At 57.2% G+C, this 98,592-nt stretch carries 98 protein-coding genes and 3 tRNA genes (1 of these 101 only partly in view); 60 read left to right on the top strand and 41 right to left on the bottom strand.

What is annotated here, in order from left to right:
- Positions 1 to 11: 11 nt before the first annotated feature.
- Together M2416_RS06870 and dkgB are read left to right on the top strand one after the other, a co-directional pair.
- Positions 12 to 88, top strand: a tRNA-Asp gene (locus M2416_RS06870).
- A 162-nt stretch (positions 89 to 250) separates the two neighbouring features.
- Entirely contained in the window at positions 251 to 1,054 is an 804-nt protein-coding gene (gene dkgB, locus M2416_RS06865; RefSeq protein WP_259222844.1) for a 2,5-didehydrogluconate reductase DkgB, read from the top strand.
- A 34-nt stretch (positions 1,055 to 1,088) separates the two neighbouring features.
- Here dkgB and yafC read toward each other — a convergent pair whose 3' ends face one another.
- Positions 1,089 to 1,991: a DNA-binding transcriptional regulator YafC gene (gene yafC, locus M2416_RS06860; RefSeq protein WP_041144158.1), complete on the bottom strand. Its 903-nt coding sequence runs from the start codon at positions 1,989 to 1,991 to the stop codon at positions 1,089 to 1,091.
- Between the two features lie 104 nt (positions 1,992 to 2,095).
- On the opposite strand from yafC, the gene M2416_RS06855 reads away from it, so the two are divergent.
- From M2416_RS06855 to M2416_RS06845, 3 genes are all read left to right on the top strand, one after another.
- Entirely contained in the window at positions 2,096 to 3,283 is a 1,188-nt protein-coding gene (locus M2416_RS06855; protein WP_041144159.1) for an MFS transporter, read from the top strand.
- Between the two features lie 103 nt (positions 3,284 to 3,386).
- Positions 3,387 to 4,184 (top strand): endonuclease/exonuclease/phosphatase family protein, encoded by a 798-nt coding sequence (locus tag M2416_RS06850; RefSeq protein ID WP_115194019.1) that lies wholly within the window; start codon positions 3,387 to 3,389, stop codon positions 4,182 to 4,184.
- Between the two features lie 84 nt (positions 4,185 to 4,268).
- Positions 4,269 to 5,039 (top strand): class I SAM-dependent methyltransferase, encoded by a 771-nt coding sequence (locus M2416_RS06845; protein ID WP_076948101.1) that lies wholly within the window; start codon positions 4,269 to 4,271, stop codon positions 5,037 to 5,039.
- A gap of 43 nt (positions 5,040 to 5,082) precedes the next feature.
- Here the strand turns inward: M2416_RS06845 and mltD are convergent, their stop codons facing one another.
- Both mltD and gloB read right to left on the bottom strand, forming a co-directional pair.
- A complete protein-coding gene (mltD, locus tag M2416_RS06840) occupies positions 5,083 to 6,450 on the bottom strand; it encodes a murein transglycosylase D (protein WP_259222843.1) in 1,368 nt (455 codons plus the stop codon).
- Positions 6,451 to 6,521: 71 nt separating this feature from the next.
- Positions 6,522 to 7,277 carry a hydroxyacylglutathione hydrolase gene (gene gloB / locus M2416_RS06835; RefSeq protein ID WP_076948103.1) on the bottom strand — a complete coding sequence of 252 codons (756 nt, stop codon included), beginning with the start codon at positions 7,275 to 7,277 and terminating at the stop codon, positions 6,522 to 6,524.
- A 33-nt stretch (positions 7,278 to 7,310) separates the two neighbouring features.
- Here gloB and M2416_RS06830 point away from each other — a divergent pair, with 33 nt between their 5' ends.
- Positions 7,311 to 8,033, top strand: a complete 723-nt coding sequence (locus M2416_RS06830; protein ID WP_041144164.1) for a class I SAM-dependent methyltransferase — start codon at positions 7,311 to 7,313, stop codon at positions 8,031 to 8,033.
- On the opposite strand, the gene rnhA is transcribed toward M2416_RS06830, so the two are convergent.
- Entirely contained in the window at positions 8,030 to 8,608 is a 579-nt protein-coding gene (gene rnhA, locus M2416_RS06825; protein ID WP_165973098.1) for a ribonuclease HI, read from the bottom strand. The two genes, M2416_RS06830 and rnhA, sit on opposite strands and share 4 nt — an antisense overlap.
- Here rnhA and dnaQ point away from each other — a divergent pair.
- Together dnaQ and M2416_RS06815 are read left to right on the top strand one after the other, a co-directional pair.
- Positions 8,562 to 9,293, top strand: a complete 732-nt coding sequence (dnaQ, locus tag M2416_RS06820) for a DNA polymerase III subunit epsilon (protein ID WP_195709810.1) — start codon at positions 8,562 to 8,564, stop codon at positions 9,291 to 9,293. The two genes, rnhA and dnaQ, sit on opposite strands and share 47 nt — an antisense overlap.
- 134 nt (positions 9,294 to 9,427) lie before the next feature.
- Positions 9,428 to 9,504: transfer RNA gene (locus tag M2416_RS06815), tRNA-Asp, on the top strand.
- Positions 9,505 to 9,567: 63 nt separating this feature from the next.
- Here M2416_RS06815 and M2416_RS06810 read toward each other — a convergent pair.
- From M2416_RS06810 to fadE, 5 genes are all read right to left on the bottom strand, one after another.
- Entirely contained in the window at positions 9,568 to 9,993 is a 426-nt protein-coding gene (locus tag M2416_RS06810; protein ID WP_123550935.1) for an ion channel, read from the bottom strand.
- A gap of 1 nt (position 9,994) precedes the next feature.
- Positions 9,995 to 10,270, bottom strand: coding sequence for a hypothetical protein (locus tag M2416_RS06805; protein WP_259222840.1), 276 nt, complete (start codon positions 10,268 to 10,270; stop codon positions 9,995 to 9,997).
- Entirely contained in the window at positions 10,260 to 11,372 is a 1,113-nt protein-coding gene (locus M2416_RS06800; RefSeq protein ID WP_259222839.1) for an AI-2E family transporter, read from the bottom strand. The genes M2416_RS06805 and M2416_RS06800 overlap by 11 nt, the downstream gene beginning before the upstream one ends.
- A 354-nt stretch (positions 11,373 to 11,726) precedes the next feature.
- Positions 11,727 to 12,497 (bottom strand): amidohydrolase, encoded by a 771-nt coding sequence (locus M2416_RS06795; protein WP_259222881.1) that lies wholly within the window; start codon positions 12,495 to 12,497, stop codon positions 11,727 to 11,729.
- Between the two features lie 220 nt (positions 12,498 to 12,717).
- The gene (gene fadE / locus M2416_RS06790; protein ID WP_259222838.1) at positions 12,718 to 15,162 is read right to left on the bottom strand and encodes an acyl-CoA dehydrogenase FadE; all 2,445 of its coding nucleotides are present in this window, start codon (positions 15,160 to 15,162) and stop codon (positions 12,718 to 12,720) included.
- 238 nt (positions 15,163 to 15,400) lie between these two features.
- On the opposite strand from fadE, the gene lpcA reads away from it, so the two are divergent.
- Both lpcA and M2416_RS06780 read left to right on the top strand, forming a co-directional pair.
- Complete coding sequence (gene lpcA / locus M2416_RS06785) at positions 15,401 to 15,982, top strand: D-sedoheptulose 7-phosphate isomerase (protein WP_004133848.1); 582 nt, start codon at positions 15,401 to 15,403, stop codon at positions 15,980 to 15,982.
- A gap of 151 nt (positions 15,983 to 16,133) precedes the next feature.
- Positions 16,134 to 16,901: a class II glutamine amidotransferase gene (locus tag M2416_RS06780; protein ID WP_041144170.1), complete on the top strand. Its 768-nt coding sequence runs from the start codon at positions 16,134 to 16,136 to the stop codon at positions 16,899 to 16,901.
- Here the strand turns inward: M2416_RS06780 and dpaA are convergent.
- The gene (gene dpaA / locus M2416_RS06775; RefSeq protein ID WP_041144171.1) at positions 16,872 to 17,612 is read right to left on the bottom strand and encodes a peptidoglycan meso-diaminopimelic acid protein amidase; all 741 of its coding nucleotides are present in this window, start codon (positions 17,610 to 17,612) and stop codon (positions 16,872 to 16,874) included. The two genes, M2416_RS06780 and dpaA, sit on opposite strands and share 30 nt — an antisense overlap.
- Before the next feature lie 412 nt (positions 17,613 to 18,024).
- On the opposite strand from dpaA, the gene M2416_RS06770 reads away from it, so the two are divergent.
- The 9 genes from M2416_RS06770 to M2416_RS06730 all read left to right on the top strand — a co-directional run bounded on the left by M2416_RS06770 (position 18,025) and on the right by M2416_RS06730 (position 25,725).
- A complete protein-coding gene (locus M2416_RS06770; protein ID WP_041144172.1) occupies positions 18,025 to 19,368 on the top strand; it encodes a Na(+)-translocating NADH-quinone reductase subunit A in 1,344 nt (447 codons plus the stop codon).
- A gap of 3 nt (positions 19,369 to 19,371) precedes the next feature.
- Entirely contained in the window at positions 19,372 to 20,610 is a 1,239-nt protein-coding gene (locus M2416_RS06765) for an NADH:ubiquinone reductase (Na(+)-transporting) subunit B (RefSeq protein ID WP_259222835.1), read from the top strand.
- The gene (locus M2416_RS06760; protein WP_259222833.1) at positions 20,603 to 21,397 is read left to right on the top strand and encodes a Na(+)-translocating NADH-quinone reductase subunit C; all 795 of its coding nucleotides are present in this window, start codon (positions 20,603 to 20,605) and stop codon (positions 21,395 to 21,397) included. The genes M2416_RS06765 and M2416_RS06760 overlap by 8 nt, the downstream gene beginning before the upstream one ends.
- On the top strand, positions 21,390 to 22,028 hold the full coding sequence (locus M2416_RS06755; protein ID WP_041144175.1) for an NADH:ubiquinone reductase (Na(+)-transporting) subunit D: 639 nt from the start codon (positions 21,390 to 21,392) through the stop codon (positions 22,026 to 22,028). The genes M2416_RS06760 and M2416_RS06755 overlap by 8 nt, the downstream gene beginning before the upstream one ends.
- Positions 22,029 to 22,031: 3 nt before the next feature.
- Complete coding sequence (nqrE, locus tag M2416_RS06750) at positions 22,032 to 22,631, top strand: NADH:ubiquinone reductase (Na(+)-transporting) subunit E (RefSeq protein WP_041144176.1); 600 nt, start codon at positions 22,032 to 22,034, stop codon at positions 22,629 to 22,631.
- Positions 22,632 to 22,642: 11 nt separating this feature from the next.
- Positions 22,643 to 23,866, top strand: a complete 1,224-nt coding sequence (gene nqrF, locus M2416_RS06745) for an NADH:ubiquinone reductase (Na(+)-transporting) subunit F (RefSeq protein WP_259222832.1) — start codon at positions 22,643 to 22,645, stop codon at positions 23,864 to 23,866.
- A 2-nt stretch (positions 23,867 to 23,868) separates the two neighbouring features.
- Entirely contained in the window at positions 23,869 to 24,084 is a 216-nt protein-coding gene (gene nqrM / locus M2416_RS06740) for a (Na+)-NQR maturation NqrM (protein ID WP_041147525.1), read from the top strand.
- Positions 24,085 to 24,220: 136 nt separating this feature from the next.
- Positions 24,221 to 25,276 carry a DNA polymerase IV gene (dinB, locus tag M2416_RS06735; protein WP_123550940.1) on the top strand — a complete coding sequence of 352 codons (1,056 nt, stop codon included), beginning with the start codon at positions 24,221 to 24,223 and terminating at the stop codon, positions 25,274 to 25,276.
- A gap of 5 nt (positions 25,277 to 25,281) precedes the next feature.
- Entirely contained in the window at positions 25,282 to 25,725 is a 444-nt protein-coding gene (locus tag M2416_RS06730) for a GNAT family N-acetyltransferase (RefSeq protein ID WP_259222880.1), read from the top strand.
- 92 nt (positions 25,726 to 25,817) lie between these two features.
- On the opposite strand, the gene pepD is transcribed toward M2416_RS06730, so the two are convergent.
- Positions 25,818 to 27,275: a cytosol nonspecific dipeptidase gene (gene pepD / locus M2416_RS06725; RefSeq protein ID WP_076948110.1), complete on the bottom strand. Its 1,458-nt coding sequence runs from the start codon at positions 27,273 to 27,275 to the stop codon at positions 25,818 to 25,820.
- Positions 27,276 to 27,532: 257 nt separating this feature from the next.
- Here pepD and gpt point away from each other — a divergent pair, with 257 nt between their 5' ends.
- The 6 genes from gpt (at position 27,533) to M2416_RS06695 (ending at position 34,265) form a co-directional block, all read left to right on the top strand.
- Positions 27,533 to 27,991: a xanthine phosphoribosyltransferase gene (gene gpt / locus M2416_RS06720; protein ID WP_041144180.1), complete on the top strand. Its 459-nt coding sequence runs from the start codon at positions 27,533 to 27,535 to the stop codon at positions 27,989 to 27,991.
- Between the two features lie 106 nt (positions 27,992 to 28,097).
- Positions 28,098 to 29,342 carry an esterase FrsA gene (gene frsA, locus M2416_RS06715; RefSeq protein ID WP_259222828.1) on the top strand — a complete coding sequence of 415 codons (1,245 nt, stop codon included), beginning with the start codon at positions 28,098 to 28,100 and terminating at the stop codon, positions 29,340 to 29,342.
- A gap of 57 nt (positions 29,343 to 29,399) precedes the next feature.
- Positions 29,400 to 29,798, top strand: a complete 399-nt coding sequence (gene crl, locus M2416_RS06710) for a sigma factor-binding protein Crl (RefSeq protein ID WP_041144182.1) — start codon at positions 29,400 to 29,402, stop codon at positions 29,796 to 29,798.
- Positions 29,799 to 30,412: 614 nt separating this feature from the next.
- Complete coding sequence (locus M2416_RS06705; protein WP_259222826.1) at positions 30,413 to 32,698, top strand: FdhF/YdeP family oxidoreductase; 2,286 nt, start codon at positions 30,413 to 30,415, stop codon at positions 32,696 to 32,698.
- 454 nt (positions 32,699 to 33,152) lie between these two features.
- Positions 33,153 to 33,707: a type I-F CRISPR-associated endoribonuclease Cas6/Csy4 gene (cas6f, locus tag M2416_RS06700; protein WP_259222825.1), complete on the top strand. Its 555-nt coding sequence runs from the start codon at positions 33,153 to 33,155 to the stop codon at positions 33,705 to 33,707.
- A gap of 255 nt (positions 33,708 to 33,962) precedes the next feature.
- Positions 33,963 to 34,265, top strand: coding sequence for a hypothetical protein (locus M2416_RS06695; RefSeq protein WP_227503271.1), 303 nt, complete (start codon positions 33,963 to 33,965; stop codon positions 34,263 to 34,265).
- A 19-nt stretch (positions 34,266 to 34,284) separates the two neighbouring features.
- Here M2416_RS06695 and csiR read toward each other — a convergent pair whose 3' ends face one another.
- From csiR to glaH, 4 genes are all read right to left on the bottom strand, one after another.
- On the bottom strand, positions 34,285 to 34,977 hold the full coding sequence (csiR, locus tag M2416_RS06690) for a DNA-binding transcriptional regulator CsiR (RefSeq protein WP_259222824.1): 693 nt from the start codon (positions 34,975 to 34,977) through the stop codon (positions 34,285 to 34,287).
- A gap of 89 nt (positions 34,978 to 35,066) precedes the next feature.
- Entirely contained in the window at positions 35,067 to 36,515 is a 1,449-nt protein-coding gene (gene gabD / locus M2416_RS06685; RefSeq protein WP_041144186.1) for an NADP-dependent succinate-semialdehyde dehydrogenase, read from the bottom strand.
- 22 nt (positions 36,516 to 36,537) lie between these two features.
- On the bottom strand, positions 36,538 to 37,806 hold the full coding sequence (gene lhgO / locus M2416_RS06680) for an L-2-hydroxyglutarate oxidase (protein ID WP_076948115.1): 1,269 nt from the start codon (positions 37,804 to 37,806) through the stop codon (positions 36,538 to 36,540).
- A gap of 27 nt (positions 37,807 to 37,833) precedes the next feature.
- A complete protein-coding gene (glaH, locus tag M2416_RS06675; protein ID WP_259222820.1) occupies positions 37,834 to 38,811 on the bottom strand; it encodes a glutarate dioxygenase GlaH in 978 nt (325 codons plus the stop codon).
- 273 nt (positions 38,812 to 39,084) lie between these two features.
- On the opposite strand from glaH, the gene M2416_RS06670 reads away from it, so the two are divergent.
- The 5 genes from M2416_RS06670 (at position 39,085) to M2416_RS06650 (ending at position 44,235) form a co-directional block, all read left to right on the top strand.
- Positions 39,085 to 39,417 (top strand): nuclear transport factor 2 family protein, encoded by a 333-nt coding sequence (locus M2416_RS06670; RefSeq protein WP_041144189.1) that lies wholly within the window; start codon positions 39,085 to 39,087, stop codon positions 39,415 to 39,417.
- A gap of 422 nt (positions 39,418 to 39,839) precedes the next feature.
- On the top strand, positions 39,840 to 40,883 hold the full coding sequence (locus M2416_RS06665; RefSeq protein WP_259222819.1) for a TRAP transporter substrate-binding protein: 1,044 nt from the start codon (positions 39,840 to 39,842) through the stop codon (positions 40,881 to 40,883).
- 74 nt (positions 40,884 to 40,957) lie between these two features.
- Positions 40,958 to 42,832, top strand: coding sequence for a TRAP transporter large permease (locus M2416_RS06660; RefSeq protein WP_041144191.1), 1,875 nt, complete (start codon positions 40,958 to 40,960; stop codon positions 42,830 to 42,832).
- A 172-nt stretch (positions 42,833 to 43,004) separates the two neighbouring features.
- Entirely contained in the window at positions 43,005 to 43,769 is a 765-nt protein-coding gene (locus tag M2416_RS06655; protein WP_259222818.1) for an SDR family NAD(P)-dependent oxidoreductase, read from the top strand.
- A gap of 46 nt (positions 43,770 to 43,815) precedes the next feature.
- Positions 43,816 to 44,235 (top strand): RbsD/FucU family protein, encoded by a 420-nt coding sequence (locus M2416_RS06650; RefSeq protein WP_045854116.1) that lies wholly within the window; start codon positions 43,816 to 43,818, stop codon positions 44,233 to 44,235.
- 54 nt (positions 44,236 to 44,289) lie between these two features.
- On the opposite strand, the gene M2416_RS06645 is transcribed toward M2416_RS06650, so the two are convergent.
- Positions 44,290 to 45,357: a LacI family DNA-binding transcriptional regulator gene (locus tag M2416_RS06645; RefSeq protein WP_374761783.1), complete on the bottom strand. Its 1,068-nt coding sequence runs from the start codon at positions 45,355 to 45,357 to the stop codon at positions 44,290 to 44,292.
- A 173-nt stretch (positions 45,358 to 45,530) separates the two neighbouring features.
- Positions 45,531 to 46,286, bottom strand: coding sequence for a helix-turn-helix domain-containing protein (locus M2416_RS06640; RefSeq protein WP_259222816.1), 756 nt, complete (start codon positions 46,284 to 46,286; stop codon positions 45,531 to 45,533).
- A gap of 109 nt (positions 46,287 to 46,395) precedes the next feature.
- Here M2416_RS06640 and M2416_RS06635 point away from each other — a divergent pair, with 109 nt between their 5' ends.
- The 4 genes from M2416_RS06635 to M2416_RS06620 all read left to right on the top strand — a co-directional run bounded on the left by M2416_RS06635 (position 46,396) and on the right by M2416_RS06620 (position 49,035).
- Positions 46,396 to 46,788 (top strand): nuclear transport factor 2 family protein, encoded by a 393-nt coding sequence (locus M2416_RS06635; RefSeq protein WP_259222814.1) that lies wholly within the window; start codon positions 46,396 to 46,398, stop codon positions 46,786 to 46,788.
- An 82-nt stretch (positions 46,789 to 46,870) separates the two neighbouring features.
- Entirely contained in the window at positions 46,871 to 47,257 is a 387-nt protein-coding gene (locus tag M2416_RS06630; protein ID WP_259222813.1) for a VOC family protein, read from the top strand.
- A 126-nt stretch (positions 47,258 to 47,383) separates the two neighbouring features.
- Complete coding sequence (locus tag M2416_RS06625) at positions 47,384 to 47,719, top strand: DUF1294 domain-containing protein (RefSeq protein ID WP_076944582.1); 336 nt, start codon at positions 47,384 to 47,386, stop codon at positions 47,717 to 47,719.
- Positions 47,720 to 47,832: 113 nt separating this feature from the next.
- Positions 47,833 to 49,035, top strand: a complete 1,203-nt coding sequence (locus tag M2416_RS06620) for a multidrug effflux MFS transporter (protein ID WP_259222811.1) — start codon at positions 47,833 to 47,835, stop codon at positions 49,033 to 49,035.
- 166 nt (positions 49,036 to 49,201) lie between these two features.
- Here M2416_RS06620 and M2416_RS06615 read toward each other — a convergent pair whose 3' ends face one another.
- Complete coding sequence (locus M2416_RS06615) at positions 49,202 to 50,251, bottom strand: alpha/beta hydrolase (protein ID WP_259222807.1); 1,050 nt, start codon at positions 50,249 to 50,251, stop codon at positions 49,202 to 49,204.
- A 252-nt stretch (positions 50,252 to 50,503) separates the two neighbouring features.
- On the opposite strand from M2416_RS06615, the gene M2416_RS06610 reads away from it, so the two are divergent.
- The 7 genes from M2416_RS06610 to M2416_RS06580 all read left to right on the top strand — a co-directional run bounded on the left by M2416_RS06610 (position 50,504) and on the right by M2416_RS06580 (position 56,813).
- Positions 50,504 to 51,670 (top strand): aldo/keto reductase, encoded by a 1,167-nt coding sequence (locus M2416_RS06610; protein WP_259222805.1) that lies wholly within the window; start codon positions 50,504 to 50,506, stop codon positions 51,668 to 51,670.
- A gap of 14 nt (positions 51,671 to 51,684) precedes the next feature.
- Positions 51,685 to 52,365: a heavy metal response regulator transcription factor gene (locus M2416_RS06605; RefSeq protein WP_076944585.1), complete on the top strand. Its 681-nt coding sequence runs from the start codon at positions 51,685 to 51,687 to the stop codon at positions 52,363 to 52,365.
- Between the two features lie 15 nt (positions 52,366 to 52,380).
- Entirely contained in the window at positions 52,381 to 53,847 is a 1,467-nt protein-coding gene (locus M2416_RS06600; protein WP_259222801.1) for a heavy metal sensor histidine kinase, read from the top strand.
- 62 nt (positions 53,848 to 53,909) lie between these two features.
- Positions 53,910 to 54,389: a (R)-mandelonitrile lyase gene (locus M2416_RS06595; RefSeq protein WP_076944587.1), complete on the top strand. Its 480-nt coding sequence runs from the start codon at positions 53,910 to 53,912 to the stop codon at positions 54,387 to 54,389.
- Positions 54,367 to 55,128: a carboxymuconolactone decarboxylase family protein gene (locus M2416_RS06590; RefSeq protein WP_076944588.1), complete on the top strand. Its 762-nt coding sequence runs from the start codon at positions 54,367 to 54,369 to the stop codon at positions 55,126 to 55,128. Before M2416_RS06595 ends, M2416_RS06590 begins: the two co-directional genes overlap by 23 nt.
- An 11-nt stretch (positions 55,129 to 55,139) precedes the next feature.
- Positions 55,140 to 55,724: a flavodoxin gene (locus M2416_RS06585; protein ID WP_076944589.1), complete on the top strand. Its 585-nt coding sequence runs from the start codon at positions 55,140 to 55,142 to the stop codon at positions 55,722 to 55,724.
- Positions 55,725 to 55,748: 24 nt separating this feature from the next.
- Positions 55,749 to 56,813 (top strand): alpha/beta hydrolase, encoded by a 1,065-nt coding sequence (locus M2416_RS06580; protein WP_259222797.1) that lies wholly within the window; start codon positions 55,749 to 55,751, stop codon positions 56,811 to 56,813.
- Positions 56,814 to 57,013: 200 nt separating this feature from the next.
- Here the strand turns inward: M2416_RS06580 and M2416_RS06575 are convergent, their stop codons facing one another.
- Positions 57,014 to 58,189: an MFS transporter gene (locus M2416_RS06575; RefSeq protein ID WP_076944591.1), complete on the bottom strand. Its 1,176-nt coding sequence runs from the start codon at positions 58,187 to 58,189 to the stop codon at positions 57,014 to 57,016.
- 84 nt (positions 58,190 to 58,273) lie between these two features.
- On the opposite strand from M2416_RS06575, the gene M2416_RS06570 reads away from it, so the two are divergent.
- Positions 58,274 to 58,774 (top strand): Lrp/AsnC family transcriptional regulator, encoded by a 501-nt coding sequence (locus M2416_RS06570; protein WP_136391735.1) that lies wholly within the window; start codon positions 58,274 to 58,276, stop codon positions 58,772 to 58,774.
- A 162-nt stretch (positions 58,775 to 58,936) separates the two neighbouring features.
- Here M2416_RS06570 and M2416_RS06565 read toward each other — a convergent pair whose 3' ends face one another.
- From M2416_RS06565 to M2416_RS06555, 3 genes are all read right to left on the bottom strand, one after another.
- Positions 58,937 to 59,509, bottom strand: coding sequence for a TetR/AcrR family transcriptional regulator (locus tag M2416_RS06565; protein ID WP_076944593.1), 573 nt, complete (start codon positions 59,507 to 59,509; stop codon positions 58,937 to 58,939).
- A gap of 96 nt (positions 59,510 to 59,605) precedes the next feature.
- The gene (locus M2416_RS06560) at positions 59,606 to 60,469 is read right to left on the bottom strand and encodes an arginase family protein (RefSeq protein WP_076944594.1); all 864 of its coding nucleotides are present in this window, start codon (positions 60,467 to 60,469) and stop codon (positions 59,606 to 59,608) included.
- A gap of 243 nt (positions 60,470 to 60,712) precedes the next feature.
- Positions 60,713 to 61,450, bottom strand: coding sequence for an SDR family oxidoreductase (locus M2416_RS06555; RefSeq protein ID WP_076944595.1), 738 nt, complete (start codon positions 61,448 to 61,450; stop codon positions 60,713 to 60,715).
- 576 nt (positions 61,451 to 62,026) lie between these two features.
- Here M2416_RS06555 and M2416_RS06550 point away from each other — a divergent pair.
- From M2416_RS06550 to M2416_RS06540, 3 genes are all read left to right on the top strand, one after another.
- Complete coding sequence (locus M2416_RS06550) at positions 62,027 to 62,818, top strand: MBL fold metallo-hydrolase (RefSeq protein WP_259222788.1); 792 nt, start codon at positions 62,027 to 62,029, stop codon at positions 62,816 to 62,818.
- A gap of 183 nt (positions 62,819 to 63,001) precedes the next feature.
- Complete coding sequence (locus tag M2416_RS06545; protein WP_076944598.1) at positions 63,002 to 63,853, top strand: aldo/keto reductase; 852 nt, start codon at positions 63,002 to 63,004, stop codon at positions 63,851 to 63,853.
- A 26-nt stretch (positions 63,854 to 63,879) separates the two neighbouring features.
- Positions 63,880 to 64,869, top strand: coding sequence for an aldo/keto reductase (locus M2416_RS06540; RefSeq protein WP_076944599.1), 990 nt, complete (start codon positions 63,880 to 63,882; stop codon positions 64,867 to 64,869).
- 34 nt (positions 64,870 to 64,903) lie between these two features.
- Here the strand turns inward: M2416_RS06540 and M2416_RS06535 are convergent, their stop codons facing one another.
- On the bottom strand, positions 64,904 to 65,797 hold the full coding sequence (locus M2416_RS06535) for a LysR family transcriptional regulator (protein ID WP_076944600.1): 894 nt from the start codon (positions 65,795 to 65,797) through the stop codon (positions 64,904 to 64,906).
- A gap of 148 nt (positions 65,798 to 65,945) precedes the next feature.
- On the opposite strand from M2416_RS06535, the gene M2416_RS06530 reads away from it, so the two are divergent.
- From M2416_RS06530 to M2416_RS06520, 3 genes are all read left to right on the top strand, one after another.
- Positions 65,946 to 66,731, top strand: coding sequence for an SDR family oxidoreductase (locus M2416_RS06530; protein WP_259222785.1), 786 nt, complete (start codon positions 65,946 to 65,948; stop codon positions 66,729 to 66,731).
- Positions 66,732 to 66,865: 134 nt separating this feature from the next.
- Positions 66,866 to 67,117, top strand: coding sequence for a YdgH/BhsA/McbA family protein (locus tag M2416_RS06525; RefSeq protein WP_133601392.1), 252 nt, complete (start codon positions 66,866 to 66,868; stop codon positions 67,115 to 67,117).
- 62 nt (positions 67,118 to 67,179) lie between these two features.
- Positions 67,180 to 67,518 (top strand): helix-turn-helix domain-containing protein, encoded by a 339-nt coding sequence (locus tag M2416_RS06520; RefSeq protein ID WP_076944603.1) that lies wholly within the window; start codon positions 67,180 to 67,182, stop codon positions 67,516 to 67,518.
- Positions 67,519 to 67,869: 351 nt separating this feature from the next.
- Here M2416_RS06520 and M2416_RS06515 read toward each other — a convergent pair whose 3' ends face one another.
- A complete protein-coding gene (locus tag M2416_RS06515) occupies positions 67,870 to 68,337 on the bottom strand; it encodes a DUF2846 domain-containing protein (protein ID WP_123706703.1) in 468 nt (155 codons plus the stop codon).
- Positions 68,338 to 68,605: 268 nt separating this feature from the next.
- Between M2416_RS06515 and M2416_RS06510 the strand changes: the two genes are divergently transcribed.
- Positions 68,606 to 68,824 (top strand): DUF7661 family protein, encoded by a 219-nt coding sequence (locus M2416_RS06510; protein WP_045855402.1) that lies wholly within the window; start codon positions 68,606 to 68,608, stop codon positions 68,822 to 68,824.
- A 411-nt stretch (positions 68,825 to 69,235) separates the two neighbouring features.
- Positions 69,236 to 70,156, top strand: coding sequence for a pentapeptide repeat-containing protein (locus M2416_RS06505; protein WP_259222780.1), 921 nt, complete (start codon positions 69,236 to 69,238; stop codon positions 70,154 to 70,156).
- 424 nt (positions 70,157 to 70,580) lie between these two features.
- Here M2416_RS06505 and M2416_RS06500 read toward each other — a convergent pair.
- The 3 genes from M2416_RS06500 to proB all read right to left on the bottom strand — a co-directional run bounded on the left by M2416_RS06500 (position 70,581) and on the right by proB (position 73,136).
- Positions 70,581 to 70,653: transfer RNA gene (locus M2416_RS06500), tRNA-Thr, on the bottom strand.
- Positions 70,654 to 70,768: 115 nt separating this feature from the next.
- Positions 70,769 to 72,022, bottom strand: a complete 1,254-nt coding sequence (gene proA / locus M2416_RS06495) for a glutamate-5-semialdehyde dehydrogenase (RefSeq protein ID WP_259222779.1) — start codon at positions 72,020 to 72,022, stop codon at positions 70,769 to 70,771.
- A 10-nt stretch (positions 72,023 to 72,032) separates the two neighbouring features.
- Positions 72,033 to 73,136, bottom strand: coding sequence for a glutamate 5-kinase (gene proB, locus M2416_RS06490; RefSeq protein WP_041144214.1), 1,104 nt, complete (start codon positions 73,134 to 73,136; stop codon positions 72,033 to 72,035).
- Between the two features lie 288 nt (positions 73,137 to 73,424).
- Here proB and phoE point away from each other — a divergent pair, with 288 nt between their 5' ends.
- Positions 73,425 to 74,477 carry a phosphoporin PhoE gene (gene phoE, locus M2416_RS06485; RefSeq protein WP_076944607.1) on the top strand — a complete coding sequence of 351 codons (1,053 nt, stop codon included), beginning with the start codon at positions 73,425 to 73,427 and terminating at the stop codon, positions 74,475 to 74,477.
- A gap of 87 nt (positions 74,478 to 74,564) precedes the next feature.
- Here the strand turns inward: phoE and M2416_RS06480 are convergent, their stop codons facing one another.
- Entirely contained in the window at positions 74,565 to 75,128 is a 564-nt protein-coding gene (locus M2416_RS06480; protein WP_041144216.1) for a C40 family peptidase, read from the bottom strand.
- Positions 75,129 to 75,455: 327 nt separating this feature from the next.
- Between M2416_RS06480 and M2416_RS06475 the strand changes: the two genes are divergently transcribed.
- The gene (locus M2416_RS06475; RefSeq protein ID WP_076944608.1) at positions 75,456 to 76,400 is read left to right on the top strand and encodes a LysR family transcriptional regulator; all 945 of its coding nucleotides are present in this window, start codon (positions 75,456 to 75,458) and stop codon (positions 76,398 to 76,400) included.
- Here M2416_RS06475 and M2416_RS06470 read toward each other — a convergent pair.
- On the bottom strand, positions 76,397 to 77,464 hold the full coding sequence (locus tag M2416_RS06470) for an ABC transporter substrate-binding protein (RefSeq protein WP_076944609.1): 1,068 nt from the start codon (positions 77,462 to 77,464) through the stop codon (positions 76,397 to 76,399). The genes M2416_RS06475 and M2416_RS06470 overlap by 4 nt on opposite strands.
- Positions 77,465 to 77,687: 223 nt before the next feature.
- On the opposite strand from M2416_RS06470, the gene M2416_RS06465 reads away from it, so the two are divergent.
- The 4 genes from M2416_RS06465 (at position 77,688) to M2416_RS06450 (ending at position 82,641) form a co-directional block, all read left to right on the top strand.
- Entirely contained in the window at positions 77,688 to 79,256 is a 1,569-nt protein-coding gene (locus M2416_RS06465; RefSeq protein ID WP_076944610.1) for an ABC transporter permease, read from the top strand.
- The gene (locus M2416_RS06460) at positions 79,253 to 80,011 is read left to right on the top strand and encodes an ABC transporter ATP-binding protein (RefSeq protein WP_259222774.1); all 759 of its coding nucleotides are present in this window, start codon (positions 79,253 to 79,255) and stop codon (positions 80,009 to 80,011) included. The genes M2416_RS06465 and M2416_RS06460 overlap by 4 nt, the downstream gene beginning before the upstream one ends.
- 11 nt (positions 80,012 to 80,022) lie before the next feature.
- Positions 80,023 to 81,813: an aryl-sulfate sulfotransferase gene (locus M2416_RS06455; protein ID WP_259222773.1), complete on the top strand. Its 1,791-nt coding sequence runs from the start codon at positions 80,023 to 80,025 to the stop codon at positions 81,811 to 81,813.
- Positions 81,814 to 81,978: 165 nt separating this feature from the next.
- Positions 81,979 to 82,641, top strand: a complete 663-nt coding sequence (locus M2416_RS06450) for an HAD family hydrolase (RefSeq protein ID WP_259222770.1) — start codon at positions 81,979 to 81,981, stop codon at positions 82,639 to 82,641.
- Between the two features lie 46 nt (positions 82,642 to 82,687).
- Here M2416_RS06450 and phnE (M2416_RS06445) read toward each other — a convergent pair whose 3' ends face one another.
- The 8 genes from phnE (M2416_RS06445) to M2416_RS06410 form a co-directional block, all read right to left on the bottom strand.
- The gene (phnE, locus tag M2416_RS06445; RefSeq protein ID WP_259222768.1) at positions 82,688 to 83,566 is read right to left on the bottom strand and encodes a phosphonate ABC transporter, permease protein PhnE; all 879 of its coding nucleotides are present in this window, start codon (positions 83,564 to 83,566) and stop codon (positions 82,688 to 82,690) included.
- A complete protein-coding gene (phnE, locus tag M2416_RS06440; RefSeq protein ID WP_259222766.1) occupies positions 83,563 to 84,435 on the bottom strand; it encodes a phosphonate ABC transporter, permease protein PhnE in 873 nt (290 codons plus the stop codon). The genes phnE (M2416_RS06445) and phnE (M2416_RS06440) overlap by 4 nt, the downstream gene beginning before the upstream one ends.
- Before the next feature lie 68 nt (positions 84,436 to 84,503).
- The gene (gene phnD, locus M2416_RS06435; protein WP_041144225.1) at positions 84,504 to 85,445 is read right to left on the bottom strand and encodes a phosphonate ABC transporter substrate-binding protein; all 942 of its coding nucleotides are present in this window, start codon (positions 85,443 to 85,445) and stop codon (positions 84,504 to 84,506) included.
- A gap of 23 nt (positions 85,446 to 85,468) precedes the next feature.
- On the bottom strand, positions 85,469 to 86,311 hold the full coding sequence (gene phnC, locus M2416_RS06430) for a phosphonate ABC transporter ATP-binding protein (protein ID WP_041144226.1): 843 nt from the start codon (positions 86,309 to 86,311) through the stop codon (positions 85,469 to 85,471).
- Positions 86,312 to 86,490: 179 nt separating this feature from the next.
- Positions 86,491 to 87,186, bottom strand: a complete 696-nt coding sequence (locus tag M2416_RS06425; protein WP_076944614.1) for an amino acid ABC transporter permease — start codon at positions 87,184 to 87,186, stop codon at positions 86,491 to 86,493.
- Positions 87,176 to 87,928 (bottom strand): amino acid ABC transporter permease, encoded by a 753-nt coding sequence (locus tag M2416_RS06420; RefSeq protein WP_041144228.1) that lies wholly within the window; start codon positions 87,926 to 87,928, stop codon positions 87,176 to 87,178. Before M2416_RS06420 ends, M2416_RS06425 begins: the two co-directional genes overlap by 11 nt.
- The gene (locus M2416_RS06415) at positions 87,925 to 88,743 is read right to left on the bottom strand and encodes an amino acid ABC transporter ATP-binding protein (protein ID WP_195709777.1); all 819 of its coding nucleotides are present in this window, start codon (positions 88,741 to 88,743) and stop codon (positions 87,925 to 87,927) included. The genes M2416_RS06420 and M2416_RS06415 overlap by 4 nt, the downstream gene beginning before the upstream one ends.
- A 1-nt stretch (position 88,744) precedes the next feature.
- On the bottom strand, positions 88,745 to 89,554 hold the full coding sequence (locus tag M2416_RS06410; RefSeq protein WP_157349052.1) for an ABC transporter substrate-binding protein: 810 nt from the start codon (positions 89,552 to 89,554) through the stop codon (positions 88,745 to 88,747).
- Positions 89,555 to 89,827: 273 nt separating this feature from the next.
- Between M2416_RS06410 and M2416_RS06405 the strand changes: the two genes are divergently transcribed.
- Positions 89,828 to 90,004, top strand: a complete 177-nt coding sequence (locus tag M2416_RS06405; RefSeq protein ID WP_041144231.1) for a hypothetical protein — start codon at positions 89,828 to 89,830, stop codon at positions 90,002 to 90,004.
- Between the two features lie 106 nt (positions 90,005 to 90,110).
- On the opposite strand, the gene eutC is transcribed toward M2416_RS06405, so the two are convergent.
- From eutC to M2416_RS06385, 4 genes are all read right to left on the bottom strand, one after another.
- Positions 90,111 to 90,890 carry an ethanolamine ammonia-lyase subunit EutC gene (gene eutC, locus M2416_RS06400; protein ID WP_259222758.1) on the bottom strand — a complete coding sequence of 260 codons (780 nt, stop codon included), beginning with the start codon at positions 90,888 to 90,890 and terminating at the stop codon, positions 90,111 to 90,113.
- A gap of 11 nt (positions 90,891 to 90,901) precedes the next feature.
- On the bottom strand, positions 90,902 to 92,275 hold the full coding sequence (locus M2416_RS06395) for an ethanolamine ammonia-lyase subunit EutB (RefSeq protein WP_259222756.1): 1,374 nt from the start codon (positions 92,273 to 92,275) through the stop codon (positions 90,902 to 90,904).
- Between the two features lie 9 nt (positions 92,276 to 92,284).
- A complete protein-coding gene (gene eat, locus M2416_RS06390) occupies positions 92,285 to 93,664 on the bottom strand; it encodes an ethanolamine permease (RefSeq protein WP_178994188.1) in 1,380 nt (459 codons plus the stop codon).
- Positions 93,665 to 94,034: 370 nt separating this feature from the next.
- Positions 94,035 to 95,417, bottom strand: a complete 1,383-nt coding sequence (locus M2416_RS06385; RefSeq protein WP_259222751.1) for a glycoside hydrolase family 28 protein — start codon at positions 95,415 to 95,417, stop codon at positions 94,035 to 94,037.
- 236 nt (positions 95,418 to 95,653) lie between these two features.
- Here M2416_RS06385 and mmuP point away from each other — a divergent pair, with 236 nt between their 5' ends.
- From mmuP to tauA, 3 genes are all read left to right on the top strand, one after another.
- Positions 95,654 to 97,060 (top strand): S-methylmethionine permease, encoded by a 1,407-nt coding sequence (gene mmuP / locus M2416_RS06380; RefSeq protein WP_076944621.1) that lies wholly within the window; start codon positions 95,654 to 95,656, stop codon positions 97,058 to 97,060.
- Positions 97,047 to 97,979: a homocysteine S-methyltransferase gene (mmuM, locus tag M2416_RS06375; protein WP_259222749.1), complete on the top strand. Its 933-nt coding sequence runs from the start codon at positions 97,047 to 97,049 to the stop codon at positions 97,977 to 97,979. The genes mmuP and mmuM overlap by 14 nt, the downstream gene beginning before the upstream one ends.
- A gap of 223 nt (positions 97,980 to 98,202) precedes the next feature.
- On the top strand, positions 98,203 to 98,592 hold the 5' portion of the coding sequence (gene tauA, locus M2416_RS06370) for a taurine ABC transporter substrate-binding protein (protein ID WP_123706720.1). 573 nt of this gene lie beyond the right edge of the window; the window shows 390 of its 963 coding nt (coding positions 1-390); its start codon is at positions 98,203 to 98,205; the stop codon falls past the right edge of the window.

The raw sequence follows: 98,592 nt of genomic DNA, 5'->3' as shown, positions 1-98,592 counted from the left end.
AGAAATTCGGTGGAGCGGTAGTTCAGTCGGTTAGAATACCTGCCTGTCACGCAGGGGGTCGCGGGTTCGAGTCCCGTCCGTTCCGCCACTTATTAAAAGCCCTGAGCATTTGCTCAGGGCTTTTTCTTTTTCCGTCGTACTATTGTTGCTGTTTTAGCAAAAATCCTCTGCATTTATCGATCTTTTTCCCCTCCATCGCATCAGCCATAATGTTCTCAATGAGTTAACACTAAGTAAAAAAGAGGAATTTATGGCAATCCCTGCATTTGGTCTTGGAACCTTCCGTCTGAAAGATGATGTGGTTATCGCATCGGTAAAAACGGCGCTGGAACTGGGCTACCGTACGATTGATACCGCTCAGATCTATGATAACGAAGCGGCAGTTGGCCAGGCCATTGCCGAAAGCGGCGTGGCGCGTGATGAGCTGTTTATCACCACCAAGATCTGGATCGAAAACCTGAGCAAAGACGCGCTTATTACCAGCCTGAGAGAGAGCCTGAAAAAGCTGCGTACTGATTATGTCGATCTGACGCTGATCCACTGGCCTTCGCCGGTCGATGCCGTCGCCGTTGAAGAGTTTATGCCGGCGCTGCTGGAAGCTAAAGAGCTGGGGCTTACCCGCCAGATCGGGATTTCAAACTTCACGATTCCGCTGATGGAACGCGCAATTGCTGCCGTCGGCGCGGAAAACATTGCGACCAATCAGATTGAGCTATCCCCCTACCTGCAGAATCGCAAGACTGTGGATTGGGCGACAGCGCACGGTATCCATATCACGTCGTACATGACGTTGGCATATGGTAAGGCACTGAAAGATGAAGTTATTTCAGGTATTGCCGCGAAGCACAGCGCAACGCCTGCACAGGTGATACTGGCCTGGGCTTTGGGAGAAGGCTACGCGGTGATCCCGTCTTCAACTAAACGTGAAAATCTGGCGAGCAACCTGAAAGCTCAGGATCTGCAGCTGGATGAGGAAGATCGTGCCGCGATCGCCGCGCTGGATTGCAACGATCGTCTGGTTAGCCCGGAAGGTCTTGCCCCCGAGTGGGATTAAAATAACCCACCCTCTGTAGCCCTTATTTAACCCTCTACAGCTCCTTCGGGAGCTGTTTTACGTGCTCGCTGAGAAAATCAATAAATGCCCTGATCCGGGTGCTGACCGCTCTGTCGCTGTAGTAAACGGCGCTAAAGGGCATTTCTACCGGTAGCCGCTTGTCGGCAAGAAGCTCGACAAACTCCCCGCTCGCAATCTCCTGATTCACCATATAATCCGATAAACAGGCGATGCCGTTACCGGCCAGGCACAGCTGCTTGATGGTTTCCCCACTATTGGAGGATATCTCGCAGCTGACTTCCAGCAGCTGACCATCGCAGCAGGAAACTGGCCAGGTATTTAGTGAAAGGGGTTCAGTAAAACCCAGGCACTGATGATCTTTAAGGCTGGCTACATCCTGCGGCGTGCCGTGGCGGGAGAGGTAGTCAGGTGAGGCGATGATTTTGCGGTAGCTGTTAAACAGCGGCCGGGCGCGCAGGCTGGAATCCGTCAACGTACCCGCGCGGATCGCAACATCAACCTTACGCTCAATCAGGTTGATGAAAGTTTCCGACGACACCAGCGCAAGGGTCATTTCTGGATAGCGCTCGCGAAAAGGCTTCACCAGCGGCATCAGAAAGTGGAGCATCACCGGGGTGGCGGCATCTACCCGCAGCAATCCTCTTGGCGTCGTCCGCGTTTCCAGAAGCTCATTTTCCGCCGCGGCCATCTCCTGAAGCACCACCTGCATACGGCGAAAGTAGCGTTCTCCCTCCTCGGTCAGGCTTAGCTGGCGAGTTGTTCGGTTAAGCAGGCTGACGCTAAGCTTTGATTCCAGCTTTTTTACCGCCCGGCTGACGGCGGAGTTTGCCTGTCCCAGCTGTTCCGCCGCCCGGCTAAAGCTTCCGCTTTCCACCACGGCGACAAAGATGGCAATCTCTTCTGATGTTGCTCTCATTATTGCACCTGTAGCAAAATTCTATTGATACTTTGATAGTTTTTGTTATTTAAGCATCCCTGCATACTACGTGTCATCTTAATCCTGATGCTACGGAGTAAATTATGCCACTGGCGCTACTTGCCTTAACTATCGGTGCCTTTGCGATTGGCACCACCGAGTTTGTGATTGTCGGCCTGGTGCCGACGATCGCAGAACAGCTGGCCATCTCACTGCCTTCAGCGGGTCTGTTGGTTTCTATCTACGCACTGGGCGTCGCGATCGGCGCCCCGGTGCTGACGGCGCTGACCGGCCGCATGCCGCGCAAGCAGCTGCTGCTGGCGCTAATGGTGCTGTTCACTGCCGGAAACCTGCTCGCCTGGCAGGCGCCGGGTTATGAAACGCTGATTTTCGCCCGCCTGCTTACCGGCCTTGCGCACGGCGTGTTCTTCTCGATTGGTTCTACCATTGCGACCAGCCTGGTGCCTAAAGAGAAGGCCGCGTCGGCGATTGCCATCATGTTTGGCGGTCTGACCGTGGCGCTGGTCACCGGGGTGCCTATCGGTACCTTTATCGGCCAGCATTTCGGCTGGCGTGAAACCTTCCTTGCGGTTTCCATCCTTGGCGTGATTGCGCTGGTGAGCAGCCTGATTCTGGTGCCGAACAATATTCCGGGTCGGGCCAGCGCCAGCCTGCGCGATCAGATGCAGGTGTTAACCCATCCGCGCTTGCTGATCATCTATGCCATTACCGCCCTGGGATATGGCGGCGTCTTCACGGCGTTTACCTTCCTCGCGCCAATGATGCAGGACCTTGCCGGTTTCAGTCCGTCTGCGGTGAGCTGGATTTTACTGGGCTACGGTGTTTCAGTGGCGTTGGGTAACGTCTGGGGCGGCAGGCTGGCCGACAGGCACGGAGCGGTAGCCGCACTGAAGATTATCTTTGCTGCGCTGGTTGTGCTGCTGCTGGTGTTCCAGCTGACGGCCAGTATCCAGTATGCCGCGCTGGCAACGGTGCTAGTGATGGGAATCTTTGCCTTCGGCAACGTGCCGGGCCTGCAGGTCTATGTCGTACAGAAAGCGGAACAGTACACGCCCGGCGCCGTCGACGTTGCCTCCGGCCTTAACATTGCCGCTTTTAACGTCGGTATCGCTTTAGGCTCTATTATTGGCGGACAAACCGTAGAGCGCTATGGCCTGGCCGAGACGCCGTGGATTGGCGCGGTAATTGTGTTGGCTGCGCTGCTGCTGGTCATACTGAGCGGTCGCCTGGATAAATCTCGCCCGGCAAAGGCGGTTTCCGTCGAAGGATAAAGGTTTCTCGCGAATTGCATTGAAAGTGCATACGAAAATCCCTATAACAGAATAACCGGCCGCAGTCAGGCCGGTTTCATGTTATCGAGGTTTGATGCCTAAATTGCGAAAGAATACTTATGCTATGCGCTATGTCGCCGGACAGCCTGCGGAGAGAATTTTGCCTCCGGGGTCGTTTGCAAGCCTTAGCCATGGTTTCCCGCCTGGCGTCCCTTTAAGCAGCGATGAGAAGATCCGCGTGCTGGTGTGGAATATCTTTAAACAGCAGCGGGCCGAGTGGAAGTCGGTGCTGAATAATTTCGGGAAAGATGCCCATCTGGTGCTGTTACAAGAGGCGCAAACGACGCCAGAGCTGGTCAGATTCGCCACGACCAACTATCTGGCCGCCGATCAGGTTCCCGCACTCGTTCTGCCTCAGCACCCCTCTGGCGTCATGACGCTGGCTTCGACTCATCCGGTCTACTGCTGCCCTCTGCGCGAACGCGAACCCATTTTGCGCCTGGCTAAATCGGCGCTTGTGACCGTCTACCCGCTGCCGGATATGCGTTTGCTGATGGTGGTGAACATCCATGCGGTTAACTTCAGCCTTGGGGTTGATGTCTACAGCAAGCAGCTGCTACCTATCGGCGACCAGATAGCGCACCACAGCGGCCCGGTTATTATGGCCGGCGACTTTAATGCCTGGAGCCGACCGCGCATGAATGCGCTCTATCGCTTTGCCCGCGAAATGTCGCTGCGCGAGGTTCGTTTTTCCGACGATCAGCGCCGCCGCACGTTTGGTCGCCCGCTCGATTTTGTGTTCTACCGGGGATTAAGCGTGCACGATGCCTCCGTGCTGGTCACCCGCGCCTCCGATCACAACCCGCTACTCGTCGAATTCAGTCCCGGCAAGCCTGATTAATTAAGGTACGTCAGGCCTGCCATGGGGCGGGCCTGCGCAAGCAAGGTGCTGCCTTTATTATTCAAACAACCGAAGGACAACACAATGACAACAAGCTCTCACCATGACAACGTCGAAAAGCAGTTTGGCTCACAGGCCAGCGCTTACCTGACCAGCGCCGTACACGCATCGGGACGCGATCTGCAGCGGCTGGCCGAGCGGCTGGGTGATTTCCCCGCTGCGCAGGTTCTCGATATGGGCTGCGGCGCCGGGCATGCCAGCTTTGCTGCGGCCGGGCAGGTGGCAGGGGTAACGGCATATGATTTATCCAGCCAGATGCTGGACGTTGTGGCGCAGGCCGCCCAGGATAAAGGTTTTTCCAATATAAGGACCCAGCAGGGCTATGCGGAAACACTGCCCTTTGCGGCGGACAGCTTTGACGTGGTGATTAGCCGCTATTCTGCCCATCACTGGCATGATGTTGGCCAGGCGCTGCGCGAGGTCAAACGCGTTCTCAAGCCGGGTGGGGTGCTGATTATTATGGACGTCATGTCACCGGGACATCCGGTTCGTGACGTGTGGCTGCAAACGGTTGAAGCGCTGCGCGATACCTCTCACGTTCGCAACTATTCCAGCGGAGAGTGGCTGGCGCTGGCGAACGATGCCGGGCTGGTCACGAATAGTTTATTGACCGACCGCCTGCCGCTGGAGTTCAGCTCATGGGTGGCACGTATGCGTACGCCGGAGGCGCTGGCAGCAGCGATTCGCCTCTATCAGGATAGCGCCTCGGCAGAGGTAAAAGCCTACTTTGCCTTACAGGACGACGGCTCCTTTACCAGCGATACCATCATGTTTGAAGCGCATAAAGCGGTATAAAAGAAAAGGCACCGGGAGACGGTGCCTTTTTTTATCAGGTATATCAGGAATCCGGCCGGCCGCTATTTTTTACAAACAGCGTGAGCTGATCGCCCGGCTTCAGGTCATCGGTGCCGTTGTTCCAGCGCATCACATCACGAATATTCACGCCATGTCGTTTTGCGATGCTCGACAGCGAGTCGCCTTTGCGTACGCGATAGGTGATGCTATCGCTGTTGTTCGCAAGACGCGTCGCGCTGCTACCGGCGCCAACTACCAGTTCCTGGCCCGCTTTCAGCCCGGATCCGCGCAGATTATTCCACTGCTGCAAATCTTTCGTCGATACGCCGAGACGTGAGGCGATCCCGGAAATGGTATCGCCTGAACGAACCTTATAGCTGCGGCTGGTCAACGGCGCGTTGGCCGCGAGCTGCGTTGGCTGTACGGCAGCAATGTCGCCAGAGGCCAGAGACTCACGCAGCTGAGCGGCATGTTTCTGTGGCACCATCACGTACTTCGGCCCGTTCGCGCCCAGGGTTGATCCCTTTACTCCGGCGTTGAATGTCTTCAGCTTGCCGACGGGCATTCCTGCCATATCGGCCAGTTGGCTAATATCAACCGGACTATCGAGGCGAACTCGCGCCAGCGCACGGCTTTCGTCTGCCGTCGGCAGCTTCACGCCATAGCGCTTGCTGTTTTTGAGAATATCGCTCAAAGCCAGCATCTTAGGTACGTAAATCCTGGTTTCCTGTGGTAATGAAAGCGACCAAAAATCAGTGGGCTTGCCGCGTGATTTATTCGCTTTCATTGCCTTCAGTACCCGGCCTTCACCGCTGTTATAAGCTGCGACGGTCAACAGCCAGTCGCCGTCAAACATCTTATTCAGACGCTGCATCATGTTCAGCGCCGCCGTAGTAGAGGCGACAACGTCACGACGCGCATCGTAGCTGCGGGTCTGCTTCAAACCATAATTGCGCCCGGTGCTCGGAATGATCTGCCAAATGCCTGCGGCATTGGCGCCAGACGTTGCATGCGGGTTAAAAGCGCTCTCCACTATGGGTAGTAATACCAGTTCCATTGGCATGTTACGTTTCTTAACTTGCCCGGCTATCCAGTACATATACGGCTCTGCCCGTAAAGTTACATCGTGGAGATAGCTCTTATTACGTAAGTACTTCTGTTTCTGTTCGCGAATCCGGGTATTTTCCGGAATTCCCATCTTTAGCTCGTCGCCTATGGAAGTCCACAGATCCTGGTCTTGCGCGTAGAAGGTTCCATCATCTAACCAGCGCGCTTGACTTGTGAACTTACCTGCTTCCCCTTGACCAGCTGCAGAAAGGCTCTGTGCGTGCTGTTGAACGTTGCCATCGTGATTAGACGATTGGCACCCCGCCAGCAGGACAGAGACGAGTAAAATCGCTCGTGCCTTCATGTGTGTGTCAATAGTTGCTTAAAAGACGAGCAAGAATAACGGTGAAGTTCGCGAATGACAAGAGTTAAATGTCAGAAGTCATCTTTCTTTGACCTTAACCACGCGAATCGCTGTGCAGAGTGTTGCAAATTTGTTTCTTTGGATATTTCTTTAATTAAATCATCATCATCCGTGCGTAAAAATAAATTTATACGGCGCTCATTTTTGAGAATTACCGGTAGTGTCATTTGGTTTTTTGCACGTAACTCATTAACTTTATGGTAGTAATCATTTATAGCCATATCCTGTGGCAGGATACTCAGAGCAAACTTCATATTTGCTAAAGTATACTCGTGTGCGCAACATACCAGCGTATCGTCTGGGAGCGCCGCTATTTTCTTAAATGATTGATACATCTGCTCCGCCGTCCCTTCGAAGAGTCTGCCACAGCCGCCGGAAAACATTGTATCGCCACAAAATAGATAAGGTTCACTGTAGAAACAGATGTGTCCTAAAGTGTGACCTGGCGTAGAGAAAATAGAAAATTCGTGGCCTAAAACAACGACCCGATCGCCGTCGGCAACGAGACGCGTCGTTCCCTTATCCTGGGTTTCTGCCGGTCCGTAAACCACGATGTCGGGGAATTTTTCGCACAGTTGTTTCACGCCGCCAACGTGATCGTGGTGGTGGTGGGTGAGAAAAATGGCCTCCGGCTGCCAGCCGTGCTCCGCGATAGCGGCCAGCACGGGCGCCGCTTCGCCAGGATCGACGATCAAACAGCGGCCGTTATCCGCGCTAAGAACCCAGATGTAGTTGTCCTGAAATGCAGGAATGCTGATAAGATTCATTTATTACCCCTAAAAGCGTAGCGGAAGGTTGCGATGAAGCCGGCAAGGATATCTCAGATAGTCACAGCGCCAGAGCATTGGTCCAGTATGCCCTGGGGCGAATACTATCGCGAATCGCTGGAGCGGCAGATGAAACCGTGGCTGGCTAAGCTATATGGCTTTCATTTACTTAAGATTGGCAATCTGAGCGCGGAAATCAATACCGAATCCTGCGCTATCTCGCATCAGGTGAACGTTTCGCTTCAGGGCACGCCGATTCAGGTTCAGGCCGATCCCCTCCATCTGCCTTTTGCCGAAAAGTCGGTTGACGCCTGCCTGCTGGCGCATACCTTGCCCTGGTGTAGCGATCCCCACCGCCTGCTGCGCGAAGCCGACAGGGTGCTGATTGATGACGGCTGGATAATTATGACCGGGTTTAACCCCGTGAGCCTGATGGGCCTGCGCAAGCTGATGCCGGTATTGCGTAAAACGGTGCCGTACAGCAGTCGGATGTTTACGCTAACGCGCCAGCTGGACTGGCTGGCGCTGCTCAATTTTGAGGTGCTGCACTACGGCCGTTATCAGGTGCTGCCCTGGTCCCGACACGGCGGCAAGATGCTCAGTACCCACCTGCCGGCGCTGGGCTGCCTGCAGCTGATTGTTGCCCGCAAGCGCACGATCCCGCTCACGCTCAATCCGCTGAAGTCGGGAAAAGCGAAGACCCGGCTGCGTCAGACGGTAGGGGCCACGCGACAGTCGCGAAACGGGCAGAACTAACGTTCCGGCTGGTAACCGACATCGTCCTGGGTAGGGCTGGAGGCGGCAGCGCGAGCCAGCTCGTCGCAGCGTTCGTTTTCCGGATGACCGGCGTGTCCTTTGACCCACTCCCACTTAATCTGGTGCTGACCAAGCGCGATGTCCAGGCGCTGCCACAGATCCACATTTTTGACCGGCTTTTTATCCGCCGTTTTCCAGCCGCGCTTTTTCCAGTTGTGGATCCACTGGGTGATCCCCTGACGCACGTACTGACTGTCGGTGCTAAGGACGACTTCACACTGCTCTTTCAGCGCTTCCAGCGCAACGATGGCCGCCATCATCTCCATGCGGTTGTTGGTCGTGAGGTTATAGCCTTCGCTAAAGATTTTTTCCTTCCCGCGATAGCGTAAAATAGCGCCGTAGCCGCCGGGTCCTGGATTTCCCAGGCATGAACCGTCGGTGAAAATTTCTACCTGTTTAAGCATCTCTGGTAGACTTCCTGTAATTGACATCGATATGTAAACGGCAAGTCTGACATAAATGACTGATATGAGCACTGCAATTACGCGACAGATTGTTCTCGATACTGAAACCACTGGTATGAACCAGCTCGGTGCGCATTACGAAGGACATAAAATCATCGAGATTGGTGCGGTGGAGGTGATCAACCGCCGCCTCACCGGGAATAACTTCCACGTTTATCTCAAGCCGGACCGGCTGGTGGACCCTGAAGCCTTTGGCGTTCACGGGATTGCCGATGAGTTTCTGATGGATAAGCCGGTGTTTGCTGAGGTCGCCGATGAGTTTATGGACTATATCCGCGGGGCGGAATTGGTCATCCATAACGCATCGTTCGATATCGGCTTTATGGACTATGAGTTCGCCAAGCTCAAGCGCGATATTCCCAAAACCAATACCTTCTGCAAGGTCACCGATAGCCTGGCGCTGGCGCGGAAAATGTTCCCCGGCAAGCGTAACAGCCTCGATGCGCTGTGCTCACGTTATGAAATAGATAACAGCAAGCGAACGCTGCACGGGGCGTTGCTCGATGCCCAGATTCTGGCCGATGTCTATCTGATGATGACCGGCGGCCAGACGACGCTGGCATTTTCGACGGAAGGCGAAGGGCAGATGCAGGCAGGAGAGATGGGAATACAGCGCGTTGTTCGGGCGGCCAGCAGGCTGCGCGTCGTTTACGCCTCTGATGACGAGCTGTTAAACCATGAATCGCGGCTCGATTTGGTGCAAAAGAAAGGCGGAAGCTGCCTGTGGCGGAGCTGATACGCCGTAATACGCTGTAAAAATAGGCGGGTGGGCGATTTTTACAGCAAATGGTTCAAAAGTGAAGAAAAAGCGTTGACGGAGTTAGCGGTAATCCGTAATATTCGCCTCGTTCCCAAGGGAACAGTGAAAGTGGAGCGGTAGTTCAGTCGGTTAGAATACCTGCCTGTCACGCAGGGGGTCGCGGGTTCGAGTCCCGTCCGTTCCGCCACTATTCAGAAAGCCTGAATCAGTAATGATTCAGGCTTTCGTCGTTTTAGCGACGCCATCTTATTCATTTCATATATTTCAATTGCTTGCGGATATGATGCTGCAAAACAGCCAGCATGCATGCCCCGGAGAGGCCAATCATCAGCGCGCCGTTGACCGCTTCCAGCGGGCCGAGAAGCTTCCACCTGGCGCTCATCACGATATCGCCATAGCCTAAGGTGGCGAAATTAACGCCCGAATGGTAAACCGCATCCAGCAGTACGCGAAACTCTCCCAGCCACAAGAAAAGCCCGGCCCACAGCAGAATCTGCAGCAGGTTCCCCATCAGGATAATCATGATGGTGCCAAAAAGCGCCAGCACGCCGGCAGTAAAGCCTTCTTTACTGCGAAACCGTCTGATGTAAAAGCGGATACACCACACTGAAACAATCGACTGCAGAAGCATATTGCACAGGATAATCGGCACTCCCGCCAGCAGCGGTAGCAGCATGTTAGCCTCCGGGAGAGGGTTCTGTCGAAGTGGGAGAGAGGATGCGCCAGCGTTCAAAGATGGCGATCCAGGCCCAGCCGTACAGCGCGATGGCGATGAATAACGCGCAGCGCATCGCGACGGCGATCCACACGTCTTTGCCGGAGGCGCTGTCCAGATGGCTGGACCAAACAGGATCGGGCCGGTTATCCAGGCGTTGCTTCAGAAAGCGGGAGAGTAGCGGCTGGCAGGCGCTGCCGATCGGCAGAAAGCGCTCGGCTCTCCCCTCATTGCGCATCTTTGGCGCCTGGGCTGGCGTGGGCCTGGCCCTCGTCGACCCAGGTCATAAAAATACGATAACCGATGGAAAGCAGGGTTGCCCCGATAAACATCCCAAGAATGCCGCTGGTCGCCATGCCGCCTAATGCGCCCAGCAGGACTACCGGCATCGGCGCGTCAACGCCGCGCCCGAGCATCAGCGGCTTAAGGACGTTATCGGCCATGCCGGCCACGATCAGCACAATAGAGTAGAGGACGTTCATTCCGGTGCCGTGGTCGCCGATACTCCACATCAGCGCGATTGCCGGGGCGGTCACCAGAATGACGGGGATTTGGGCGATCCCGAGGATCAGCGCCAGGATAAAGAAGATCCCGACCGCCGGGATCCCGGCGATAATCATGATGATGCCGACCAGCAGCGCCTGAATAAGCGCAACGCCGATAACGCCCTGCGCGACGGCGCGAATGGTGCTGGTACAGATCCGGGTTAAGGTCAGGCCTTTCTTCTCATCGGTGATACGAATCGCAATCCGCCTCGCGCTGTTGGCGCCAGCGCTACCCCAGGCCATCATAATGCCCGCAACGATGAAGGAGAGGATAAAGCCGATGAGTCCGCCGCCCATGCTGGCCAGAATGCCCAGCACCTGCCTGGCGATTTCACCGAGCTGGGTGCGGTAGCTGTTTATCAGCCCGGGTAAATCCATCGACGCTTTTAGCCATAGGGCGCTGATCTTCTCCCCGACGACGGGGATCGTGGCGATATGGGCTGACGGTGGGGGAATGGCGAAGCTGCGGCCGCTCATCTTATCAATCAGCGCGCTGACGCTCTCTCCCAGAGAGCTTATCATTAGCACCGTCGGCGCCACGATCAGCAGAATGCCAAGCAACACCAGTATTGTGGAGGCCCAGCCCTGTTTTCCGCCGAGCCGGGCGGCAAAATATTGATGGAGCGGATAGAGCGTGACCGCCAGAATAACGGCCCAGAGCATCATATTCAGGAACGGAGAAAATACGGTATAGCAGAAGGAGGCTAATGCCAGGATAAGCCCAAACCGAATGAACATATCCATAAAACGGGCAACCAGTCTTTTTTCAACAATAAGCAGATTATCATTTTCCATGATGGTTTGTTCTCGCTGAGGATGCGCACGCAACCGCTCCGGCCAGTTTTACAAACCAGGCCAGTATTTGAGATGGAATCGTTTAAAAGTTGCTGAAAGTTATTTGAAAACCGTTCTCGTTATTGTTGAATTTTATCCATTTTATTAGTGTAGAACAGAAAATAATCCTGCCAGAAAAATATTATTTATCCTCAGGGAAGGCCTCTGCACGGGAATGCCCTGGGGCTTAGGGCGAAATAAATAATAAAGGAAAACAAGATGCTGGTGGGGGCGTAAATTTATTGCCCGCGTATTCAGCAGCGTCGTGCTAACGAGGCGGAAGAGCGTCCCCCTCGATGACGAGGGGGCGGGGAATTAATTCAGGCTAAACGGATCGGCATCCTGCCAGGCGGGGAATTTTTCGCGATACTCGTTGAGGGTGGTGAGCGACAGCTCCGCATCGAGTCGCGTGGCCTGATGCGGCTCTGCCGTTGCCAGAATCTCTCCCTGCGGGCTGATAATGCGGCTGTCGCCCCGATAGTGGTGGCCATTACCGTCGGTACCGACTCGATTACAGCCGGCGACGTAGGCCTGGTTTTCAATGGCCCGGGCGACCAGCAGCGACTGCCAGTGCAGCGAGCGCGGCGCCGGCCAGTTGGCCACGTACAGCGCTAAATCGTAATCGTTATGGTTGCGTGACCACACCGGGAAGCGCAGGTCGTAGCAAACCAGCGGCAGGATCCGCCAGCCGCGCCACTCGAAAACGACCCGCTCGTTGCCGGCCGTATAATGATGATGCTCTTCGGCCATCCGGAACAGGTGTCGCTTGTCATAAAAATGGGTTTTACCGCCGGGCTCCACCAGCAGGAAGCGGTTAACCGGGCCGCGTTCGGTTTGTAGCGCCGCGCTACCCGCGATAAGGGCATTGGTCTGCAGCGCTTTCTCCCGCATCCAGTCAATGACCTCTCCCTGCGGCAGCGACTGCTGAGCGGCTTCCATCGCGAAGCCGGTGGTGAACATTTCAGGCAAAACAATCAGGTCGCGCCCGCTGACGCCTTCCAGCTGGCGATCGAAATGGCGCAGGTTGGCGGGACCGTCCATCCACACCAGCGGTTGTTGCAGTAGCGTAATTTTCAGGCCAGGCACGGTGGTCAACTCCATTATCATTAGGCTGTTATAGTCACTTTAACACCATATCAGTCTCTGGATAGTCAGCGGAATATTTTGTTAAAAAAATGCTAATGCTGGAAACGATTTGTGCGCAGCCAGAGGGCAGAGGGGGCAGAGAGAGTAGAGGGAGCAAAGCGGGGCAAAAAAGAGGCGGAGGAAAACCCCCGCCCCGATCGTGATGTGGCTATTTTATTATTCAGGCGGCTTCAATCTTGCGGACCTTCTCCGGCAGCTTTACCGGCCGGGTGGCCAGCTCATCCGGGGCGAAGTCATCAACGTTGATGCTGCGTAGGCGGCTGGTCTCCGCTCGGGTAAGCACGGTGGCTTCTTCCTGATTGATTAACCCTTTCGCCAGCGCATTGCGGGCCAGCTCATCAAGACGCGTAAACGGCAGATTTTTGCCCAGCTCCTTACAGATACGCTGATGAATCGGGTCGGCAGCCATGACGTCCAGCAGCGCTTCTTCCAGCAGACCTACCGGGTTGTGCTCGCTCGGGGTCAGGTACTGGCCGCGGCCAATGCGCGAACGCGTTGCGCTCGGGATCTGCAGGATTTTGGCGACCTTATGGTCCAGCTTATCGGACGGCGCGTCGTAGTGGCGGCCGGTCGGGAAGATGGCAACGCGCATGACGCCGGCGACAAAGCGGTTCGGGAAGTTTTTCAGCAGGTCGTCGATGGCCTGCTCTGCCTGATACAGCGCATCCTGAACGCCCCAGTGAACCAGCGGCAGGTCGGCTTCGTTACGCCCCTCATCGTCATAGCGTTTCAGTACCGCAGAGGCGAGGTACAGCTGGCTTAAAACGTCGCCCAGTCGTGCGGAAATACGCTCCCGACGCTTCAGGCTGCCGCCCAGCACCGCCATTGAGACGTCGGACAGCAGCGCCAGGTTCGCGCTCAGGCGGTTCATATGCTGGTAGTAACGGCGGGTCGCGTCGCGGGTTGGCGTGCTGCTGGTCAGCCCGCGGGTCAGGCCCAGCCAGAAGCTACGGACCTTATTGCTGCCGACGTGACCGATGTGTTTGAACAGCAGTTTGTCGAAAGCGTCAACGTCGTTGTTCTGCGCGGCGGCCATTTCGTCCAGCACGTACGGATGACAGCGAATTGCGCCCTGACCGAAGATCATCATGCTGCGGGTCAGAATGTTGGCGCCTTCGACGGTGATGGCGATCGGCGCCCCTTGATAGGCGCGGGCGAGGAAGTTGCCTTCGCCCAGCATGATGCCTTTCCCGCCGGTGATATCCATTGCGTCGATGATTGAACGCTGGCCGCGGTGGGTGCAATGATATTTCACGATTGCTGACAGAACCGCCGGCTTCTCGCCCAGCATGATGCCGTAGGTAATCAGCGACGCGGCGGCGTCCATCACGTAGGCGTTACCCGCAATACGCGCCAGCGGCTCTTCGATGCCTTCCATTTTACCGATGGAGATCTTGAACTGGCGGCGAATATGGGCGTAGGCGCCGGTGGCCATCGCCACGGACTTCAGGCCGCCGGTAGCGTTTGACGGCAGGGTGATCCCGCGACCGACGGAGAGGCACTCCACCAGCATCCGCCAGCCCTGGCCGGCCATCGTTGGGCCGCCGATGATGTAGTCGATTGGGACAAAGATATCTTTACCCTGGGTCGGCCCGTTCTGGAACGGTACGTTAAGCGGGAAGTGGCGGCGGCCAATTTCAACCCCAGGCGTTGAGGTTGGGATCAGCGCGCAGGTGATGCCCAGCTCCTCTTCTCCTCCCAGCAGGCGATCGGGGTCGGAGAGTTTAAACGCCAGCCCCAGTACGGTGGCGATGGGCGCCAGGGTAATGTAGCGCTTGTTCCAGGTCAGGCGCATGCCCAGAACCTGTTCGCCCTGCCACTCGCCCATGCACACTACGCCGGTATCCGGAATGGCGCCGGCGTCGGAGCCCGCTTCCGGGCTGGTCAGCGCAAAGCAGGGGATCTCCTGACCACGCGCGAGGCGCGGCAGATAGTGATTTTTCTGTTCATCGGTGCCGTAATGCTGCAGCAACTCGCCCGGGCCTAAAGAGTTAGGTACGCCCACGGTAATCGCCAGGATACCGGAAACGCCGGACATTTTTTGCAGCACGCGGGACTGAGCGTAGGCGGAGAACTCCAGACCGCCGTACTCTTTCTTAATGATCATCGCAAAGAAGCGATGCTCTTTCAGATAGGCCCACAGCTGCGGAGGCAGGTCGGCCATTTCGTGGGTAATTTCAAAATCGTTCGCCATGCGGCAGGCTTCTTCCACCGGGCCGTCGATAAACGCCTGCTCTTCAGCAGTCAGGCGCGGCTGCGGATAGTTATGCAGCTTCTGCCAGTCCGGGTTACCGCGAAACAGATCGCCTTCCCACCAGGTAGTACCCGCATCGATAGCCTCTTTTTCCGTCCGCGACATCGGCGGCATCACCTTGCGGAATGCGCGGAACGCGGGCGCTGAAAAAATAGATTTACGCATCGGCGCAAAGTTAAACTGCAGCAGGACGATCGCTAACGGCAGCAGCAGCCAGATATTCCACAGCCCGGCCACGCTAAGCGCGGCGGTCCAGGCGAGCAAAATCGCGCTGCTGAGCAGGAGATTGATTCGGTGATAGAAGAGCGCACCGAGTAGAACAACGGTTGCAACAATACTCAAAATCATCATAACGAAATGCTCCCTGTCTTGTAGGAGGTCTGACCACTTGTGATGATATGGTTGTAGTGGATGTAATTTGTTTTAGCAATGTGTTTACAAAATAATTACAACCTTGCTCACATTGTTGTACGTAAATGCGGCACGTAAAAGCAAAACCTCAGGGGATTACCGCGCCTGCTGCTTCTCGCTTTAGCGGCTATCCGGTACACTGCCAGGGTTATTCCACCAATACTGAAGGATTATCCTCATGTACCAGGATCTTATTCGTAACGAACTGAACGAAGCAGCGGAAACGCTGGCTAACTTTCTGCAGGACGAAGCCAATATTCACGCGATCCAGCGTGCCGCGGTGCTGCTGGCAGATAGCTTTAAGGCGGGCGGTAAAGTCCTTTCCTGCGGTAACGGCGGTTCCCACTGCGATGCGATGCATTTCGCCGAAGAGCTGACCGGGCGCTATCGTGAAAACCGTCCGGGCTACCCGGCCATTGCGATTTCAGACGTCAGCCACCTTTCCTGCGTCAGCAATGATTTTGGCTATGAGTACGTTTTCTCCCGCTACGTTGAGTCGGTTGGCCGCACCGGTGACGTGCTGCTGGGGATTTCTACCTCCGGTAACTCAGGTAACGTTATCAAAGCGATCGAGGCCGCCCGCGCGCAGGGGATGAAGGTGATCACCCTGACCGGTAAAGACGGCGGTAAAATGGCCGGCTCCGCCGATGTTGAAATTCGCGTGCCGCATTTCGGCTATGCCGACCGTATTCAGGAAATTCACATTAAAGTGATTCATATTCTGATTATGCTGATCGAAAAAGAGATGGTTAAAGCTTAACAGGCCGTATTGCTGGCGGTGTTGAACCCCGGGCAGCGCTCAATCTCCTTGCGTACCTAAGGTACGATCCGGTTTTTGCGCGCTGGCCGCGTTCAGGCTGGCTGACGTAGTAACGCCTTTGGTATTTAAGCCGTGTGGTATGAGGTGAGATATGTGCGAACTGCTCGGGATGAGCGCGAATGTGCCAACAGATATTTGCTTTAGCTTTACCGGGCTGGTTCAGCGCGGTGGCGGCACCGGGCCGCATAAAGACGGCTGGGGCATCACCTTCTATGAAGGCAAAGGCTGTCGCACCTTCAAAGATCCGCAGCCCAGCTTTCAATCGCCCATCGCTAAGCTGGTGCAGGACTATCCCATCAAATCCTGCTCGGTCATCGCCCATATTCGCCAGGCTAATCGCGGCATCGTGGCGCTGGAAAATACGCATCCCTTTACCCGCGAACTGTGGGGACGCAACTGGACCTACGCCCATAACGGCCAGCTGGAAGGATATGAGACTCTCGATACGGGAAATCTTCATCCGGTCGGCGAAACCGACAGCGAAAAGGCCTTCTGCTGGCTGCTGCACCGTCTGACCGAGCGCTATCCCCGCACCCCTGACTCGATGCCTGAAGTCTTCAGCTATATCGCTGAGCTGGCGGGCGAGCTGCGGGAGAAGGGGGTCTTTAACATGCTGCTCTCCGACGGGCGTTACGTGATGGCGTACTGCTCGACGAACCTGTACTGGATTACGCGGCGGGCGCCGTTTGGCGTAGCGACGCTGCTGGATCAGGATGTGGAAATCGACTTTCAACGCGAGACCACACCGAACGATGTGGTCTCCGTTATCGCCACTCAGCCGCTAACCGGCAATGAGACCTGGAATAAGATCATGCCGGGCGAGTGGGCGTTATTTTGCCTGGGGGACCGTGTAGTTTGACGCCAGCTGCGGCTGAATAACTTCATGGCTAAGCGGCTTGCTGACCACGTAGCGGCCGTCCGTTACCGAGATAACCGGTGGCTTGTGGGTTTGCTGGAAATAGTCGTAGCCTGGCTTCAGCTGTTTCCAGAAGTCCGCGTAGTAGGAGTACTTGTGGCGCTCCATGTTGGCGTTGGTCATACGGAAAGGATAAATGCTGACCTGCACGTTTGACTGGCCAAACACCAGCGCGCCGGTCACGAACTGGAAAATTTCATCAATGCCGGTATCGGTCATGGCATAGCAGCCGACAGAGACGCAGGCACCGTGGATCATCAGGTATTTACCTTCATAGCCATGCGCGCGATCGTAGGCGTTTGGGAAGCCGATATTAATGGCTTTATAGAAGCGGCTGTCCGGTTTTAGCTGGCTACGCGCAACGTTGTAAAATCCTTCCGGACTCTTGAAATCGCCCTGACGCTGCTTGGGTCCTAGCCCGCCGGAGTAGTTACAGATCCGGTAGCTGTCGAGAAGTTGCCAGGTTTCGCCCATTTTGACGTAAAGATCGAGCGTTCGCTCCTCTTTAAAGATCTCAATATAGACCGGCGAACCCATCAATTGCTGTTTGTATTCTTTGCTAACCGGCGTCGTCGAGCTGTTATTGCTGAGAAGCCCAGCAAATGAAACGCACGGCAACAGAAGCATCGCAATAAATAATGCGATTTTGCGCATACTGCTTGTTCCTTGATAAAACAAAAACCACATTGCCAGGACGGCAAGAGAGACCCAAAATCAGAGTTTTCTGGATTTAGAGCGCTCACATTAGCATCACGGCAATTTTTCGCAAGCGCGGCGTATCGCGTTTACAATTTAGTTGTCCTTTATAACGAATCCAGCGGCAAAGCGCAGTCAGAACTTTGCGCAATAGCTCGCATTTTAGAGCCGCGTAACGGGGTTTACCTACAGCAACCGCTCACAAAATGTTACACTTGTGGTGCTTAGTCACCAGGGTAAGAAAGGATGCTTCTCCCCCGTCTTGCGAATGAGCAGGACCTTCGCTTTTCCTTTCTTTCTCTGACTTTCCATCAATGTTGCTGGCCGCGGCCTTAAGCCGGGGTTTAGATTACGGACACCTGCTAACGATATGATTAAAATAAAAAAAGGGCTTGATTTGCCCATAGCTGGCATGCCAATACAGCAGACGACTTCTCAGATTGCAGTCAAACGCGTTGCGCTGTTGGGCGAGGAGTACGTCGGTATGCGCCCCTCAATGGCGGTTCAGGAAGGCGACCGGGTGCAGAAAGGCCAGCCGCTGTTCGAAGATAAAAAGAACCCTGGCGTCCATTTTACCGCGCCTGCGAGCGGGGTTATCAGTGCGGTTCACCGCGGGGAACGCCGGGTACTGCAGTCGGTGGTGATTGATGTCGAGGGCAGCGACGCGGTGCAGTTTCCCCGCTATGCGCCGGACGAGCTTGCCGGACTGTCGCGTGAGGTCGTACAGCGTCAGCTGCTGGCCTCCGGCCAGTGGACGGCGCTGCGCACCCGGCCTTTCAGCAAAACGCCGGCGCCGGGCAGCGTGCCGGCGGCGATTTTCGTCACCGCAATTGATACCAACCCGCTGGCCGCCGATCCTCAGCCCATTATCCTCGCCCAGCGCGAGGCCTTTGACGCCGGTCTTACGCTGCTGACCAGCCTCACCGACGGCAAAATCCACGTCTGCCAGGCCAGCGGCGGTAAGCTGGGCGGCCATCGTTCAGGGCAGATTACCTTTAACCAGTTCGCAGGCCCGCATCCGGCGGGGCTGGCGGGAACCCACATCCACTTCCTCGAACCGGTGAGCCTGACAAAACAGGTCTGGCACCTGAACTATCAGGAGGTTATCGCCATCGGGCGGCTGTTCCTTGACGGGGAGCTCTACAGCGAGCGCGTTATTGCGCTTGGCGGCCCGCAGGTCAAGGCGCCGCGGCTGGTGCAAACCTGCTGCGGCGCCAGCCTGGATGAGCTGCTGGCGGACGGGCTCGCGGACGGCGAAAACCGGGTGATTTCCGGCTCGGTGCTGAGCGGCACCCACGCCTTTGGCCCGCGTGCTTTTCTCGGCCGTTTCCACCTGCAGGTGAGCGTGGTTAAAGAGGGGCGCGACAAAGAGCTGTTTGGCTGGGTGATGCCGGGGAAAGATAAATTCTCCATCACCCGAACCACCGTAGGGCACTTCCTGAAGCATAAGCTTTTCAACTTTTCGACCGATACCCACGGCGGCGAGCGGGCGATGGTGCCGATTGGCAACTACGAAAGAGTGATGCCGCTGGACATTCTCCCCACCGTACTGCTGCGCGATCTGCTGGCGGGCGATAGCGAAAGCGCGCAGGCGCTGGGCTGTCTGGAGCTGGATGAGGAAGATCTCGCGCTGTGCACCTACGTGTGCCCCGGCAAATATGAATATGGGCCGGCGCTGCGCAGCGTGCTAACCCAGATTGAGCAGGAAGGATAGGTCATGGGCTTAAAGCAGCTGTTTGACAAAATTGAGCCGCACTTCACGCACGGCGGCAGGCTGGAAAAATACTACCCGCTGTTCGAAGCGACGGCGACGCTATTTTACACTCCCGGTCAGGTGACGCGGGGAGCCGCTCACGTGCGTGATGCCATCGATCTGAAGCGAATGATGATCCTGGTGTGGCTCGCCGTGTTCCCGGCGATGTTCTGGGGCATGTATAACGTTGGCCTGCAAACGCTCCCGGCGCTGCACAAGCTGTATGGCGCAGAGCAGCTGCAGCAGATTATTGCCAGCGACTGGCACTACGGCCTTGCGCAGTGGCTGGGGGTAAGCTTCGCCGCGGATGCGGGCTGGATAAGCATGATGACCCTCGGCGCGGTGTACTTCCTGCCAATCTATATCACCGTATTTATCGTCGGGGGGTTCTGGGAGGTGCTCTTTGCCATCGTGCGCAAGCATGAAATCAACGAGGGCTTTTTCGTCACCTCAATTCTTTTCGCGCTGATTGTCCCACCCACGCTGCCGCTGTGGCAGGCCGCGCTGGGCATCTCTTTCGGCGTGGTTATCGCCAAAGAGATTTTTGGCGGCACCGGGCGTAACTTCCTTAACCCGGCGCTGGCAGGGCGCGCGTTCCTGTTCTTTGCCTACCCGGCGCAGATTTCTGGCGACCTGGTATGGACCGCCGCGGACGGCTTTTCCGGCGCGACGCCGCTCTCCCAGTGGGCGAGCGGCGGCGGTGAAGCGCTGGTAAACGTGGCCAGCGGCCAGCCGGTGAGCTGGCTGGACGCCTTCCTCGGCAACATTCCCGGCTCGATTGGCGAGGTCTCAACGCTGATGATCCTGATCGGCGGGGCGATTCTTATCTTCAGCCGCGTAGCCTCCTGGCGCATCGTTGCCGGGGTGGCGATCGGCATGGTGGCGACCGCGACGCTGTTTAACTTTATCGGCTCGGACACCAACCCGCTGTTCGCCATGCCGTGGTACTGGCATCTGGTGCTCGGCGGCTTTGCCTTCGGCATGATGTTTATGGCGACGGACCCGGTATCCGCCTCGTTTACCGATAAGGGCAAATGGAGCTATGGCCTGCTTATCGGCGTGATGTGCGTGCTGATCCGCGTGGTCAACCCGGCCTATCCGGAAGGGATGATGCTGGCCATTCTCTTTTCCAACCTTTTTGCGCCGCTGTTCGATTACCTGGTGGTGCAGGCCAATATTAAGCGGAGGAAGTCGCGTGGCTGAGAATAAAGGTAACGATAGCATTGGCAAAACGCTGCTGGTGGTGCTGGTGCTGTGCCTGGTCTGCTCTATCGTGGTTGCCGGCTCCGCCGTGGGCCTGAAGTCTCGGCAGCAGGAGCAGCGTGAGCTGGATAAACAGCGCAATATCCTCGCCGTATCCGGGCTGATGACGCCGAGGATGAGCGCCGATGAGGTGGAGAGCGTTTTTGCCGCCCGTATCTCCCCGCGGCTGGTGGATTTAGCCAGCGGCGAGCTGCTGGATAAGGACCCGGCTAAATTTAACCAGGCGCAGGCGCTGAAAGATCCTGAGCAAAGCATCTCGCTGGAGGTCAGCCAGGACCCGGCGGGCATCAAGCATCGGAGCAATATTGTCGAAATTTATCTGGTGCGCGATGAGCAGCAGCAGATTCAGGAAGTGATCCTGCCGATTTACGGCAACGGTCTGTGGTCGATGATGTACGCCTTCGTGGCACTGGGTACCGATGGCCGTACCATTAAGGGCCTGACGTATTACGATCACGGCGAAACGCCGGGGCTGGGCGGTGAGGTGGAAAACCCCAACTGGCGCCAGCAGTTTATCGGCAAGCAGGTGCTTGATGATAGCGGCCATCCGGCGCTGAAGGTGGTGAAGGGCGGGGCGCACCCGGGAAATATCCATGCCGTCGACGGCCTGTCCGGGGCGACGCTGACCTCCAACGGCGTGCAGCATAGCTTTGATTTCTGGATGGGCGAGCTGGGCTTCGGCCCGTTTCTGAAAAGAGTGCGTGATGGAGAGCTGAATAATGGCTGAAGCAGGCGATACGAAAGAGATGAAGCGCGTGCTGGTGGGGCCGCTGCTGGCTAATAACCCCATTACGCTGCAGGTGCTGGGAGTCTGCTCGGCGCTGGCGGTGACCACTAAGCTGGAAACCGCGCTGGTGATGACCGTCGCGGTCACGCTGGTGACGGCCTTCTCCAGCATGTTTATCTCGATGATCCGCCACCATATTCCCAACAGCGTGCGCATTATCGTGCAGATGACGATCGTCGCCTCGCTGGTGATCGTGGTGGACCAGCTGCTGCGCGCCTTTGCCTATGAGACCTCCAGACAATTGTCGGTATTCGTCGGGCTTATCATCACCAACTGCATCGTGATGGGACGAGCGGAAGGATTCGCCATGAAGTCACCGCCGCTGGCCAGCTTTATCGACGGCATTGGTAACGGTCTGGGCTATGGCGCCATTCTGATTATCGTCGGCTTTCTGCGCGAGCTTATCGGCAGCGGCAAGCTGTTTGGGATGACCGTCCTTGAGACCGTGCAAAACGGCGGCTGGTATCAGCCAAACGGCCTGTTCCTGCTGGCGCCGAGCGCGTTCTTCATTATCGGTTTGCTGATTTGGGCGCTGCGCAGCTGGAAGCCGGAACAGCAGGAAAAGGAGTAAACGATGACGGCTCACTATATCAGTCTGTTTGTCCGCGCCGTATTCGTAGAAAACATGGCGCTGGCCTTCTTCCTCGGGATGTGTACCTTCCTTGCGGTCTCGAAAAAGGTCTCTACCGCCTTTGGTCTTGGCCTGACGGTCACCATCGTGCTTGGTCTGGCGGTACCGATCAATAACCTGATCTATAACCTGGTGCTGCGCGACGGGGCGCTGGCGGAGGGCGTTGATTTAAGCTTCCTCAACTTTATTACCTTCATTGGGGTTATCGCCGCCTTGGTGCAGATCCTCGAGATGATCCTCGATAAGTATTTCCCGGCGCTGCATCACGCGCTGGGGATCTTCCTGCCGCTGATTGCCGTGCACTGCGCGATTTTTGGCGGCGTCTCCTTCATGGTGCAGCGTGACTACAACTTCACGGAGTCCATTGTCTACGGCTTCGGTTCCGGCATCGGCTGGACGCTGGCGATTGTCGCCCTGGCGGGCATCCGGGAAAGAATGAAATATGCCAACGTGCCCGCGGGTCTGCGCGGGTTAGGGATCACCTTTATTACCACGGGACTGATGGCGCTGGGCTTTATGTCATTCTCCGGTGTGCAGCTATAAGGGCGGAAAGTATGGAAATTATTCTTGGCGTCGTGATGTTCACCCTGATCGTGCTGGTGCTCTCGGGGCTGATCCTCGCCGCGCGTTCAAAGCTGGTTAACGCCGGTGACGTGGTCATTGAAATTAACAACGAGGCGGACAGGCAAATACGCACCCCTGCCGGCGATAAGCTGCTTAACACTCTCTCCAACAACGGCATTTTCGTCTCTTCCGCCTGCGGCGGCGGCGGCTCGTGCGGCCAGTGCCGGGTGACGATAAAAGAGGGCGGCGGCGATATCCTGCCGACCGAGCTTTCCCATATCTCCCGGCGCGAGGCGAAAGAGGGCTGCCGTCTGGCCTGCCAGGTGGCGGTAAAGCAGGACATGAAGATCGAACTGCCGGAAGAGATCTTCGGCGTGAAGAAATGGGAGTGCGAGGTCATCTCCAATGATAACAAAGCGACGTTTATCAAAGAGCTGAAGCTGCGCGTGCCGGAGGGCGAAGTCGTGCCGTTCCGCGCCGGCGGGTATATCCAGATCGAGTGCCCGTCGCATAAGGTCGCCTACGCCGATTTTGACGTGCCGGACGAGTACCGCGCCGACTGGGATAAGTTTAACCTGTTCCGCTACGTCTCCGAGGTAAAAGAGCCGACCCTGCGCGCCTACTCGATGGCTAACTACCCGGACGAGAAGGGCATCATCATGCTCAACGTGCGTATTGCCACGCCGCCGCCGAAGGTACCGGACGCGCCGCCGGGCATTATGTCGTCCTATATCTGGTCGCTAAAGGCCGGCGACAGGGTGACCATCTCCGGGCCGTTTGGCGAGTTCTTTGCCAAAGATACCGACGCTGAAATGGTCTTTATCGGCGGCGGGGCCGGCATGGCGCCGATGCGTTCGCATATTTTCGATCAGCTCAAGCGGCTGCACAGCGGGCGTAAAATCAGCTTCTGGTACGGCGCGCGCTCGCTGCGCGAAATGTTCTACGACGATGAATTCGAACAGCTGGCGCGGGAAAATCCTAACTTTACCTTCCACGTGGCGCTGTCCGATCCGCTGCCGGAAGATAGCTGGGATGGTCACACCGGCTTCATCCACAATGTGCTATATGAGAACTATCTGCGCGATCACCCGGCGCCGGAGGACTGCGAGTTTTACATGTGCGGGCCGCCGGTGATGAACGCCGCGGTGATTAAAATGCTCAAGGATCTCGGCGTCGAGGATGACAATATCATGCTGGATGATTTTGGAGGCTGATGATGTGGACTCTGTTTTTCGCCACCTTTGTGATTTTCGCCCTGGTGATTCTGGGGATGTCGTTGGGGTATCTGGTGAAGCGCAAAAGCCTGCAGGGAAGCTGCGGCGGGATCGCCTCGCTGGGTCTGGAAAAGGTCTGCGACTGCCCGGAGCCGTGCGATGCGCGCAAAAAACGCCTGGCACGAGAAGCGCAGCGTAAGCAGGAGCGGATCCTGTAACCTCTCCCCGCCTGTCTCATAACCCCGGCCGCGCTCAGCGACGCCGGGGTTTGTCCTCAGCGCATTTTGGCTTCCCTCTCTTCTCATTGCGCAGAATTATGCTGTATACTTGTCCAGTGGTCAGTGAGGGCTAGCTATGCGCAAAATCATCCATGTTGATATGGACTGCTTCTTTGCCGCGGTTGAAATGCGGGATAACCCGGCGTTGCGGGATATTCCCATCGCCATCGGCGGCAGCCGGGTTCAGCGGGGCGTCATCAGTACCGCCAACTATCCGGCGCGTAAGTTTGGCGTGCGTAGCGCCATGCCAACGGCGATGGCGCTTAAGCTTTGCCCGCACCTGACGCTGCTGCCGGGGCGCTTTGACGCTTACAAAGAGGCATCGGCCCATATCCGGGAAATCTTTTCACGCTACACCTCGCTGATTGAACCCCTCTCGCTTGATGAGGCCTATCTTGACGTCACCGACAGCGTCCACTGCCAGGGCTCGGCGACGCTGATGGCCGAAGAGATCCGCCAGACCATTCACCATGAGCTGCAGCTGACCGCTTCCGCCGGTATCGCCCCGGTGAAGTTTCTCGCCAAAATCGCTTCCGATCTCAATAAACCCAACGGCCAGTTTGTGATTGCGCCGCACCAGGTTGCCGAGTTCGTCAGAACCCTGCCGCTGGCGAAAATACCCGGCGTGGGGAAAGTCTCCGCGGCTAAGCTGGAAAATATGGGGCTGCGCACCTGCGAAGATGTGCAGAAAAGCGATCTGGCGATGCTGCTCAAGCGCTTCGGCAAATTTGGTCGGATCCTGTGGGAGAGAAGCCAGGGCATCGACGAGCGGGAAATCAACAATACGCGACAGCGTAAATCGGTGGGCGTCGAGCGTACGCTGGTGGAGGATATTCACCAGTGGGGCGACTGTGAGGCGATTATCGAGAGCCTCTACCAGGAGCTGGAGCGGCGGCTGCTCAAGGTTAAACCGGATCTGCTGATTGCCCGCCAGGGGGTAAAGCTCAAGTTTAATGATTTTCAGCTCACCACCCAGGAGCACGTCTGGCCGCGCCTGAGTAAAGATGATTTGCTCGCCACGGCCTACAAAGCCTGGCATGAACGGCGCGGCGGCCGCGGGGTGCGGCTGGTGGGGCTGCACGTTACGTTACTCGATCCCCAGCTGGAGCGGCAGCTGGTTCTGGGACTATAGCTATGCTGCAGATAAGAGATTACCAGGATGACGATTTTTCCGCGCTGTGCGCCATCTTCCTGCGCGCGATTCGGCAGACCGCCAGCCGCGACTATTCGCCACGGCAAATTGCCGCCTGGGCGCAGGTTGATGAGGCGCGCTGGCGGCAAAAAATGCGCGACTCGCGGGTGCTGGTGGCGGTGATTGACCGGCAGCCGGTCGGCTTTATTAGCGCCATCGGCAGCGATATCGATCTCCTGTTTGTCGCGCCCGAGCGCGCCCGTCAGGGAATTGCCGGGGCGTTGCTCGCAGAGCTATTCAGGCAAATTCCGCAGGGGACGCTGACGGTTGAGGCCAGCATCACGGCCAGGGCCTGCTTTGCGCGTCATGGCTTCACGGTCGTTGAAGAGCAGCGGGTGGTCGCGCGGGGAGAGACGTTTATTAACTATCGCATGGAGAAGGTGAGGTAGGGAGCGGCTTGTGGCCGGTGTAGATTCGCGGGCGACGAGGCCGCCGCCCGCATCCGGGAGAACCCGGAGAGATCAAACCTGCGGCTGGCCGCTTATTTTGCCGGAATGGCTTTCAGCAGTTCAGTCAGCAGGGTCCAGTACTGGCCAACGCTCTCGATATGAACCTGTTCGTCCGGAGAGTGTGGTCCGGTAATGGTCGGCCCAATGGAAACCATATCCATATCCGGGTACGGCTTCTTGAACAGACCGCACTCCAGACCGGCGTGAATAATCTGGATATTCGGCGTTTTGTTAAACAGACGCTGGTAGGTTTCGCGGACCAGATGCATAACCGGTGAGTTTGCATCCGGCTGCCAGCCTGGGTAAGCGCCTTTGGCTTCGGTTTTAGCGCCCGCCAGTTTGCCTAACGAATCCAGCATGCTGACGACGTAGTCTTTACCGCTGTCGATCAGGGAACGGATCAGGCAGTGAATTTCGACGTTATCATCGGTCATGGTCACCACGCCGACGTTGAGGGAGGTCTCTACCACGCCCTTCGCCACGTCGGAGTTACGGATCACGCCGTTCGGCATGGCGTTCAGCAGACGAACGAAGCCGTCGCGAGACTGCGCCGTCAGCGCGGCTTTATCCGTCGTAACGGCATCCAGCAGCAGGACCAGATTCTTCTCTTTGGCCGCCAGCTCGTTTTTAAGGATCTCCTGGTAGGTATTGACCAGGGCCGCCAGGGCGTCCGTCTTGTCAGCGGCTACCGCAACGGTGGCGAAGGCTTCACGCGGAATGGCGTTACGCAGGGTGCCGCCGTTGAAATCAACCAGGCGCAGGTCCAGCTCGGCGGCGTGACCGGCGAGGAAGCGGGCCAGCAGCTTGTTGGCATTCCCCAGGCCGACGTGGATTTCACCGCCGGAGTGGCCGCCTTTCAGCCCTTTTAACGTCAGCTTAAAGCTCTGGAAACCGGCCGGAATCGCTTCGCGCGCCAGCGGCAGGTTGGAGGTGAAGTCGATACCACCGGCGCAACCCATGTAGATTTCGCCTTCTTCTTCCGAGTCGGTATTAATCAGGATATCGGCCTGTAGCCAGTTTGCCTGCAGGCCAAACGCGCCGTCCATCCCGGCTTCTTCAGTCATGGTCAGCAGCACTTCCAGCGGGCCGTGTTCAACGGCGTCGTCAGCCAATACCGCCAGAGCGGAAGCCATACCGATGCCGTTATCGGCGCCCAGGGTTGTGCCGCGGGCCTTGATCCACTCGCCGTCGATGTACGGCTGAATCGGATCTTTAGTAAAGTCGTGCACGGTGTCGTTGTTTTTCTGCGGCACCATATCGAGGTGCGCCTGCAGCACGACCGGTTTACGGTTTTCCATCCCGGCGGTAGCGGCTTTACGAATCAGAATGTTGCCAACCTGGTCGCGTTCTGCGTGTAAGCCTTTTTCTTTTGCCCAGTCCATGATGTGTTCAGCGAGTTGTTCTTCGTGATAGGACGGATGGGGAATGGAGCAGATTTTGGCAAAAATATCCCACAGCGGCTGCGGGGATAATTGAGACAGTTCAGACACGATGAGTCTCCTTACGATCGCCTGCAAAATTCTTTTGCAGGTCGAGGGTTAGCAATAGAATACACGTCAAGCGAGGGCTTGCGCGGTGGGGTTGAGAATACCACTTTCCACGCGCACGGGTAGTGGAAACAACGCAAAAAGCGTCGCCAGGGCCGCTTAATACTGGTTTTTAGCGCTTCAGATCTCTATAATCTCGCGCAACCATTTTCCCCCTCGAACATCATTTAAGCCGTATAACACAGGCTGGGACACTTCACATGAGCGAAAAATACGTCGTCACCTGGGACATGTTGCAGATTCACGCCCGCAAACTGGCAAGTCGCCTGATGCCTTCTGAACAATGGAAAGGCATTATTGCCGTTAGCCGCGGTGGTCTGGTACCGGGCGCGCTGCTGGCGCGTGAGCTGGGTATTCGTCATGTTGATACCGTTTGCATTTCTAGCTATGACCACGATAACCAGCGTGAGCTGACCGTCCTTAAGCGTGCTGAAGGTGATGGTGAAGGGTTCATCGTTATTGATGACCTGGTCGATACCGGCGGCACCGCGGTAGCCATTCGCGAAATGTATCCAAAAGCACACTTCGTCACTATTTTCGCTAAGCCGGCCGGTCGTCCGCTGGTTGACGATTATGTTGTTGATATTCCTCAGGAAACCTGGATTGAACAGCCGTGGGATATGGGCGTGGTCTTCGTGCCGCCTATCTCAGGTCGTTAATTTTCAAGGCAAGTGCTATTTACCACGCCCGGTTTTGCCGGGCGTGGTTTTTTTTGCCTGTTAGCAGGTTACAATAGCAGGAGTGGCAACACGATGGAGACTGCACATGTCACAGGCTAACCTTAGCGAAACGCTGTTTAAACCTCGATTCAAACACCCAGAAACGTCGACGCTGGTGCGCCGGTTTGCGTCCGGTTCGCAGCAGCCGATCCACTCCGCGCTTGATGGTAGCAACGTCGATCGTTGGTATCGTCTGATCAATCGCCTGATGTGGATCCGTCGCGGCGTGACGCCGCAGGAGATCCTCGACGTGCAGGCGCGCATCGTCATGAGCGATGCGGAGCGCACCAACCCTGAGCTGTACGACACCGTCGTGGGGTATCGCGGCGGCAACTGGATTTTCGAATGGGCTAAACAGGCCATGATTTGGCAGCAAATGGCGGGTCAGGAAACGGACCTTGAGCTCAGTGGGCGCCACTGGCTGCACGCCTCCAACCTCTACAGCATTGCCGCCTATCCGCACATTAAAGGCGATGAGCTTGCCGATCAGGCGCAGGCGCTGGCCAACCGGGCCTATGAAGAGGCCGCTCAGCGTCTGCCGGGCGAGCTACGCGAGATCGAATTCCCGATACCCGGCGGCGCGCCGGTCAGCGGGTTTTTACATCTGCCAAAAGGTGAGGGCCCGTTCCCGACGATCATGATGTGCGGCGGCCTGGACTCGCTGCAGACCGATTACTACAGCCTGTATGAGGACTATTTTGCCCCGCTGGGGATAGCGATGCTGACCCTCGATCTGCCTTCCATCGGCTTTTCATCGAAATGGACGCTGACCCAGGACACCAGCCTGCTGCACCAGCACGCGCTGCGGCATCTGGAAAACGTTCCGTGGGTCGACCATACCCGGGTCGCGGCGTTCGGCTTCCGCTTTGGTGCCAATATTGCCGTCCGGCTCGGCTATCTTGAGTCACAGCGCCTGAAGGCCGTTGCCTGTCTGGGGCCGGTGGTGCACAGCCTGCTGGTCGATCCTCTGCACCAGGGGCGCGTCCCTGAAATGTATCTTGACGTGCTGGCGTCGCGCCTGGGCATGCACGACGCCTCTGACGAAGCGCTGCGCATTGAGCTGAACCGCTACTCGTTAAAAACCCAGGGGCTTCTGGGGCGCCGCTGCCCGACGCCGATGTTCTCCGGCTACTGGAAAAACGATCCTTTCAGCCCGGAAGAGGAGTCGCGTTTAATTACCTCGTCATCTGCCGATGGCAAGCTGCTCGAGATCCCATCGAAGCCGATTTATCGCAGTTTTGATCACGCATTGCGACAGATTAGCCGGTGGATCAATCATAGATTTGGTTAATATATTGCTAAATTTTATTGATTTGGTAAAACAGTTGCATCACTAAAGGAGATCGCAATGACGTTACCGAGTGGACACCTGAAGAGTAAGCTGATTAAGAAATTCACGGCTCTTGGCCCCTATATCCGCGAAGAGCAGTGTGAAGACAACCGCTTCTTTTTCGATTGCCTGGCAGTTTGCGTCAACGTTAAACCGGCGCCGGAAAAACGAGAGTTTTGGGGTTGGTGGATGGAGATGGAAGCACAGGCATCGCGCTTCACGTACAGCTATCAGTTTGGTTTGTTCGATAAAGAAGGGGTATGGCAGTCGGTGGATATCGACGATCCTGAAGTTAGCGAACGGCTTGAAAAAACGCTCCGTGATTTCCACACCAGAGCCAACGCGCTGCTGGCAACGTTCAGCCTCAAGCTTGAACCGGCTGATGACTTTAGCGAGCCGGTCAGGCTGAGAGCCTGATGCCCCGTCCGTAGACTCAATCGAGCGGAAATGTCCATGCCCTACGGCGTGGACATTTTTTTACGTAGAAATGTTTTTACTAATTGTAAATCCTGCCGGCCTGCTTTATCACCCTGTTTTAATAACCCGGATTAAAGTGGGTAGATATTTATTGCGCCTGGAAAATAACCGTCCGCGAATCAGTTTATTAAACCTCAGAGAATATTCTGCTCTTTCTGCAGGTTTATTTTTGGATGCATATCGGCTGTTGCTTTTTAACCTGTCGCGACATCATGGGCGGGCAACAAGGTCCTGTCCGGCGAATGTGCGGGCGGTTTTTTTACTCATTATTCTCGATGTAACCTGACCCGTTAAGGGTAGTCTTAGCAGAAAATAAATAGATATCCTGCTGTTATGAAAGGGTAAAGTTCATTTAATCCTGCTCGCAGAGGCGTAACCGTCCTGGCAGGCCTGATGTCCATCTCGCCATTAGCACCCGCGGAACTTTATTCCGCCGCCAGCGAAATACTTCTTTCTTATTATTTTCTGTTAACGCCGTACCCCTTGATAGGAATCAGCGCGACGGAGCGCCTGTGTTAATAAAGCAGCATTGAAAATATAACTGATACGATCTGATGACTGATACTACCCGTGGATTAAACGAATACCAGGGCGCCGCCGGAGGATGGGGAGCCGTTAAGGCCTGCACCGCGCACGTGCTGGGACAAAAAACGCCGGTACGCGACACCATCGCGCTGTTTAAAATGAATCAGGTGAAGGGGTTTGATTGCCCCGGCTGCGCGTGGCCCGATCCGCAGCACCGCTCGATGATGGAGCTGTGCGAAAACGGCGTCAAGGCCGTCTCCTGGGAAACCACCGGCAAAAAAGCCTCGCCGGCGTTCTTTGCCCGCCATACGCTGAACGAGCTTTGGCAGCAAAGCGACTTTGAGCTGGAAAACAGCGGCCGGCTCACTCATCCGATGAAATACGACATTATCAGCGATACCTATCAGCCCATCGCGTGGGAGGAGGCGTTTGCCGAAATTGGCGACATCATGCGCGGGTTCTCCCCTGATGAGATGGAGTTTTACACCTCCGGGCGCACCTCAAATGAAGCGGCGTTTCTCTATCAGCTCTACGCGCGCGAATACGGCAGCAACAACTTCCCCGACTGCTCCAATATGTGCCACAGCCCGACCGGCACCGGGCTGGGCTCCTCAATCGGGATCGGCAAGGGCACCGTCGAGCTGAGCGATTTTGACGCCGCGGATCTGGTGATATGCGTTGGGCATAACCCGGGTACTAACCATCCGCGGATGCTGACGACCCTGCGCGAAGTGGCGAAGCGCGGGGCGAAGATTATCTCCGTAAACCCGCTGCGCGAGCGCGGCCTGGAGCGGTTTAGCTTCCCCCAGTCGCCGAGCGACATGCTTATGGGCGGGCACACGGATCTCTCCAGCGATTACTTCCAGATCCGCGTCGGAGGCGACGCGTGGTTTTTCCGCGGCGCCATGAAAGCGCTGCTGGAGATGGATGCTCAGCGTCGCTCCCTGCAACAGGCGCCGGTTATTGATAGCGAATTTATCGCCTCGCAAACCTCGGGATACCGGGCGTTATTTGACGACCTGAGCGGCCTCGACTGGGCGGATATTGAGCGCGGGGCGGGCGTTGAGCGCAGCGCTATCGAATATTTTGCCGATATTTATAGCAGCCACCGACGGGTTATCATCAGCTATGGTCTGGGCATTACGCAGCATCGTAACGGCACCCAGAACGTCCAGCAGCTGATCAATCTGCTGCTGATGCGCGGCAACATGGGGCGTGAAGGCGCCGGTATTTGTCCGCTACGCGGTCATTCTAACGTCCAGGGTGACAGGACGGTGGGAATAAACGAAGCGCCGGATGAAGCGTTTAACCTGCGGCTGGAAAACTATTTCGGTATCAGGGTACCGCGGGCGCACGGACGATCCTCCATCGAAAGCATTAAGGCCATCGAAAGCCGGGTCTCTCGCGGGCTCATCTGCATGGGCGGCAACCTCGCCGTGGCGATGCCCGACCCGCTGCGAACCTTCCCGGCGATGCGCCGCCTGGATCTGCAGGTCCACGTTGCGACTAAGCTCAACCGCTCTCACCTGCTGGCGGGCAAAAACAGCTATCTGTTCCCGACCTTAGGGCGCACCGAGCGCGATATGCAACGCGCGGGCGTGCAGTCCGTCACCGTTGAGGACTCGATGAGCATGGTGCATGCCTCAACCGGCTCGCTGAAGCCGGCCTCGCCCTGGCTGCTGTCTGAGCCCGCCATTGTGGCGGGCCTGGCGCGCGCCACGCTACCGCGCAGCCCGGTCGCCTGGGAGAAGCTGGTGGCGGACTATCGACTGATTCGCGAGGCGATTGAAGCCGTCATCCCCGAGTTCCATCAGTTCAACGAGCGCATCGCCGCCCCCGGCGGGTTCCGCCTCGATAACCCGGCCTCGCGCGGCGAATACCGCACGGCTTCGGGCAAGGCGACCTTCCACGTTTGCGATGCCGAGGCGCTGGATAGCGCGGGTATGCCGTCAGACTGCCTGGTGCTGACAACTATTCGCAGCCACGACCAGTACAATACGACGATTTACGGGATGGACGACCGCTACCGCGGCGTTACCGGACGCCGTGACGTCATTTTCCTCAGCCGTCAGGAAGCGCAAAAGCGCCAGCTGACGCAGGGAGATGTGGTCAATATTGTGGCCCTGGATGATGAGGGCAATGCCTGTGAAGAGAGGATGATGCGCAGCCAGACGGTTTATATTGTCCCGATGGCCGCGTCGTCCGTCGCCGCCTATCTGCCGGAGGCCAACATTTTACTGTCGCTGGACTCGGTTGATAAACAGAGCCTGACGCCGGCCTATAAAAGCGCCCCGGTGCGTATCTATAAGTCCTGAGACGCCGCAAAGCGGGGATAGTGCAATGCTATCCTCGTCACGTCAGTCCGGTCGGTCACTTTTGCGCGCGCAGGCGCAACCCATCATAATCAGCTCTACCCTCCAGGCCAGGCCGGGCTTTATCTTGCCGCAGTCAAAGGGTAAGGGCCTACAGGGCAATGTCCAGGCCATCGGGATAAATATAAAGCGAGGGATCGCGCACAATAAATAGCCCGTCAATCAATAGCCTGTTATTCACATCATGTAATAGTCACCCCGGCGAAATAATAACGCTCACGTGACTATTATTTCGCTGCGCCATTTTATTGATTTTACGCGATGAAATTAGCCAGGTTAAACCCCGCTGCAACCGCCACGCGGTTATTTCCTTACCTTTTGCTAATTTGATTTGTATCAACGGCATTACTTTTTGTATGGGTAAGGATGGCGGCAATGTATTAAGGAGAAATAGCCGATGGATTATTATATTGAAATTAAACTTATTCCACGTCAATCACGCTCTCTGCCGTCCCTCCTTTCCGCGCTGTTTGAAAAACTATTCGTTGCGCTAAGCGCCCACAGGCATGGGGATATTGGCTTAAGCCTGCCGGCATTTAAGCAAACGCCGGGGAGTGTGATTAGGCTGCATGGGCAGCGGTACGGGCTGGAAAATCTCAGGCTTCGGGTATTACTTAATGATTTATCACATTATATCTGGATTGGTCCGGCGACGCCGGTACCCGATAACGTCCAGTATCGTCATTACCGGCGCGTGCAGCTTAAAACGCCGCACCAGCGCATGAAGCGCTATATGAAGCGCCGCGGTGCTATCTCGGCCGACGCGCCGACCGGGCACAGGCGTCAGGTCGCGACGCCGACATCCGATTTGCCCTATATCTGGATAAAGAATCAGGCCCTGGGTCGAAGCTTCCGCATGTTTATTGCCGCAGGCGACTTAAGCGATACGCCAACGGAGGGCACGTTTAACCATTATGGGCTGAGCTCCACCGCGACGGTCCCCTTCTTTTGAAGAGTCCGGCGGTGGGGCGCCATCGCCGAAATTTTCCGCTCCGCTCATTGCCTTTCGGCTATTCGCGCGATTAAGACCAGGATAATTCCTGGAATCCAGGTCCGCCTGGCGAATGTGGCCGCCGGGAATGCCTGATGGAGCGATACGTGATACCGTTAGAAAAATAGCCCCTTAAATTATAAGATCTTCATGAAATTCATATTGCTAACAAGCCTGATAGGCTTATTTCTCTCACCAGCATGGGCCGGCACCGCAGTGAAACTATCCTGCTCGCTGCGGCAAAGCGTGACCATCTCGCGCTTCCACTACAAGCTCTCCACCATGAAGTGGGGGGATCATTTCCAGGTCGCCTCGGGCATGAAGCAGGCGCAGACGAAAAGCCACGTGCCTTTTCGCATCACCAGCTTTCAAAACGGCGACGATCTGGTCTTTTTCCCCGATAGTAACGAGTACTTTTTCTTCTACTCCGGCATGGCGACCCCCGATCGATGCGTCGTTCAGGAGACCTACACCTACCCGATTACGCAGCTGCCTTTCTATAAGAAACCGGCCAAATAAGCCCTCCGGCAGCGCCTCGTCAGGAGGCTTTGTGCTGAAGTTTTCCCGCCATTGCCCGTTGAATGACCGGAATAGGCGTCAGCAGATGCTGGCGCATCAGCTCATCGGCAAGCGGGGCGTCGCGCGCCAGAATCGCCTCGGTTAGCCTTCGATGCTGGCGCTGCTTATCTTCCAGCATGGCAACCGACAGCACGGTCGTGCGCAGCCAGATAAAACGGTAGCGCGCGGCGAGGTCGAAAAGGCGTTCGCGCATTTGCAGCAGATACTGTGAACCGCAGCCGGCAACGATGGCGGAATGGAACGCCTGATGACGCCTGTCCCACTCGTCCAGCAGCTGCTCGCTGGCATCGCTGGACTCCAGCTTATTGAGCAGATGCGCCCTCGCGAGCAGCTCGGCCTCCCACTCGTCGTCGCCGCGCTCAATGGCGAGACGCACCAGCATCGCCTCCATATTAGCCCTGGCGTCGAAGATATCGAGCAGCTCCTGCTGCGACATCGAGGCGACCCGATAGCCTTTTTGATTAACCACGGTGACCAGGCGCTCGGCAATCAGCCGGGAGAGCGCTTCGCGCAGCGGCCCGACGCCAAGCGCATAGCGCGCGGTTAACAGGCTCATACGCAGCTTCTCATCGGGCTGATACAGGCCGCGAATGATGTCGCTTTTGAGCCAGCGGTATCCGTCGATGGCCGTCGGCTGGGAGGTGGCGGTCATGGGCTTACTCCTGAGCGGCTATCCCGGCCTTTTTGCGCCGGGACGGGCGTATTAGGGTTGTATTGACGGCATCAACGTCGGGCGTAACCCTACAGACCAATGCACATATATTTGATCTCTAAGTAATCGTCGATGCCATACTTCGAGCCCTCGCGGCCGAGCCCTGAGGCTTTGACGCCGCCAAAAGGCGCCACCTCATTGGAGATGAGGCCGGTGTTGATCCCGACAATCCCGTACTCCAGCGCCTCGCCAACGCGGAAGACGCGGCTCAGATCGCGGGCATAGAAATAGGCCGCGAGGCCGAATTCGGTATCGTTAGCCTGACGGATAACGTCCGCCTCATCTTTAAAGCGGAACAGCGGGGCCAGCGGGCCGAAGGTCTCCTCTTTGGCAACCTTAGCGCTATCGGGAACGTCCAGCAGGATCGTCGGCTGGAAGAAGTTACCGCCCAGCTCGTGCACCTTGCCGCCGGTCATGATGCGCGCGCCTTTGGCGAGGGCATCGGCAATATGCTCCTGCACCTTGGCGACCGCTTTGTCATCAATCAGCGGCCCGGTGGTGACGCCGCTTTGCAGGCCATCGCCGAGCCGCAGCTTTTCCACCGCCTGCTGCAGCTTTTCGGCAAAGCGGTCGTAAACGCCCTCCTGCACGTACAGGCGATTGGCGCAAACGCAGGTCTGTCCGGCGTTGCGGAACTTGGAGGCCAGCGCGCCTTCAACCGCTTTATCGAGATCGGCATCGTCGAACACGATAAACGGCGCGTTGCCGCCGAGCTCGAGGGAGACTTTCTTAATATCCTGCGCGCACTGCGCCATCAGCTGACGGCCAATCTCCGTCGATCCGGTAAACGACAGCTTGCGCACCAGCGGGTTGCTGGTCAGCGCGTTGCCGACCGCGCCGGCGGATCCGGTCACCACGCTGAAAACGCCGTCGGGGATCCCGGCGCGCTGCGCCAGCTCGGCCAGCGCGAGGGCGGAGAAGGGGGTCTGGCTGGCGGGCTTGAGCACCATGGTGCAGCCAGCGGCCAGCGCCGGGCCGGCCTTGCGGGTGATCATGGCGGCAGGGAAGTTCCACGGCGTGATGGCGGCGGTGACGCCAATCGGCTGCTTGATAACGATCAGGCGCTTATCCGCCTGATGGCCGGGAATGGTGTCGCCGTAGACGCGCTTACCTTCTTCGGCAAACCATTCGATAAACGAGGCGGCGTAGCCGATTTCGCCCTTAGCTTCCGCCAGCGGTTTCCCCTGCTCAAGGGTCATTAAGCGGGCGAGGTCGTCCTGGTTCGCCATGATAAGATCGAACCAGCGGCGCAGGATCGCGGCCCGCTCTTTAGCCGTTAGCGCCCGCCAGGCTGGGAGCGCGCGGTTGGCGGCATCAATGGCCTCGTGGGTCTCTTCGGCGCCCATTTTCGGCACGCTGCCCAGCCGCTGGTCGTTGGCCGGGTTGGTGACCGTAATCACCTCCCCGCTGAGGGCATCGCGCCACTGACCGTCGATAAATGCCTGCTGGCGAAACAAAGTTGGGTCGTTGAGTTGCATGATAGTGTCCTGTTTCAAGCGTTTAACGGGTGTATTCGGCAAGCACGGAGTCGGCGCTACGGGCGGCGCGCAGGCTGCGGCCGGGGTTGTGCTGGCGGGCGAGCAGCGCCTGTACTTTGCCGACGATATGCGCCCCGATGGGCAGAGCCGATGTGGCCGCCGGGGAGGGCGCATTGCAGGTATGAATGGAGCGCGCGGTGGTGACGAACAGAAAATCGTCGATCAGCCTGCCGTGCGGAGAAACCGCCTGTGCGCGAACGCCCGCAGGCCACGGCTGGAGATCCTGCAGCGCGAGGCTCGGGCAGTACTTTTGTACCAGCCGCAAATAGCCGCCTTTGCACAGGGAGTTTTTCATTTCGCCTAAGCCCGATCGCAGGTTGCCCTGCAGCACGCGGCGAATAGCGGGCGAACCGAGGATTTCCAGCGTATCGGAGAGTGAAAAATCGCGTTTGCGATAGCCTTCACGCTTCAGGGCGAGCACCGCATTCGGGCCCACGGTCACGCTGCCGTCAATCATGCGGGTGAGGTGGACCCCGAGAAACGGCATTGCCGGGTCGGGTATCGGGTAGATCAGATGATTCACTATCTGGTTATGCTGAGGCGCCAGGCGGAAATACTCCCCACGAAACGGGCAGACAATAAAACCGGGATCGACGCCGAGCATTTTGACCACCCTGTCGGCCATCAGGCCGCTACAGCTCACTAACGTGGCGGCTTCAAACTCCTGTCCCTGTTTAGTGTAGACGACCACGCCGGCGGCGTGCTCTTTCAGGGCGCTAACCTCGGCGGCGTAGACAATTTCCCCGCCGCCGGCGACGAAGGTTTTCGCCATCGCTTCGGTAACTTCGCGATAGCTGACAATCCCGCTGGCGGGGACAAAAATGGCGCCGGTGCCGGTAATATTCGGTTCCCGCTCGCGCAGCGCCTCCGTGCTAAGCCATTCACGCTGCAGGCCGTTGGCCGCGGTGCGATCCCACAGCGCCCGCATCCGCGCCATCTCCAGCGGCGAGGTGGCGACCAGCATTTTTCCGCAGACGTCATAGCGGATGCCGTGCCGCTGGCAAAAGGCTTTGGTCGCCCGATTGCCGGCAAGGCAGAACTGCGCTTTGAGGCTCCCCGGAGTGTAGTAGACTCCGGCATGAATCACGCCGCTATTGCGGCCGGTCTGATGACAGGCCGGCGCGGACTCTTTCTCCAGCAGCGCAATTCTGGCGTCCGGGTAGACCTCCCGCAGCTGCATGGCGGTCGACATGCCGATAATGCCGCCGCCAATAATCACAAAATCATACATCCACGCGGTTCCTTCGACTGATAGCGCTTACTGATGGGGCCGGCAGCGGTGGTCGGCATCGCTGATGTAGCCGCGCTGGCGCATCAGCTCCCGGCGCAGATCCGGATGTGCGGTAAAGCGGTCGCGGCCGTGCAGCCAGAACAGATTGTTAATCAACAGCAGTTTGCCCACCGGCACCGGAACGGAGAGGATGTTCTGGCTGTTTTCCAGGGCATCGGACAGGTCGCTTAGCCAGATGCCTTCGGCAAAATCTTTTGGCTGCACGAACTGATCGATATAGCGCATCACCGGGCGGCCCTGGCGGTCGACGTCGAATACCGGGTGGAAGACGTCGTGGCTGACGTTTTTGCTCGGCGGCGCGGCCCAGCGCATCGGGCGACGGGCCAGCGGATGGCTGAAATAGCGCTCCAGATGCTCCCAGTCGTCAAGATGCAGCAGCAGGGAGTTACCGCCCTGCATATGCTGCTCGTCGATTTTCATCATCAGCACGTAGTCGGTGATCTCTTCGACGTAGGTTCCGTCGTTATGCAGCTCCATGACGCGATGCGGCTGTCGCAGGTAGCTGTCTGAACTATCGACGTTAGTCACCACAAAGCGGGCGTAGTATTGGCCGCTCATGGCGTCGTAGTTGGAGCGGCCAATCAGATGGGCAACCGCCGTTGCCAGCTTTACCATCTCATCGGCCTGGGCCACGCTATCGATTCCTTCCGCGCCGATCAGCAGCGCCCCCTGACGGCGATCCAGCAGGGTGTCGTACAGCAGCGGCTGCAGCTGGCCGGCGCAGAGATCGTCGAGGACCTTCGCAATTTTAAAGCGCAGGAAGGATTTATATTCCAGCGCCTGCACCGGCCACTGCGCGGCCTGCTGCATAAACAGGCGGGCAGCCTGCGCGGAAAAGGTGAGCTCCAGCAGCCGCGGCGAGTGGGCCGAGGGGGAGATGGTGAACCCGCCGTCGCTGCGGGCACTATCGTCGGGATGAGGTTTTACGGCAGTGAACGTATTCATCAGAATCGATCCTCGCGGTAGGGTCTGGCGCGGCGCTATTAATTTCGTCGCCATAACTTAAAAATATCTACATTTTTAAAAGGTGCGCATTTATTGCGCGGATTGTTTATTTTTTGTGATCCGGGGCGTTAAAAGAGAGCCGTTTGTGCAGCGGGGTCATTGGACGTGAAGAAGAGCGCTGGCGGGTATAAGTGACAAAAATAGGGGTTGGTATTTGAATAAAAATTCAGTTATTGTGCATTTATAATTACTTATAGTGGAAAGGAAAGCGTCATGGAATGCCCGGTGGAGAAGCAGTTTAAGGCCTACAACGCCCACGATATTAATCAATTTATTGCCTGCTTTTCCGAAGATTTCAAAGCGTACCGCATGCCAGCGGAAAGCCCCACGATGATCGGCATTCCGGCGTTAAGGGAGTTTTACGTCAACCAGCGTTTTAACGTTGCTGAACTGCGGGCGGAGCTTATTTTCCGTACCGTTCTCGGCAATAAGGTTTTCGACCACGAGCTGATTTACGGACTCTCCGCGGAGCCGATTGAGAGTATGGCAGTTTTTGAGGTTGAGAATCAGCTTATTAAGACCGCATGGTTCTATTTTGCCGCCTGACGCTGCTCGCCGGGGAGGAGAGCGCCCCTCTGCCAGGCGCGCTATTTTCTCCAGCGAATAGCCGCCGGTGCGGTGGGGCCAAACGCTCTGCCGCTGGCGCCGGGCCGTCGCGGCGCCACACACACTCTCTCTCCTTTCCTCCCCTCCCTCTCTGCGCTAAACAGTGACTAAACAGCCACGACCTGCTTTTCACTGTGTAACGCCCGGGCGCAAATTAGCGATGTCCGCCACAAAAATCACATCTCATCCGCCAGGATCCCGTTAAGCACCTTGCTTTTAGCCAGGGCGCCGGATAGTTTCTGTAACGTTACACTAAAACGTTACAGTAGACGCGTGAAGCTACTTTTTTGTTTAACTCCCCCGCCGATTCAGCAAGGCCTGAGAGGGTGACATCTATCTCAACGGGACGTGAAAGGATAACGATGATGAAAATGAAACCGTTTTGTTCAGTAAGTCGTATTTTTGCCGTTGCATGTTTAGGCACGGCCCTGTTAGCCGGCGGCGCCGTGACCTCTTTGGCCCACGCGGCGCTTAATTTTCGGGTCTACTCTTCGCTGCCCGCGGATGAATCATCGGCCCACTACATCTGGTTCAGCCGCTTTCAGGAAAACCTGAATAACAATGAAAAACTGAAAGGGCAGATCAAGCTGAACTATTTTCCCAACGGCATGCTGGGGAAAGAGGCGGACGCCACCCAGCAGGTACGCATTGGCGCAATCAATATGATGATCTCCGGGACCTCCATTTGGGCCACGCTGGTCCCTGAAATTGGCGTCCTGGATCTCGGCTACTTATTTAAAGATTACGCGCAGGTCGGCAAAACACTCGACGGCAAAGCGGGTGAAAAGCTGGCGGCTTTAATGATGAATAAGGCTAACGTGATGGTGCTGGGTTACGGCTATAACCTCGGCGCGCGCAATATTTACACCAAGAAGGTTATTGAAAAACCTGAAGATTTAAAAAATCTCAAAATCCGCGTTTTGCCGGTGCCCAACTTTATCGCCACCCTGAACCATATGGGGGCGGTGGCGATTCCGATGCCGGGAGGAGAAGTCTATTCGAGCCTGCAGATGGGGGTGATTGACGGCGTAGAGCACGACGCCCCGACGATCTACTCGAGCAAATATTATGAAATTGTCAAAAATGGCACTCTGACCCGCCATAGCTACAACCCGCTGATGATCGCCATGAACAAGAAAAGCTTCGAGCAGATCCCGGCGGAGCTGCGCGGCGAGGTGCTGGCCGCGGCAAAAGAGGCGACCGACTACGAACGCCTGCAGGCCGGTAAAAAAGAGCAGGAGGCCATTAAGAACCTCGAGGCGAAGGGCGTAACCTTCCGCGAAACCGATCGCCGCTATTTCTATCAGCAGGTGCAGCCGGTTTGGCAGGCGTTCCTTGGCCAGTACCCGGATATGAAACCTATCGTTGATGAGATTACCGCCGCGGTGCCGGAGAGCCAGCAGTAGCGGGGAGCGTCGGCTCGCCCGCCCTTCGCGGCGAGCCTGTGATGATATCCATGACCTTACACAGAGAGTTCAAGATGGCTGATATCTCTATTAAAGCAAAGGATGAGTGCGTCGCGCTGGCGCTACTCGGCAGGCTAAGTCGATTTTTGACGACCCTGACCGCCTGGGCCGGGGCGCTGGTGCTGTTTATCAACGTGCTGGTGGTTTTCGCCTCCGTTATCTGGCGCTATGCGCTGCACTCCCCGATTCACTGGGCGGAAGAGGTGGCGCGGGCGCTGATGATTGCGCTGGTCTTTTTTGGCGTCGCCACGTCGACGGCAAGAGGGGGGCATATCGGCGTCGATTTGTTCCTGCGCTTTCTGCCGCAGCACGTCCGGCCGTACGTGGTGCACGCCAGCCGCTGGATCCTGTTTCTGGTTTCCGTCGGGCTGGTCGTCTCCAGCTATGACCTGGTTCAGGCCGCGCGGGTGCAGACCACCGAAACCGGTTTACCGCAGGTCATCTACGTGATCCCGGTGCTGATTGGCTCGCTGGTGATGATGGTCGCCGCGCTGGAGCTTGCCTTACGTGAACGCGCCAGGGTCGTGCTGCTCAGCGGCGCCGGGATCCTCGCGCTCGCCGCGCTTGGCTACGTCAAGCTGTCGCTGATGGCCGACCCGGCCAGCGCGGCGGCGGGGCTGATGCTTATCTGCTTCGTCCTCGGTATTCTTGCCGGCGTGCCGATCGCCTTCACCCTCGGCATGTCGGCGATGGTGTTCTTTATCTGCGATCCGTCGCTGCCGTTTGTCTTTTTCTCCCAGCAGGTTGCGGCCGGGGTCGATCACTTTGTCCTGCTGGCGATCCCCTTCTTCCTGCTCGCCGGCGCGGCGATGGAGATCAACGGCATGTCCACGCGCCTCGTGGAGCTTATCGTGCGGGGAATGGGGCGCTTTCGCGGCGGTTTAAACATGACCACCGTCCTGTCGATGGCTTTCTTCTCGGGTATTTCAGGCTCCAAGCTGGCGGACGTCGCCGCGGTGGGCGGCGTGCTGATGCCGGCGGTACGGCGGGCGAAGCAGGACGGAGAGGAGGCGGCCGGCGTTTTCGCCGCCTCGGCGGTGATGGCCGAAACCATTCCACCGTGCGTAAACCTGATCGTGATGGGCTTTGTGGCCAATATCTCGATCGGGGCGCTGTTTATTGCCGGCCTGGTGCCCGCGGCCTGTCTGCTGGTGCTGCTGATGATTGCCGCCAACCGCTTTGGCGGCAAAATTAACGTCAGCGAGGCCTATCCCGTACTGCGCCCGCGCGCTCAGCTCTATCTTGGCGCCGCCGTTGGGCTGGTGATGATCTTTATGATCGGCCGCGGCGTGATGATGGGGATCGCCACCTCGACCGAGATCTCCGCCTTCGCAGTGATCTACGCCATCGTGGTCGGCCGGCTGGCTTTTCGCGAGCTGACGTTTAAGGCCACGGTGAAGATGTTTATTGATATCGCCGCGATGTCCGGCGTGCTGCTGTTTATCGTCGCCTGCGCCACCAGCCTCTCCTATGCGCTGACCATACAGATGATCCCGCAGCAGATCGCCGGGCTGCTGGTCGGTATTGGCGTTGAGCAGGGGGCCTGGCTGTTCCTGCTGCTCACCATCGTGATTTTGATTATCTTTGGCGCGGTGCTGGAAGGCGCGCCGGCCCTGATTATCTTTGCCCCGATTCTGGTGCCGATTGCCGTGCAGCTTGGATTCAATCCGCTGCATTTCGGCATCATCATGATTCTGGCAATGGGCTTTGGGCTATTTTCACCGCCCATTGGGCTGGGCTTATATACCACCTGTGCCATCTGCGGCGTGGAGATGAAGCACGTGATCCGGCCGATGGCAAAATACCTGGCGGTGGTTCTGGTCGGCATCATTATCGTGGCGATGGTGCCGCCGTTAACCACCTGGCTGCCGGGGCTGGCGGGTTACTAAGCGTTGCGTTAATCGAGTACCAGGCGGCGGCGCCGTTGCTATGCCGCCGAAATAATTGTCCGGAAGCTGAAATTTACTATGTCAGGGGGCAGGGGCGTCCACGTTCCAAAATTGCCCGAGGCGATAAATATTATTTTCTGGTGGCGTTGAGTCTGAATAACAGGAGTCTGAAATGGGATTGTTAACGGCAAAAAAAGTATTTATTACCGGTGCTGAACAGGGTATTGGAAAAGAGACCGCAAGAAAATTAATTGAGGCGGGATGCGATATTTATATTCACTATTTCAGCGGCGAAGAGGGGCCCAAAGAGCTGATGGCGATTGCCGAACAAAAAGGGCGCAAAGCGGCCTGCGGCCGTGCCGATTTGACCGATGAGGCGGACGCCGCCCGCTGCGTGGCGGAGGCGGCAGAGTTTTTAGGCGGTATCGATATTTTGATCAACAACGTCGGCGGCATCATCGGGCGCAAGTGGCTCGGCGAGATTGACGCCCACTTCTGGCGTACCGTTATTGACGTCAATATGACCACCATGCTCAACGTGACCCAGCAGGCGCTGCCGTGGCTGAAGAGCGCCGCGGACGGCGCCAGCATCGTCAATCTGGCCTCGCTGGCCGGACGCTCCGGCGGGCACTCGGGCTCGCTGGTCTACTCCACGACGAAAGGCGCGGTGCTGACGTGGACGCGATCGCTTGCCGCCGAGCTGGGGGAGTTTGGCATTCGGGTCAACGCGGTCGCTCCGGGACTGATTCTGGGAACGCGTTTCCATAACCAGCACACCACCCAGGAATCGGCCGATCGCACGGTCCAGGAGATCCCGCTGGGCCGGGCGGGCACGCCGGAGGATGTCGCGAGAGCCATCTGTTTCCTTGCCTCCGAGTTCGATGGCTTTATTTCCGGGGCAACAATTGACATAAACGGCGGTATTTACCGGGCATAGCGGAAAGCCGGGCGGTTAACGCCGCCCGTATTAAGAGAGCGTATTGATGATTAAGTCCGATATTATCCATCCTGATTTACTCCAGGCGCTGGCGCTGTGCGGGCATAAGGCCAATATTCTTATTGCCGATGCTAATTATTCTATTTTGACCAACAGCGCAGCGCAGGCGCGGATTGTGTACCTGAACTTTTCTCCCGGCTTAATTGGCAGCGTGACGATCCTGCAAAAAATCCTTGGCTATATTAGCGTTGAAAAAGCGACGCTGATGGCCAGCCCGCCCGAGTTTGATAATACTATCGCGCGCGAATATCGCCAGGTTCTGACGCCGGCGACCGAGCTTGAATATATTGAGCGCAACGCCTTTTACGCACAGGCCAAATCGTCGGATACGCTGTTGGCCATCGCGTCTGGCGAAACCCGACGCTTTGCCAATATTCTGCTCACCGTCGGGCCGACGCTGGTATGAAAAAAGAGAAGCGCCCCGGGCGCTTCTCTTTTATCGCAGCGGAACGCGCCTGCCTCAGGACGCGGGCGCCTCGCGTACCGATTGCCGACGGACCAGCGCGGGAGGGAACAGAAACTCTGCTGGCGAAAGCGTCGGGTTCTCTATCCGCTCAATTAACCGCTCGACCATCACCTCCGCCATCTCTGCCAGCGGCGGCATGATGGAGGTCAGACCGGGATAAACCAGCCCGGAGAGCGGGATATTATCAATGCCAATAATCGAGATCTCCCCCGGGACGCTGATCCCGGCCTCGTGCAGGCCGGCCATCAGCCCAATGCCCAGCGCATCGTTAATGGCGACCACCCCGTCAGGACGCTGCGACTGCTGGCAGATCTTTTTCGCCAGCGAGCGGCCCAGCTCGGTCATTTCGGTGTCGCCGTAGGCTGCCATAGTTTTCTCTTCGACAATCATCCCTTCGTAAAAAAGGCCGTGGCGGCGCACCGCGCTAAGAAAGCCTTCAATTTTGTGCGCCCGACTGGAGGTCATGCCGGCGACTGTGGTGAAGATCAGGCGCCGACATCCGCGGGCGATAAGATGCTCGGCGGCCATGCGGCCTGCTTCGATGTTATCCATAGAGACGCTGTCGAGCGCCAGGCCGCCGGATTCAGCCCCGGTGGGCATCCGGCTGTCATAGTTGACCATCATCATGCCCTGCGCGGCGGCCTGGGCAAAATGCGGCTTTTCAATGTCGCAGGCGGCGACGATGATCCCGCGCACGCCGTGGGCAAACATATCGGCAATAAAGGCCTCTTCTTCTTCAATCTGCCGATAGGTATTGCCGATCAGCACCCGATAGCAGCGCTTTTTCGCCGCCAGATCCACTTCGCGCACCAGCGAGGCAAAGCTGGGGTTAACGATTGAGGGCACCAGCAGGCCGATCATTTTTGCCTGCCCCGTTTTTAGCTGCTGGGCGACGCGATTCGGCAGGTAGTTCAGCGCCTGCATGCTGTGCTGGATGCGCGCCAGGGTTTCAACGCGCATCTGATCGGTGCGTCCGTTAAGCACGTTGGATACGGTACTCACCGAAACGCCGGCGTGCTTTGCGACATCACGAATGTTTGCCATACATCTCCTTTGCAGCAATTTGTGAATGGCAGAGTCTTCGTCGCCTTCAGCATCGCTTTTTTGATGGGATTCATAAACTACAACGGTTTAGTGTAACGTTACAGTTAGCGCTGTCAATGGCGTAATACCGCCGCTAAACCTGGGCGTTAGCCGGCTTTTTCGCGGCACTATCCCGCCGGGACGATCGAGCGCTAGCCGCCGGCGAGGGGGGATTTAGCGCTGGCGAGCTGAAGCTGGCCGGGCGTGCGGCCAAAGCGTTCGCGAAATACCTCGATAAAGGCGCTGACGTTGGCGTAGCCGCTGCGCGCGGCGACCTCAGCGATCGGCTCCCCTGCCAGCACCCACTGGAGCGACGTGACCACCTTCGCCTGCTGTCGCCACTGGCAAAAGCTCAGGCCGGTTTGTTCGCGGAACAGGCGGCTGAGAGAGCGAACGCTGAGGCCCCAGCGCTGGGCCAGCTGCGTCTGGGTCAGCGGGCTGTCCGGATGGGCGAGCAGCCGGTCGGCAACGTTACGCGCGCGGCGATCGGTCGGCAAAAGCAGCTGCAGCGGAAGCTCGACCGCATTGGCGATTTCAGCCGCCAGCAGTGACAGCAGGCTGGGCGAGTAATCTGCGGGAAAGCCCGGCCGGGGACCGGCGCACAGGCGCGCCAGCAGAGCCTGAATGAAGCTATCGGCACCGTAGATCCCGGGCGTTGGCGGCAGCCCCGCGCCGGTCGATGCGTGAAGGTAGAGGCTTGTCCCGCTGAGCTGGCCCGGCACTTGAGCCCTGTGGCGAAGGCCGGCGGGAAACCATCCCACGGAGCCCGGCGTGACCGTCCACTGCGCCTGGTCGGTCTCAACGACCATGATGCCGGTTGTAAGCCAGTAGAGCTGACCGCCGTCATGCTCGTGCCACTCGGTGACGTGGCCTCGCTGATAATCAAAGGTTTCGATGCGCATCATCATGGCTGATTGGCCGTATATCATGTCCGAATACGGCTATCGTACCACGGGCGCGATCTTCTAACCTTCATTCAACCCGCTACCGCGCGACATACACTCACTAAGGAATCAAATGAGCCAGGAAACCCAGACCGTTATCGACGCCCTGCGCGAAATCATTACCAACCCTCAGCATGAGGAGGATAAGATTGCCCGCTATTTCTCCCCTGACTATCAGCAGCAGGTGGACGGCAAGCGCCTTGACTACCAGGGCTTCGTCGGGCATATGGCGTTACTTAAAACGCTGACGACCACAATGAGCCTCTCGGTTTTGGCCATTGCCGGCGATGGGAATACGGTGTTCACTCATCACCATGTCAAAGTGGATAAAAAGAGCGGCCAGCGGAGCGAAATTGCGGTGATGGCGCGTTTTACCCTGGCATCCGGGCGCATCCTGCGCTGCGATGAGCTTACTCACCTTCTCACTGGTGAGCGGGAGGATCGCGATTTAGGCAGCCGCGCTTAGCGCGCCGCCAGCGCGGAGGCTACGCGGCGATAGGCCAGAGCGGCGTTTTCATATTGCGTTTTGAATGAAGAGAATATTTATCATGAAGCCTGAAATTGACTACGTATTTCATCATTTTGGCATACCTCTGCAGGACGGGGAGCAGAAGGGCGCGTTCAGCGAGAAGGCCGGGATGTATACCTGCGACAATCCGGGAAAGTTTCGCGTCCAGTGGCACCGCTTTACGCCGGACTCTCCGCTGCATACCCTGCTGAAAACGGTCCCGCACGTGGCATTTAAGGTTGATGACCTGGCTGCCGCCATACGCGGAGAGGAGGTCATTCTGGGGCCGTACGAGCCCGTTGATGACTATTTTGTGGCGGTGATTAACGACAGCGGCGTGCCGATAGAGCTTATTCAAACCACGCTCTCTGACGAAGAACTGTGGAGCAGGGCGCGCTCGGGTCAAGGAAGCCTGTACCGCAAGTAAAGGTCGCGCGCCAGGTAATTAACCGCAGATCGAAAGTCACGCGTCGAACGTTGCGCCTTACCGCTTCTGAGCAGGAAGGGGTATAGTGGCCCTCCTGTTTCGGCTTATAAATGTTACCCCTCGCCAATGAACCTCAATCGCTTTTGCTATCTTCTTCTCGGCTTAGCGGCCCTGAGCTGCTTATTTCTTCCTCACGCTTTGGCAACGTGGTTCTTACTTGTTAACGCGCTGACGCTAGCGATTTATGGCGTCGATAAAATGGCGGCCCGCAGGGCCTGGCGCAGAGTCCCGGAAATGACGTTGCTTATTTTTGGGCTGGCGGGCGGATGGCCGGGGGCGATAATGGGCCAGCAGCTCTTTCGCCATAAGACGCAAAAGCAGCCCTTTCGGCGTCATTTTTTTATCAGCGTAATATTGAACGTTGGGGCCATGGCGGTGATATATCGCGACTTTCTGTTCTGAGGCAGCGAAGCATTCATGAATGCTGCTCATAATGCCTATCCTCCTGCCTGCCATTATCCGCAGGCACAAACCGGTTAACATGCGTCTATCTCATTATATCCAGACGGATCATCATGCTTAGTCCACAGGCACGAACGCAGCCAGCACCGGCTAAAAAAACCACGCTTACCTTTGTACTTATTCTCAGCGCACTCATGGCGGTCACGTCCTTATCAACCGATATCTATCTCCCCGCCATGCCCGTTATGGCGCAAGATTTACGGGGCGATGCGGAGCTGACTATCACCGGTTTTCTCATTGGCTTTTGCATTGCTCAGCTGATTTGGGGTCCGATTAGCGATCGCTACGGACGGCGGCTGCCTCTGTTCATCGGCATGGTGCTGTTTGTTATCGGTTCGGTGGGCTGTGCGCTATCAACGGATATCGTGCAAATCGTCTTCTGGCGCGTTTTCCAGGCTTTAGGCGCCTGTACGGGCCCGATGCTGGCGCGGGCGATGATTCGCGATCTCTTTAGCCGGACCCGGGCGGCGCAGATGCTGTCGACCCTGATGATCATCATGGCCATCGCGCCGATTGCCGGCCCCCTGATCGGCGGGCAAATGATTAACGTCACCTCGTGGCACGCCATTTTCTGGCTGCTGGCGGCGATCGGAATCGTCATGCTGATTTCGTTATTCTGGCTGCCGGAAACGCTGGCTGAAAACAAGCGTTCGCAGGCCTCGGTATCCAGCGCCTTTCGTAACTATTACGCGTTACTGACTAACGGCCAATACATGCGTTTTACGCTGTGCCTGACGTTCTACTACGTCGCCGCCTATGCCTTTATCACCGGCTCCCCGTTCGTATACATCACCTACTTCGGCGTTGACCCTCAGCATTACGGGTGGCTATTTGCGGTGAACATTGTTGGGCTGATGGCGGTGAGCATGGTCAACCGCCGCCTGGTTCACCGCTATCCGCTGGAAGCGTTACTTAAGATTGCGGTATTCGTCGCGACCCTTGCCGCACTCGTTCTGGCCGTCGCGAGCGGGCTGGGCGTCGGAGGGATTAGCGCGATTGCCGGCACCGTATTCGTCTTCTTCTCCATGAACGGCATCATCGCTGCCACGTCGACGGCGTGCGCGCTGGATGCGGTGCCGAACGTTGCCGGCTCAGCATCGGCGCTGATGGGGGCGCTGCAGTACGGCAGCGGCATCATCTCTTCGCTACTGCTGGCGCTGTTCAGCGACGGCACGCCGTGGACAATGGGCTGGATTATTGCGGCGTTTACCGTCGCCAGCGCCGTGATGGCGCTGACCATTCAGATAAAAAAATAGCCTTCAGGTTACGTCTCTCGTTGGGGTTTATGAATTTGATTCATAGCGCCTATTTAAGGGGCGTAATTATCTTTTACCCTGACTTCGCTAATCTTGGATTCATCACTCGAATAAATATGAGCCCCGGCCAGCCCGTCAGGATGGCCGGGATAACCGCGGCGGCGAATTAAATATTCTTATCGAAGAAGACGTCGAGCTTTTGCATCGCCTGGTCAACGTAGCGGGGCACCCAGTAGGTTTCGATATGGGTCGCGCCGTCGATCAGGAACAGCTCTTTATTGCTGGTGCCGGTGGCTTTAGCGAACGCATCTTCCGTCATATACAACGTATCCGCTTTTGTACCGGCAATCATGAGCAGTGGTTTATTGATGAGATTGATATGGTCCGTCACGTCAAAGTTCATCAAATCCAGCAGGCTGCTGGTGGTGTATTTAAACGTTGAGTTCGGGTGCGCGTGGGTTTTCCAGTAGTACTCATAGCCTTGACGATATAAGGCGAAGGGTAATTTAGCGATCTGCTCATCGGTTAGATTTGCATCGCCGGAGTAAAGAATTTCACCTCCGGCGGCTTCCTGAGCACGCGCGTCAGAAGCCTGCTGCAGCCGCTGCTGGATAGTATCCTGCTGTGAATTCTGTAAGCCATTGCGGCGCACCAGCCCTGAGTTAAACATGCTGATGGTGGCAATCGATTTGAATCGTTTATCCGTTTCTGCCGCCACAAGTGAATACCCGCCGCCTCCGCAGATGCCAAGCAGGCCGAGGCGTGAAGTATCAACCCCCGGGTACTGGCTAATGTAGTCAGCCATACCGTGAACGTCCTCTATGCGGTTAGCGGGTTTATCCACGCTGCGGGGCATACCTCCGCTGCCTCCCTGCCAGGCGGCATCGGCGGTAATCGTAATGTAGCCGTGCTCGGCGAGACGCTGGGCGTACAGCCCGGCAACCTGCTCTTTTACGCCACCGTTAGGGTGGGCAACCACCACCGCAGGGTATTTTTTCGCGGGATCGTAGTTGGCCGGGGTGTAGACGTTCGCGGCAATCTGGATGCCGTGCAGATCGTATTTCACCGGGTGGATGTTGACCTTGCCTTTGACGTTCTCGGTGATGGCGCCGTCATAGACGAGAGTAAACGGATTTTTTTTGTAATCAGCCGCATGGGCTGAGGTGATTCCGGCCATTGCCGTAAACAGCATGGCGCTTAGCAGCGTGAATTTCATGGTATCTCCCAACGAGTGACGACCTGTCGATGCAGGTCCGCAATAGTAAATATGCAGGCTCAGGTTAGGGAGTAAGGGCTGTCAGCATCGTGACGGGTCAATAACATTTTTGTCAGGAAGCCGCGGTCCGACAGGCAATCGTTTCTGACGGCGCTGTCAGGCAAGCGTCAGCCTTATGTTGGCAATCAGGCGGCAGAATGTCCGCAGGTTACGCGAGGCCCACGTTCAATTAGCGCAGAAAAGGAGTGTACCATGAAAAGTCAAAACAACCCGGCGATGCCGGGACGACGTAAGCTTTTAGCGGCCGGGGCCGGTATCGCCGCGGCGTCACTGATCCCGCGCGCGTCGGCTGCCGGGAAATCCTCTTTGGCGGACTCAGCCGGCCAGGGCGAACGGCGATCCGCCGCGCCGGGCAAACGCCGGCTCGGGAAGCTGGAAGTTTCCGCCGTAGGGCTGGGCGTTCAGAACATGAGCCGTAAGTACGACACATCCACCCCGTGGCGTCCCGAGATGGTGAATATTATTCGCCGCGCCTTTGATGAGGGCGTGACGTTTTTTGACGCGGCTGAAGCCTATGGCCCCTTCGAAGTGGAGAAGATCCTCGGGGAGGGCGTCGCCCCTTTCAGGGACAAAGTCGTTATCGCCACCAAGTTTGGCTGGAACATCGATCAGCAGACCGGCAAGCGCCTGCCGGGCCTCAATAGCCGGCCGGAGCATATCAGGGTCGTTGTTGAAAATATGCTCAAGCGCCTGCGGACCGATCGCATCGATTTGCTGTATCAGCACCGGGTCGATCCTCAGGTTCCGATCGAAGACGTCGCCGGCGCGATTAAGGATTTGATGGATCAGGGAAAAGTCCTGCACTGGGGGCTGTCAGAAATGGGCATTAACACCCTAAGGCGAGCCCATGCGGCGGTACCCGTTACCGCCGTGCAGAGTGAATATTCGCTGCTCTGGCGGGGGCCGGAAAAGCACGTCCTGCCGGTATGCGAGGAGCTGGGAATTGGCTTTGTGCCGTGGAGCCCGCTCGGCGTGCAGTTTTTAACCGGCTGGATTGATGAAAATACCCGCTTTGCTGCCGGTGATTTCCGCGCGACGGAAACCCGCTTCTTGCCCGACAACCTCGCGCACAACCTACGGCTGGTTGAGTTACTCAAAGCCTGGGCGATAAGAAAAAATGCCGCGCCGGGTCAGATAGCGCTGGCATGGCTGCTGGCTCGCAAACCCTGGATTGTCCCGATCCCCGGCACCACCAATAAAGACCATATGCTGCAAAACACGGCCGCCGCCGGGGTCTCGCTGACGCCCGCCGAGATGACTGAGCTCACCCGTTCGCTGGAGGCTATCACCATCCAGGGCCAGCGGCTGCCGGATGCCGTGCAGGTTTATTCCGATGTCGAAGCACCGTTGAAAAGTTAAGAGGAAGTCCCGTTATGCGTCTGCTGTTAGTCGAAGATGAAGAAAAAACGTCAACCTATCTCAGCCGTGCGCTGGGAGAGTCCGGATTCACGGTGGATGTCTCCGCGGACGGGGCCGAAGGCCTTCACTATGCGCTGGAGTTCGACTACGACGCGATAATCCTCGACGTGATGCTGCCGGGAATGGATGGCTATCGGGTGCTCGAGGGCGTGCGGGCAGTCAAACAAACCCCGGTGCTGATGCTCTCCGCCCGGGGATCGGTTGATGAACGCGTCAAAGGGCTTCGCCTCGGCGCGGATGACTACCTCCCCAAACCCTTTTCGCTCATTGAGCTGGTGGCCCGTATTCAGGCTCTGGTGCGCCGTCGCTCAGCGGATGGGGTTGATATCACCCAGCTGCAAATTCACGATCTGCATCTCGACCTGCTGGCGCGCCGGGTATTTCGCGCCGGTACGCGGTTGGAGCTGACCGCCAAAGAGTTCTCTCTGCTGAGCCTGCTCGCCCGCCATCAGGGAGAGATTCTGTCAAAGATGATGATTGCCGAGCAGATATGGGACATGAATTTTGACAGCGATGCCAACGTGGTTGAAGTCGCGATTAAACGCCTGCGGGCCAAAGTTGATGCGCCGTTCGCCGTCAAACTGCTTCATACCGTACGCGGTATGGGATACGTCCTTGAAGTCAGGCCTGAATAGATGAAGGGGACAGGCATGGCCAGACGCTCCATCTCAGTCCATCTGGCGCTGATGTTTGCGCTATCCGCACTGCTGATCGTTTCCATTATCGGGATTCTGCTACGAAGCTCGTTGCACGACTCGCTGCAAAAGCAGATGCACAACGAGCTGCTATTCCGCGAGTCATTGATGAGCCCGTGGATCGCCGCGCGAACCTCGGCCGACGGCTGGTCAACGCTGGCCAATAAATTCACCGTGCTGGCCAACTCCGAAGGCGAGCGCGTTCGCTACTGGATAGTGAGCAATCATCCACGCTTCAGCGTAGGGGGAACGCCGCCGGTTGGGGTTCAGTGGTCCGCGCTGCAGGAGGGGTTTAATAAAGTTCCCGGCGCATCGGAAGGCGCATGCTCGCTGTTCCTGCTAGTAAAAACTATCCCCGCAAACGGCGAACGGCCCGAGCTGCGCTACGTGGTTGCCATCGACTCCACGCCGTACATGGGCACTCTCGATGCGTTTACCCACACGCTGCTGGTTATCACCGCATTGGGGGTATTTATCGTCGCGCTGCTGGGCTATATGGTCTCAAGAATTGGCATGCGCCCGGTGGGAGCGCTTAGTCAACAGGCCCGGCATCTGGCGCCGGGGGATCACGGCCAGCGCCTGGATACCAACGCATTGCCCGCAGAGCTGCGGCAGCTGGCCGCATCATTTAACGGGGTGCTGGAGCGTCAGGAGGTCGCCTGGCGACAGCTTGAAAGTTTTAACGCCGACGTGGCCCATGAGCTCCGCACGCCGCTGACCAACCTGATTGGCCAGACGCAGCTGGGGCTGTCGCGTCGACGTTCGCATGATGAGCTGGAGGAGCTGCTGGGGTCAAATCTCGAAGAGCTGGAGCGTATGGCGTCGATCGTTAACGATATGCTGTTTCTGTCCCACGCGCACGCCGGCGAACACGCCTCCCAGCTCGCGCCGGTCTCCCTGCGTGAAGAAACGCTTAAAACGGCGGAGTATGTCGAACCCTCCTTTGCGGAAAAGCAGCTTTCCCTTGAGGTTGAAGGCGACGTCACCGCGCATATTGACCGGCGGTTGTTCCACCGTTCGCTGGCCAATTTGCTGGAAAACAGCGCAAGGCATTCGCCCGCTAAAAGCACGGTGACCGTCAGGTTAAGCGAAAAGAATCATCAGGCCTTAGTTGAGGTTTCGAATCCAGGTGAGCCGATTGCGGCCGAACATTTACGCCGGCTTTTCGAACGCTTTTATCGCGTCGACTCCTCCCGGGCCAGGAGCGACACGCACCACGGGCTGGGGTTATCAATCGTCCGTGCGGTGGCCATTATGCATCGGGGAGACGTCTTTGCGCGCAGCGAAGAGGGGATTAATACCTTTGGGCTGACCCTGGCAATGGCGCCTGATAAACCAGCTGGCCATAGCCCCTCCGAAGCGGGGGCGGAAAAAAGGCCGACGAGCCAGGCTGACGCAATTGTCAGGCGGTCGTCAGCCTGATGACATCGCGCCTCGTTAGAATCATCCCAGGCTATCCCCTTCCAACGATAAGGACGCTTTGTATGACTCAACGTTTACGTTACCTCGGGCTACTGCTGCCGCTCTGTGCTTTTTCATCCTGGGCCGCGGAGCAGAATGCCGCTGTCCAGATTGCCGCCGCCGGTAGCCAGATCGCGGCGTATGGGCCGGCGGACAATTTTACCGGACGCGTCCGGGTCGATCCGCTCTTCAAGCCTGATAGCGATATCAACGTTTCAGGAGCTTACGTCACCTTTGAGCCCGGGGCTCGCTCCGCCTGGCATACGCACCCTGCCGGTCAGCGGCTGATTGTGACTTCCGGCGTAGGGCTTACGCAGCAGGAAGGCCAGCCGGTGCAGGTCATTCGCCCTGGCGACGTTGTCTCTTGCCCCCCGGGCGTCAGGCACTGGCACGGCGCAGCGCCGGGAAGCGCAATGACGCACCTGGCGATAACCGGAATAGTCGATGGCAAAAGCGTTAACTGGATGGAGAAGGTGACGGATGAACAATACCACGCCCATTAAGGCATTAACGGCCGCGGCGCTGCTGACCATGAGTTTTGGCCTGACGGCACATGCCGCGCCGGCGACGAAAGGAGCCACGGAGATGAATCAACAACAAACCGTTTCAGACAGGCTGTCTGCCCGACAGCAGGCAATCCCTTTGATTGCGGCAACGATGGCGAGCAGCCAGATGGATAAGCTTAATGCGGCGCTTAATCAGGGGCTCGACGCCGGCCTGACGATAAACGAAGCCAAAGAAATCCTCGTCCAGCTCTATGCCTATACGGGGTTCCCCCGCAGCCTGAATGCGCTGAGCGAGCTGATGAAGGTGGTTGAAGCGCGCAAACAGCGCGGGATTAAAGACGTTGAGGGTAAAGAGCCGCTCAAACCGGTTCCCGTTGGGGAGGAACTTCTCCGCACGGGCACCGCCAACCAGACCAAAATCTCCGGGGCTCCGGTCCAGGGGCCGCTTTTTGATTTTGCGCCGGTCATTAATCAGTTCCTGCAAACGCATCTGTTCGGTGACATTTTTGCCCGCGATAACCTCGACTGGCAGAGCCGCGAGCTGGCGACGGTGGGCGCATTAGCGGCAACGCCCGGCGTTGAAGCGCAGCTGTTATCGCATACGCGCGCAAGCATGCGGGTTGGCCTGACGGCAGGGCAGCTGCGCCAGCTGGCGCAGGTCCTGCGCGAGAAGGGTGAAAACGATGCCGCCGCGCGGGCTGAACGCGCGCTGCAGCAGGCGCTGGCGAGCAGGTAGAAGGAGGCGGTATGGAACACGATCCTACCCGTAGAGCGTTAATTACGGCGCTGGCCGGGCTCACCCTGGCGAATGTCACTCTGGCGTCAGCGGCATCCGCCGCCGCCAGCGTTCAGGGCCGTAGTCCGGTTCTGGTGGCTTACTTTTCCCGTAGCGGGAATACGCGGGTGATTGCGGGCGTTATTCATCGCAGCCTGAAAACAGATTTGTTGGCAATCGAACCGGCGACCCCCTATCCGGAAGACTATTTTCAGACCGTTGAGCAGGCGAAAAATGAGCGTGCCCGGGGAACGAAGCCGGCATTAAAAAATAGCGTTGCGGATATCGGGCGCTATGAGACGGTCTATTTAGGCTTCCCCATCTGGGGAACCAGCGTGCCGCCCGTGGTGCAAACCTTTCTGAGTACCCATAACCTTGCGGGTAAATTACTTATCCCCTTCATTACCCACGGCGGCTACGGCAAAGGCGACAGCGACGATATCCTCGCGGCCCTTGCTCCGACCGCGCGTCGGGAAAAAGCGCTGGTTATTGAATGCGATCAGGAGCGTAGAACCACCGAGACGGTAGCCAGTTGGCTGGAGACGATTCGCGGCTGATTTATTAATTATGAGGGAACTACGTTGAAGACACTGTTAAAAGCGCTGACCATCTGCACGATCGCCGGCAGCCTGATGGCCCAGTCCGCTTATGCCGGGCCATTAGTCATTCAGGAACAAGGAAGCTTTTCCGCCGGTGGCTCCGTGATGACCGCGCCGGGGAAGTTTGACGCGAAAAAGCCGCTGGATCCTGCCGGTCAAACCTATCATGGCGATCATGCTTCCGTGTTCTACCAGATCCCGGAACATCCGCATAAATACCCTATTATCATGCTGCACGGCGCAGGGCAGTTTTCCCGCACCTGGGAAAGCACCCCGGATGGTCGCGAAGGGTTTCAGAACCTATTCCTGCGGCGCGGGTTCTCAACGTATCTTGTCGATCAGCCGCGTCGGGGCAGCGCCGGGCGCTCGACGGTAGAAGGGACGGTTACGCCAAAACCGGATGAGCAGATGTGGTTTAATCAGTTCCGCGTTGGCGTGTGGCCAGACTATTTTAAAGGCGTCCAGTTCTCTCAGGATAAAGAGGCCCTGAATCAGTATTTCCGCCAGATGACCCCGAATACCGGGCCGTTTGATAGCAACGTGATTTCTGATGCCATGTCCGCGGTGGTGGATAAATCCGGCGCGGCTATCCTCTTCACCCACTCCCAGGGCGGCGGCCCGGGCTGGTACACGGCGATGAAAAACGACAAGGTCAAAGCCATTGTTGCCTTCGAGCCGGGTAGCGGCTTTGTCTTCCCGGAGAAAGAGCTGCCCGCACCGATGCCGAGCGCGTTCGATACGCTGAAGGGCGAAGCGGTGCCCATGGCGCAGTTTATAGCGCTGACCAAAATCCCGATTCTGATTATCTATGGCGATAACATTCCGGATAAGCCGGTTGCCATGCCGGCGCAGGACAGCTGGCGCGTGCGTCTGGCAATGGCCCGCGAGTGGCGCGACGTGGTGAATAAGCATGGCGGGGACGTGACCGTGACCCATCTGCCTGAGATAGGCATTAAAGGGAATACCCACTTTCCGTTCTCGGATCTCAATAATGTGCAGATCGCTGATTTAGTGAGCCAGTTCCTGCAGGCGAAAAACCTGCAGTAGGCCGGGATAATATTGCGCCTTCATTATTGAGGGCTCAGTACGAGCAGCGGCTTTATAAAGGCTAAAGTGATGAGGTCGTGGCGAAGAGCTGTTGCATCCATCGGCTGAACTCACAGCGATAAGCGGACGTCAGCCAGATCTGCACAGATGTCCGCGTTAGGCATTACTAATAAGCTAAGCAATAGTCTTTGCTTATTTAATCAGTAAGCATCAGCATTTAACATGTATCCTTTACGAGAACTGATCCAGGCAAGATAAGCCAGGCCCAGCGCAATAAAGGACAGAATAGCGCCCGCCCAGTTCGGTGAGGCCAGACCAAAACCTGCGGCAATAGTCACCCCGCCAGCCCATGCGCCCAGCGCATTTCCCAGATTAAACATGCCAATATTGACCGATGCAGCCATCGTGGGGGCACCCGCGTGGCTTGCCCGTTCCATCACCAACTTCTGAATAGGCGAGACGGTCGCAAAGCCAAATGCCGCCATCATGAATACTGAAATTCCGGCAACCCACTGACTTTCGACTCCGACCCAGAATACCAGTAGCACCAGCCCCTGAGCCGCGAGGGTGACGAAAAGCGTGCCAAACAGGGAGCGATCGGCAAAGCGTCCGCCAACCCAGTTACCGACTGCAAGCCCCAGACCAAACAGCACCATTAACCCTGCTACGCCGCCTGCGGAGAAACCGGCCTCCTGAACCATCATCGGGGCGATGTAGGTGATTGAGGTGAAAAAGGCCGCCGGGCCGAAAATAGTGATCCCCATAACAAGCAGCACCTGCGGATCGACGAAGGCCCGCAGCTCGTTGCGTAAAGCAATCGCCTTACCTTTCGTAATGTGCGGAACCAGTACGGCTACGCTTGCCATCGTCAGCAGGCCGATACCCGCAATTATCCAGAATACCAGCCGCCAGCTAAATGTCTGAGCGAGCCAGGTCCCCGCAGGAACGCCGAGAAGATTGGCTAACGTCAGCCCCGAAAACATAAAGGCAATGGCACTTGCCTGACGACCGGGCGCGACCAGCGATGCTGCAATAATAGAACCGATACCGAAAAACGCCCCGTGATTAAAGGAGGTGATAATACGACCCACAACCGCTACCGCCATCGTCGGCGCGATGGCGGTAATAATATTACCTACGGTGAAAATACCCGCTAACGCGATCAGCATCGCCTTACGCGGGACTCTTGCGCCCAGCACCGTTAACAGCGGGGCGCCAACAAAGACGCCAAGCGCGTAGGAGGTCGCCATCATTCCCGCTTTGGGGATACTGACGCTAAATTCTGCGGCAATTTGTGGGAGGATCCCGGCAATGACAAATTCAGTCAGGCCGATACCGAATGCGCCAACGGCAAGGGCGAAAAGGGCGATAGGCATTGCAACTCCATTATCTGTTTTGTGGCTTAATAATATTAGGTAGAATTAAGTATATTCATACTTTCATTCAGACTGAGAAGCCCTGTGAGCGCATTTGATAAAGAAAAAGATGGTATTCGGCAAACAAGACATAAACCGGCTGAACTGGATGCTATTGACCGAAAAATATTAGGTGCCTTAGCAGAGGATGCAGGCCGCAGTTACACCGAATTGAGTGAGATTGTGAATTTATCAGCCCCAGCGGTTCACGATCGCGTGAAGCGGCTGAAGCGCGATGGGGTGATCAAAGGCACCGTGGCGGTACTGGATGGCTGCAAGCTGGGACGGACGCTGTTAACGTTTCTGGTGATCGATACCAGCAGCTATCAAGCGACGCGTGCCCTTTTGCAGTTCACCAGCCGCAAGGAAGTAGAAGAGCTGCATACCGTTGCTGGCGACGGCTGCGTCTTTATCAAAGTGCGGGCCGCCGATACCGAATCGCTGGAAAATTTCCTGATGGAGATTCAGAGCCTTGAGGGCGTGCGCTCCGTGCGCAGCTATATCGCGCTTTCCACGTTCCTGGAGCGTGGCCCATCACCTGATTGAACTGGGTAAAAGCAAGTTCACCCGCGATAGCTCTGCTCTGTAATAAATAAAGCGTCCGCTGCTGGCACGGAGCGGCCCGTTGAAGCGCCGCGAGGTCCGCTGTGAGCGAGGTGCGGACATTTGCGATTCGAGCTCTATCGTTATGACTGAACCTGTTTGGCATTATTTCAATAATTTTGACATTAGCTCAAAAAACATTGGCAGGTCACGGCTGAAAGAGAAAGACGCGTTTATGGCTTTGCGTGCAATTAAACCGTCGATAAAGGCAAAAAGTATAATCGTGGTTCCCTCCAGGCTAATATCCTGGCGAAACTCTCCTGCAGCAATACCTTCCGCGATAATGCCTGCAATACTTTGGCGCATGATGGTATCACTGGAAATATACGTTTTTTGCAGTTCAGGGTTCCGCGCAGACTCCGCCATGATTTCAACCCACAGTTGATGCGTAACTGGGTATCCTACATCGCTTATGCACGAAGTAACCTGCGCGCAAAGGCGGTCGAAATAGGTGCCGTTAGACGGAGCATTATGGGCGGTCAACGCTGAATTCTGCTCTTCAAGAACGATTGCCTTGATGAGGTCATCCTTACTTTTGAAATATGTGTACATCGCTCCCTGGCTGATCCCTGCTCGGGTAGATATTTCACGTACGCTCGTCGCACTAAAGCCTTTTTCTGCAAAACAGGCAGCAGCAGCGGTAATCAGCTTATGGTAGGTTTCTGTTTTCTTTAACATGTCGACTATGATGTTTTATCCGATGCCAGGACTTTAACGCTGTTTGCTTCCTGGAGCCAGATTTGAACGCTGTAGTCTGACTCCTGAAATCAGATATTACTTCATCAGCGGTAATACACTGAGCATATTCTTGAGATTCAGCATATCCCACGGCAGATGTTCAGCAATCGTAAGGCCGACTGGCGCCGTTTTTGAGGTAGCCTGAGCTATCAGGTTGAGTACATCTTCAATAGTCAGCTTGCCTTCTGCCACGTCACCAAAATCGTGTTTTCCTCTGCCTGGCCTGGCGAAAAGAACAGAACGGAAAAGTGACGGTTCGAGAACGTCCAGATCCAGGTGTATCGCCAGATACTCAATACTTTCCCTATCAATCCACTCCAAAACTTCTTTCCCGTCATTTTTGACTTGTTCAGGACTAATAGTTGCAATGTTATGACGAGCAAGGTATTCAGCTTCATAAGTCAGAGGATCGTGGATACCTGCAATCATTATTTTTGAGGGATTAAGTCTGGTGGCTACGTGAGCAACTAAATCTTTATCACCCGTTCCAATTAGTGCTCCAAGAACATGGGCATGAGCGTTTGGATATTGTTTAGCCGTCTGCACGTCAGGGTGAGAGTCAATCCAGAGCACACCCAGTTTATCACCGTATTTATTGAGCAGATGTGAAAAAGGAGCCAGTGATACCAGGCAATCGCCACCAAAAACGACAATTGAATCGGGATTATGTTTCTCAATCAAAGTGGCTGCATCGTTGAGTTGCCTGATAATTTGAGGTTTAGCGGTAATGCCATCTACTTCGGCCTGTGACTCCGTTGTGGGCTCATCGACCGGAACAGACTCAATAGGGCCATCCGATTCGGGGGAAAGATACGAGAGAAGAAGCGACCCAAGATGATAGGGGGGATTATTGCCACCTTGCCATTGAGGAAATAAAAGTCTGAGCGTTTTACTAGTCATAATTTGCCTTTGCTTGTTTTGACAACAAACTGATTTGAGTTAATCACAACCCATTTATGAGTGAACGTTCATTCATTTTTGCGTAATTATCGTTCTTCCGCAAGCAGCACGGCACGTTAAGTTAACCAAAAGGGTAAACGTCATTTTTGCAGACTAGTTTCAACCTTTGTCCGCTCCTGGCACGGAGCGGCCTGACTTTAGGTGCATGGTGGCCGCTCGGTTTAACGCCGTCAGGTTCAGGCCCTAATATGCCAAATCTTCGCGAGTGGGCCCTTGAAAGTAGATAGTACTAATATGGCAACTGCGGGGTTGAGTCAGCACAAAACGAATCGTTTCCCAGACAGAACGGCCATCCATGAGACGTTCTCCCATTCTGGAATGATTATCGACAGGCGCTTCTAACCCGGTAACCTCGAAATCCGGTGGGTACAACCCGGTTACCCGTATGTTTTCTTTGGATAATTGTTTTGACAGTTTAGTTGTAAAACCACTAAGTCCATGCTTGCTGGCAAAAAAAGCCGGATGGGCGATTGAGTCTGTAAAATTCGGAATGCCGCATACGGATATAATCGAAACGATGTCAGCACCATCTGAGCGCCTTAATCCTGGAAGCAATGCCTGTGTGAGCAGAATTGAACCCGTCAGACCTGAACTGATGGTATTAAGGATCTCAGTGTTTGATTGCTCGTCTACTGTCCCTGACAGCCACTGAGCGGCATTGAGAATTAAAATATCTACAGGCTTGTCTGAGTTTAAGAGCTGTGAGGAAAACTGAGAAATGGATGCGGGCTGGGTTAAATCACATATATACCCTTTTGCATCACCACCTGCAGCGGTGATGATGCTGCAGGTTTTTTCAATATCATCAACCCGTCGAGCAGAAAAACTCACCTCCACTCCCTCTTGCGCCAGCCAAACGCATAGTGCCTGACCGAATCCGCCACCGCCACCAGTGATAACTGCTCTTTTTCCTCTCAGCATAGTCATGCTTCCTTTTCGTGATGAGTATATGTTGATGGATATATAGCATGGTGGGGTGGGGTGACATCTTCCAGTTAGTGCCATTTTTATCGCGGGATACAGACTGCCGTTTGCACGTTTATCAGGGAGCAGCAACCTCCGCTTCTGGCACGAGGCGAACGTCTAGTGATAAGAATTTATATGCTGCCAGCGTGCTCGTGATTTGTCGGATGCAGAATCGGTAGTAATAAACAACGTATGCTCCACTCCAGGCACCCGATGTCCATATCCAGGGGATAATAACGCTCCGCGCATTTCCAGCGCGGATCCATCCAGCTTTACCGCAGGATTATGCGCGGCAATAAGAAGGATAAAATACCTTTAGCTACCAGAACCAGAACCAGAACCAGAACCAGAACCAGAAGCAAGACAAAATAGAACCCTCTTTGCCTGTTTTGACCATCCTCGCTAAGCGGCAGCACGAACTGGCACATCCTTGTGTATCTGTGTGCCATGCTGACTGTGTTTTTTTATCCGATGCGCGGCCGTGCTCTGCTCCCTTGCCACTGGCTCAGACGGAAAAATAAGGAGGACTCAATGATCGTTTTATGCAAAACCTGCGGCACATCCTATGAGATAACCGACTCCCGCCCGCAGCAGTGTAATATCTGCGAAGATGAACGCCAGTATGTCCCCGCTAGCGGGCAGAAATGGATCGATTTTGACGTCCTTTGCGCGACGCACGCAAATAAGTGGCAACAACACGACGGCGATCTCCTCAGCATCCGCACCGTTCCTGATTTCGCGATCGATCAGCGCGCGTTTATTCTGCGTACCCCGCAGGGCAATATTCTATGGGACTGCATTGCCACACTCGACGAAGCCACGAAAATGCTAATAACGTCCCTGGGCGGGCTGAAAGCCATCGCGATATCGCATCCGCACTACTACACCACCATGCAGGATTGGGCTGAAGAATTTAGCGTCCCGATTTACCTTCATGCCAGTGATAGCAAATGGGTCATGCGCGACAGCCCCTGGATTACCTTTTGGGAAGGCGACCGCCTAAATCTGACTCGTGACGTCAATGTGATACGTCTCGGAGGGCACTTTGCCGGCGGCTGTGTTCTGCACTGGATGCGAGATGAGGGCGTAGTGCTTGCGGGCGATATCGTCCAGGTCACCCCTGGCGCGCATGCCGTCTCCTTTATGTGGAGCTACCCTAACATGCTGCCGTTGCCAGCCGCAGCGGTCAGCGACATTATCCAACGCCTGGGTACGGTCAAATTTAAAAAACTCTACGGTGCCTTTGAAGGAAAAGACATAACGCAAAACGCCGATGAAATCGTGCGTCGTTCAGGCGAAAAGTATATTTCCTGCCTCAGATAAACGGGCGGTTAATAACCCTGGACTAAGGGTGAGCCTGGAGAAATAGCGGCTGATCGCATGATTGCACGCCGACGTCAGCCATATTGATGAACTCATCTAATAAACCCTAGCTAATTACCCTATCTAATCGAATAAATCGCTTTGCGTTATGCTTTTCCCACACAACAGCTGAAGGATAACGTCATGCAAACTGTAAAACTGAACAACGGTATTGAAATGCCCCTGCTGGGCTTTGGTGTGTTTCAGATGTCTGATGCTGCCGAATGCGAGAGAGCCGTTATTGATGCCATCGATACGGGGTATCGGCTGATCGATACCGCGGCTTCTTACCAGAATGAAACCCAGGTTGGGAACGCGCTGAAGCAGACGGGGATCGCCCGCAACGAACTCTTTGTCACCACCAAACTGTGGCTGCAGGATACGAATTACGAAGGCGCTAAAGCCCAATTCGAACGCTCCCTGAATCGGCTGCAGCTGGACTACGTTGATCTGTACCTGATTCACCAGCCCTACGGCGACGTCCACGGAGCGTGGCGCGCCATGGAAGAGCTGCAGCAGGCTGGCAAAATTCGCGCGATTGGCGTCAGCAACTTCCACCCTGACAGACTGGCCGATCTTATCGCCTTCAACAAGGTTGCGCCGGCGGTAAACCAGATTGAAGTTAATCCCTTCAACCAGCAGCTGCACGCGGTGCCGTGGAATCAAAGCCGCGGCATTCAGCCGGAAGCCTGGGCGCCGTTCGCCGAAGGCAAGAATGGTCTGTTCCAGCACCCCGTGTTAACGGCGATCGGCCAGAAGTATGGCAAGAGCGTCGGCCAGGTTGTTCTGCGCTGGATCTTCCAGCGGGGCATCGTTTCGCTGGCGAAATCGGTGCGCAAAGAGCGCATGGCGGAGAACATCAACGTTCTCGATTTTGAACTCAGCACGGCAGATATGCTGCAGATTGCCGCCCTGGATACTGCAACCAGCGCCTTCTTCTCCCATCGCGATCCGGCAATGGTGGAGTGGCTGACCGGCCGCAAACTTGACGTTTAAGCCACGACAACAGAGGTACTCATTCAATGCAAACACGCTATCTGGGTAACTCCGGACTGGAAGTGTCGGCCCTCGGACTCGGCTGCATGGGGCTGAGCCACGGCTACGGCCCGGCAACGGATACCCGTCAGGCTATCGAACTCATTCGCGCCGCGGTTGAACGCGGCGTCACCTTCTTTGATACCGCCGAAGTGTATGGCCCATACCTCAATGAAGAGGTGGTCGGCGAAGCCTTAAAACCCTTTCGCGACCGGGTGGTCATCGCCACCAAGTTTGGTTTTACCTTCGGGGATGACAACCGGCAGCAGATTTTAAACAGCCGGCCGGAGCATATCCGCCAGGCCGTTGAAGGGTCATTGCGCCGTCTCAAAACGGAGGTTATCGATCTGCTCTACCAGCATCGCGTCGATCCTGAGGTCCCCATTGAAGATGTGGCCGGAACGGTAAAAGATCTGATTGCCGAAGGAAAGGTCAAACACTTCGGCCTTTCCGAAGCGGGTGCGCAGACCATTCGACGTGCGCATAGCGTACAGCCGGTCGCTGCGCTGCAAAGCGAATATTCCATGTGGTGGCGCGAGCCTGAACGGGAGATCCTGCCGCTGCTGGCCGAGCTGGGCATCGGGTTCGTGCCGTTCAGTCCGCTAGGCAAAGGATTCCTGACCGGTTCTATCAGGGCCGGAACCTCATTTGGTCAGGACGATTATCGCAGCACGGTGCCGCGTTTCGCCGCGCAAGCGATTGAAGCCAATGAACAGCTGGTCACCTTGCTGGGCGCACTGGCAGCCGAAAAAGGCGTAACGTCGGCGCAAATCGCGCTGTCATGGCTGCTGGCACAAAAACCGTGGATTGTTCCCATCCCCGGCACGACCAAACTGCACCGTCTGGAGGAGAATCTGGGCGCCGCGGACATTACGCTGTCTCAGGATGATTTACGCCAGGTCACGCAGGCGCTTGAAACGATAAAAATCGTCGGCGAGCGCTACTCGCCTGAGCATCAGGCTCGGGTAGGCCGTTAAGGCCTTGGCTGGTTCGCCGCGCGCGGCGGGCCAGCTATTCCGCGTAGCGAAGGGCGTCGATCATTAACGCAAAAGCGGGCGGGTGCTGCTTGCGGCTGGGGTAATAAAGATAGTAACCGGGGAAAGAAGGGCACCACTCCTGCAGAACCTGAATGAGCTCCCCCGACTGAACATAACCCTCAACCATATTTTCTGGAACGCAGGCGATGCCAAAGCCAGAGAGAACGGCATCTATTCTCTCCGCCAGCAGGTTAAACGTCACCTGTCCCTCAACCCTGACGCGCAGCGGTTTGCCATCCTTCTCGAACTCCCAGTGATACAGGCCGCCGGCGGTGGGCAGGCGCATATTGATGCAGCGATGGTTTTGTAGCTGGTGCGGCGTTTCAGGCGCGGGGTTAGCGGCGAAATATACCGGCGCACCGACCACCGCCATTCGCATATCTGCGCCTATCTTTACGGCGATCATATCCTTATCCACGCTTTCGCCCAGGCGGATCCCGGCGTCAAAGCGCCCCTCAACGATATCGACAAAACCATTATCCACGACCAGTTCGACATTGATTTCCGGATATTCCCTGAGAAAGGGTTTGAGCTTCGGCCAGACCAGGCTTCGGGCGGCATGCTCCCCGGCGGATAAACGGATATTACCGGAGGCGGTACCGTTCAGCTGAACCAGCGACTCCAGTTCCTGCTCGAGGTCGGCAATGCGGGGCTCAAGGCAGGCAATAATTCTTTCACCTGCTTCGGTGGGGGCCACGCTGCGGGTGGTTCGGGTCAAAAGGCGGATGTTTAACCGTTCTTCCAGCGCTTTCATCGCGTGGCTAAGCGCCGACTGGGAAACGCCAAGCTTACCCGCGGCTTTGGTAAAACTTCGCTCTCTTGCCACCACCAGGAAGATTTGGAGTTCGTTGAAGTTTTCTTTGAGCATTGGCGGCTTCCTTATTGAAACATTCCCCCCAAAGAAAACTCATGAAGGGCGTTCATAGACACAATCATTTTAGCCCTATTACTGACAATAATGATAATTGATATTCTATCCCTATCAAAAATATGTCTGAATTATCAGAAGGTTTATTATGAAAATACTCGTTGCCGGCGCGACAGGAAGTATCGGACTTCACGTCATGAATAGCGCAATCGAAATGGGCCATCGGCCGGTGGCGCTGGTCAGAAATCGGCGCAAGGTGAAGTTGCTTCCTCGTGGAAGCGATATTTTTTACGGCGACGTTTCGCTGCCCGAAACGCTGACCGATGTGGCGAAAGATATTGATGCCGTTATTTTTACGCTCGGTTCAGATGGGCAGGGGCGTATTGGCGCCAGGGCGATAGATTATGGCGGCGTGCGTAATATCCTCAGAATGTTCAAAGAGAAGCCTGTTCGCATCGCTTTAATGACTACGATTGGCGTCACCGAGCGGCTCAGCACCTGGAATCAACGCACCGAGGTTCATGACTGGAAAAGGCGCGCCGAGCGTCTGGTCAGAGCCAGCGGTCATCCCTATACCATCGTCAGGCCGGGCTGGTTTGATTACAACAATGATGATGAGCTGAGGATCGTGATGCTCCAGGGCGATCGGCGCCACGCCGGAACGCCGGATGATGGCGTGATATCCAGAGCTCAAATCGCCCGGGTGCTGGTGAGCGCCCTGACCAGCGATGCGGCAAAAAATAAGACCTTCGAGCTGGTGGCCGAGCAAGGGCAAGAGCAGGTGGATCTCTCGCCGCTGTTTGCGGCCCTCAAGAACGACAGTCCGCAAAGAAATGAGGGAGTCTTAGATATGGACAATATGCCTCTCAATGAAGAGCCAGAGTGCGTTATTAACGAGCTCAACCTGTTGTCTAAACGGGCTACATCGATTTAATAACCCTGACAATTTTGTCATATAGCGGTCAGTCTTATGACAGCTTCGATCTGTATATTTAAATATACAGACGCAGGACGTTCCTCCTGATCCGAGTCCAGTTTCAAACATACAGTTTATAAGAGGTATTGGATATGAAAACACTGCTTATTACCACATTACTCATGGGATTCATTTCAGTAAATGCCGCATCTGCCGCGCAGGAAATAAACCATGCCGACGGCAAGGAGAAAATTGGCGTAGTTTCGGCCAGCAACGCCTATACGCTGGATGACTTATCGAATGCGCTTTCTCGCAAGGCAGATGAGCAGGGGGCTACGTCGTTCAAAATCCTGTCAACAACAGGAAATAATCGACTGCACGGCGTAGCAGAAATCTACAAATAGATCATATGTATCCTGAGAAGGATGATGTCATATCATAACCCTTGCATAATGAGCGTCTATTTATGTTCAAAACAGAAGACATCATCGATGAAATAAGCCAATGGATTGATTCAAACTTACATAAGCCGCTGAAGATCGAGGATGTTGCTGCGCGGGCGGGCTACTCTAAGTGGCATCTTCAGCGGGTATTTTTTCAGGTTAAACGCATTAGCCTTGGTAAGTATATTCGCGATCGGCGACTCTCCCGCGCGGCAAAAGATCTTGTAGAGACCAACGACACGATAATGGAAATCGCCTTTAAGTATGGTTTTGATTCTCAACAGACCTTTACCCGAGTTTTTTCAAATAACTATAGCTTGCCGCCGCTCAGGTACCGGAAGCTTAATGGCATCACGGATTAATTTTCTTTCTTATCAACACTATTCTGCCAGCGCTGTTTCAATTAATGATTTAAGCACGCGTAATAACCATGACCTGGTTTAAGATAAAACCGCCAGAATATTATTGCTAAATTTCTCGTTCAGTCCGCTACGTTCTCCGCCTACTAGGTTCTCATCGCCTTTTTAAACGAATACGTTATTTTGTACATCCAGAGCTCGCTGGCCTGCGATAAAGACAGATATCCTTCCTGTTACCAGGCGCTGAGGATCTTATTTATGCCACTCAGGGCAGATGGACACACCCTGATGATGATTATGCCGGCATCCAGCCGCCGATAGGGCTGGATGTCAGCAGCATACAATCGTTGCCGATTAGTTATCGCACTTACCCGGTACCGCGAGCTTAACTTCCGGTTTGGAAACGACGCGCATACCTTCGCTTTCAGGAACCTGTTCCAGCCCGGCTCCGCCGACGAAAACGCCCATTTTAATGTACTGGCGAACAAAGTAGTTCTTGCCCGGGGCGACGTTGAGCGTCAGGTTATTTGGCGAGAACTCAGATTCTGTCCCCAGCGTGTGCGGCTGGCTGGCCGATATTTGCTGATAGAAAAAGACCCTGTCGGCGGTCTCTCCGAGGCAGCGCCCATCCAGATAAACGTCTTTTTTCAGCGCTTTGCCGACAAAGCTGTCCCTGTACACGTAGAGACCGGCCTTACCGCTTTCCGGCGCGGGAAATGATTTAGCCGTCGCATTTTCAGCATTGCTGGCTAAAGGGACCGAGGCGCAGCCGCCAAGAAGAGCTGAAGAAAGAATTACCGCCGCGAAGATTATTTTATTCATTGAATTCTCAGAGGGTTAAAAAAAGTAGGATCAGAATAATCCTGTTTTTAAAATGTGTCACCTCTGAAATATGGTGTAACAAAGTGTGATTTCAGGATGGAGTAGCGGATAAAAAATTGATGGATGTCAGGGAATAGGCAGGGGCGCATTGAGGCGCGGCTGCGGCTTATTGCCGTTCAGTTCGCTAAAACGAACGTCTTCGTTTTGCATGGTGATTCAGCTAAGGTAGGAACAGAAGGGATCAACGCGGAGCTAACAGAAGGTAATGATGCTGATTTATGACGTATTTGGCCGACATATAGGGGTTCAGCGCGAAGGTGAACGCTGGCTGGTATTTCGTGCTGACCTGACGGAGCGAAAGTTTTCCCGCCTGTATGAGGTTATTATTCCCGACGATCTTACCGAAACCGAGATTCCCGGCTGGCTGGATGATATTTTTCACGAGGCCGCGACGGAAAAGCATCCCGAGGTGAGGCGGATTGAATAGTCAAGGCGGCTTTGCCATAACAATCCTGCCATCCATTGTTGTACTGTTACTGCTCAATCACGATAAGACTGTAACTGAGGGGCACGCCAAATATGGAACGGTTAAAATTTGTGTGATTGATGAGATATTTTGGTTACGTCATCAGCTTGGAGGTGAGCTTGTACCCGCCAACTACAGGCCGCGATAGTTAGCATCCTAACTGCCATATCAACCATAACGGCAGTTATGAGGAATTGTAAGTAACCCCGCACATACAATCAGCACTTCGCGATTGTATGAAATAGTCTCTTCGCTGAAAATAAAAATAATAATACGTTTATAGCAATTGATAACATGCAATTTATCTCGTACCATATCGAAAAGCCTATGCCTTTAAGATGATTTTCACTTATATATGGATGAAAAGACCTAATGAAAATAACTTATATAATTCCAGGCGTAAATGATGAGATTTATAAAGCATGGTTGTTTTCTCAATTAGAAAATGTACCTTCATTTTTTTATAGGGATGATGTGAATTTCATTGATAACAGCAGTGATATCAATGAATTCCTTGTTCGTAATAAAAATCTTGTTTATTACTGGTCGGTTTCTGATGCAATGCGTAACGCTACAAATATTATAAATAAATTAGATAGCACTGAATTAACTATTCTCGACTATGAATATAGAAGACTAAAGGCGATATATCTTAATTACGTTAACTTTCTATCTATTTCAATGGCGCTATATGACAAAATTATTCCTGTAAATCGTGAAGTAAAAAGCAAAGTGTGGAATTTTCTCATGCAAGTCACCTCTGAGCATAACTTAAATGGAATAAATATTGAATGTAATGATAACGAAAAATTTTCATTGCATTCACTCAATATAAGCTATGCCAAATTTAATGGCTTGATAGAAATAAATAGTGAAATAGCAGCGCCATATTTTAAAATGAGTATTTTTAATAATTGTACTTTTGATGGGGCATCAATTTTCTCTGGCAGATTTGAAGCCTGTGAGATCTTGAATAATAGTTTACAAAGTTCGTCTTTGTTATTTGGTTGTTTTTCTGATTCAATTATTAAAGAGTGTAATTTTTCCAATGTTAATTTTGAACGCACTTTTTTTTCTTACTGTCATATAACCGGTTGCGATTTTTCTTTTTCTGAATTCAACTCAGCCGATTTCAGAGACTGCAATATTTCCATGACGGATTTTACAAATGCAAATTTGAAAGGTGCTGATTTCAGCTATACTACATTAAGTGGTGTCAATTTCACTGGGGCAAACCTGGAAGATGTAGATTTCACGGCGGCGACGATTGATGATAAAACAATATTCTCCTAATCAATCGTATTAACACATAAAAATAATGGAGTCGATTTGCCATCAGCCAATGAGATCCTCTGGTGATATCCTGTCACACTCATTGTTAATACCAAAAGAAATGCAGGCTCCAGCCAAATTCAGTAATTAATATGAAAATCAGAAATGCCAGATAGATTAGCCAAACCGTGTTGCATCATGGATGCGCCGCACGAAGCGTGAGCCACATGGACAAGGATTCTGGTATGAGGATTAGAGACGCTAGCGGTGTTTCTGGCTTCAAATGAAAAGCGGTACAGGGTTGAGCCGCCCATATGTCGTACGATACCAAAGCCAGTACAACACACAGGCGTTTGTATGTGGCAATAGAATGTACAACTGAACGTACAAAAGATAGTGTAGTTTATTGGGTATTTTAATGTAACTTATTGATTTTATTAGAGAGTGCCGATAATAGGAGTCGAACCTACGACCTTCGCATTACGAATGCGCTGCTCTACCAACTGAGCTATATCGGCCCTGAAGAGGACGCGTTCACCGGGGTGAACCACGGGGTAAAAGGTTAAAACTAAGTGGGTGATGCGTCAATGGCCTTATGAATCAACCGGCTACTTTTGCATCACCCGTCTGGCTTTAAGCACGAATAGTATCGTCGCCGAATCCAATCCACTTATAGGTCGTCAACGCTTCAAGACCCATCGGGCCGCGCGCGTGCAGCTTCTGGGTGCTGACCGCCACCTCCGCGCCGAGACCAAACTGGCCGCCGTCGGTAAAGCGGGTGGAGGCATTCACGTACACCGCAGAAGAGTCCACCTCGTTGATAAAACGATTTGTGTGGCTCAGGGTGCGGGTGAGGATGGCATCCGAGTGCTGGGTACCGTGCTGGCGGATATGCGCGATGGCGTCATCGAGATCGGCAACGACTTTGACGTTCAGATCCAGCGACAGAAACTCGTCGTCGTACTGCTCGGCCTTCACCGGCTCTACGCTCGCCGGACCGTTCTGCAGTACCAGCAGCGACCGCGCGTCAGCGTGCAGGGTCACGCCGCTCTCCGCCATCTGCTTGCTCAGCGCGGGCAGGAAACGCCCGGCGATGTTCTCATGCACCAGCAGAGTCTCGACGGTGTTGCAGGTGCTCGGACGCTGGGTTTTAGCGTTGACGAGGATCTTCAGCGCCGGCTCAATCTCGGCGGACTCATCAACAAAAATATGGCACACGCCAATGCCGCCGGTGATGACCGGGATCGTTGACTGCTCGCGGCACAGCTTGTGCAGGCCCGCGCCGCCGCGAGGGATCAGCATATCGATATACTTATCCATCTTCAGCAGCTCGCCGACCAGCGCCCGGTCCGGGCTCTCAATCGCCTGGACCGCAGCGGCCGGCAGGCCGCACTCTTCCAGCGCCTGCTGGATAACCTTCACCGTCGCGGCGTTGGTGCGCCAGGTTTCTTTCCCGCCGCGCAGAATAGCCGCATTGCCGGTTTTCAGGCACAGGGAAGCGACGTCGACGGTGACGTTTGGGCGCGCTTCGTAGATCACGCCGATAACGCCCAGCGGAACGCGACGGCGTTCAATACGCAGGCCGCTGTCCAGCAGCCCGCCGTCAATGACCTGGCCCACCGGATCGGCCAGGCTGCACACCTGGCGAACGTCGTTGGCTATCCCGTCGAGGCGCGCCGGCGTGAGCGCCAGGCGATCGAGCATGGCCTCGCTCAGGCCGTTGGCGCGAGCTTCCGCCAGATCCTCGGCGTTAGCCCGCAGAATAGTCTCGGTCTCGGCCTGCAGATAGTCGGCAATCTTCTCCAGCACCCGGTTCTTTTCGCGGCTGGAAAGCAGCGCGAGTTTGTAAGAGGCCGCCTTGGCAGCTATGCCCATTTGTTCCAGCATTTTCAGCTCCTTAACGGATAATCATATCGTCACGATGGACGGCGACTGGGCCATACTCATAGCCGAGGATCGCATCAATCTGCTGCGAGTGCTGGCCGGCAATCAGGCGCAGCGCATCGCTGTTGTAGCGGCTAACGCCGTGCGCAATATCGCGGCCGTCGCTATTGCGGATGCGGATAACTTCGCCGCGCGAGAAGTTGCCGGTCACGACTTTGATGCCTTTCGGCAGCAGCGAGCTGCCTCGTTCCAGAATCGCCTGCACCGCACCGGCATCGACGGTGAGTTCTCCCGCCGGCGGGGCGCCGAAAATCCAGCGCTTGCGGTTCTCCAGCGGCGACTCCTGCGCGTGAAAACGCGTACCGACCGATACGCCCTGCATCACGTCGCCAATCACCCCGGGACGGCTGCCCGCGGCAATGATGGTATCGATGCCCGCCCGGCAGGCGACGTCGGCGGCCTGCAGCTTGGTGCCCATCCCGCCGGTGCCGAGTCCGGAAACGCTATCGCCGGCAATTGCGCGCAGGGCGTCGTCAATACCGTGCACGTCCGTAATGAGCTCGGCCTGCGGATTATTGCGCGGGTCGGCGGTGAACAGGCCCTGCTGATCCGTCAGCAGCAGCAGCTTATCTGCGCCGGCAAGAATAGCGGCCAGCGCCGAAAGATTATCGTTATCGCCGACTTTAATCTCGGCGGTGGCCACGGCGTCATTTTCATTAATGACCGGCACGATGTTGTTATCCAGCAGGGCGCGCAGGGTGTCGCGGGCGTTAAGGAAACGCTCGCGGTCTTCCATATCCGCGCGGGTCAGCAGCATCTGGCCGACGTGGATACCATAAATGGAAAACAGCTGTTCCCACAGCTGGATCAGACGGCTCTGGCCTACCGCCGCCAGCAGCTGTTTCGACGCAATCGTCGCGGGAAGTTCCGGGTAGCCGAGGTGCTCACGACCGGCGGCGATGGCCCCTGAGGTCACAATAACAATGCGGTGGCCCATGGCGTGCAGCTGCGCGCACTGGCGCACTAATTCGACGATATGGGCGCGGTTCAGGCGGCGGGATCCGCCCGTTAAAACACTGGTGCCCAGTTTTACCACCAGCGTCTGGCTATCACTCATGATTCTCTGCCGTTCAAAAGGAATATCGATATCGAGGTGATGTTGTAACAGGACTCAGGCCGCTTGCCAACCGCGGCGTTTTTAGCGCGCCGTTTTATTGCGCGGGATCGGGCATTCTGGAGAGGGATGATGACAATTTTATGACGGAAACATTTAAATACCCTTTTTTATAAAAAGTTCCACATTGTCATAAATTTTTAATACTGGAGCGTTAAAAAACCTCCTGTTTTCACGGGGCCTTCGCCCGGAATTGATTAGCGCGTATAAATAAATCACCAGGACTGAATAATGAAAAAGAGCTCACTGGCATTAATGATGATGGGTCTTATTGCTTCTTCGGCTACCCAGGCAGCTGAAGTTTTCAACAAAAACGGCAATAAGCTGGACGTGTACGGCAAAGTCAAAGCGATGCACTATTTAAGCGACTATGACAGCAAGGATGGCGACCAGACCTACGTTCGTTTCGGCATCAAAGGCGAAACCCAGATTAACGACCAGCTGACCGGCTACGGTCGCTGGGAATCTGAATTCTCCGGCAACAAAACCGAAAGCGACTCTTCCCAGAAGACTCGTCTGGCGTTTGCTGGCGTAAAACTGAAGGACTTCGGCTCCTTCGACTACGGTCGTAACCTCGGCGCGCTGTACGACGTTGAAGCCTGGACCGATATGTTCCCGGAATTCGGCGGCGACTCTTCCGCACAGACCGATAACTTCATGACCAAGCGCTCCAGCGGCCTGGCAACCTACCGCAATACCGACTTCTTCGGCGTGGTTGATGGTCTGGATCTGACCCTCCAGTATCAGGGTAAAAACGAAGACCGCGATGCCAAAAAACAGAACGGCGACGGCTTCGGCACGTCTTTAAGCTATGACTTCGGCGGCAGCGATTTCGCCATCAGCGCAGCCTACACCAGCTCTGACCGTACTGACGACCAGAACCTGCTGGCGCGCGGTGTGGGTAAAAAAGCGGAAGCCTGGGCTACCGGCCTGAAATATGACGCCAACAATATCTACCTGGCGACCATGTATTCTGAAACCCGCAAAATGACCCCGATCAGCGGCGGTTTTGCGACGAAAGCGCAGAACTTTGAAGCGGTGGCACAGTACCAGTTCGACTTCGGCCTGCGTCCGTCCCTGGGCTACGTGCTGTCTAAAGGTAAGGATATCGAAGGCGTGGGTAGCGAAGACCTGGTCAACTATATCGACGTCGGCCTGACCTACTACTTCAACAAAAACATGAACGCCTTCGTTGATTATAAAATCAACCAGCTGAAGAGCGATAACAAGCTGGCGATCAACGATGACGACATCGTTGCCCTGGGCATGACCTACCAGTTCTGATTATCCTGGCCCCCGGCCAGCGAGCGCTGCCGGGTAGAGGGTAAAAAAGCCGCTGCGGTTTGCGCAGCGGCTTTTTCTTATTCGGCATTAGCGGTTTTTAGCCAGGTGCCGGCGATCGTCGTTCATCGTTATCTGGGCGTTATACTCTTTCGGCAGGCGGCGCGCCTGATAGAAAGCCGACTTCCAGTACGGATTGTCCAGCGAGGAGCGCATTACGCCCTGGCTGGCCGAGGCGTGGAGAAAATCGTGGTTGGTGTCGTAGAAGCCGACGTGCATGCCGCCGTTAATGCGGAAGAACACGAGGTCGCCAGGGCGCAGCTGCTGTGGCTTGACCCGCTCGCCCATTCGCAGCAGCTCTTTGGTCGTGACCCTGTCCATCGGCAGGTTGAAGCGATCCTTCAGCGTGCGCCAGACGAAGCCGGAGCAGTCGACTCCGCTTTGATCGGTGCCGCCCCATTCATAGGGCGTTCCGTGCCAGGTATGCATCTGATCGTGCAGTGCGGCGAGGACCGGGATCAGGTCATCTGAACCGCCGTCGATGGGGGCATATTCATGGTGGGCCGCGGTTTTCGGGTGCTTAGCCGGGGATGAACATCCTGCCAAAATCAAAAAAGGAACAAATAATAAGGCGTGCACAAGCTTTGGCGTCATATCATTATTTTCATAGTGAGCTATAGAACGGAATTATTTATAGCGTATTCACCATATTGCCAGAATGGGATTAGCTGATATTTACGAAACCTTACGTTAGGCGCGCGCATAATTTGTCATGCCGGCGGTGCAGGAAATATTGGCGTTAACATTTTCAATCTCATTTATTAATAAATAATTTCATTATTCAACAATATTTCACGGAAACTTTGCGGGTGCGATGATTGCGGCTGACGGCAAGGTGAAAGATCCTCATCATCCCGGCATTGCGCCGCCGGGCCGCCCTCCAGTACTTTTGTGGCATAAAAAGAGAGAACAGGCGGGTCTATGCATCTGGATTTTCGCCAACTGCGCAACTTTGTGGCGTTGGTTGAGTACGGCACCTTTAATCGTGCGGCGGAGGCGGTGTGCCTGTCGCAATCGGCCTTCAGCCGCAGCATTCAGGCGCTCGAGCAGAGCGTTGGTCATCCGCTATTCGACCGCCAGAGCAGGCTACCGACGCTCACGCTGCACGGGCAAAAGCTGCTGCCGTACGCCCGGCGGTTTCAGGAGTTGAACGTCGAGCTCAGCAGCCAACTGCGGGAGGCGGATGATGCGCAAAACGGCGAGGTCGCGTTTGGCTGCGGCCCGGCGCCCTCCGCGCGGCTGATCCCGGCCGCCGTTGGCGAGTTTCACCGTCTGCTGCCTCAGGTGCGGGTGCGCTTTCAGATTGATAACTGGTTTGCCCTGCATCATGCGCTCACCACCCAGCAGTATCCTTTTGTGGTGGCCGACAGCTGGCAGGCCGAACTGGATCCGCAGCTGCGGGTCCAGCCGCTCAGCCCCCAGCGCTGCTTCTTCGTTTGCCACGCCGATCATCCGCTGGCAAAGCGGGGCCCGGTCTCTATCCAGGAGATGCTGCGCTATCCTTTTGCCGCGCCGTACTTGCCGCCCGGGGTGCGCAAAGTGCTGGCGACCCTCAGCCAGCAGCAGGACTTTGCCCCGGCGATTCAGTGCGACCATATCTACGCGCTGCTCTCAACTCTGGCGCATACCGACGCGATAAGCTTCGCCAGCGAAGACGGCTTCGCGCTTTGCCAGCACAGCCACCGGCTGGTCAAGCTCGAGCTAAGCGACCTGCCGGACGAGTGGCGGCTGATGCAGACCCGGTTTGCGATTATCTCCCCGGTTCACGCCGCGCAGCCGCCGCTGGTGGCAAAGCTGATAGAGGTTATCCTGCACGCCGACCGCCAGCATCAGCTACAGCTCCTGGCCCGGGAGGAGAGGGGCTAAGCGCCGTTTAGCGCCTGGCCTTTGGCGTCGTACTGCGGCCAGCGCTTTTCCAGGCCCTGCGTTTTTAGCGCCCGTTCGACAAACTGCCCGTCCGCCCACTGGCCGACGTCAAAAGCGCTGCGGATCAGGCGGCCGGATTGCGCCTGCCCGACGCTGCTGCTGAAGCTGTCGGTGAGGAACGGGTCGATGCGCGGGGAGGTGGTGAAGTTAAGATCCTGCGGCTGCAGCTCCTCCAGGAACAGCGCCTGCGGGATCTGGCTCTGCTGCGCCATCTCTGCCGCCCAGGCGTCCCGATTGGCCGGGTCGCTGATTTCAGCGGCGTTCTTCACCAGCACGTCGATAATCTGCTGGGTGGCCTGCGGCCAGGCCGCAATAAAGGTCTGGGTCCCGAGGAAGCCCGCCTGGGTGGTGTTCTGGCGGCCAGAATCGCCGCTCTTCACCACCACCGCTATTTTATCTCCGCGCAGCGCCAGCAGCGAGACGCCGCCCCACACCGCATCGACGCGGCCGGCCGCCAGCGCGGCTTTGCCGGCGCTCCAGTCGAGATTTATCACCTGCATGCTGCGCTCGTTGAGGCCGACGGTCTGGAGGGCGCGATCGAAGGCCAACTGGTCCGCCGTACCGCGATAGACGGCCACCCGTTTGCCCTTCAGGTCGGCGAGCGTTTTAATCCCCGAGGCGGTGGTGGCCGCGAGGTAAGATTCGGAGCCGCGGCTGCCCAGCAGCAGGCGCGTCGGGAGTCCGTTAGCTTTGCCGATAATCGCCGCGAGGTCGCCGAGGTAGACAAAATCAAGCTGCCGGTTGGCCAGCGCCTCATTCACCGCCGGGCCCGCACCTTTGAAAAACTGCCACTGCACCTCCACGCCCTGCGGCTTAAACACCGCTTCCAGCTGATGGCGGATAAACGCCATGCCGACGGGCCCTTCGATAAACGGCTTGCTGCCCGCGCTTTGATCCGGCACGCCGATGCGGATGGTGCGCAGCTCCTCGCCCTGCGCGCCGGCCAGCAGGCCCACGGTGGCGACCAGCGCCACTAAGGTGCGGCTAAAAAATGCTTTCATCATAAGTTGTTGCTCCCCTGAGTTTTTTTCTCACCCTAAAGAGCCGAAGGGCCGGGTGTTAAATGCTTTTATGCGCAGAGCAAAGCTGAAAAAAAGCTAAACCAGGGGCCGCGTGCCCGGCAGGCTGAAATGCATTTGCTGCATCGGGATTATTCGCCTAACGCAATGGCGGCGGGGCGCAAGGAACGTTTTTATAGCGGCATACCTTCAGCAAAAGTGGACCGATATGTCGCAGACGATCTTAAGAACAGGCGCCCCGCGCAGGCCGACATTCAGGCTAAACGGCTGGCCGTGGCTGCTGCCCGCGCTGCTTCTGCTGCTGTGGTACGTCGCCGCCCGAGAAGGCTGGATGGCGGAGCAGATCCTGCCCGCGCCGTCGGTCGTGGCCAATACCGCGCTGTCGTTGCTGAGCGGCGATCTGCTGGCACAGTGGGGATTCAGCCTCCGGCATCTGGCTCTCGGCCTGCTGCTGGGGGCCGTGGCCGGAACGCTGCTCGGGGCGCTGTTCGGCCTGGTTCCGTCCGCCGCCCAGCGCATCGAGCCGCTGTTTTACGCCCTGGCGCAAATTCCGACGCTGGGCTGGATCCCGCTGTTTATGGTGATCTTCGGCATCGATAACGGCCTGAAGCTGGCGGTTATCGTTAAAACCACCGTGGTGCCGATGACCATCAACACCCAGCAGGCGGTCAGCGGCGTACCGCTGACGCTGAGCGAAGCGGCAAGGGTCATGAACTTCTCCCGCTGGCAGCGGCTGCGCTGGCTGGTGATCCCGGCGAGCCTGCCGGGCTGGTTTACCGGCCTGCGGCTGGCGCTTTCGCAGGCCTGGGTATCGCTGATCGTCGTTGAGCTGCTGGCCTCTTCCGAAGGGATTGGCTACCTGATGGTCTGGGGCCGCCAGCTGTTTCAGCTGGATATCGTCTTCGTCACCATTGCGGCAGTAGGCCTCAGCGGCATGGTGATGGAGTGGGCGGCCAACCGGGCCTGCTCCCGGCTGGTGTTCTGGCCGCAGCCGGCGGCCGGGCGCCTGGCCTGGAAACCGCAGGCCAGCTGGCGGTCACTGCAGCTGCCGCTGGTGCTGCTGGCGCTGTGGCAGCTTGCCAGCGGGCAGGGCTGGATCGATAGCGCGTTATTCTCTTCGCCGCTGGCGCTGGCCGAGCGCTTTATTCAGGGCGCGGCCAGCGGTGAGCTGGCACAGGCGATGCTCGCGAGCCTGGGGCGGGCGTTTGCCGGCGGCGCGCTGGGTATAGGCTGCGGGCTGCTCTGCGGACTGCTGCTGGCGCTGCGCCCGCGCGCCGGCGCGATCTTTACCCCGACGCTTAACGTCCTGCGCCATATCGCCCTGTTTGCCTGGCTCCCGCTGCTGACCGCGTGGGTCGGCAACGATAACGGCGGCAAAATCGTGTTTATCGCCCTGGCCTCCTTCTTCCCGATGTTCTTTAGCACCCTGCAGGCCGTTCTGCAGCGCAGCCCGCAGCTGGATGAGGTTGCCAGGGTGCTGCGCCTGAGCGGCCTGACGCGCCTGCGCAGGCTCATTCTTCCCGGCGCCGCCGCGGGTATGTTTGCCGGCCTGCGTCTGGCGGTGATTTACGCCTGGCTTGGCAATATCGGCGCCGAATATTTCATGTCCTCCGGCGTCGGTATCGGCAGCCTGATGATCAATGCCCAGCAGCTGCTGGATATGCCAACCATTCTTTGCGGCATGGTGCTTATCGGTATTACCGGTGCAGCGCTGGATAAAGCCGGACGTTTACTGGAAATTCGCGCCACCCGCTGGCGCCAACAGGAGCCGCTATGACGACTTTGCCCCTGGTCTCTTTTGACCGCGTCCGTAAATCCTGGCAGCAGGTGACGGCGCTACAGAACTTCAGCCTGGATATCGCCGCCGGCGAGCTGGTGGCGCTGGTAGGCAGCAGTGGCTGCGGTAAATCAACGCTGCTGCGGATGCTGGTCGGGCTTGAGTCCGCCACCCAGGGCGAGATTCGCATCCACGGCGAGCCGGTGACCGGCGTCGGCAAAGAGCGCGGCATCGTGTTTCAGGAGCCGCGCCTGTTTCCGTGGCTTAACGTTATCGACAACGTGATGCTCGGCCTGGCGGACGAGCCGCTGAGCCGAGCGGCGAAGCGCCAGCGGGCGCTGGAGATGCTGGCGCGCGTCCAGCTCACCGAGTTTGCCAGCGCGCTGCCCGCCCAGCTCTCGGGCGGGATGGCGCAGCGGGTGGCGATTGCCCGCGGCCTCGTCGGCCGCCCGCAAATTCTGATGCTGGATGAACCTTTCGGCGCGCTGGATGCCCTGACGCGCCATACCCTGCAGCAGGAGCTGCTGCAGATCCACCGGAGCGCGGGCACCACCACGCTGCTGGTGACCCACGATGTGGAAGAGGCGGTCGCGCTGGCCGACCGGGTGGTGGTGCTGTCGCCGCGCCCGGGGCGGATACGCGAAGTGGTGAGCCTTGAGCTCCCCCATCCGCGCCGGCGCGAAGAGGCCTCTTTCACCGCCGCCTGCCGGCGGATCCGCAATCTGATTACCACTCTGCCTGATACCGTTATTTAAGGAGCAACACCATGGGACACCCTTCCGTTTACCCGACCGGCGCCACCGTTTACGATCCCACGCGCGCCTGGAGCGGCTACACCCTTTTCCAGGCCACCGAGCGCGGCGCGGTGCTGGTGGATATGAACGGCCAGGTGGTTCGCGAATGGCCTGAGCTGCACGGATTTCCCAATAAGATCCTGCCCGGCGGCGCGATACTCGGCCACAGCGGCGAGCGCGATCCGCGCTACGGCATGCAGGATATGCTCGATCTTATCCAGGTCGATTGGGAGGGCAACGTGACCTGGAAGTTCGATCGCTACGAGCAGGTCAGCGATCCCGGCAACGAAACGCGCTGGATGGCCCGCGCGCATCACGATTATCAGCGCGCCGGCAATCCGGTAGGCTACTACGCGCCGGGCCTGGAGCCGCAGGTGGAGGGGGGAAATACGCTGATCCTCGCCCACACCAACCTGGTGAATGCCGATATCTCCGACAAGCTGCTGTTGGATGACACGATTATCGAAGTCGACTGGCAGGGCAACGTGGTCTGGGAGTGGCGCTGCAGCGACCATTTCCACGAGCTTGGCTTCGACGATGCGGCGCGCACCGCGCTGTACAATAACCCCAATATGCGCGCCAGCGGCGGCGGAATGGGCGACTGGATGCATATCAACTCGATGTCGGCGCTGGGGCCGAACAGGTGGTATGACGCCGGGGATCGGCGCTTCCATCCCGACAATATTATCTGGGACGCCCGCGAATCCAACATCATCGCCATCATTGATAAGCAGAGCGGCAGTATCGTCTGGCAGCTTGGCCCGGATTACAGTAAGCCGGAGCTCAAGCACATCGGCTGGATTATCGGCCAGCATCATGCGCATATGATCCCCCACGGGCTGCCGGGCGCGGGCAATATCCTCATCTTCGATAACGGCGGCTGGGCCGGATACGGCGCGCCAAACCCGGCGTCGGCGGACGGGGTGAAAAACGCCTGGCGCGATTACTCGCGGATCCTCGAGATCAATCCGCTGACCCTGGATATCGAATGGCGTTACTCGCCCTACGAAGCGGATCTGCCGCAGCCGACCGATTCATACCGTTTCTACAGCCCCTATATCAGCAATATGCAGCGCCTGGAAAACGGCAATACCTTGATTAACGAAGGTTCGAACGGCCGCGTTTTTGAAGTGACCCGCGACCATGAGATCGTCTGGGAATATATTTCGCCATTCTGGGGCAGGACGCTGAATAACAATATGGTCTATCGCGCCTACCGCATCCCCTACGCCTGGATCCCGCAGCTGGCGCAGCCGCAGGAGACGCCGATCGCGGCGGTGGACGTGCGGACGCTACGCCAGCCCGGCGCGGCGGCCGCGGGCCCGGCGCAGAGCGTGGTGCGGGTCGCGGGAGTGCAGCCGTATAGCAAAAGCGCCGACGCGCTGTGCGTGGCGACCGACAACGATACCCTGCGCCGCAGTCCGAAGCTGTTCCGGGTGGCGGAAAGCGCCTTCAGCCCGCTGAGCGCGGCGCAGGAGCTGGAGAGCGAGCGGCCGGTGCTGCTGTTTGTCGGCGCGGAGCGCTGCGTGCACTGCCGTAAGCTCTGGCAGCTGCTGGCGCAGGAAAAGGTTGCGGCGCGGATCGCGGCGCTGGATACGCGCTATCTTGATGCCGATCGCCACCCGGAGCTGGCGGCCACCCTCGGGGTTCGCGGCCTACCGACGCTGCTGCTGATCGAGCAGGGCCAGCCGACGTCGCGGGCGCCCGCGCAGTCGTCGGTTGAAAATCTGCTGGCCTGGCTGAACGGCGCGCTGGCGTCGTAGAGCCGCTGCGGGCTGGCTTTATGCCGGCCCGGGTTGATGGACGGATATTTCGTTTGCTACCTTGAGGCGGTGGCGTGACGGCGGAGAGGCTGGGCGGATCATTCTGCTGTCATCTTTCGAAAGCATGCTCTGGCGGGCCTGTTTACTGATTAGGGAAAATTAACGATGTCCAACGCTCTCACGATTTTCGATCTGGATAACACCTTGATTAAGGGTGACAGCAGTACGGTATGGAGCCGTTTCCTGGTGAGGGAAGGATGGATTAGCGACCCGGACTATCTGGCGCGAGAAGCGATGCTGATGGCGGATTACGATCGCGGCGAGATGAATATCGCCGACTACGTGGCGCTAATCCAGGCCCCGCTGATCGGCGTCCCGCAGGCGGAAGTTGACGGCCTGGTCGCCCGCTGCGTGCGCGAGGAGATCCTGCCCCGCGTCTACCCGCAGGCGTGGGAGGTTATCCGCACGCTGCGGGCGCGCGGCGAACAGATGCTGGTGATCTCGGCCTCGGTCAGCCTGCTGGTGCAGGCGGTGTCCGATGCGCTGGGCATCGAGCAGGCGTTAGGCATTGACGTGGAGATGGCCGATGGCGGCTATACCGGCGTGATTACCGGCACGCCGAGCTATCAGCACGGGAAGGTGGTTCGGCTGGCGCAGTGGCGGCAGGCCTATCCGCAGCTCGTCGGCGAGGTGACGTTTTATACCGATTCAATCAACGATCTGCCGCTGTGCCTGCACGCCGACCGCGTGCGGCTGGTCAACCCTTGCCCGCAGCTGGCAGCGGCGAATGAGGAGCATCGCTGGCCGGTGCTCAGCTGGCAGCTTTAAGCTCCCCGGGCGGGCGCGGCGCGCCGCCTTGGGGAGGCGGGCGCTATCAGGATTTAAACAGCGGCACCACGCTGCCGCCGATGTAGCGCCGACGGAGCCAGGCGGAGAGCGTATCCATCGCCATCACCACCGCCACCAGCAGGAGGGTGATAAACATCACCACGTCCCAGTTCCACAGGCGCATATTCTCGGCGTAAATCAGGCCGATCCCGCCGGCGCCGACGAAGCCCAGCACCGCCGCCGAGCGGGTGTTGGACTCGATTTGATAAAGGCTCAGGGCCAGAAACGTCGGGAAGGATTGGGTGAAAATGCCGAAGCGGTGTTTCTGCAGGCCGTTGGCGCCGACGGCGGTCAGCCCGCGCCCCGGTGAGCGGTCAACCGCCTCATGGCCTTCGGCATACAGGCGGCCGAGCAGGCCGGTATCCTGCATAATAATCGCCAGCACCCCGGCCAGCGGCCCGAGGCCGACGGCGCGCACAAAAATCAGCCCCCAGATAGCCATGTCGATCCCGCGCAGGACGTCAAACAGCCGACGCATCAGCAGGGCGATAATCCCCGGAATCAAGCCGCGCATAATATTGCGCGCCGCGAGGAAGGAGAGCAGCAGGGCGATTACCGTGGCGGTGATCGTCCCAACGAAGACGATCGCCAGAGTAATCCCGATCTGCGTGAAATAGTAGCGGAACGGCCAGTTAAAAAAGTCGTGCCACACGAACATGCGCAGCAGATAGCGGCTGATTTGCTGCAGCCCGGTGGTGAGCTGCTCCCCGCTGATGCCAAACTGCATAAAGAACCAGACGTAATAGAGCACGCTCAGCAGCGCCAGCAGGCCGACGTAGCGCAAATAGCGCCCCTGGGTCTGATACAGCGCCTTATGCTGGCGACGGCTGGCGGCGATATCCGGTTGGTTTTGCCACTGACTCATTTTTTACCCTCAAGAACCCACTGCCGCAGGCGGCCGGACAGCATATCCAGCAGCGATACCACGATGATGATCAGCAGCAGCGTGATGCTGACCTGATCGTAACGATCGAGCTTAATGTTGGTCATCAGCTCCTGGCCGATCCCGCCTGCGCCCACCAGCCCAAGAATGGTTGAGGAGCGGAAGTTGATCTCCAGGCGCATAAAGCCGTAGGAGAGAAAAATCGGTTTGACCTGTGGCCACAGGGCGAAGCGGATCCGCTGCAGCGGCGAGGCGCCGCAGGCCATCAGCCCGCGAACCGGCCTGTCCTGGGCGCTTTCCACCGCTTCATAAAACAGCTTGGTCAGGCTGCCGATGGTATGCAGCATCAGCGCCAGAAAGCCGGGGATTGCGCCAATGCCGAAGGCCATCACGAAAATGACCGCCCACGCCAGCTCCGGCATAGTGCGTAAAAAGGCGACCAAAACGCGGATGGCGAAGCGCAGCGGCGGCGGCGACCAGGCGTTATTGGCGGCGAGAAAGCCCAGCAGGGTGGCAATGACCACGGCGACCAGGGTGGAAGCCAGCGCCAGCTGCAGGGTTTCCCAAATCAGCGGCAGCTGGATCGGCAGGCGGTAGCCCCAGTAAGCGAACGACCCTTTGGTATGCGAATCGGCGAACAGATCGCTGAGATGCAGCGTTGGCAGCGTCTCAAACATGTAATCGAAAAAGTTTGGCAGGGAGTGCCAGATGGTGAAGAGATTAAATTCCGCCGCGCTGCCCGCGGCGAAGTAAAGCACCAGCAGCAGCAGCGACCAGCTAAAGGTGTCGCGCTTTTGCCGCGCGCGCACCTGCTGATAATAGCGTTCAAATTCGGTATTCGAAATATTCATACGTCAAGAGGTCTTCAGCATACCGCCGCCTCGCGCCTGCTAAGGCGGGAGACGGCGTGGAGGCGGGATTAACGGGCGCTCACCAGCTCGCGCTTCATATCGATGATCTGCTGGAAATCGGCAACGCTGCCCGGGCCGATATGCTGGGTGCCGCCCATTGCCTTGATAAAGCAGGCGTGGTTATCGGTATCCAGCTTCTTGATCGCGGTGATAACTTTGGCTTTAAAATCAGCCGGCAGCGCGTTGCTCACCAGGATCGGGCCGTTGGGGATCAGCGGCGATTGCCAGATGATGCGGATCTGCTTCATCAGATCCGGATGATCCATACGAATCAGGCGGTTGAACGCGCCCACGCTGTAGCCGCTGTTGTAGTCACCCACCATAGAGGTCCAGGTCACCGCGCCGGCAAACTGGCCGTTCAGCACGCCGAGAATGTCCTGCTCGTGGCCGCCGGAGAAGGTTACGCTGGAGAAGAAGTTTTTGTATTTGTCATCCGCGCTGCCGCCAAATTTCTGCTTAAACGCGTGGTTCGGGATCAGGAAGCCGGAGGTTGAATCCGGGTCGGCGAAGCCAAAGGCTTTGCCTTTCAGATCGTCTAACGATTTATACGGGCTGTCGGCTTTAACGATAACCACCGAATGGTAGCCGCGCGACTTGTCTTTATCATCCACGGCGATGCCGACAATATCGACCGCTTTCGGGTTATTAATATAAACCGAGGCGTACGAGGAGGGCGACATGCTTAATACCACATCAACCTTGCCGCCCAGCAGGCCCTGAATAACGCCGGAGTAGTCGGAAGAGTTGCGTAATTTGGTATCGACGTTCAGCTCTTTATCGAGGAAGTCTTTCACACACTGGTTATCACCAATTTGCTGGGTGGCGTTCTGGCCGCCGAGGATCCCCAGGTTTAACTCTTTCGGCTGCGCGGCAGCGCTCGCCTGCCATGCCATCATAATGCCCGCGACCGCTGCGGATAAACGAACTGCGCCAGTGATATATTGTTTCATTATTTTGCCCGTGTGAGTGGAAATTAATGCAATTGGCTAATTTCATCACCGTACAGCCGATGCAGAATATCCTGATTCAGCTGAGAGGGATGGTTGTCAAAAATAATGTTGCCCCGCGCCACACCGATAACCCGCGTGCAGTACTCTTTCACCAGCTCGACCGAGTGCAGGTTGACCATCACGCTGATGCCCTGTTCGCTAATTTCGCGCAGCACGTTCATGATGCGCTGGGTATTTTTCGGATCGAGAGAGGCGACCGGCTCATCGGCCAGCAAAATACCGGGGTTCTGCATCAGCGCCCGGCAGATAGCCACGCGCTGCATCTGCCCGCCGGAGAGGTTTTCCGCCCGCTGCAGCGCATGCGGCAGCATGTTCATCCATTCGAGCAGGGAGATCGCCCGCGCCCGGTCGGCATCGGGGAAGACTTTGAACAGCGACTTCAGCGTTGAGGTTTGGCTCAGGCGCCCAAGAAGGACGTTTGTCAGTACATCAAGGCGCGGCACCAGGCAGAAATCCTGGAAAATCATCCCGCATTCGCTGCGCCAGGCGTTCAGCGCCCGGCCCTTGAGTTTGGCGACATCGTGCGGCGTGCCGACTTCCGGATAGCTGAGGATCTCGCCGCTGGTGGCGCTGTGGGTGCCGTTAAGCACGTGCAGCAGGGTTGATTTGCCCGCGCCGGAGCGGCCGATAACGCCCACCAGCTCGCCAGCGTGGAGATCGAAGCTGATGTCGTCCAGCACGGTTTGCTGCGCGCTGTAGGACTTGCTCAGGCCGCGCACGCTTAAGACTTTCCGCTGCCGATCGGTATCCGGCTGACTAAATTGTGGGTAATCGGTATCGGTTAGTGCAGCGAGAGAACTATTCATAACAGCGTCCAGGTTCGTCGTTAAACTGGGCACTATTAATGGCGTTTTATATGATCGTTATATGACGGTAAGGCGAACAAATAGTGAACGGTAGCGATTTGTCGCCGCGGAAAGGGCGAAAATAGTGCCCTCCGATGACGAAGGGCAGGGAGGCAGCGCGCCGGGTGCGGCGGCGATTTTTATGCCGGCTTCAGCCGCTTGCGCCAGCGAAAACGGCGGCTTGCCAGCAGGCTCAGGCCGCAGCACAGCAGATAGTAGACCGCACCGGTAAAGACAAAAATGGCCAGGGGATAGATCTGGACGCGGTTGTTCACCTGGCCGGCGACGGTGGTGAGCTCCGGGACGTTGACGATAAACGCCAGCGACGTATCCTTCAGCAGGCCGATAAAAATCCCCACCAGCGAAGGCTGCACGTTGCGCAGCGCCTGCGGCAGCAGGATCAGGCGCAGCGCCTGTCCGGCGGAAAAGCCCTGCGTCCGCGCCGCCTCATACTGGCCGGCGGGAAGCGACTGCAGGCCGGCCAGCACCGAGTGCATCACCGAGGCGGCGGTAAACCACGCCAGCGCCAGGGTCACCGTCACGGCACCGGGCAGATCGCTGCCGGTGAGCATCGGCAGCAGATACCAGAGCCAAAAAATGACGAAAATCAGCGGAATGCCGCGAATGATTTCGGCCCACAAAAACAGCAGCCGACGGACGGCTCCGCCATAGCGCCAGGCGGCGCCGGCCAGTAAAACCCCGCCGGGCAGCGCCAGCGCCGCTGCGCCAACCGCCATCATCAGCGTCAGGGCCACGCCGCCGGGAATGCCTTCCGCCAGGCGTCCCCACAGCAGGTAATCGAGATTGTCGGCGATAACCGCCAGATTAGCGTTCATGCTGGGCTCTCCTGTGCGGACTATTACCCGGGCCGAGGCGCGTTAGCAGCAGCCCCATCGCCACGCCGAGCGCCAGATACAGCGCGGTGCCGACGGCAAAGGCTTCCAGCGCGTGGGCGTTATAGCTTTCAATTTGCCGCACCTGATAGGTCAGTTCGGCAAAGCCAATGCCGCTTGCCAGCGACGAGAGCTTCATCAGGTTCAGATACTGGCCGACAATCGGCTGCCAGGCGTTAGCCAGCCCCTGCGGCAGCAGAATATGGCGCAGCTCTCCCCACGGGGTAAACCCCTGCGAGACCGCCGCTTCCCGCTGGCCGCTGCCGACGGCGCGCAGCCCGGAGGCGATCTCTTCGATCAGGAACGCCGAGGTAAAGACTCCGAGTCCCCACATCGAGCAGATAAACTCCGGCGTCAGCCACCAGACGTTACCCGGCAGAATCGACCAGGCGTGGTCGGCGTTGATAAAATCGCGGGCGCCGAGGGGCAGCAGGTTCCAGGCGGCAAAGTACCAGAACAGCAGCTGCACCAGCAGCGGGGTGTTGCGGAACAGCGAAACCCAGCAGGCCACCAGCCAGCGCCCCGGCCTGCCGCCGCCGAGGCGCAGCGCCAGCAGCAGGATAGCCAGCACGGTCGCCAGCGCCATCCCGGCAACGCTGACCCATACGGTGGTGAGAAACCCGGAGACGATCCACTGCAGCGGCTGGCCGCTGAGTACGCCGTGCCAGTCGAGAATCGGCGTCACTCGAGGCCCTCCTGGTGCAGCGGATTAAGCACCTTTTGCAGAAAGCGGCGGCTGCGGGCGTGCTGCGGGCGGGCGAAAAACTCCGCCGGCGGCGCCACTTCGAGGATATCGCCGCCGTCGATAAACACCACCCGGTCGGCAATCTCGCGGGCAAACTGCATCTCGTGGGTGACCACCACCATGGTGATGCCGCTGTGCGCCAGGGTTTTCATCACCTGCAGCACCTCGCCGATCATCTCCGGGTCGAGCGCCGAGGTTGGCTCGTCGAACAGAATAATTTGCGGCGAAGAGGCGAGGGCGCGCGCGATGGCCACGCGCTGCTGCTGGCCGCCGGAGAGCTGGGCCGGCATCTGGCTGGCCTTATCCTCCAGCCCCACCTGCTGCAGCAGCTCCAGCGCCCGCTGGCGGGCGTCATTTTTCGCCCAGCCGTGCACGCGCTCCAGCGCCAGGGTGATGTTTTCCTGCGCCGTCAGGTGGGCGTAGAGATTAAACTGCTGAAACACGAATCCGACGCGGCTGCGCAGCTGGCGTAACGCGGCGGCGCTGAGCTGACGCGTGGGCCTGCCGTCGATCAGGATCTCGCCGTCGCTCAGGGTTTCGAGCTGGTTGATCAGGCGGATCAGCGTTGATTTTCCCGATCCGGAGGGGCCGAGGATCGCCACCACTTCTCCGGGATTTATCTGCAGATCGACGCCGTTAAGCACCCGATGATCGCCGTAGCTTTTTGCCGCTTTACGCAGTTCGATACTGGCGTTCTGCAGATGTGAAAAATCCGCGGCCGAGGCCGCGGAGCGTGAAAATAAACCCGATAACATATTATTTAGCTTCTATGGTAAACGCGCGCGGCTGTGGGGTTTTGGTCGCCGGGCCGAACCAGACGTCGTAAATTTTTGCCGCCTGGCCAGATTTCTCCAGGTTCACCAGCTCATCGTTCACCGCCTTCAGCAGCGCCGGCTCGCCTTTCTTCACGCCGACGCCGATCTCCTCTTTACTCAGCAGGTCGGGGATGATTTTAAAGTTGGCTTTATCCGGCGCTTCCGCCAGCAGGCCGGCGAGAATGGTGCTGTCCTGGGTAATCGCCTGCACGTTGCCGTTACGCAGCGCGGTCAGCGCCAGCGGAATATCGTCATAGGAGAGCACGCGCGACTGCGGGAAGCGCTGGTGCAGCGCCTGCTCGCCGGTGGTGCCTTTTACCGCCCCGATGCGTGCTTTGCTGTAGTCATCAAGCTTATCCGCCGACTTAGCCGGCACGAGGAACTGCTGGCCGGTGACAAAGTACGGCGTTGAGAAATCAATCACCTGCGCGCGTTCCGGGGTGATGGTGATATCGGCGACGATCAGATCGGCCTTACCGGACTGCAGCAGCGGAATGCGGTTGGCCGGGTTGGTGGCGACCAGCTCCAGCTTCACGCCGAGAGATTTAGCCAGCGCCTGGGCGAAATCAACGTCATAGCCGACGATCTGGTGCGTTTTCGGGTCAACCGAGCCAAACGGCGGGTTGGCATCGAAGGTGGCGACTTTTACTACCCCGGCGGCTTTGATATCCGCCAGCTGGTCGGCCTGAGCCTGCGCGGCAAGCACCAAAATGCCCAGCGCCAGTGCAATTTTTGTTTTTGTCTTGCGCATTATTATATCCCCTAAGTCCCTGTATATGTTCTGTGGTTATTACGCTCCCATAGATTGGCCGCTGACGGCAAAGAAGAAAAAGTTCTTATCTATAGCAAAAAAGAACTTAACAAGATCATGGGTATTGGCATAAGGCGGCGCCCGCCCGGCGGCCCTGGAGAAGACGCGTAATATGCATCTTCCGGGATTGAAAAGACGGAATTGATATTTCCCCAGCGGCGCAGGCTGTGGTTGAAATAGACCCAGGCAAAACGCTTCCCGACGGAGGAAAAAATGAAACTCACATTATGGCAACGAATGACGCGCTGGCTGGCTTCGCTATCTCACGCTGAAGCCGGACAGCAGGATACCCAGCGAATGATGGAGGCCATATTACCGGTCGCCAGCCTGTACGGCATTGATATGGGGAATGTCGAAACGCGGTGGTTTCGCCATGATAAAACATACTGAGCGGCGCAGGACGCGTGAAGCCTACTGGAACGAGGTGTGCTTTGTGTAGCACAAGGCTGCTTGCGGTTGCGGCGACCGAACTTATCTGCCGCAGCCCCGAGCAGCTTTAATCTTTCCCGATGACCAGGGGTTTCACCCTGCCATGCAGTGCAGGATTATCGCTTTCATCCTTCAAACGCACGCCGGTCAGCCGGCGCAGAAAAGCCTGCTCCAGCAGCCACGCCAGCTTAAAGGCGGCGGCATCATAGCCCAGCCCTTCCGGGCGAATATTCGAAATACAGTTGCGCTCCGACTCCAGCCGCTGACGATGCGGTTGCCAGGTCAGGTAAACCCCGAGGCTGTCCGGTGACGAAAGCCCCGGCCGTTCGCCAATCAGTATCGCCACCGCGCGGGCCCGCAGCGTTTCGCCAATATCATCCCCCAGCGCGACCCGAGACTGATGGGCCAGCACCACCGGCGCGAGGCTCAGCCCCAGCGTCTGCAGATAGGGCAGCAGGGCGCGGATCAGCGGCAGGGCCTGGCGCTGCACCGCGTAAGAGGAGAGCCCGTCGCCGATAACCAGCAGCAGGTCGGCGGGACGCGCGCCGCTGGCGGCGAGGTCCGCGCGGCTCTCATCGTTCAGCCGTCGCCCCAGATCGGGGCGGTTAAGATAGATATACCGATCGGCGGCGGCGCTGTGCACCGTCAGCGACGAGAGGCCCAGCTCCGCCAGCGGGGATATCAACCCTTCGCTGTCAAAAGGCTGGTGGATGGCGTCGCGCGCCCGGGCGTGCGCGAGGCCAAAATTCAGCACCTCGCGGGTTGGCAGGCTGGCGCCGCTGCGGCCCAGCGCGATGCGCGCAGCGGTGAATTCACGTAGCGGGTTCCAGGCGTCGGGGCGATTCATACCGGTTCTCCTTACGCCATCACGGAAAGCAGAGGATGGCGGGCGTCGGTCAGGCGCAGCGCGCCGTCCGGGTGGGTTATCTGCATTTTCGTCAGCCAGGCGGCGAACTCTGGCGCGTGCCTGAGGCCCAGCAGGCGGCGGGCGTACAGGGCATCGTGGAACGAGGTGCTTTGGTAGTTGAGCATGATATCGTCCGCGCCGGGAACGCCGATTAAAAAGGTCAGCCCGGCGGTGCACAGCAGGGTCAGCAGGGTGTCCATGTCATCCTGATCCGCCTCGGCGTGGTTGGTATAGCAAACGTCGCAGCCGATCGGCAGCCCCATGATCTTGCCGCAGAAGTGATCCTCGAGGCCGGCGCGAATAATCTGCTTCCCGTCATAGAGATATTCCGGGCCGATGAATCCCACCACGGTATTGACCAGCAGCGGATCGAAATGGCGGGCGACGGCGTAGGCGCGGGCTTCGCAGGTTTGCTGATCGACGCCGTGGTGGGCGTTAGCCGAAAGACAGCTCCCCTGGCCGGTTTCAAAATACATCACGTTGTTGCCGAGGGTACCGCGGTTGAGGCTCAGCGCGGCCTCCCTGGCCTCCTGCAGCAGCGCCAGATTAATACCGAAGCCGCCGTTGGCCGCCTCGGTGCCCGCCACCGACTGAAACACCAGGTCCACCGGCCCGCCGCGCTCAATCAGCTGCAGGGTGTTGGTGACGTGGGTCAGAATGCAGGACTGGGTGGGGATCGCAAAGCGCTGAATGATATCGTCGAGCATATGGTTGAGCTGCGCCAGCACCGGCAGGCTGTCGCTGGCCGGGTTGATGCCGATAACCGCGTCGCCCGCGCCGTACAGCAGGCCGTCGAGCATGCTGGCGGCGATGCCCTTCAGATCGTCGGTCGGGTGGTTGGGCTGCAGACGCACGCTGAGATGCCCCGGCAGGCCAATCGTATTGCGAAAGCGGGTGGTTACCCGGCATTTGCTGGCGGCGAGGATCAGGTCCTGGTTACGCATCAGCTTGCTGACCGCGGCCGCCATCTCCGGGGTTATCGCCCGCGCCACCTGCTGCAGGGTAGCGGTATCGGTGGCGTCGTCAAGCAGCCAGTCGCGAAAGTCGCCTACCGTCAGGTGGCTAATCGCCGCGAAGCCGCGGCTATCGTGAGTGTCGATAATCAGCCGGGTGACTTCGTCCTGCTCGTAGGGGATGAGCGGGCTGTCGAGGATCGCCTTTAGCGGCACCTCCGCCAGCGCCATTTTCGCCGCCATCCGCTCTTCGGCGCTCTCGGCGATAATACCGGCGAGGGCATCCCCGGAACGTGCCGGAGAGGCCTTCGCCAGTAGCGTCTTCAGACTATCAAAGCGCCAGACCTGGCCTGATAGCGTTGTTTTATACATGTCGCCTCCTCAGGAGACTATACGCAGCTGCGGATCCACCGGCGCGCGCTCGCGGGCCGCCGCGGTTTTACGAAACCACAGGTAGCCGCCGAGCATCATGGCCGCAAAAATCAGCGCCAGCAGCGTGTTATACCAGACCATCGCCACCAGGCAGAGCACCGCCATCGCCAGGGCGAAGGCCGGCGCCCACGGATAGAGCGGCGCGCGGAACGGGCGAATCAGTTTCGGCTCGCTGCGGCGCAGCTTGAACAGCGCCGCCATCGAGGTGATATACATAACAATAGCGCCAAATACCGACATCGTGACGATGCAGGCGGTGAGCGGCATCCCGCTGATGGTGATCAGCGAGTCGGAGAAAATAGCGGCAATGCCCACCACGCCCCCGGCGAGGATCGCCAGATGCGGCGTGCGGGTGCGGCGGTTGAGCGTTGCCAGGCTGGCGGGCAGGTAGCCGGCCCGCGCCAGCGAGTAGATCTGCCGGGAGTAGCCCATGATGATGCCGTGGAACGAGGCCACCAGGCCGAACAGCCCCAGCCATACCAGCATATGCAGCCAGCCGCTGCTGCTGCCGACCACCATTTTCATCGCCTGCGGCAGCGGATCGTTGATGTTAGCGAGCGCCCGCCAGTCGCCGACGCCGCCGGCAAACACCATGACGCCGATCGCCAATACGGTAAGGGTCAGGATCCCGCCGCCCAGCGCGCGGGGGATGGTGCGCTGCGGATCTTTAGCCTCTTCGGCGGCCATCGATGCGCCTTCAATAGCCAGAAAGAACCAGATAGCAAAAGGAATGGCCGCGAACATTCCCGGCAGCGCGAGCCCGCTGAAGCTCTCCGCCCCGGCCCAGCCGTTGGCGGTGAAGTGGCTCCACGAGAAGCCCGGAGCGACCACGCCCATAAACACCAGCAGTTCGAAAATCGCCAGTAGGGTGACAATCAGCTCAAAGGTAGCGGCAATGCCGACGCCGAGAATGTTCAGCGTCATAAAGATGACGTAGGCGCCGCAGGCCACCCATTTTGGGTCCAGCGCCGGAAACTGGACGTTGAGGTAGGCGCCAATCGCCATGGCAATCGCCGGCGGGGCGAAGACGAACTCAATCAGCGTCGCGAAGCCGGCAATAAAGCCGCCGGTCGGGCCAAAAGCGCGGTAGGCGTAGGCGAACGGGCCGCCGGCGTGGGGGATCGCGGTCGTCAGCTCGGTGAAACTAAAAATAAAGGCGCAGTACATGGCGGCAACCGCCAGCGCCACGATGAGAAATCCCAGCGTCCCGGCCTGGGACCAGCCGTAGCTCCAGCCAAAATACTCCCCGGAAATAACCAGCCCAACGGCAATCCCCCACAGGCGGAAACTGCCGAGCGTTCTTTTTAGCGTTGTGGTTTGCTCTGTCATTTTTACGACCTCGCCAGATAAAGTGACCCGGCTCACCACGCTATTTTATTTGCCAGCTGAGGCCTGGGCAGTGCTCAACAAAATACGCGAGTATTTTGAACGCCCTTTAGGGCGGCCCACAGGGTGAGCGCAGCGAATAAATCCTCACGTACCAGGTGTACGCTCCGGTTTTTGCGCGCTGTCCATGCCCAAACTGCCTGCAACAATGACGCCTGGTGAACCTGGTATTTCAGATATGTGGAGGGTTGCAAAGAGAGTGCCAGGTCAGAGCCCCGATAAACGCGGGGGGTTAGCCGCGGGACGATCCAAAAAAGGGCAGCCTGCGCGCGCAAAGATATGCGTCCTGGTGCAGCTGCCCACAAATGTAGCGCTAGTCGCGAACGACGGCGCCCGCGTCCTGTTGAATCACCGGGCCCTCTTTTACCTTCAGGCTGAGGCCGCGGGTCTCCAGCTCGGCGTGACGAATACGTAGACCGCGGGTCGCCTCGATGTTGACGTTGCTAAAGTGGAACCCGCTCAGCGGTGCCTCCGGGGTACCGATAATATAGGCCGCCGCTTTGCTATCGCCGGTGGAGGTTAAATTTTCCACGGTGATGTTGCTGAAGTGCGGGGTTTTATATTTGTCGAACGGCTGTTTCGGGTCGCTGTCCGGCGGGTAGATCTGCTCGCCGAGGGTAAATCCTCCGGCCTGCAGCTGCTTGTCGACCTCGGCCTGCACGATAGGCGCGGCTTTGTAGTAGGCGGAGAAGACCAGCGGCACCTCGACGTTATGCATGGTGGTGTTGCGGTAAACGATATTTTTTACCTCACCGCCTTTGCCGCGCGGGCTCTTAATGCGAATGCCGTACATTGAGCCTTCAAAGGTGTTGTTTTCCACCAGCACGTTGTTGACGCCGCCGGCGCTTTCGCTGCCGATAGAGATACCGCGCCCCTGCCTGAGCGTATTGTTGGCGATGTAAATATTATCGACCACCCCGTCAGGGAAGCGCGGATCGGCTCTCTCCGCTTTGATGGCGATATGGTCGTCATTGCAGTCGATATAGTTGTTGGTGATGCGGATGTTCTGGCTGTCGATAGGATCGATGGCGTCGGTATTCGGCGCATGCCACGGGGATAAAATTCGCGTGCCGTTAATGTCGATATCATGCGCGTAGCGGGTGACGATGTGGAAGCTGGGCGAGTGGGTGAGGGTCACGCCGTCGATCAGCACGTTGCTCGAACGGGTGATGTAGATCAGCCGCGGCCGGTCGGTGCCGCCTTTCTTGCCGCTGGCGCGAATATTTTCTCGCCAGCGCTCCCACCATACCGCTCCCTGGCCGTCGATGGTCCCTTCACCCACGATAGCGACGTTTTGCGCATCGGCGATGCTGATAAACGGCAGCCAGCCGTTTTCCGCTGCGGCATACTGCGTTTTTTCATCTCCGCGCCAGGCTGCGACTTCGCTTGAGGCGACGAGGGTCGCGTCTTTCTCCAGCTTGAGCCGAATATTACTTTTCAAAAAAAGCGGATTGGTCAGATAGTTTCCCTTCGGGACCCGCACCGTGCCGCCACCTGCGGCGGCGCAGTCATCGATCGCTTTTTGAATGGCGTCGGTATTCAGCGCAATCTGCAGGCGTTGGCCTTCTGCGCCGTATTGGGTGACGTCGCAGACTTTATCCGCAAACGTCACCGCGCTGGCGGCGAGAACCGTATGAAAGGGGATGACGCCGACGATAGCGGCGGCAGCCAACAGAGGAAAGGGGCGGGTTGTCATCTGATTATCCTTTTTAGGTGTTGTGTTTTGTAAAAATAGCAACATTGTTTTATTTTTGTATTTATGCCGATCACGTTTTGCTTTTTGTCATTTAAATGCCCAGAACCCGCGCGCATTTTTCGGGCAAACGCCCGTAAAACGGCGTGGAAAGCGGCGCTTGTTTTGCAATTTCAGCTGCGGCGCGGTATAACTGCACCTCTTTGGATGTTTAGATGTCCATACGTATAGAAGGTAATATGCAAAGTACACCACAGCAGGGTGAGCCGCTGAAGCGCACCATGAAAACCCGCCACCTGATCATGCTCTCGCTGGGCGGCGTGATTGGCACCGGCCTGTTCTTTAATACCGGCTATATCATCTCGACCACCGGGGCGGCGGGAACGCTGCTGGCCTATCTGATTGGCGCGCTGGTGGTCTGGCTGGTGATGCAGTGCCTCGGCGAGCTGTCGGTGGCGATGCCGGAGACCGGGGCGTTTCACGTCTACGCCGCCCGCTATCTCGGCCCGGCAACGGGGTATACGGTAGCGTGGCTCTACTGGCTGACGTGGACGGTGGCGCTCGGATCGAGCTTTACCGCCGCCGGTTTCTGTATGCAGTACTGGTTTCCGCAGGTGCCGGTGTGGGTGTGGTGCGTGGTGTTCTGCGCGGTGATTTTCTTCCTCAACGTCATCTCTACCCGCTTCTTTGCCGAAGGCGAGTTCTGGTTTTCGCTGGTCAAAGTCATCACCATCATCGCCTTTATTATTCTCGGCGGGGCGGCGATATTCGGCATTATCCCGATGCAGGACGGCTCGCCGGCGCCGGGGCTGCGTAACCTGACCTCTGAAGGCTGGTTCCCCCACGGCGGCCTGCCGATCCTGATGACCATGGTCGCGGTGAACTTCGCCTTCTCCGGGACCGAACTTATCGGCATCGCGGCGGGCGAAACGCAAAACCCGCATAAAGTCATCCCGATCGCCATTCGTACCACCATCGCCCGGCTGATTATCTTTTTTATCGGCACCGTGTTTGTGCTGGCGGCGCTGATCCCGATGCAGCAGGCGGGAGTGGAGAAAAGCCCGTTTGTGCTGGTCTTTGAAAAGGTGGGCATCCCCTACGCGGCGGATATCTTTAACTTCGTGATCCTGACGGCGATCCTGTCGGCGGCCAACTCCGGACTCTACGCTTCCGGGCGGATGCTGTGGTCGTTGGCGAACGAGCGGACTCTGCCGGCGTGCTTTGCCAAAGTGAACAAAAACGGCGTGCCGCTGACCGCGCTGTCGGTGAGCATGCTTGGCGGCGTGTTGGCGCTGTTTTCCAGCGTAATTGCGCCAGATACGGTGTTTGTCGCGCTGTCGGCGATTTCCGGCTTTGCGGTGGTGGCGGTGTGGCTCAGCATCTGCGCCTCGCACTTTATGTTCCGCCGTCGCCATCTCCAGCAGGGTAAAGCCCTGAGCGAACTGCACTATCGTGCGCCCTGGTATCCGCTGGTGCCGGTGCTGGGATTCATTTTATGCCTGGTGGCCTGCGTGGGCCTGGCGTTTGACCCCAGCCAGCGAATTGCGCTGTGGTGCGGGATCCCCTTCGTGGCGCTGTGCTATGGTGCCTGGTATCTGACCCACTCACGACAACTCAACAGGGAGCAACAGCATGTCGCAGAATAACCCGTTAACCTCTATCCTCGCCCGCGAGCCCTTTGTGCTGCTCGACGGCGCGATGGCGACGGAGCTGGAAGCGCGCGGCTGTAATCTGGCCGATAGCCTGTGGTCAGCGCGGGTGCTGCTGGAAAATCCGCAGCTGATTCGCGACGTGCACCTCGACTATTTCCGCGCCGGAGCGCAGGTCGCGATTACCGCCAGCTATCAGGCCACTCCGGCGGGCTTCGCCGCCTGCGGGCTGGATGAAGCGCAGTCGAAAGCGCTGATTGGAAAAAGCGTTGAGCTGGCACGCAAGGCGCGGGAAGCCTGCCTTGCGGAAAACCTGCAGGCCGGCACGCTGCTGGTCGCCGGTTCGGTGGGGCCGTACGGCGCCTATCTTGCCGATGGTTCGGAATATCGCGGCGATTACCAGCGCAGCGTGGAAGAGTTTCAGGCCTTCCATCGCCCGCGCGTGGAAGCGCTTCTCGATGCCGGAGCCGATCTGCTGGCCTGCGAAACCCTGCCGTCATTTGCCGAAATTAAGGCGCTGGCGCTGCTGCTGGCTGAGTACCCGCGCGCTCGCGCCTGGTTCTCATTTACCCTGCGCGACGCCGGGCATCTCAGCGACGGCACGCCCCTGAGCGAAGTGGTGGCGGCGCTTGCGGACTCTCCGCAGGTGGTGGCGCTGGGCATTAACTGTATTGCGCTGGAGAACACCACCGCCGCGTTACAGCATCTGCACGGTTTGACCGCGCTGCCGCTGGTGGTCTATCCCAACTCCGGGGAACACTACGACGCGGTGAGCAAAACCTGGCACCATCACGGCGAGTCCTGCGTTGCCCTCAGCGAGTATCTGCCGCAGTGGCTGGCGGCGGGGGCAAAACTGATTGGCGGCTGCTGTCGCACCACGCCGAAAGATATTGCCGCCCTGGCGGCCAAACGCTGACCGATAGCCCGGCGACGGCGCAGCGCGCCGCCGGCCGGGCGTCTCCCCCTTCCCCGTAATGCTGGCCGGGGCCAGCGCTCCCGCTTCTTAATCCCCGTTTTTAACTATCTTTTGCCGCTTTTTTTCTAATGACGATTGGCTATTAGCCAGAATTTTTAATTACTTCATCAAACGCATCAGGCCGGAAATACTGCACCCATAACAACGAAGGGGAGCAGACACTATGGCACACGCATCGCGCATTACACTTTTCGCCGCCCTGGCATTCGCCGCTTTTCAGGCCCAGGCGGTCAACGTCACCGTGGCGTATCAAACGTCCGCCGAGCCGGCGAAAGTCGCCCAGGCGGACAATACCTTTGCCAAAGAGAGCGGGGCGACCGTTGACTGGCGCAAGTTCGACAGCGGGGCGAGCATCGTGCGCGCGCTGGCCTCCGGCGATGTCCAGATTGGCAACCTCGGCTCCAGCCCGCTGGCGGTAGCCGCCAGCCAGCAGGTACCGATTGAAGTCTTCCTCCTCGCCTCAAAGCTCGGCAACTCCGAAGCGCTGGTGGTGAAAAAGGACATTACCAAACCCGAAGATTTGATCGGTAAGCGCATCGCGGTGCCGTTTATC

This window comes from Klebsiella sp. BIGb0132 (genome assembly GCF_024810075.1).
Taxonomy (GTDB): domain Bacteria; phylum Pseudomonadota; class Gammaproteobacteria; order Enterobacterales; family Enterobacteriaceae; genus Klebsiella; species Klebsiella terrigena.
Note: the sequence above shows the minus strand (reverse complement) of the source record. Positions and strands in the feature narration are given on the sequence as shown.

Excerpts from the sequence above, each read along its gene's own strand:
- M2416_RS06650 (WP_045854116.1), top strand. The coding sequence starts at position 43,816 with ATGATTAAGTCCGATATTATCCATCCTGATTTACTCCAGGCGCTGGCG.
- M2416_RS06610 (WP_259222805.1), top strand. The coding sequence starts at position 50,504 with ATGAAAAGTCAAAACAACCCGGCGATGCCGGGACGACGTAAGCTTTTA.
- M2416_RS06670 (WP_041144189.1), top strand. The coding sequence starts at position 39,085 with ATGGAATGCCCGGTGGAGAAGCAGTTTAAGGCCTACAACGCCCACGAT.
- frsA (WP_259222828.1), top strand. The coding sequence starts at position 28,098 with ATGTCACAGGCTAACCTTAGCGAAACGCTGTTTAAACCTCGATTCAAA.
- M2416_RS06705 (WP_259222826.1), top strand. The coding sequence starts at position 30,413 with ATGACTGATACTACCCGTGGATTAAACGAATACCAGGGCGCCGCCGGA.
- M2416_RS06465 (WP_076944610.1), top strand. The coding sequence starts at position 77,688 with ATGTCGCAGACGATCTTAAGAACAGGCGCCCCGCGCAGGCCGACATTC.
- mmuP (WP_076944621.1), top strand. The coding sequence starts at position 95,654 with ATGCAAAGTACACCACAGCAGGGTGAGCCGCTGAAGCGCACCATGAAA.
- M2416_RS06830 (WP_041144164.1), top strand. The coding sequence starts at position 7,311 with ATGAAGCCGGCAAGGATATCTCAGATAGTCACAGCGCCAGAGCATTGG.
- nqrM (WP_041147525.1), top strand. The coding sequence starts at position 23,869 with ATGTGGACTCTGTTTTTCGCCACCTTTGTGATTTTCGCCCTGGTGATT.
- M2416_RS06480 (WP_041144216.1), bottom strand. The coding sequence starts at position 75,128 with ATGACGCCAAAGCTTGTGCACGCCTTATTATTTGTTCCTTTTTTGATT.
- M2416_RS06660 (WP_041144191.1), top strand. The coding sequence starts at position 40,958 with ATGGCTGATATCTCTATTAAAGCAAAGGATGAGTGCGTCGCGCTGGCG.
- M2416_RS06765 (WP_259222835.1), top strand. The coding sequence starts at position 19,372 with ATGGGCTTAAAGCAGCTGTTTGACAAAATTGAGCCGCACTTCACGCAC.
- eutC (WP_259222758.1), bottom strand. The coding sequence starts at position 90,890 with ATGAATCGCCCCGACGCCTGGAACCCGCTACGTGAATTCACCGCTGCG.
- M2416_RS06595 (WP_076944587.1), top strand. The coding sequence starts at position 53,910 with ATGACTCAACGTTTACGTTACCTCGGGCTACTGCTGCCGCTCTGTGCT.
- M2416_RS06620 (WP_259222811.1), top strand. The coding sequence starts at position 47,833 with ATGCTTAGTCCACAGGCACGAACGCAGCCAGCACCGGCTAAAAAAACC.
- M2416_RS06530 (WP_259222785.1), top strand. The coding sequence starts at position 65,946 with ATGAAAATACTCGTTGCCGGCGCGACAGGAAGTATCGGACTTCACGTC.
- M2416_RS06780 (WP_041144170.1), top strand. The coding sequence starts at position 16,134 with ATGTGCGAACTGCTCGGGATGAGCGCGAATGTGCCAACAGATATTTGC.
- M2416_RS06805 (WP_259222840.1), bottom strand. The coding sequence starts at position 10,270 with ATGCGCAATGAGGGGAGAGCCGAGCGCTTTCTGCCGATCGGCAGCGCC.
- nqrF (WP_259222832.1), top strand. The coding sequence starts at position 22,643 with ATGGAAATTATTCTTGGCGTCGTGATGTTCACCCTGATCGTGCTGGTG.
- M2416_RS06510 (WP_045855402.1), top strand. The coding sequence starts at position 68,606 with ATGCTGATTTATGACGTATTTGGCCGACATATAGGGGTTCAGCGCGAA.
- M2416_RS06545 (WP_076944598.1), top strand. The coding sequence starts at position 63,002 with ATGCAAACTGTAAAACTGAACAACGGTATTGAAATGCCCCTGCTGGGC.
- M2416_RS06470 (WP_076944609.1), bottom strand. The coding sequence starts at position 77,464 with ATGATGAAAGCATTTTTTAGCCGCACCTTAGTGGCGCTGGTCGCCACC.
- proA (WP_259222779.1), bottom strand. The coding sequence starts at position 72,022 with ATGCTGGAACAAATGGGCATAGCTGCCAAGGCGGCCTCTTACAAACTC.
- M2416_RS06425 (WP_076944614.1), bottom strand. The coding sequence starts at position 87,186 with ATGAACGCTAATCTGGCGGTTATCGCCGACAATCTCGATTACCTGCTG.
- M2416_RS06565 (WP_076944593.1), bottom strand. The coding sequence starts at position 59,509 with ATGTTAAAGAAAACAGAAACCTACCATAAGCTGATTACCGCTGCTGCT.
- M2416_RS06845 (WP_076948101.1), top strand. The coding sequence starts at position 4,269 with ATGACAACAAGCTCTCACCATGACAACGTCGAAAAGCAGTTTGGCTCA.
- glaH (WP_259222820.1), bottom strand. The coding sequence starts at position 38,811 with ATGAATACGTTCACTGCCGTAAAACCTCATCCCGACGATAGTGCCCGC.
- M2416_RS06450 (WP_259222770.1), top strand. The coding sequence starts at position 81,979 with ATGTCCAACGCTCTCACGATTTTCGATCTGGATAACACCTTGATTAAG.
- gabD (WP_041144186.1), bottom strand. The coding sequence starts at position 36,515 with ATGCAACTCAACGACCCAACTTTGTTTCGCCAGCAGGCATTTATCGAC.
- M2416_RS06555 (WP_076944595.1), bottom strand. The coding sequence starts at position 61,450 with ATGCTGAGAGGAAAAAGAGCAGTTATCACTGGTGGCGGTGGCGGATTC.
- M2416_RS06630 (WP_259222813.1), top strand. The coding sequence starts at position 46,871 with ATGAAGCCTGAAATTGACTACGTATTTCATCATTTTGGCATACCTCTG.
- M2416_RS06405 (WP_041144231.1), top strand. The coding sequence starts at position 89,828 with ATGAAACTCACATTATGGCAACGAATGACGCGCTGGCTGGCTTCGCTA.
- M2416_RS06625 (WP_076944582.1), top strand. The coding sequence starts at position 47,384 with ATGAACCTCAATCGCTTTTGCTATCTTCTTCTCGGCTTAGCGGCCCTG.
- M2416_RS06535 (WP_076944600.1), bottom strand. The coding sequence starts at position 65,797 with ATGCTCAAAGAAAACTTCAACGAACTCCAAATCTTCCTGGTGGTGGCA.
- mmuM (WP_259222749.1), top strand. The coding sequence starts at position 97,047 with ATGTCGCAGAATAACCCGTTAACCTCTATCCTCGCCCGCGAGCCCTTT.
- M2416_RS06810 (WP_123550935.1), bottom strand. The coding sequence starts at position 9,993 with ATGCTGCTACCGCTGCTGGCGGGAGTGCCGATTATCCTGTGCAATATG.
- mltD (WP_259222843.1), bottom strand. The coding sequence starts at position 6,450 with ATGAAGGCACGAGCGATTTTACTCGTCTCTGTCCTGCTGGCGGGGTGC.
- M2416_RS06590 (WP_076944588.1), top strand. The coding sequence starts at position 54,367 with ATGAACAATACCACGCCCATTAAGGCATTAACGGCCGCGGCGCTGCTG.
- M2416_RS06460 (WP_259222774.1), top strand. The coding sequence starts at position 79,253 with ATGACGACTTTGCCCCTGGTCTCTTTTGACCGCGTCCGTAAATCCTGG.
- M2416_RS06855 (WP_041144159.1), top strand. The coding sequence starts at position 2,096 with ATGCCACTGGCGCTACTTGCCTTAACTATCGGTGCCTTTGCGATTGGC.
- M2416_RS06475 (WP_076944608.1), top strand. The coding sequence starts at position 75,456 with ATGCATCTGGATTTTCGCCAACTGCGCAACTTTGTGGCGTTGGTTGAG.
- M2416_RS06800 (WP_259222839.1), bottom strand. The coding sequence starts at position 11,372 with ATGGAAAATGATAATCTGCTTATTGTTGAAAAAAGACTGGTTGCCCGT.
- gpt (WP_041144180.1), top strand. The coding sequence starts at position 27,533 with ATGAGCGAAAAATACGTCGTCACCTGGGACATGTTGCAGATTCACGCC.
- M2416_RS06640 (WP_259222816.1), bottom strand. The coding sequence starts at position 46,286 with ATGATGATGCGCATCGAAACCTTTGATTATCAGCGAGGCCACGTCACC.
- M2416_RS06575 (WP_076944591.1), bottom strand. The coding sequence starts at position 58,189 with ATGCCTATCGCCCTTTTCGCCCTTGCCGTTGGCGCATTCGGTATCGGC.
- dpaA (WP_041144171.1), bottom strand. The coding sequence starts at position 17,612 with ATGCGCAAAATCGCATTATTTATTGCGATGCTTCTGTTGCCGTGCGTT.
- M2416_RS06605 (WP_076944585.1), top strand. The coding sequence starts at position 51,685 with ATGCGTCTGCTGTTAGTCGAAGATGAAGAAAAAACGTCAACCTATCTC.
- csiR (WP_259222824.1), bottom strand. The coding sequence starts at position 34,977 with ATGACCGCCACCTCCCAGCCGACGGCCATCGACGGATACCGCTGGCTC.
- M2416_RS06515 (WP_123706703.1), bottom strand. The coding sequence starts at position 68,337 with ATGAATAAAATAATCTTCGCGGCGGTAATTCTTTCTTCAGCTCTTCTT.
- M2416_RS06385 (WP_259222751.1), bottom strand. The coding sequence starts at position 95,417 with ATGACAACCCGCCCCTTTCCTCTGTTGGCTGCCGCCGCTATCGTCGGC.
- M2416_RS06560 (WP_076944594.1), bottom strand. The coding sequence starts at position 60,469 with ATGACTAGTAAAACGCTCAGACTTTTATTTCCTCAATGGCAAGGTGGC.
- cas6f (WP_259222825.1), top strand. The coding sequence starts at position 33,153 with ATGGATTATTATATTGAAATTAAACTTATTCCACGTCAATCACGCTCT.
- yafC (WP_041144158.1), bottom strand. The coding sequence starts at position 1,991 with ATGAGAGCAACATCAGAAGAGATTGCCATCTTTGTCGCCGTGGTGGAA.
- fadE (WP_259222838.1), bottom strand. The coding sequence starts at position 15,162 with ATGATGATTTTGAGTATTGTTGCAACCGTTGTTCTACTCGGTGCGCTC.
- dinB (WP_123550940.1), top strand. The coding sequence starts at position 24,221 with ATGCGCAAAATCATCCATGTTGATATGGACTGCTTCTTTGCCGCGGTT.
- M2416_RS06635 (WP_259222814.1), top strand. The coding sequence starts at position 46,396 with ATGAGCCAGGAAACCCAGACCGTTATCGACGCCCTGCGCGAAATCATT.
- M2416_RS06415 (WP_195709777.1), bottom strand. The coding sequence starts at position 88,743 with ATGTTATCGGGTTTATTTTCACGCTCCGCGGCCTCGGCCGCGGATTTT.
- phnE (WP_259222766.1), bottom strand. The coding sequence starts at position 84,435 with ATGAATATTTCGAATACCGAATTTGAACGCTATTATCAGCAGGTGCGC.
- phnD (WP_041144225.1), bottom strand. The coding sequence starts at position 85,445 with ATGAAACAATATATCACTGGCGCAGTTCGTTTATCCGCAGCGGTCGCG.
- M2416_RS06550 (WP_259222788.1), top strand. The coding sequence starts at position 62,027 with ATGATCGTTTTATGCAAAACCTGCGGCACATCCTATGAGATAACCGAC.
- M2416_RS06585 (WP_076944589.1), top strand. The coding sequence starts at position 55,140 with ATGGAACACGATCCTACCCGTAGAGCGTTAATTACGGCGCTGGCCGGG.
- phnE (WP_259222768.1), bottom strand. The coding sequence starts at position 83,566 with ATGAGTCAGTGGCAAAACCAACCGGATATCGCCGCCAGCCGTCGCCAG.
- M2416_RS06655 (WP_259222818.1), top strand. The coding sequence starts at position 43,005 with ATGGGATTGTTAACGGCAAAAAAAGTATTTATTACCGGTGCTGAACAG.
- M2416_RS06615 (WP_259222807.1), bottom strand. The coding sequence starts at position 50,251 with ATGAAATTCACGCTGCTAAGCGCCATGCTGTTTACGGCAATGGCCGGA.
- M2416_RS06410 (WP_157349052.1), bottom strand. The coding sequence starts at position 89,554 with ATGCGCAAGACAAAAACAAAAATTGCACTGGCGCTGGGCATTTTGGTG.
- M2416_RS06755 (WP_041144175.1), top strand. The coding sequence starts at position 21,390 with ATGGCTGAAGCAGGCGATACGAAAGAGATGAAGCGCGTGCTGGTGGGG.
- lpcA (WP_004133848.1), top strand. The coding sequence starts at position 15,401 with ATGTACCAGGATCTTATTCGTAACGAACTGAACGAAGCAGCGGAAACG.
- lhgO (WP_076948115.1), bottom strand. The coding sequence starts at position 37,806 with ATGTATGATTTTGTGATTATTGGCGGCGGCATTATCGGCATGTCGACC.
- M2416_RS06600 (WP_259222801.1), top strand. The coding sequence starts at position 52,381 with ATGGCCAGACGCTCCATCTCAGTCCATCTGGCGCTGATGTTTGCGCTA.
- M2416_RS06395 (WP_259222756.1), bottom strand. The coding sequence starts at position 92,275 with ATGTATAAAACAACGCTATCAGGCCAGGTCTGGCGCTTTGATAGTCTG.
- dkgB (WP_259222844.1), top strand. The coding sequence starts at position 251 with ATGGCAATCCCTGCATTTGGTCTTGGAACCTTCCGTCTGAAAGATGAT.
- dnaQ (WP_195709810.1), top strand. The coding sequence starts at position 8,562 with ATGAGCACTGCAATTACGCGACAGATTGTTCTCGATACTGAAACCACT.
- crl (WP_041144182.1), top strand. The coding sequence starts at position 29,400 with ATGACGTTACCGAGTGGACACCTGAAGAGTAAGCTGATTAAGAAATTC.
- nqrE (WP_041144176.1), top strand. The coding sequence starts at position 22,032 with ATGACGGCTCACTATATCAGTCTGTTTGTCCGCGCCGTATTCGTAGAA.
- eat (WP_178994188.1), bottom strand. The coding sequence starts at position 93,664 with ATGACAGAGCAAACCACAACGCTAAAAAGAACGCTCGGCAGTTTCCGC.
- gloB (WP_076948103.1), bottom strand. The coding sequence starts at position 7,277 with ATGAATCTTATCAGCATTCCTGCATTTCAGGACAACTACATCTGGGTT.
- M2416_RS06505 (WP_259222780.1), top strand. The coding sequence starts at position 69,236 with ATGAAAATAACTTATATAATTCCAGGCGTAAATGATGAGATTTATAAA.
- M2416_RS06455 (WP_259222773.1), top strand. The coding sequence starts at position 80,023 with ATGGGACACCCTTCCGTTTACCCGACCGGCGCCACCGTTTACGATCCC.
- phoE (WP_076944607.1), top strand. The coding sequence starts at position 73,425 with ATGAAAAAGAGCTCACTGGCATTAATGATGATGGGTCTTATTGCTTCT.
- M2416_RS06665 (WP_259222819.1), top strand. The coding sequence starts at position 39,840 with ATGATGAAAATGAAACCGTTTTGTTCAGTAAGTCGTATTTTTGCCGTT.
- M2416_RS06770 (WP_041144172.1), top strand. The coding sequence starts at position 18,025 with ATGATTAAAATAAAAAAAGGGCTTGATTTGCCCATAGCTGGCATGCCA.
- proB (WP_041144214.1), bottom strand. The coding sequence starts at position 73,136 with ATGAGTGATAGCCAGACGCTGGTGGTAAAACTGGGCACCAGTGTTTTA.
- M2416_RS06520 (WP_076944603.1), top strand. The coding sequence starts at position 67,180 with ATGTTCAAAACAGAAGACATCATCGATGAAATAAGCCAATGGATTGAT.
- M2416_RS06525 (WP_133601392.1), top strand. The coding sequence starts at position 66,866 with ATGAAAACACTGCTTATTACCACATTACTCATGGGATTCATTTCAGTA.
- M2416_RS06540 (WP_076944599.1), top strand. The coding sequence starts at position 63,880 with ATGCAAACACGCTATCTGGGTAACTCCGGACTGGAAGTGTCGGCCCTC.
- phnC (WP_041144226.1), bottom strand. The coding sequence starts at position 86,311 with ATGAATAGTTCTCTCGCTGCACTAACCGATACCGATTACCCACAATTT.